The sequence below is a fragment of the Cognatiluteimonas sedimenti genome (assembly GCF_022808325.1).
GTDB classification, from domain to species: Bacteria; Pseudomonadota; Gammaproteobacteria; order Xanthomonadales; family Xanthomonadaceae; genus Cognatiluteimonas; species Cognatiluteimonas sedimenti.
In genome coordinates, this window is sequence record NZ_JALGCL010000002.1 from 422,075 (window position 1) to 523,907 (window position 101,833).

Below are 101,833 nucleotides of genomic sequence, written 5' to 3' on the forward strand. Positions count from 1 at the left end.
GAACGCCGGCCACGCCAGTTCGATCAGCAGCACGTCGTCGAGCTTGCCGATGAGCGGCTCGTGGTCCGGGATCAGGTCGTCGTCGTGGTCGATGTAGCCGAACAGCATGCGCAGGCGCGCGCGGGTCGCGTCGTCGGCGTCCCAGTCGGCGTCGTCGAGCATCGCGCGCAGTTCCTCCATGCGGCACAGGCGCCGGTCGAGGGCGTCCTTCGCGGCGTCCGGCGGCAGCGATGCCAGCCACACGCAGAGGTTGCGCACGCGCGGCGGATCCACGCGCAAGGCATCGGGATTGAGTTCGTGCAGCAACGCGTCGAAGCGCGCGACCGCATCCTCGCGCAGCGACAATCCGGGTGGCGACGGCGAATCGGATTCGAAGGTGCCCGGGAACGGCAACGGTTCTTCGGTCGGAGTGGGGATGGCAGCACGCATGGCACACCTCGCTCATGCCGGCCCCGGGTCGATGCGGTGCGCGTGGCCGGCGTGCACGACCGCGATCCGGGACCTCGGCGAGGCCCGCGGGCCAGCAGGCCCGCGCGCGGAGCGGGAAGCGGTCCCGGTCCGGCGGTGCGGACCCGCGCGGCGGGCCCGCGGCCGACCACGCCAGGAGGGGGCGGTCGACCTGCATTGGATGCAGCCCGAGCATGCGCCGTTGCAGCGCGTTTGTCCTGCGCCGGAAGTCGGGGTGACCTTGGGTGCGGTTCAGGCCGGGACGGGATCCTGCGCGTATTCAGCGAACAGGTCGGGACCCTGCGACAGCGCGCGCACCGGCGCGAAGCTGCGGCGGTGCGCCTCGCATGGCCCGAACCGCCGCAATGCCGCCCGGTGCGCCGGCGTGGCATAGCCCTTGTGCTCGTCGAAGCCGTACTCCGGCCAGCGCTGGTGCAACCCCTGCATGTGGCGGTCGCGCGCGACCTTGGCCAGGATCGAGGCTGCCATGATCGCGCGGTCGCTGGCGTCGCCACCGACGATGGCTTCGGCCGGGCACGGCAGCCCGGGCGGCACCACGTTGCCGTCGATCCGCGCCAGCAGCGCATCGGCCGCCGTGGCCGCGGTCAGCACGCCCTGCAGTGCGCGGCGCATGCCCAGCAGGGTGGCCTGGTAGATGTTGATGCGGTCGATTTCATCGACCTCGATGAATACGACATGCCAGGCCAGCGCGCGCTCGACGATGCGCGGATACAGCGCCTCGCGGCGCTGCGCGCTGAGTTGCTTGGAGTCGTCGAGCCCGTTCACCGGGGTGCGACCGGGTGCGAAGACCACCGCGGCAACCACCACCGGGCCGGCGAGCGGGCCGCGGCCGGCTTCGTCGATCCCGGCGACCAGGCGCGGGGGGCCGGGGCGGCCTGCGCAAGCCTCGCTCATGCTGTTTCCCCGCTTGGCGCATCCGCGCGGGTTGCGTCCGCCAGCACCTCGGCCACGGCGTCGGCGGCGCGTTCCGACGCGGCGCAGCGCAGGGATTCATGGATCGCGCGGAAACGCGGGCGCAGCGCGGCCACAGCCTCGGGCTCGCCGAACCACTGCAGCACCGCCGCCGCGAGGTTGGCCGGCGTGCAGGCATCCTGCAGCAGTTCCGGCACGAGTTCCTCGCCGGCCAGCACGTTCGGCAGGCTGACGTGATGCGACTTCAGCAAGCCCAGTGCCCGGACGATGCGGTAGGTGGTCGCGGAGATGCGATGGCCCACGACCATCGGCCGCTTGCACAGCATCGCTTCCAGCGCGGCGGTGCCGGAGGCCAGCAACACCACGTCGGCGGCGATCATCGCCGCCTGCGCCTGGCCATCCAGCAGCACGGCTTCCGGACCGTCGGATGCCGCAAGCAGGCGCTCGATGGCGACGCGACAGCCGCGATTGGCGGCGGGGATCACCAGCTGCAGGTCGGGGATCTTGCCGGCGACGAGCGCCGCGGCCTCCAGGAACACCGGCAGCATGCGTTCGATCTCGCCCAGGCGGCTGCCGGGCAGCATCGCCAGCAGCGGCGCGTGGTAGGGCACGCCGATCGCGGCACGTGCGGCGGCGCGGTCCGGATCGAGCGCGATCGCATCGGCCAGCGGATGGCCGACGAAGCGCGCGTCGACGCCGTGGCGGGCGTAGATCGCCGGTTCCATCGGGAACAGGCACAGCACGCGCTCGGCGCTGCGGCCGATCCTGCCGGCGCGGGATTCGCGCCACGCCCATACCGACGGGCTGACGTAGTGCACGGTGCGCACGCCACGTTGCTTGAGCCAGCGCTCGACGCCGAGGTTGAAATCGGGGGCATCGATGCCGATGAACACGTCAGGCTTCCACGCCAACGCGCGTTGGCGCAGGTTGCGTCGCAATCGCAGCAGGCGCGGCAGGTGCGCCAGCACCTCGGACAGGCCCATCACCGCCAGTTCGGAAGCGTCGAACCATGCCTCGACCCCGGCCGCGCGCATCGCCGGGCCGCCGATGCCGGCGAATTCGGCTTGCGGGAAGCGCCGTCGCAAGGCCTCGACCAGGCCGGCACCGAGCAGGTCGCCGGAGGCTTCGCCCGCAACCAGTGCGATCCGGGTCATCGCGGCGGCCTCAACGCAACAACGGGCGTTCGCCGCGCTCGATGAACTCGAGCAGCGCGCGCACGTCGTCGCTGTCGCGGGCCAGGTCGGCCAGCTGGGCGCGGGCCTGGTCGAGCTTGGCGCCCGACAGGTACAGCGCCCGATAGGCGCGCTTGATGGCGGCGATGCGCTCGCCGTCGAAGCCGCGCCGTTTCAGGCCCTCGGCATTGATCCCGCGCGGGCGGCCATAGCCTTCCTGCGCGACCAGCACGTAGGGCGGCACGTCGCCATTGACGAACGCGCCCATGCCGATGAAGGCGTGCGCGCCGATCCGGCAGAACTGGTGCACGCCGACGAAGCCGCTGAGGATCACGTGGTCGCCGATCTCGACGTGCCCGGCCAGCGTCGCGTTGTTGGAAAACACGCAATGGTTGCCGACCTGGCAGTCATGGGCGACGTGGACATAGGCCAGCAGCCAGTTGTCGTCGCCGATGCGGGTAGTGCCGCCCCCGTTGCCGGTGCCGCGGCTGATGGTGGCGAATTCCCGGATCACGTTGCGGTCGCCGAGCACCAGCTCGGTGCGCTCGCCTTCGAACTTCTTGTCCTGGGGGTCGCCGCCGATGGCGGCATGGCCGTGGATGCGGTTGTCGCGACCCATGCGCGTGGGACCCTGGATGCTGCAGTGCGCGCCGACCGTGGTGCCGTCGCCGATCTCCACGTCCGCGCCAACGACCGTGAACGCGCCGATTGCGACGCCGGCGCCGATCCGGGCCGACGGATCGACCACGGCGGTGGCGTGGATCGCGGCCGTGCTCATGTCACTGCGCCACTTCCGCGCAAAGCACGTCCGCGCAAGCGACCTGCTCGCCGTCGACGCGCGCGACGCAGGCGTACATCGCCATGTTGCGGATGGTGCGCTTGAGTTCGACCACCAGTTCCAGCTGGTCGCCCGGCACCACCATGCGGCTGAACTTGGCGTTGTCGATCTTGACCAGGTAGAACAACTTGCCGTCGGCATCGGCGCCGTGCGAAAGCTGGGTGAGCAGGCCGCCGGCCTGCGCCAGCGCCTCGATCACCAGCACCCCGGGCATCACCGGATGGCCCGGGAAATGGCCCTGGAAGTAGGGCTCGTTGATCGAGACGTTCTTGATCCCGACGATGCGCTTGTGCGGTTCAAGTTCCAGCACCCGGTCCACCAGAAGGAACGGGTAGCGGTGCGGAAGCAGCTTCTGGATGGTGATGACGTCGATGGGCAATTGCGGTTGCACGTTGGATTCATCCGTGGATGTGGTGCGAGTGCTGTCGCGAACGCCAGCGCCGGGAAAGCTGGCGCGGGCCCTGGATCCCGCGCGGAATCAATTATCGCGCAAAGCGCCGAGGCGGCGGGCGAGCGCATCCAGCTGCTTGAAGCGCGCGGCGCTCTTGCGCCAGCTGCGGTTGTCCATCAGCGGCGTGCCCGAGGAGTATTCCCCGGGTTCGCGGATCGAATGCGTGACCAGGCTCATCGCGGTCACGATCACGCGATCGCACAGCTCCAGGTGGCCCAGCACGCCGGCGCCGCCGCCGATCAGGCAGTAGCGGCCGATGCGGGCGCTGCCCGCGACCGCGGAACAGCCAGCCATGGCGGTATGGGCACCGATGTGGACGTTGTGGCCGATCTGGATCTGGTTGTCCAGCCGCACGTCGTCCTCGAGCACGGTATCGTCGAGCGCGCCGCGGTCGATTGTGGTGTTGGCGCCGACCTCGCAGTCGTCGCCGACCACCACGCCGCCCAGTTGCGGCACCTTGAGCCAGCGTCCGGCGTCCATGGCCAGCCCGAAGCCATCCGCACCGAGCACCGCGCCGGGATGGATCAGCACCCGCCTGCCCAGGCGCACGCGCCGGACCAGGGTGACGCGCGCGCCGAGTTCGCAGTCCGCGCCGACCACGCAGTCCTCGCCGACCACGCAGCCCGGGCCGAGCACCGCCCCGGACTCGACGACGCTGCGCGCACCGATGCTGGCGAAGGCGCCGACCTGCGCGCCCGGATGCACCACCGCGGCCGGGTCGATCGCCGCGCTGGCATGGATGCCGGGTGCAGGGGCGACCCGCGCCTCGAACAGCGCCGCCGCCCTGGCGAAGGCGACGTAAGGGTCGGTGGCGACCAGCGCGGTGCCGGTGTAGCCCTCCGCGTCGGCAGCGCCCATCACCACGATGCCGGCCTGGGTTTCGGCCAGCTGCGGGCGATACCGCGGGTTGGCGAGGAAGCCGAGCGAGGCGCGCGTCGCCCGCGCCAGGGTGGCGACCCCGGACACCCGGATGTCCGGATCGCCATGCACGGCCAGGTCCAGGCGGCGTGCGAGTTCGGCGGCGCTGAACTGCATGGCGCCGCCGCGGCTAGAACTGGCCGCCGAAGGAGAACTGCAGGCGCTCGGTCTCGTCGAATGGTTCGGTGCGCAGGGGGATCGCGTAGCTGATCGAGATCGGGCCCATCGGCGAGCGCCACAGCAGCGCCACGCCTGCCGACGCGCGCAGCAGGCTTGCGTCGAAGCTGGCCCAGTCCTTGTACACGTTGCCGAAATCCAGGAACGCCGAGATGCGCGCGGCCTTGGTGTCGAACAGTTGCGGGAAGAACAGTTCCAGCGAACCGACGGTCTTGACCGAACCGCCGATCGGGCGGCTGAAACCGAAGGTGCTAGCGGCACGCGGACCGAGGGTGTTGTCGACGAAGCCGCGCACGCGGCCACCGGAACTGATGCCGCCGGCGTAGAAATTCTCGAAGAACGGCAAGCCGTCCGCGGTCACCGTCTTGATGTAGTCGGGCGAAGTGCCGGCGATGCAGGGATCGCTGGGCGGGGGCGGGGGCGGCGGAGTCGGGTTGGCGGTCGTCGGCGGGGTCGGCGGGGTGTAGCACAGGTCGCGGACCACGGGGTTGCCGTAGCTGTCGCCGTAGCCCAGGTTGACGCCGGTGCGCAGGATCAGCGATGGGCTCAAGGGCCAGTACTTGGAGAACTCGTATTCGAGCTTGTAGTACTCGGCGGTGGAACCCGGCAGGGCGATTTCCCCCGAGATGCGCTGGTAGGTGCCGGCGCTGGGCATGAAGTAGTCGTTGCGGGTGTCGCGGGCCCAGGCCAGTTGCCCGCGCCAGGTATGGAAGGTGCGGTTGCCGATGGCATTGATGTAGTCGACGATCTCGTCGGGGGTGCTGCCCGGGAAGGCGAGGATTTCGTTGGTGTCGACGCCGAACAACGCCGATACCGTGTCCCACTCGCTGATCGGCAGGCCCATCACCACCTGCGCCGCGCCGCTGTTGGTCGAGTACTGGGCGACGTTGAAGTTCGAGTAGTCGAACTCGCGCCACCACAGGTTGTAGCCCAGCGACATGCCTTCGTCGGTGAAATACGGGTTGGTGAACGAGAAGTCGTAGCGCTTCTGGTAGGTGCTGCGTTGCGCGGCGACCGACACGCGGTTGCCCGTGCCCAGGAAGTTGTTTTCCGACAGCTGCACCGACGTGTTGAGGCCGCTCAGCTGCGAGTAGCCGATTCCGAACATGAAGCTGCCGGAAGTGGTTTCCTTGACGGTATAGACGACGTCGACCTCGTCATTGCTGCCGGGCACGGGGACGTTCTCGACGTCCACGGTCTCGAAATAGCCCAGTTGCTGCAGGCGGATCTTGGAGCGGTCGAGCGCGGCCTGCGAGTACCAGGCGCCCTCGAACTGGCGCATCTCGCGGCGCAGCACCTCGTCGGAGGTACGGGAGTTGCCCTTGAACTCCACGCGGCGGACGGTGACGCGTGGCCCGGGGACGACGTTGAAGGTGATGCCGACGGTGCGGTCGGTGCGATTGACGTCGGGTTGCACGTCCACCTTGGCGAACGCATAGCCGATGTTCGACAGCGAGAGGCTGATCGCATCGGACGTCAGGTCGAGCAGGCGGCGGGAGAAGACTTGCCCCGGGACCACGCGGAGGCGCTTCTCCACCTGTTCCTTCGGCAATACCGTGTCGCCGGTGAGGTTGACCTCGGAGATCGTGTACTGCTCGCCCTCGGTCAGCCCCGCGGTGATGAACATGTCGCGCTTGTCCGGGCTGATCTCGACCTGGGTGCTGTCGAGGCTGAAATCGACGTAGCCGCGGTCCAGGTAGAAGGAGTTCAGCTTCTCCAGGTCGCCGGACAGCTTCTCGCGCGAATACTGGTCGTCGTTGCGGTACCAGCTCAGCCAGTTGCCTTCCCGTGATTCCCACCTGTCGGTGATCGCTTCCTGCTCGAACTTCTCGTTGCCGACCAGGTTGATGTGGCGGATCTTTGCCGCCTTGCCTTCCTTGACGTCGATGTTGATGTCGACGCGGTTGCGGTCCAGGCGCGTCACCGTCGGGGTGATCACGACGTTGTACTTGCCGCGGTTGTTGTACTGGCGGACCAGTTCCTGGGTCACGCGGTCCAGGTTCATGCGGTCGAAGGTGCCGCCCTCGGACAGGCCGATGTCGGCCAGGCCCTTCATCAGGTCCGCGGTCTTGATGTCCTTGTTGCCGACCAGGGTCAGCTTGTTGATCGCCGGGCGCTCGGCCACGGTGACCACCAGGATGTCGCCCTGGCGGTCCAGGCGCACGTCCTCGAAGAAGCCGGTCTTGTACAGCGCGCGGATCGCCTCGGCGGCGCGGCCCGGGTCCACGCTGTCGCCGCGCTCGATCGGCAGGTAGGTGAACACGGTGCCGGCGGAAATGCGCTGCAGGCCTTCGATGCGGATGTCGCTGACGGTGAACGCCCCCGGCAGCGCGGTGGCCGGGCTGGCGGCGGGCGCCGGCAAGGCGAATGGATTGGCCGTTTGTGCCAACGCGGGAAGCGCCGTCGCGGTCAACGCCGAGGCCAGGGCGAGGGCGAGCAGGCGGCGAGGGGGGAGTCGCGTCATCATCACTTCCGGTTGGGGGTCGAAACCATCGCGGGCGCAATGGTACCTGTCGTCGTCGGGTGGCCGGGCATCAGCGCAGCAGTTGCAGGATGTCGTTGTAGAACGCCAGGCCCATCAACCCGGCCAACAACGCCAGTCCGACGTATTGCCCGGCAACCATCGCGCGTTCGCTCAAAGGGCTGCCCTTGGCCAGCTCGATAAGGTAATACAGCAGGTGGCCGCCGTCCAAGACGGGGATCGGCAGCAGGTTGATGATGGCCAGGCTCAGCGAAAGCAGGGCCAGGAAGTTCAGGAACCAGGCCGGCCCGAGCTGGGCCGAGGCATTGGCGTAGCGGGCGATGGTGATCGGCCCGGAGACGTTGTCGACCGACGCACGGCCGCTGGCGAGGCGCCCGATCATCGCCACCGAGTCCCGCGCCAGCTTCCAGGTTTCCCGCAGTGCCGCCGGTACCGCCGCCAGCGGGCCGTAATGCAGCGCCGCGTCGTACGGCGGCAGCGGCGCCATCGCCGGTGCGATGCCCAACGCCCAGTAGGCGCCGCGCTGCGGATCCACGCGACGACGCGGCGCCAGCTCCAACGCCAGCCGGTCGCCGTCGCGCTCGACCTCGACCATGGCCTTGCGTTCGCCGATCCGCTGTACCAGCGGACCGATCTCGTCGAAAGTGGAGATGGGCGTGCCGTCGATCGCGGTCAGCCTGTCGTCCTCGGCCAGCACCCCCCAGGCGGCGGTGCCCGGCTCGATCCGCCCGATCACCGGCGGCAACAGCTGGTGGCGCGGCGTCAGGCCGATCCGGGCGATCGCATGCGACTGCCCGGTGTCGGCCGGCAGCCGCGAGAGAGGCAAGGTGCGCGTGGCCTCGTTGCCGGAGCGCGTGCGCACGCGCAGCACGGTGTCCTGGTGGTCCATCGCCGCCGTGGCCAGTGCCAGCGCCGCTTCGCTCCAGGTCGGGGTCTGGCGGTCGCCGACGGCCAGCAGGGTATCGCCGCGCTGCAACCCGGCGGCCGCGGCGATGCCTTCGGCCTGGCCCACGACCGGGGCGAAATCCGGGCGCCCGATCACGAACATGCCCCACAGCAGCGCCACGCACAACACCAGGTTGGCGACCGGGCCGGCGGCCACGATCGCGATCCGGCGCCCGACTGGTTGGCGATTGAAGGCCTGCGGCGCATCGGCTGGGGCGACCTCGCCCTCGCGCTCGTCGAGCATCTTGACGTAACCGCCCAGGGGCAGCGCCGCGACCACGTATTCGGTGCCGTCGCGGCCCGTGCGCGACCACAGCGCCTTGCCGAACCCGACCGAGAACCGCAGCACCTTGACCCCGCAGCGGCGCGCGACCCAGTAGTGGCCGTATTCGTGGAAGGTCACCAGCACGCCGAGGCTGACGATCATCCACCACACCGAACCCAGGAAAGTGCTCATTGCTGCCTGGCCATGGGGGCGCCGCCTTGCGAGATCGCGTGTTCGGCGTGGCGGCGCGCCTGCGCGTCGGCGGCCAGCAGCGCCTGCAGCGAATCGGCCGCGGCGACGGGGAGCGCTGCCAGGGTGTCCTCGACCAGCGCGGGAATCGACAGGAAACCGATGCGGCCCTGAAGGAAGGATGAAACCGCGACTTCGTTGGCGGCGTTGAGCATCGCCGGCGCGGTGCCACCTGCGGCAAGCGCATCGTATGCCAGCCGCAGGCAGGGGAAGGCTTCAAGGTCCGGCGGCTCGAACTCCAGCGTGCCGTGCTCGAGCAGGTCGAGCCCTCCGACCCCTGACTCGATCCGTTGCGGCCAGCCCAGGCCGACCGCCAGCGCGGTGCGCATGTCCGGCAGGCCGAGCTGCGCCAGGGTGGAACCGTCGACGAATTCCACCAGCGAATGCACCAGGCTCTGCGGATGCACGAGCACGCCGATGCTGTCGCCCGGCAGGCCGAACAGATGGTGTGCCTCGATCACTTCCAGCCCCTTGTTCATCAGCGTGGCCGAGTCGACCGATATCTTCGGGCCCATCGACCACTTCGGGTGCGCGACCGCCTGCGCCGGCGTGACCGCGGCCAGTTGCCCGCGGCCGCGGCCGCGGAACGGGCCGCCCGAGGCGGTGAGGAAGATGCGTCGCAGCCCGGCACGCGCGTGCGCGTCGGGCAGGCACTGGAAGATCGCGTTGTGCTCGCTGTCGATCGGCACCACCTGCGCGCCGCCCTCGCGCGCGGCCGTGGTCAGCAATTCGCCGGCCAGCACCAGCGACTCCTTGTTGGCCAGCAGCAGGCGCTTGCCGGCGCGCGCGGCAGCGAGCGTCGACGGCAGCCCGGCGGCGCCGACGATGGCCGCAACCACGGTGTCGCAGGCATCGCCGGCGACCAGCGCCTGCAGCGCGTCGTCGCCGCAGTGCGCCTGCGTCGACACGCCCGCGTCGCGCAAACCATCGCGCAATGCGGGGAAGGCCGACGGTTCGGCGACCACCGCGTGCCGCGGTTGGTGCCGGCGGCACAGGTCGAGCAAAGCCTCGACATTGCGGCCGGCAGCCAGCACGCCGGCTCGCAGGCGCCCGGGGTGGCGTGCGATCACGTCCAGCGCCGAGGTGCCGATCGAGCCTGTCGCGCCCAGCACGGCAACTTCCCGGGCGCCCTCGGCCTGGATATCCACGGACCGCGTCATCTTCAGAACCCGAGCCAGGCCTTCCCGAGGGCGAACACCGGCAGCGCGGCGACGACCCCGTCGATCCGGTCGAGGATGCCGCCATGGCCGGGAATCAGGTCCCCGGAATCCTTGGCGCCGACGTGGCGCTTGAGCAGGCTTTCGAACAGGTCGCCGACCACCGAGAACGCGACCGCCACCAGCGCCACCAGGGCCACCGCCGGCAGTTGCGCCAGCGTCGCGCCGGCCAGCGGCGCGAACGCCAGCGCCACCGCGAGCCCGCACGCCAGTCCGCCGGCCAGGCCTTCCACGGTCTTGTTGGGGCTGATCCGCGGGCTGAGCTTGCGCCGGCCGTAGTGGCGGCCGACGAAGTAGGCGCCGGAATCGGCGGCCCAGACGATCGCCAGGGCCACGAACAGCCAGCGGTGGCCGTAGGGTTGCGCGCCGTGGATCACGCCCATCGCGCACCATGCCGGCAGGATCGCCAGCGTCCCGGCGGCGAGCTTGAACACCCGCGCGTGGGTGTCATGGTCCGAGGCGAAGTCGTAGTGCTTCAGCCACAGTCCCGCCAGCAGCCACCAGATGACGCCGACCACCACCATGATCTGCAGCAGCACGTAGCTGAAACCCTGGTGGGTGCGCGAGGCCCAGACGATCGCCACCATCAGCGCCAGGTTGACCACCAGCAGAACGCTGCGGGCCAGCGTGTCGTCGATGTCGGCGAGCCGGAACCACTCCCACAGGCCGGCCAGGAAGATGACGGCCGCCAGCGCCACCAGCCATGGAGTCGGCAGCAGCAGGATCGCCGCGATCGCCAACGGGGTCAGCACCAGCGCTGCGATCACGCGTGTCCGGGTCATGCGGGAGTCTCTTCTTGGGAGCCTGCGACCTGCGCGCCGGTGAGGCCGAAGCGGCGTTCACGGCTGGCGTAGTCGTCGAGGGCGCGCCGCAGTGTGGCGGCATCGAGCTCCGGCCACAACGTCTCGGTGAACCACAGTTCGGTGTAGGCAAGCTGCCAGAGCAGGAAATTGCTGATCCGGAAGTCGCCGCCGGTGCGGATGAACAGGTCCGGCGGCGGCAGGTCGGCCAGCGCCACGCGGCTGGCGAACAGGGCCTCGTCGATGGCCTGCGGCTGCAACCGCCCCGCGGCGACGTCGGCGGCCAGGCTGCGCGCGGCGGCGGCGATGTCCTGGCGGCCGCCATAGCTGGCGGCGATGTTCAATGCCAGCCGCGTGTTGCCCCCGGTCAGCGCCTCGGCCTGGGCCATGCGGGCGCTGATCGCGCCGGGGAAGCGCGTGCGTTCGCCGATGAAACGGATGCGCACGCCGCGGCGATGCAGTTCGGCGACTTCGCGTTCCAGCGCGTTCATGAACAGCTTCATGAGCGCGCCGACCTCGTCCTCGGGGCGGCCCCAGTTTTCGCTGGAGAACGCGAACAGGGTCAGCGCGGCGATGCCCTGGTCCAGGCAGAAGTCGATGCACAGGTTGACGGCGCGCGCGCCGGCGCGATGGCCGACGGCCCGCGGGCGGCGGCGTTGCTGCGCCCAGCGGCCGTTGCCGTCCATGATCACGGCAAGGTGGCGCGGGATGCGGTTCGGCGCAGGCGGCGGGGTACTCATGCGGGCGGCGCCGGTCAGACCGCCATCAGCTCCTGTTCCTTGGCCTTGACCACTTCGTCGACGCCTCTGATCGCGGTGTCGGTGAGCTTCTGGATCTCGGTTTCGCTTCGGCTGGCCTCGTCCTCGGTGATCTGCTTGTCCTTCAGCAGTTCCTTGACCTGGTGGTTGGCGTCGCGGCGGATGTTGCGGATCGCGACCTTGGTGTCCTCGCCCTCGCCATGCACCACCTTGGACAGTTCCTTGCGGCGCTCCTCGGTCAGCGCCGGCAGGTTGAGGCGGATCACGGTGCCGGAAGTGTTCGGGGTCAGGCCCAGGTCGGAGCCCAGGATCGCCTTTTCCACCGCGCCCACGATCTGCTTTTCCCACGGGGAGATCGTCAGCGACCGCGCATCGGTGACGGCGACGCTGGCCACCTGCGACAGGGGCACGTCGGAACCGTAGTAGTTGACCTTGATGTGCTCCACCAGCGCGGTCGATGCGCGGCCGGTGCGGACCTTGACCAGGGTGTGGCGCAGGGCGTCGATGCTCTTGGCCATGCGCGCCTGCGCGTCGTTCTGGATCTCGTTGATCATCGCTGGCTCCGGCGCCAATCCGTCAGCCCGGAAGTATAGCGAAAGGCCGCCGCGGGGCCGGTTTCCGGCCGTGCGTGCTCAGCGCGCGCCGTGCGGGGCGCGGTCGTGGCGATCGTGTTCGCAGGCCTCGCCACGCTCGATCTGCAGGGTCGGGTGGTTGATGCCGAAGCGCTGGTCGAGCTGGTCGGCGACGCGATCAAGGAACGCATCGTGGTCGTCGTCCAGCGGCCGTACCAGGTGCGCGGTCATCGCCACCTCGTCGGCCCCCAGCGACCAGATATGCACGTGGTGCACTTCGCTGACGCCCTCCTGCGCAGCCAGCCAGGTCCGGACCTGCGCCTGGTCGATCGCGGTCGGCACCGCATCCATCGCCGCGTTGAAGGCGTCGCGCAGCAGCCCGAAGGCACCCAGCGCGACCACCGCGCCGACGAGCAGCCCGGTCGCCGGATCCAGCCACCGCCAGCCGAACTGCAGCATGCCGATGCCGGCGAGCACCGCCGCCAGCGAGACCCCGGCATCGGCGAGCAGGTGCAGGTAGGCACCGCGGCGATTGAGGTCGTGGCTGTGGCCCTCGCGCATCAGCCAGGCCGCGCCGAGGTTGACGGCGATGCCGACCGCCGCGACCACGATCACCGGCATGGCCGGGATCTGCGGTGGCGCGCCGAGCCGGCGCAGCGCCTCCCATGACAAGGCGCCGGCGAACCCCACCAGCAGCACCGCGTTGGCCAGAGGCGAAAGCAGGGTGGCGCGGCGCCAGCCATAGGTGTGTTTGTCCGTCGGGGCGCGCCGCGCCATCACCGCCGCGCCCCAGGCCAGGCCCAGGCCGAGGACGTCGCCGAGGTTGTGCAGCGCATCGGACAGCAGCGCCAGCGAATCGGTGGCGAAGCCGTAGCCGGCTTCGACGACGGTATAGGCGAGGTTGATCAGGGTGACCACCGCGAACGCGCGGGTGGTCGAGCCGTGGTGATGGTCGTGGCCGTGCATGCGGTTATCGTGGCATGCGCCGGGAACGGACACTATTCCGCCGGCGTGCCTGGCCTGGCCTGGCCGGCCCGCGACGCCGCCGGGAAAGCGCCGTCAGTCGCGCCCCTGCACCAGGGTGCCGATGTCCTCGCCGCGCAGGATCCGCAGCAAGGTGCCAGGCTGGGACATGTCGAAGACGCGCAGCGGCAGGTCGCTGTCGCGCGCCAGCGCGAACGCGGCGGTGTCCATCACCTGCAGGTTGCGGGCGATGACCTCGTTGTAGCTGAGCTTCTGGTAGCGGGTGGCGTCCGGGTGCTTCTTCGGATCCTTGTCGTACACGCCATCGACCTTGGTCGCCTTCAGCAGCAGGTCGGCGCCGATCTCGATCGCGCGCAGCGCGGCGCCCGAGTCGGTGGTGAAGAACGGGCTGCCGACGCCGGCGGCGAAGATCACCAGCCGGCCCTTTTCCAGGTGCCGGATCGCGCGACGCCGGATGTAGTCCTCGCAGACGTCGTTGATCTTGATCGCGCTCATCACCCGCGCCTTGGCGCCGAGCTTCTCCAGCGCGTCCTGCATCGCCAGCGCGTTGATCACGGTGGCCAGCATGCCCATCTGGTCGCCGGTGACCCGGTCCATGCCGCCGGCCGCCAGGCCGGCGCCGCGGAAGATGTTGCCGCCGCCGATCACCAGCGCGACCTCCGCCCCGGCCTGCTGCGCCTCGATCACCTCGCGCGCCAGGCGCCCGATCACCTTGGGATCGATGCCGTAGTCCTCGTCGCCCATCAACGCTTCGCCGGACAGCTTCAACAGGATGCGGCGATAGGCGAGTTGGGGCATGCGGGGGCTCCGGGCAGTGGTGTGCGGCAGACGGAATTCTAGTCGATGGCCCGGGTCGCGATCAGGCGGCTTCGGCCTCCGCTTCTTCCCCGGCCCCGACGGGCAGGCCCGCCTGGCTGGCGACCGCGCGCGCCACTTCCGCCTGCGAGGTCGCCGCGGCCACCCGCATCGCGTCGCAGCATTCGCCGCTGTCCGGGCAGGCGGTGCGCATGAAGTCGACCTCGAACCTGAGCCGTTCCACCAGGAAGTCGACGAAGGCGCGGATCTTGGGCGATTGCGCCTGGCCACGCGGGAACACGGCATTGAAGTCCATCATCGGCCCGCTCCATCCGGCCAGGACGCGGCGCAGCAGCCCCTTCTCGACGTAGGGCTTGGCGCTGACCTCGCTCAGGAGCATCAGCCCTTCGCCCGACAGCAGCGGTTCGGTCAGTGCGCTGGGATCGTTGGCCACGATGACCGGCTCGACCCGGTATTCCTGTTCGCGCGCGCCGTCGCCGAGCGGCCAGTAATAGTTGCCGTTGCGGGCGAACTTGGGGAACGCGAAGGTCCGGTGCGCCGCCAGTTCGTCCGGATGCCTGGGTTCGCCGTGCAGGTCCAGGTAACGCCCACTGGCGAACACCTGGGTGCGGAACCGGCCCAGCCGGCGCGCCACCAGGCTCGAATCGGCCAATGGGCCGATCCGCAGCGCGATGTCGATTTCCTTGTCGATCAGGTCGAGCTTCTCGTTGGTCAGGACCATCTCGACCCTCACCTCCGGATGGCGCGCGCGGAATTCGGCCAGCAGCGGCGCGATCCAGATCACCCCGGCGCTGTAAGGCGAGGTGAAGCGCAACCAGCCCCGCGGGCCGTCCTGCAACTGGCTGATCGCGCTTTCGGCCTCGTCGAGGTCGCGGGCGATACCGCGGCAATGCTCGAAATAGATGTTGCCGGCCTCGGTGAGGCCGAGCTTGCGCGTGGTGCGATGCAGGAGCTGCGCGCCGAGGCGTGTTTCCAGTTCCTGCACCTTGCGGCTGACGGTGGTCTTGGGCAGGCGCAGCGCGCGCGCGGCGGCGACGAAACTTCCCAGCTCGGCCACCTTGACGAAGACCAGGGTGTCGTTGAGATCGCGGGCCATCTTGGGCCTCCTGAAGGCGGGGGTACGCGCGGAAGAGCCGATTGGCCCGGGGGTGGAACAATTATTCCCCGATTTGCCGGCTAATCAAGTGCAGGCGCGGGGCCTAGCCTTCGCACCTCGCTTCGACTGGAGTCCCCGTGTCCTTCCGGCGCGCCACCACCCTCGTCCTTGTCCCCGTCATCGGGGCGGGAGCCATTGCCCTCGGCGGGTTGGCCATCGTGGCCCTGCAGGCCGCCATGGCCCTGGGCCGGGCCGAAGCGTGGCTGATGGCCTGGACGCTCGCATTCGTGGTGGGGTTGCCGCTGGCGCTGCCCCTGCTGGCGCTGGCGCAGCACGCACCATTCCGTATTTGGGAGAGAAAGTCCCGCCATCGGGACAATCCTTTCCACTCCCCCGCACATCGAGGTTCCCCATGACACTCCGCAAGCTTCCCGCCGCCCGCAAGGCGGACATGCGTTCCGGCACCGCGCTGCCCTGGCTGGCGCTATCGCTTGCCCTGCCGATCGCCCTGGCCATTGCCGGCTGCGACAGCCGCGCCCAGGAAGCGGCGAACCTGCCGCCACCGCCGGCGGTGAGCGTCGCCACCGTGCTCAGCAAGCCCGTGCACCAGTGGGACACCTTCAACGGCCGCGTCACCGCGGTCGAAAGCGTCGAACTGCGCCCGCGCGTGAGCGGCTACGTACGACGCGTCGCCTTCGACGAAGGCCAGGAAGTGAAGCAGGGCGACCTGCTGTTCGTGATCGATCCGCGTCCCTACCAGGCCGTGCTGGACCAGGCGTGGGCGCAGCTGCAGCGCGCCCGCGCCGAAGCACGGCTGGCGCAGGCGCAGGACGCGCGGGCGCAGACCCTGATCGAGGCCAAGGCGATCTCGCGCGAGGAATTCGAGGCCCGCAAGGCCGCCAGCGCCCAGGGCGACGCCGGCGTGCGCGCGGCCGAGGCCGCGGTCGCCGCGGCGCAGCTCGACCTGCAGTTCACGCAAGTGCGCGCGCCCATCGAAGGCCGCATCGGCCGGGCCATGGTCACCGAGGGCAACCTCGCCCAGGCCGACCAGACCCTGCTGACCACGCTGGTGTCGCAGGATCCGATGTACGTGTACTTCGAGAGCGACGAGCAGACCTACCTGCGCTACGCCGAGCTGGCGCGCAAGGGCGAACGCACGCGCTCGAGCAACCCGGTCCGTGTCGGCCTGGCCAACGAGACCGGTTTCCCGCACGAGGGCACGGTCGACTTCGTCGACAACCAGGTCGATCCGGCCACGGGCACGATCCGCGCCCGCGCAGTGCTGCCCAACCCGGACCGCGTCTTCACCCCGGGCCTGTTCGCGCGGGTGCAGGTGCAGGGCAGCGGCAAGTTCGACGCCATGCTGATCGACGACAAGGCCGTGCTCACCGACCAGGACCGCAAGTACGTCTACGTGCTCGGCCCGGAGAACAAGGCGGTGCGCAAGGACATCGTGCTCGGACGGATGATCGACGGGCTGCGCGTCGTCGAATCCGGCCTGGCCGCCCAAGACAAGGTGATCGTGCACGGCGTGCAGAAGGTGTTCATGCCGGGCATGCCGGTTACCCCGCAGGCCATCGCCATGGGCGCACCCGCGCCGTCGCCCGCGCAAGCGGTCGCGATGAAGTAAGCGAAGCAGGAAAGGAACGACCCCATGGATTTCTCCAGGTTCTTCATCGACCGGCCGATCTTCGCCGCGGTGCTGTCGATCGTGATCTTCGCCGCGGGGTTGATCTCGATCCCGCTGCTGCCGATCGGCGAATACCCCGAGGTGGTGCCGCCGTCGGTGGTGGTCACCGCCGTCTACCCTGGCGCCAATCCCAAGGTGATCGCCGAGACGGTGGCCACGCCGCTGGAGGAGGCGATCAACGGCGTCGAGGACATGATGTACACCAAGTCCGTCGCCGGCTCGGACGGCGTGCTGCAGATGACGGTGACCTTCCGTCCCGGCACCGACGCGGACGACGCCACGGTGCGGGTGCAGAACCGCGTCAGCCAGGCGCTGGCGCGGCTGCCGGAGGACGTGCGCCGCCAGGGCGTGACCACGCAGAAGAAGTCGCCCACCTTCCTGATGGTGGTGCACCTGACTTCGCCCGAAGGCAAGTACGACACGCTGTACCTGCGCAACTACGCGCGCCTGCACGTCAAGGACGCGTTGTCCCGCATCACCGGCGTGGGCGACGCGCAGGTGTTCGGTGGCGGCGATTACGCGATGCGCGCCTGGCTGGACCCGGACAAGATCGCCTCGCGCGGCCTCACGGCGGGCGACGTGGTGCGCGCGATGCGCGAGCAGAACGTACAGGTTTCGGCCGGCCAGATCGGCGCCGAGCCGATGCCCGACAGCGACTTCCTGACCCTGATCAACGCGCAGGGCCGCCTGCACACCGAGCAGGAGTTCGGAAACATCGTGCTCAAGGCCGGCGCCGACGGCGAAGTCGTGCGCCTGTCCGACGTCGCGCGGCTGGAGCTGGGCGCCGGCGACTACACCCTGCGTTCCAGGCTCGACGGCAACAACGCCGTGGGCATCGGCATCTTCCAGGCCCCTGGGGCCAACGCGCTGGACATCCGCGATTCGGTGATCGCGACCATGGACGACATGTCGGAACGGTTCCCGGACGGCATCGAGTACGAGGCCGTCTACGACACCACGATCTTCGTGCGCGACTCGATCAAGGCCGTGGTCAGCACCCTGCTCGAAGCGGTGCTGCTGGTGGTGCTGGTGGTGATCCTGTTCCTGCAGACCTGGCGCGCCTCGATCATCCCGCTGATCGCGGTGCCGGTATCGATCGTGGGCACCTTCGCAGCGTTGTACCTGCTGGGGTTCTCGATCAACACGCTGAGCCTGTTCGGCCTGGTGCTGGCGATCGGCATCGTGGTCGACGACGCGATCGTGGTGGTGGAGAACGTCGAACGCAACATCGAGGAAGGATTGAGCCCGCTGGCCGCCGCCCACCAGGCGATGCGCGAGGTGTCCGGGCCGATCATCGCGATCGCGCTGGTGCTGTGCGCCGTGTTCGTGCCGATGGCGTTCCTGTCGGGCGTGACCGGGCAGTTCTACAAGCAGTTCGCCGTCACCATCGCGATCTCCACCGTGATCTCGGCGATCAACTCGCTGACGTTGTCGCCGGCGCTGGCCGCGCGCCTGCTCAAGGCGCACGAGGCGCCCGGCTCCGATAAAGCGAGGGACAGGCCTTCACGGCTGATCGAGCGCCTGTTCGGCTGGCGGCTCCAGAATTACGTGTTCCATCCGTTCAACCGCTTTTTCAAGCGCAGTTCCGGCCGCTACCAGGGCGTGGTCTCGCGCGCGCTGGGCCGCCGTGGCGCGGTCTTCGTGGTCTATGCGGTGCTGCTCGCGTGCACCGGACTGATGTTCAAGGCGGTGCCGGCCGGGTTTATCCCGACCCAGGACAAGCTGTACCTGATCGCCGGCGTGAAGATGCCGGAGGGCGCTTCGATCGCGCGCACCGACGCCATGCTGTCGCAGGTGGCCGACATCGCGATGGACACCGAGGGCGTCGCGCACTCGATCGCGTTCCCGGGCCTGAACGCGTTGCAGTTCACCAACACCCCCAACACCGGCGTGGTATTCCTGCCGCTGGATCCGGCCGGCGAGCGCGACCGGAGCGCCGCGGAGATCAACGCCGAGATCAACCAGAAGATCGCAGGGTTGCAGGAAGGCTTCGCGTTCTCGCTGATGCCGCCACCGATCCTCGGCCTGGGCAACGGCAACGGCTACCAGATGTTCATCGAGGACCGCGGCAACCTCGGGTACGGCGCGCTGCAGGACGCGGTGGCGGCGATGCAGGGCGCGATCATGCAGACGCCAGGCATGGGCTTCCCGATCACCAGCTACCAGGCGAACGTGCCGCAGCTGGATGCCGAGGTCGACCGGGTCAAGGCCAAGGCCCAGGGGGTGCCGCTGACCGAGCTGTTCGACACCTTGCAGACCTACCTGGGTTCGGCCTACGTCAACGACTTCAACGAGTTCGGCCGCACCTGGCAGGTCATCGCCCAGGCCGACGCGCGCTTCCGCGACGACGTCCAGGACATCGGCAACCTGCGCACCCGCAACGATCGCGGCGAGATGGTGCCGATCGGGTCGATGGTGAAGATCCACCAGACCTACGGTCCGGACCCGGTGCTGCGCTACAACGGCCATCCGGCCGCCGACCTGGCCGGCGAGGCGGATCCGCGCGTGCTGTCGTCGGCGCAGGCGATGGACACGCTGGCCGGGCTGGCTGCGAAGGTGCTCCCCAACGGCATGGCAATCGAGTGGACCGATCTGAGCTACCAGCAGTCCACCCAGGGCAACGCGGCGCTGGTGGTCTTCCCCCTCGCCATCCTGCTCGCGTTCCTGGTGCTGGCGGCGCTTTACGAGAGCTGGACGCTGCCCCTGGCGGTGATCCTGATCGTGCCGATGACGATGCTGTCGGCGCTGTTCGGGGTCTGGGCGACCGGTGGCGACAACAACGTGTTCGTCCAGGTCGGCCTGGTGGTGCTGATGGGACTGGCCTGCAAGAACGCGATCCTGATCGTGGAGTTCGCGCGCGAGCTCGAGCTGCAGGGCAGGGGCGTGGTGGAGGCGGCGCTGGAAGCCTGCCGGCTGCGCCTGCGCCCGATCGTGATGACTTCGATCGCTTTCATCGCCGGGACCGTGCCGCTGGTGCTCAGCCACGGCGCCGGTGCGGAAGTGCGCTCGGCCACCGGCGTCACCGTGTTCGCCGGCATGATCGGCGTGACCCTGTTCGGGCTATTCCTGACCCCGGTGTTCTACGTCGCGCTGCGCAAGCTTGTGAACAGGCCGCTGGTGCGCCATGACGACGCCACAAGCCATGCCCGTCCGTTGGAGGTGCTGCCATGACCGGTTACAGGTTGATGATCACGTCGCTGCTCGCCACCACCCTGGCGGCGTGCAGCGTGGGCCCCGACTTCGTACGGCCCGACGTGCCCGTGCCGGAGGCATTCGCGCGATCGCCGGCAAAGGCGGCGGCGGATGCGACGCCGGCCGTCGATCCGGCGTTCTGGACCACGTTCGGCGACCCGCAGCTCACCGCCCTGGTCGAGCAGGCGCTGGACGCCAACCACGACCTGCGCATCGCACTGGCAAGCTACGACCGCGCCAATGCGCTGTTGCGTGGCGCGAAGTTCGACCATTTCCCCACCATCACCGCCCGCGCCCAAGGCAGCGACGGGCGTTCCAGCAGCGACCAGGTGCCGGGCGTCGACCGCGACGCTCGTGACGCCGAGTCGTACAGCGCCGGGATCCAGGCGAGCTGGGAGCTGGACCTGTTCGGCCGCATCCGCCGCGGCGTCGAAGCCGGCCGTGCCGACGCCGCGGCCAGCGCGGCGGACCTGGCGGCGGCGCAGGTGGCCATCGTCGGCCAGGTGGCACGCACTTATTTCGACCTGCGCGGGTTGCAGGAGCGCCTGCGCGTGGCGCGCGGGAATGCCGACAACCAGCGCGAGACGCTGCGCCTGGTCGACGCGCGCCTGCGCGCCGGCCGCGGCACCGAGTTCGACACGGCGCGTGCGCGCGCCCAGCTCGAAGCCACGTCCGCGCGCATTCCCGCGCTGGAGGCGCAGGTTGCGTTCGACATGCACCGGCTCGCCGTGCTCGTCGGCAGGACCCCCGACGCGCTGGTCGCCGACCTCGAGGCTCCGCGCGCGCTGCCGGAGCTTCCCGCGCGCCTGGACGCCGGCACCCCCGGTGAGCTGTTGGCGCGCCGGCCCGATGTCGCCGCCGCCGAGCAGCGCCTGCACGCGGCCACCGCGCGCATCGGCGTGGCGACGGCGGACCTGTTCCCGCGCTTCACCCTCGGCGGCCTCGTCGGCAGCCAGGCCGTCGACGCCGGCGCGCTGTTCGAACGCGACAGCGAAACCCGCCTGGTCGCGCTCGGCGTGGACTGGTCGTTCCTCGACGTCGGCCGCGTGCGTGCGCGCATCGCCGCCGCCGATGCCGGCGCCGCCGGCGCATTGGCCCGCTACGAACAGGCGGTGCTGCTCGCGCTGGAGGACACCGAGAACGCACTGGTGCGCCACGCCCGTGCCCGGGTCGAGGACGCGCACCTGCAGAACGCCGCCAGCGACAGCGCCCGCGCCGCGGAACTGGCGCACGTGCGCTTCGAGGCCGGCGCCGCCGACCTGTTCGAGGTGCTCGACGCCGAGCGCACCCGCCTGCAGGCGCAGGACGCCTTCGCCGCCGCGCGTACCCGCACGGTGGTCAGCGCGGTCGCGCTGTACCAGGCGATGGCCGGCGGCTGGCCGGCACGGATGCCGGTGGATCGGCGGGTGGGGCGGCGGGACTGAGGGGCTCGCGTTGCGACAAAAAAAGGCCCGCGAGCGATCGCGGGCCTCTTGCGCAGCCGGGCATGGCCCGGACCTGCAGCAGGAGAATCAGGCCAGGCCGGCCTGCTTCATCACTTCGGCGTGGAAGTCGTCGGCCTGCTTCTCGATGCCTTCGCCCACGGCCAGGCGCACGAACGACAGCACCTCGGCGCCGCCCGCGGCCTTGAGCGCGGCTTCGACGGTGATGTTGGTGTCGAGCACGTACGGCTGGCCGGTGAGGCTGATCTCGGCGAGGGTCTTGGCGATCTTGCCGGAGATCATCTTTTCCAGGATCTCGGCGGGCTTGCCCGAATCCTTGACCTGCGCCAGCGCGATTTCCTTCTCGCGGGCGACGAAATCCGCGGGCACGTGCGCGGGCGAGACGTACGGCGGGTTCATCGCCGCGATGTGCATCGCCAGGCCGCGGGCCAGCTCGTCGTTGCCGCCCTTGACCTCGACCAGCACGCCGATGCGGCCGCCGTGGACGTAGGCGCCAATGGTGTTGCCGCTGTCCATGCGCGCCATCCGGCGCACCTGCACGTTCTCGCCGACCTTGGCGATCAGCGCCGAACGCGTTTCCTCGACGCTCTCGCCGCCGCCCAGCTTGGTCGCCTTGAGCGCGTCGACATCGCCGGCATCGAGCGCGGCCTGCGCGACCGCCTCGGTGAAGGCCAGGAAGTTGGCGTCCTTGGCGACGAAATCGGTCTCGGAGTTGATCTCGACCAGTACCGCCTTGCCCGGCGCCTGCGCCATCGCGATGCGGCCTTCGGCGGCGACGCGGCTGGCCTTCTTGTCGGCCTTGGCCAGGCCGGTCTTGCGCAACCAGTCGGCGGCGGCCTGGATGTCGCCGTCGTTTTCAGTGAGCGCCTTCTTGCACTCCATCATGCCGGCGCCGGTGCGCTCGCGCAGTTCCTTGACCAGGGATGCGGTGATTTCTGCCATGGGGGTGAACCTCGAATTCAAATGGTTTTGTAGGAGCGGCTTCAGCCGCGAGCCCTTCGCGGGAACCGGGAAAGGGAAAGCCCGCGGCTGAAGCCGCTCCGGCGAAAAGCGAACGGCGGCCGCGCACCCTGGCGCGGCCGCGTGACGGCCGGATTACTCGGCGGCCGGGGTTTCCTCTGCAGCCGCGATGGACGCGTCGGCCTTCGGCGCGACGGACTCGTCGGTCTTCGCCGCGTCCGCAACCTTCTTCGCCGGCGCCTTCTTTGCCGGAGCGCGGCCGCGCGGAGCCTTGGTCGGGTTGCCGTCGGCGTCGAGCTCGACGAATTCGTCCTCGCGCACGGTCGCGGCCTGCGGCGCGGCGGCCTTGCCCTCGAGCACGGCGTCGGCGGCGGCGCGCGCGTACAGCTGCACCGCGCGGATCGCGTCGTCGTTGCCCGGGATCGGGTAGTCGACCAGGGCCGGGTCGTAGTTGGTGTCGACCACGGCGATCACCGGGATGCCGAGCTTCTTGGCTTCCTTGATCGCGATGTCCTCGTGGCCGATGTCGATCACGAACAGCGCGTCGGGCAGGCGGTTCATGTCCTTGATGCCGCCCAGCGAGGCCAGCAACTTCTCGCGCTCGCGGCGCAGGCCCAGCACCTCGTGCTTGACCAGCTTGTCGAAGCTGCCGTCGGTCTCGCCGGCTTCCAGCTCCTTCAGGCGCGCCACCGACTTCTTCACCGTGGCGAAGTTGGTCAGGGTGCCGCCCAGCCAGCGCTGGGTCATCGACGGCATGCCGCAACGCTCGGCTTCTTCCTTGACGGCATCGCGCGCGGAGCGCTTGGTGCCGACGAACAGGATCATGCCGCGCTTCTGGGCGATGCCCGAGATGAAGTTCATCGCGTCGCCGAACAGCGGCACGGTCTTCTCGAGGTTGATGATGTGGATCTTGCCGCGGGCACCGAAGATGTACGGGCCCATCTTCGGGTTCCAGTAGCGGGTCTGGTGGCCGAAGTGGACGCCGGCTTCCAGCATCTGGCGCATGGTGATCTGGGGCATTGCTTGAACTCCGATATGGAATCCGCGCCCGGAAAAGTGGTGGGCGATGACCCGCCTGCCGGCGGACCGTGGATTCCGGGGTTGGGCCTCCCTGCGGCTTCCGCGTCCGAACCCCAGGTCCTTGGACCTCGGGCACCCCGGCGCGGGTTGTGGCAGCAGGTGTGTATTCGACGGTGGCGCCCGTCGTGGGCGGCCTGCGCGGGCTGGGAGGCCCGGGAAAGCCCCGGAATTGTAGCGGCAACAGCCGGTTACGGGCAAGCCGCCGGCGGGGCGATGGCGGGAGCGGCCGGAAAATGGACGATAATGCCCGGATGCCGATCCCGCTCAAGACCCCCGAAGAACTCGAGAAGATGCGCGTCGCCGGCCGCCTGGCCGCGGAGGTGCTGCAGGTCGTGGCCCCGCACGTGAAGCCGGGCGTGACCACCGAGGAGCTCGACCGCATCTGCCACGACCACATCGTCAACGTGCAGCAGGCGGTGCCGGCCAACGTCGGCTACCGCGGCTTCCCGGCCACCGTCTGCACCTCCGTCAACAACGTCATCTGCCACGGCATCCCGAGCCCGGCCAAGATGCTCAAGGACGGCGACATCCTCAACATCGACGTCACCGTGATCAAGGATGGCTGGCACGGCGATACCAGCCGCATGTACCTCGTCGGCGACCCCTCGGTGATGGCAAGACGGCTGGTGGACGTCACCCGCGAGGCGATGTTCCGCGGCATCCGCGCGGTCCGTCCGGGCGCGACCCTGGGCGACGTCGGCCACGCGATCCAGCAGTACGCGGAAAGCCATCGCTTCTCGGTGGTGCGCGAGTACTGCGGCCACGGCATCGGCAAGGTCTACCACGACGAGCCGCAGGTGCTGCACTACGGCAGGCCGGGGGAGGGTCTGGTTCTGGAGCCGGGCATGACCTTCACCATCGAACCGATGATCAACGAAGGCAATCGCCAGACCCGGCTGCTGCCGGACGGCTGGACCGTGGTCACGCGCGACCGCAAGCTCTCGGCGCAGTGGGAACACACCGTCGTGGTGACCGGGGACGGCGTCGAGATCCTCACCCGCGTCCCGGGCGACGACAACGACCTGTGAGCAGCCGGCGCCGATGAACAGCCCGGCTGCCACGGACGAACCTGCCGGACCGATCCCCGGGGCGCAGCCCCAAGGCCCCGGCGGCGGCGACCGCGGCGACAGCGATGCCGACTGGGCGGCGGCCGCGCGCGCCACCCTGGCCGCCGACGATGCCGCGCTGGCGGCGCGCTTCGACCGCAACGACGACATCGACGCGCTGGTCGCCGCCCGCACCCGCGCGGTCGACGCGCTGGTGCGGGCGGCCTGGTCGCGCTGCATTCCGCCGGGGGCGCCGCTGGCGTTGTTCGCGGTCGGCGGTTACGGCCGCGGCGAACTGTTCCCGCAATCGGACCTCGACCTGCTGGTGCTGGCCGCAACCGACGCCCAGGCGGCGCACCACGACGCCATCGCGCGGCTGTTCGCCCTGCTGTGGGACGCCGGGTTGCCGGCGGGCCACGCGGTGCGCTCGCCGGCGCAGTGCACGCAGGCTTCGGCCGGGGACATCACCGTGCTGACCGCGCTGTCGGAAGCGAGGCCGCTGCAGGCCGATGCCGCGGCCGTGGCGAGCCTGGACGAGGCGATCGCGCCGCGGCAGGTGTGGCCGCCGCGCGACTACTTCATCGCCAAGCGCGAGGAGCAGCGCGCGCGGCATGCGCGCTTCGACGACACCAGCGACAACCTCGAACCCAACCTCAAGGAAGGCCCCGGTGGGCTGCGCGACGTGCAGACGCTGCGCTGGATGGCGCTGCGCGTGCTCGGCGCCCGCGGGCTGGAGCCGCTGGTCGCGCTCGGCCAGCTCGGCGCCGACGAGCACGCCACGATCGAGCGCGAACGGCGCGCACTGTCGAGGTTGCGCTACGGCCTGCACCTGGTCGCCGGCAAGCGCGAGGAGCGCCTGCGCTTCGACCACCAGAAGACGCTCGCCGCGCGCCTGGGGCACGTCGACAATGCCGACAACCTCGCGGTCGAGCAGATGATGCAGGGCTTCTACCGCAGCGCCGCGCTGGTTCTGCGAATCAACGAGCGGCTGCTGCAGCGCTTCGAGGAGCAGCTCGAAGGCGAGGCCACGCCAGAGCCGCTGCAGCCAGGCTATGAATCACGCCGTGGCTACCTGCACGCAACCGGTCCGGCATGGCCGGGCGGCATCGACGACGTGTTCGCGCTGTTCGCGGCATGGGCGGCGCATCCGCGGTTGCGCGGCCTGCACTCGCAGACCGCGCGCGCCCTGGCCGAGTCGCTGCCGCGCTTGCCCGACCATTGCTCCTGCGACACCGCGACCCGCGGCCGTTTCATGGCGCTGCTGCGCGGGACCCAGCCGGTCGACACCCTGGCGCGGATGGCGCGGCTGGGCGTGCTCGGGCGCTGGATCCCGGCGTTCGCGCGCGTTTCCGGACGAATGCAGTTCGACCTGTTCCACGTCTATACCGTGGACCAGCACACGCTGGCGGTGCTCCGCAACATCGCCGGCTTCGCCAGCGGCCAGCCCGACCCGCGCTTCGCGATCGCGCACGAAGTGTGGCCGCGCCTGCGCAAGCCGGAACTGCTGCTGCTCGCGGGCCTGTTCCACGACATCGCAAAGGGCCGCGGCGGCGACCATTCCGAACTCGGCGCGGTCGATGCGCGCGCATTCTGCCTCGCGCACGGGTTGTCGGAAGGCGACGTCGCGCTGGTCGAGTGGCTGGTGCGCCAGCACCTGCTGATGTCGGTCACCGCGCAGAAGCAGGACATAGGCGATCCCGGCGTGATCCACCGCTTCGCCACCAGGGTGGCCGACCGCGAACGCCTGGACCTGTTGTACCTGCTGACCTGCGCCGACATCGCCGGCACGTCGCCCAAGCTGTGGAACGCATGGAAGGACCGCCTGCTGGCCGACCTCTATACCGCCACCCGGCTGGCGTTGCGACGCGGCCTCGAGCATCCGCCCGCGGCCGCAGAGCGCATCGCCGAAACCCGCGCCGCGGCGCAGGCGTTGCTGCTCGGTGAGGGCATCGCGGCGGCGGAGATCGACGCGCTGTTCGCGCGCATGCCCGCGACCGGGTTCCTGCGCGGGCGCGCCGACGCCATCGCCTGGCAGGCGCTGGCATTGCGCGGCGTCGACTCCCGCGGTACCGCGGTGCATGCGCGGCCGCTGCCGCAACATGCCGGCGCGCTGGAAGTGTTCGTGCTGTCGCCCGACCGCGATGGCCTGTTTGCCGCGATCGTCGCCACCCTGGACCGGCTCGGGCTGGCGATCCAGCAGGCGCGGCTGCTCGACGGCCCCGAGGACAACGTGTTCGACAGCTTCGAAGTGCTGCCCGCCGACGGCCAGCGCGTGGTCGCAGCGGGCGAAGTCGAGCGCCGGCTGCAGGCCGCGCTTGCCAACGCCGACCTCGACGGCATCCGGCCGGCGCGGCGCACGCAGCCGCGGCACCTGCGGCACTTCCGGCTGGTGCCGCAGGTCGGTTTCGACCTCAGCGGCGACGGCCGCCGCACCGTGCTGAGCCTGGTTTCGACCGACCGCCCGGGGCTGCTCGCCGACGTCACCGCGGTGCTGCGCCGGCAGCGCCTGCGCGTGCATGATGCGCGCATCGCCACCTTCGGCGAGCGCGCCGAGGACGTGTTCCAGATCAGCGACGAGCGCGACCTGCCGCTCGCCGACCCGCAACAGCAGGCCCTGCGCGACGCGCTGCTGGCCTGCCTCGAAGGAGATTCCTCGCGATGAACCCGCGCAAGCCGAGCAAGGCCGCGAAGAAGAAGGCCGCGCCCAAGGGCCCCGGCATCGAAGAACTCAGGTTCATGCTCGACAGCGCCTGGGAGCGGCGCACGATGCTGACCATCGACGAGATCGAGGGCTCGACCCGGCCCACGGTCGAACGCGTGATCGACGGCCTGGAGAAGGGCGAGTTCCGCGTCGCCGAGCCCGACGGCAAGGGCGGCTGGCTGGTCAACGAGTGGTTGAAGAAGGCGGTGCTGCTGTATTTCCGCGTGCAGGAGATGGAACTGGTCGAAGCCGACCCGGCGCCGTTCTGGGACAAGATCCCGGCGCGCTTCGCCGGTTTCGACGAATCGAAGTTCCGCAGGCTGGGTGCGCGCGTGGTGCCGGGCGCGATCGCGCGCCGCGGCGCGCACATCGGCAAGGACGTGGTGCTGATGCCGAGCTTCGTCAACATCGGGGCTTACGTGGGCGCCGGCACCATGGTCGATACCTGGGCCACGGTCGGCAGCTGCGCCCAGGTCGGCAAGCATTGCCACCTGTCCGGCGGCGCCGGCATCGGCGGGGTGCTGGAGCCGCTGCAGGCGACGCCGACCATCATCGAGGACCACTGCTTCATCGGCGCGCGCTCGGAAGTGGTCGAGGGCGTGGTCGTCGGCCACCACAGCGTGATCGGCATGGGCGTGTTCCTCGGCCAGTCGACCCGCATCTACCACCGCGCGACCGGCGAGGTCAGCTACGGCTACGTGCCCCCGGGCAGCGTGGTGGTGTCGGGGCAGTTGCCCGCGAAGGACGGCTCGCATTCGCTGTACTGCGCGGTGATCGTCAAGCAGGTCGACGCGAAGACGCGTGCCAAGACCAGCGTCAACGAACTGCTGCGGGGGCTGGCGGAATGACAGCGATGCTTTACGGGTTGTCCAGCTGCGACACCTGCAAGAAGGCGCGCAAGTGGCTCGACCGCTTCGGCATCGCCCATGTTTTCGTCGACTACCGCGAGCTGCCGCAGTCGCCGGCGACCCTGGTCGCGTGGAAGGAACATGTCGGCGGCTGGGACCTGATGGTCAACAAGTCCTCGACCACATGGCGCAACCTGTCGCCGCACCGCAAGGCGCCTGGCTCGGATGCGGAATGGAAATTGCTGCTGCGCGAATACCCGCAGCTGATCCGCCGGCCGGTCGTGGTCACCGACGATGGCAACGTAACGCAGGGCTTCAGCGACAACGGCTTCAAGGCGCGCTTCGGCGTCGGCAAGTAACCGGTTTACGGACCAGGGCAGGGCGGCGATGACTTCCGAAGTACTGGCGCTGGCGAAGGAGCTGATCCTGCGGCCGTCGATGACGCCCGACGACGCCGGCTGCCAGGCGCTGCTCGCCGAACGCCTGCGTCGCGCCGGGTTCACCTGCGAATCCATGCGCCTTGGCGCCGTCGACAACCTCTGGGCCACGCACGGCGGCGGCGGTCCCGTGCTCGTGTTGCTGGGCCACACCGACGTCGTGCCGCCGGGCCCGCGCGAGGCCTGGGCCAGCGATCCGTTCGTGCCGGAGGTGCGCGACGGCAGGCTTTACGGCCGCGGCGCCGCGGACATGAAGGGCAGCGTCGCCGCGTTCGTGGTGGCGCTGGAACGCTTCGTCGCCGCGCATCCGGCGCACCCTGGCACCCTTGCACTGCTGCTGACGTCGGACGAGGAGGGCGACGCGATCGATGGCGTGCGCCGCGTCGCCGCGGCGTTCCGCGAACGCGGCCAGCGCATCGACTGGTGCATCACCGGCGAACCCTCGTCGAAGCAGGCGCTGGGCGACCTGTTGCGCGTCGGCCGCCGCGGCACCCTCTCGGCTACGCTCACCGTGCACGGCGTGCAGGGCCACGTCGCCTACCCGGACAAGGCGCGCAACCCGATCCACCTCGCGCTGCCGGCGCTGGGGCAGCTGGCCGCGCGCACCTGGGACGACGGCTACGAGAGCTTCCCGCCGACCAGCCTGCAGCTCAGCAACGTGCATGCGGGCACCGGCGCCAACAACGTGATCCCGGGCGAGCTGCAGGTCATGTTCAACCTGCGCTACAACCCGCACTGGACCGCGGCGCGGCTGGAGTCGGAGTGCGAAGCCATCCTGCGCGCGCACGGCCTCGACTACGGCATCGCCTGGCATCGCGGCGGCGAGCCGTTCCACACCCCGGAAGGCCCGCTGCGGGCTGCAGCGCGCGAGGTGCTGGCCCGTTTCGCCGGGGCGGCGCCGGAGGAAAGCACCGGTGGTGGCACTTCCGACGCGCGCTTCATCGCACCGTTGGGCGCGCAATGCATCGAAGTCGGCCCGGTCAATGCGAGCATCCACAAGGTCGACGAACACGTCGCCTTGGCCGAGCTGGAAGCGCTGCCCGATCTGTACTGCGCGCTGCTCGAACGCCTGCTGGCGTAAGCCAATCCGCTTCCGGCCTCATGGAGGCGGCCTTCGACTCCGGGCTTGGCCCGGGCTCGGGACGGGCTGCAGCCGTGAACGGCCGGAGCCCCCGCCAGCACAGCCGGATGCAGCTCAGGCATTGCTCTGGTCCGCCGGCACCTCGATCGACAGCGGCGCCGACCCTGCCAGGTGCCCGCCCGGTTCCGGGCAGGTGCAGCCGAGCCCGTAACTGGCCATCGACAGCGAGCCGAAGGCGTAGCCGTCCACCAGCGCCTGCGCCGGGCTGGCGGCGGCCGCGGCGGCGCCGGCGATATACAGCAACGGCAGGAAGTGCTCCGGCGTCGGCGCGGCCATCGCGTAGTCGCGGTGGGCGACCAGCGACGCCGCATCGCCGGGGCGCTCGGTCATCACCTGGCGCGCGTGCTCGTCGAAGCGGCGCGCCCAGTCGAAGCCGGCGTCTGGCTGCTTCCAGTCGATCGCGCGCAGGTTGTGGACGACGTTGCCGCTGCCCATCAGCAGCACGCCGCGGTCCCGCAGCCTGCCCAGCCGCGCGCCCAGTTCCAGGTGCCACTGCGGCGGCTTCAGCGCGTTGATCGACAGTTGCACCACCGGGACGTCGGCGCCGGGAAAGGCATGCACCAGCACCGACCAGGTGCCGTGGTCCAGGCCCCAGCCGTCGTGGTCGGGGCCGACGTGGTCGGGCCTGGCGACCTCGGCGACCTCGTCCGCCAGTTCCGGCAGGCCGGGCGCGGGGTACTGGATGTCGAACAGCGGCTGCGGGAAACCGAAGAAGTCGTGGATGGTCCTGGGCCGCGCCATCGCCGTGACCGCGGTCGCGTTGACGTACCAGTGCGCGGACACCATGAGGATCGCGCGGGGCCGTGGCACCGACGCGCCGAACCCGCGCCATGCCTCGGTGAAGCGGTTGCGCTCCAGCGCATTCATCGGGCTGCCATGGCCCAGGAACGCGGCGGGCATCGCGGTGATGGACTGCATGCGCGGCTCCGGCGGGGCGATCGGTGGAAGATACGCCAAGCGCCGCCAGCGCGACGACACCAGCGTTTCCGGTACCGATGACTGCCGCGCGGGTGCGGCGCAGGTGCTAGCCCGCCCGCCGCTCCATCCGGTACACCACCGTCTCCAGCGCGCTCACGCCCTCGGCGACGAACCCGGGCTGCTGGGCGAGGATGTCGCGGCGCTCCAGCGTGGCCACGGTCCAGTCGCGACCGTACAGCTCGCGCACTTCGCTTTCGGGCACGGTGAACGGCGGGCCCTGCTTTTCATGCGGCGGATATTCCAGCGTGATCAGCAGGCCGCGGCAGCCGCCGGGGAGGCGTGCGTGCAGTTCGCGGACGTAGCGCTGGCGCAGGTCCGGGGGCAACGCGATCAGGGCGGCGCGATCGTAGAGCGCACTGCAGTCGGCGAGGATGGTGGCGTCGAGGGCGAAGGCGTTGCCGCAAACCAGCTCGATGTCGCCGGCGACGTGATGACGACCGTACGCCGACTCGTGGATGCGCGGCGCCAGGTCGTGTTCGGCGAAGAACTGGTCGATCGCCAGTTGCGAAAGTTCGACCCCGAGGACGCGATGACCCTGCGAGGCCAGCCAGGCGAGGTCGTTGGACTTGCCGGCCAAAGGCACGAACACGCGGCTGCCGCGGGCGAGCTGCAGCGATGGCCAGTGCTCGAGCAGCAAGGGCATCGGCTTGTCCTGGTGGAAGCCGATGCGGTTTTCGCGCCAGCGCTGGTGCCAGAAGTCGGGGTCCATGTGGCGGTTCCTTCTCGGGGAGGAATGCGGCGCGGAGCAACAGCAGCCCCGGTTCCGCCTTCGGCACCCGCTCCCCGCCGAAGCGGGGAGGAGATACCGGGGCGACGCGGGGAGTTATTCGACCGAGAGCCCGTCGACCTTCTGCCAGCCCCTCGGCAACAATCCGCCACGCGTCGCTCGGCTGCCGACGTAGGCGTCCAGGTCCTTGAACGACAGGGTCATCGTGCGCGCGCCGGACCGGACCGCCAGCGCGCCACCCGGCGGCACCACCGCGATCGCCACCACGCGCTCGGTGCCGAGCTTGGCCTTGGGGATGTCGATGATCTTGTTGCCCTTGCCCTTGTCGAGCTCCGGCAACTCCGATACCGGGAACGCGAGCAGGTGGCCGGCGCTGGTCACGGCCACGACGCGGTCGCGCTCGACTTCCGCGATTGGCGCCGGTTGCAGCACCTTCGCGTTCGGGGTCAGCGATTGCATCGCCTTGCCGGCCTTCTGCCGCCCGGTCAGGTTCTCGAAACGGGTGACGAAGCCGTAGCCGTGCGAGGACGCGAGCACGAAGCGGCTGTCGTTGTCGCCGGTCGCCAATGCGCGGAAGGAGGCCCCCGCCGCCGGGGAGAAGCGCCCGGTCAGCGGTTCGCCGTTGCCGCGTGCGCCGGGCAGCGTGTGCGCGACGGTCGAGTAGCTGCGGCCGCTGGAATCGATGAAGGCGACCTGCTGCGTGCTGCGCCCCCGGACCGCCGCCAGCAGGCCGTCGCCTTCGCGGTAGGACAGCGCGGCGGCATCGACGTCGTGGCCCTTGGCCGCGCGCACCCAGCCCTTGTCGCTCAGCACCACGGTGACCGGCTCGCTCGGGACCAGGTCGTTCTCGTCGATCGCCTGCGCGGCGTCGCGCGCGACCAGCGGCGAGCGCCGCGCGTCGCCGAACCTCGAAGCGTCCGCCAGCAGCTCGTCCTTGACCAGCTTGCGCAGCCTGGCGCCGGACTTCTGCTCGAGGACCGCGATCAGCTGGTCGCGCTCGTCGTCGAGTTCGTCCTGCTCGCCGCGGATCTTCATTTCCTCCAGCCGCGCCAGCTGCCGCAGCCGGGTGTCGAGGATGTAGTCGGCCTGGACCTCGCTCAGTTCGAAGCGCGCGATCAGCGCCGGCTTCGGCTCGTCCTCGCTGCGGATGATGCGGATGACTTCGTCGAGGTTGAGGAAGGCGACCAGCAGGCCTTCGAGCAGGTGCAGGCGGCGCTCCACCTTCTCGAGGCGGTGGCGCAGGCGCCGGGTGACGGTTTCGCTGCGGAACTGCAGCCATTCGCGCAGGATCTGCTTGAGGTTCTTCACCTGCGGGCGGCCGTCGAGGCCGATCACGTTCATGTTGACCCGGAAGCTCTTTTCCAGGTCGGTGGTGGCGAACAGATGGCCCATCAGCTGTTCGGCATCGACCCGGCTGGAGCGCGGGATCAGCACGATGCGGGTCGGGTTGGCGTGGTCGGACTCGTCGCGAATGTCCTCCAGCCACGGCAGCTTCTTCGCCCGCATCTGCATGGCGATCTGCTCGATGACCTTCGACGGCGAGACCTGGTGCGGCAGCGCGGTGACCACGATGTTGGCGTGCTCGCGGCTGTAGGTGGCGCGGGCTCGCACGCTGCCAAGGCCGGTTTCGTACAGCGCCAGCAGGTCGGCGGCCGGGGTGATGATCTCGGCTTCGGTCGGGTAGTCCGGCCCGCGCACGTGCTCGCACAGGTCGCGGACGCTGGCCTCGGGATCCTCGAGCAGGCGCACGCAGGCGCTGACGATCTCGTTGAGGTTGTGCGGCGGCACGTCGGTGGCCATGCCGACCGCAATGCCGGTAGTGCCGTTGAGCAGCAGGTGCGGCAGCCGCGCCGGCATCCACGCCGGTTCCTCGAGGGTGCCGTCGAAGTTCGGGGTCCAGTCGACCGTGCCCTGGCCGAGCTCGCCCAGCAGCACCTCGGCGATCGGGGTCAGCTTGGACTCGGTATAGCGCATGGCCGCGAACGACTTGGGGTCGTCGCTGGAACCGAAGTTGCCCTGGCCGTCGATCAGCGGATAGCGGTAGGAGAACGGCTGTGCCATCAGCACCAGCGCCTCGTAGCAGGCGCTGTCGCCATGCGGGTGGTACTTGCCGATGACGTCGCCGACGGTGCGCGCGGACTTCTTCGGCTTGGCGGTCGCGGCCAGGCCGAGTTCGCTCATCGCGTAGATGATCCTGCGCTGCACCGGCTTGAGGCCGTCGCCGAGGAAGGGCAGGGCGCGGTCCAGCACCACGTACATCGAGTAGTCGAGGTAGGCGCGCTCGGCGTACTCGCGCAGCGGGATCTGCTCGAAGCCGTGGAAGACGGGGCGGACGGTGTCGGTCATGCGGGTACTGCAACGGGAAATGCAGCCACGATTCTAGGGCATCGCCGCCGCGCGCAGTGGTCGGCGCGGCGTGCTCAGCCCGCCGGCGACGCCGTCGGCGTGCGCGTGCCGAAACGGTGCTTGAGGCGCAGGGCCGGGCGTTCCACCAGGAACCACGACAGCGCCGCCAGCAACAAGGCCAGCGCCGTGGCCCAGGCCATGTTGGCCAGCGGCCGGGGGTCGTGGGTGGCCAGCAGCACCAGTTGCTGCGCCGGCCAGCCGTACAGGTAGAGGCCGTAGGACAGGTCGGTGTGGCGGATCATCGGCAGCTTCGGCACGAAGGCGATCAACAGCGTGCCGTAGCACAGCAGCAGGTAGTAGGGAATGTGGAACCACGGCCCGCCGCGGGTCAGCACGGCGGCCGCCAGCAGCGCCAGCAGCGCCCACCACGACAGCCGCACGCGCTCCCGGTTGAGCCACAGCGCGGTACCGCTGATGAAGAAGGCGGTGCACCAGGCGTAATTCGCGACGTGGTCTGGCAGCGGCGCCTTCCAGCGCGCCAGCGCGTAGCCGGCGGCCATCGCCAGCAGCCACAGCGGCGTATAGCGGCGACGCGTGAGCAGGCCGGCGCCGCCGGCCAGCAGCAGTGCGACATACAGCCGCGCCTCGATCGGCAGCGTCCACAGCGAGCCGTTGATCGCGGTGCGCGGCAGCGACTCGAACACGCCCGGCAGCAGGAACTCGCTCGACTTCAGCGTGGCGTTGACCCAGAAGTAGCGCCATACCTGTGGCTGCTGCCAGTAGTCGGCCGCGGTGGTCAGCAGCGGCCCCAGCACGAACGCGGTCAGCGCAGCGCACACCGCCAATCCCGGCACGATCCGCAGCGCGCGGGATGCAAGGTAGCTGCCGATGCTGTTGCGCTCCAGGCTGGCGGCGATCAGGAAGCCGCTGATGACGAAGAACACGTCCACCGCCACGCCGCCGGCGAACTTGAACTGCGTCAGCCGGGTGACGAGGTCGGCGCCGGGCGCGGCGGTGATCGCCCAGGCGTGGCCGTAGATCACCATCCACGCCGCGACCAGGCGCATCAGGTTGAAGTTGTTGCGGTTCGCGGCCCAGCCGGAGGCGATGCTCGGCGCGTCGCGCCAGCCGGTCGACCAGCGCGGCTGCAAGGGCGCGGAGCGGGTTCCGGCGCGCGCGGGCGCGCGCTCAGCCGGGCGCATGCGCCCAGTGCCAGGGCTCGTAGACGATGCCGTACGGGTTGTCGCGCGGATAGCTCATGCCGAAGCCGTATTCCGCGGCGTGGTCGCACAGCCAGGCGAACGCCGGCGTGCGCTCGAAGGATTCCTCGGCTGGTGGTTCGCCCGGCGTGCCGATGTCCAGCGCGCGACCGCCGTGGTGCTCGGAATAACCGGGCGCGGCGTTGACGGTGAGGATCTCGTCCACGCTCAAGCCCCGCGCCAGCTTGCGTTCGAAGATGCCGAGCTGGTAATCGTGGCTGCGGTAACCGGAGATCGCCTCCAGCAGCACGCCGTCGCGCAGCGCCGCTTCGCGCAGGTGCGCCCAGGCGCGCGCGGCGTCCACGTGGAGCCACAGCGGACGCCGGTAGCGGTCGAAACCGGCGAGTGCGAGCCAGTCCGGTTCGGGGACCAGGGGCAGGCCGCTGCGTTCACCGTATCCGTCGTCCAGCCCCAGCGCCTGCAGGCGTTCGCGCAATCGCTGCAGTGGCAGCGTCGCGACCACGTCGATGCCGGTGCGGCGCCGTTCATGCACGCGGCGCAAGGCCGCCAGGGCGTCGTCGATGCCCGGCTCGTGGCGCAACGACGGCAACAGCGGCTGCAGCCCTTCGCGCAGGTCGGCGGCAAGGTAGCGGCCGTCGCGCTTGCGCCGCAGGACGTGGCGGGCGCGGGCCAGCAGGCGCGCATCGCGGTTGCTGCGCGCATGCAGCAGGCCGCCGGGCCAGATCTCGATCCGCGGGGTGTTGAGCAGGATGCCGGGGCTGGCGCGCATGCGCGCAGGTTACCGGGCGCGGGCGCCGCTCGTCATCCGTGCAGGCACGACCCGCGGCGGCCGCAGGCGGCTGCGGTCGTCGCTGGCTGGTTCCCGCAGGCGTGGATCGTCGCTCGAAGGCCTGCGCGCCGGCACGTCAGTGCGCGCCGAGCCATGCGGCTGCGTCGGACACGAGTTGCGCATCGACGTGGCCGGGCGCCGCGTACGCGGCGACGTCGTCGTCGCCCTGGACCGCGATGCCGAGGTGGTTCAGGCCCTCGTAGAGCTTGAATTCGACATTCGGATCGTCGTGGAACGCGCCCTTCCATCCCTGCCAGTCGGCGTCCACCACCTGGATGTCGCGGGTGCCCTGCAGCACCAGCATCGGCAACCCCACGGCCCGGGCTTCGGCGACCGGATCGACCGCGTCGGTGCTGCGCCAGTACGCCGCCGGCTGCCCCATCGGTGATTGCGCGACCGGCACGTCGGCGCTCGCGCGCACCGCGGCGACTTGCTGCTTCAGCGCTTCCAGTGCCGCGGATTCCTCCGCGCTGGTCCTGCCGTCGTCCAGCACGGCCATGCGCTTGCGCTGTTCGACCAGGATGTCGAGCAGCGGCCGTGCGGGCGCCGCCAGCAGGATCAATCCCGCGACGTGTCCGGAATGCTGCGCGATCCGCGGCGCCATCATCGCGCCCTGGCTGTGGCCGAGCACGAACACCCGCGACGGGTCGATCCCCGGCGCCTTGCGCAAGGCCTCGACCGCGGCGACGGCGTCGTCCGTGGTCTCGCTGTCGATGGTGACGCCACCGGCGGCGAAATCCTGCGGCCGTGCCTTCGTCCGCTTCTCGTAGCGCAGCACCGCGATGCCCTGCGCGGCGAGCCCGCGGGCGATGTCCAGGAATGGCTTGTTCGGGCCAATGCTCTCGTCGCGGTCCTGCGGGCCGGAGCCATGCACCAGCACCACCGCGGGGAAACCTGCGGCGGGCGGCGCGGCCTTGGGCGTGGCCAGCGTGCCGGGCAGGGCGCGTTCGCCTTCGCCGACGCTGAAGTCGGTTTCGCCGAAGTTGGCGTCGGCGGGCGGTGGCGGCGCTGCGGGAGCGGCCGGCGGCTGCACCATGAAGCCGGCGACGCTTCCGTCGGCGGCGACCACGACCCTGGCCACCAGCTCGGCCCTGGCGTAGTGCAGCGGGATGGTCACCACCTGCACGCCGTCCTGCGCGGCCACGAGCGGCTCGCCGCGACCGGTAGCATCGCCGGCGACCTGCGGCAGCGATTCCCAGACTTGCTGCAGTTTGTCCGCGGGCACCGCCGCGGCCATCTGCGCGCCGAACGCGGTTTCGGCGGCGGCGTAATCATGGGCGTCGAGGCGGTCGAGCAGTTGCAGCGCGATCGCGGTGGCGTCGGCGGGCGGGGCAGGGGCGGCGTCCTGCGCGGCGACGATCGACGGCAGCATCATCGCCACGGCGAGCAGCATCGTTTCAAGGATCTTCATGGCATGGCCTTCTTCAGGTAGAGCTGTACGGGGGCGAAGCGTTGCGGTTGTACCGCCGATACCAGTTCCCAGCCCTGCAGGCCGAGCTGGGTCAGGCGTTCCTGCGCGGCTTCGCGGGTCTTGCCCAGGAACGTCGCCTTCACTTCCACGACCTGGTAACTCCAGCGCTCACTTGCCATCGTCTCCCTCCTCCTGGTTTGCCGACGGTTTCAACCGGCCGGCCTTGCGCAGCGCATCGCGCAACACGTATTCGATCTGCGCGTTGAGGCTGCGCAACTCGTCGTCGGCCCAGCGTTGCGCGGCCGCGAGTACGTCGGCGTTGATGCGCAGCGGATAGGCCTTCTTTTCTGCCATGGGTATGCGCTTCCTGTGGAAAGTCCGCACATGGACGTGCGGGTTCTTGCGCAGGATGCGCGGCTAGTAAAGCGTGCCGGCGTTGACGATCGGCTGCGTCGAGCGCTCGCCGCACAGCACCACCAGCAGGTTGCTGACCATCTGCGCCTTGCGTTCCTCGTCGAGGTTCACCACGCCGTTCTTCTCCAGCTCGGCCAGCGCCATCTCGACCATGCCGACGGCGCCGGCGACGATCCGCGTGCGCGCGGCGATGATCGCGTTGGCCTGCTGTCGCTGCAGCATCGCCTGGGCGATCTCGGGCGCGTAGGCGAGGTGGCTGATGCGCGCGTCGAGCACCTGCACGCCCGCGTCGGCCAGGCGCTCCGAGAGTTCTTCGCGCAGGTGCTTGCTGATCTCCGCGGCATGGCTGCGCAGCGCGACCTGGCCTTCCTCGTGCTGGTCGTAGGGATAGCTGGTGGCCATCGTGCGCAGCGCCGACTCGGACTGGATGTGGACGAAGCTCTCGTAGTCGTCGACGTTATAGACCGCCTCGGCCGAGTCCACGACCTGCCAGACGATCACCGCGGCGATCTCGATCGGCGAGCCTTCGAGCTCGTTGACCTTGAGCTTGCCGCTCTCGAAGTTGCGCACGCGCTGGCTGACCTTGCGCTTGCCATAGAACGGGTTGTTCCAGCGCAGGCCGTTGTCCTTGACGGTGCCGACGTACTTGCCGAACAGGCTGACGACCGCGGCCTGGTTGGGCTCGACCTTGTACAGGCCGACCAGGGTCAGCAGCGCGACCACGAACACCAGCACGCCGATGGCGACGAGCCAGCCCGAGGCGATGCCGTTGTCGGGATCGGGGCCCAGGCCGGTGGCGAACACCCACACGGAGACGACGGCCAGCAGCAGGACGCCCAGCAGGTAGGGGATGCCGGGGAGGGAGCGGATCGGATTCTCTTTCATGACGCGGTCTCGGACGACGCGGCCGGATAGCCGTGAGGTAGTGATATCAAAATGATATCAATCAATCAAGCGATGCCCGACGGACGGCGCCCGGCCGCGGACGCCGACCGGTCATGGCTCAGGGATGCAGGTACAGCAGCGGCGCCGGGCTGAGCTCGCCGGTGGCGTACAGGGCGCGGCTGTCTGCGCTCCAGGCGAGCGCCTCGGCCTGGGGCAGCCAGGGCAGGGGATGCACCTGCGGTGGCCGCGCCAGCGCCTGGGCCCAGGTTTCGCGGCCGCGGCGCGGGTACACCAGCACGTCGCGGTAGGTCAGTACCGCCAGGGCGTGGCGGTCGGCGGCGACGTCGGCGGCGGTGACCTGGCTGCGGATCCGTGCCAGCCGGGCGTTGGCCCGGACTTCCTCGGCGTCGGCCTGCGGGACGCCAGCCAGGGTGCCCAACGCGCGTGCGACCTGCAGTCCCGGGGCCCGCGGCCGCAGCGGCAGCGCGAACAGTTCCGGCGGCTGGCGCTTCTTCGACACCAGCAGGACCTGCCCGGCAGCGGCGTCGACCGCGACCGCCTCGCAATCGCGGGCGCCATCGGGCCAGCGGAACGCGATCGACCAGGCTGGCTTGACCACGGCGTCGGCCAGGCTGGCAGGTTCCTCGATCACATGCAGTTGCAGTGTCCTGCGCAGGCCGCCGTTGTCGCCGGTGTCGGCGACCAGCAGGTAGTGGCGGCCGTCGAGATCGAACGCGGCGAGGTCTTCCCAGTCGGTGTTGTCGACGCCGTCGATGCGCAGCGTCGCCAGCCTGCCGCCACGGCGGCTCACCGCGTGCAGCCGCGCCGCATTGCCGCCATCGTTGAGCATCCACAAGGTATCGGGATGGCGACGCGATGCCGCCAGTCCGCTGACCTCGTCCAGTTGCGCGTCCAGCATCAGCCCCGAGAGCTGCGCGAACGGCGGCGGATCGCTGCAGCCGGCGAGCAGCGCGCCGAGCAGGGCGGCGAGCAGCAGCGCGGCACGGGAAGGCGGACGCAGGGCCATCGTGCAAGCATGGCATGGGCCGGCGACGGCGCGAAGGACCGGGCGCGTGCAGGCCGCTGCGGCTAGACTGGAGCGCCTTCCGCCACCACCTTTCTCCCATGCCCGCGATCGGCACGTTCGGCACCCCGCTGACCCCCCGCGCCATCCGCGTGCTGCTGTTGGGCGCAGGCGAACTCGGCAAGGAAGTGGCGATCGAGCTGCAGCGCTTCGGCGTCGAAGTCGTCGCTGTCGACCGTTACTCCGATGCGCCGGCGATGCAGGTCGCGCATCGCAGCCACGTCATCGACATGCTCGACGGCGCCGCGGTGCGAGCGGTGATCGAGCGCGAGCGCCCGCAGCTGGTCGTGCCGGAGATCGAGGCGATCCACACCGAAACCCTGGTGGCGCTGGAGCGCGAATGGGTCGAGGCTGCAGTCGAAGGCCAGCCGGTCGCGCGCGTGATCCCGACCGCGCGTGCCGCGCGCCTGACCATGGATCGGGAAGGGATCCGCCGCCTCGCCGCCGAGGAATTGCGGGTTCCGGTGTCGCCGTACCGCTTCGTCGACAGCGTCGAGGACTACCGTGACGCGATCGCCACGCTAGGCCTGCCGTGCGTGGTCAAGCCGGTGATGTCGTCGTCGGGGCACGGCCAGAGCCTGGTGCGCGGCGACGACGAGATCGACGCTGCGTGGGAGTACGCGCAGACGGGTGGTCGCGCCGGCGCCGGGCGCGTGATCGTCGAGGGCTTCATCGACTTCGATTACGAGATCACGCTGCTGACCGTGCGCCACGCGGCCGGCACCAGCTTCTGCCAGCCGATCGGCCACCTGCAGCGAGACGGCGACTACCGCGAGAGCTGGCAGCCGCAGCCGATGTCCGATCGCGCCCTGGCCGCGGCGCAGGGCATCGCCCGGCAGGTCTCCGATGCGCTGGGCGGATGGGGCGTGATGGGCATGGAGTTCTTCGTCAAGGGCGAGGAGGTCTGGTTCTCGGAGGTGTCGCCACGCCCGCATGACACCGGGCTGGTTACCCTCGTGTCGCAGGACCTGAGCGAGTTCGCGCTGCATGCGCGCGCGATCCTCGGCCTGCCGATCCCGGCGATCCGCCAGCTCGGGCCGTCGGCGTCGTGCGCGGTGCTGGCGCATGGGCATGGGGTGCCGGTTTTCGGCGGGGTCGGCGAGGCGCTGCAGCATCCGGATACCGCGCTGCGGCTGTTCGGCAAGCCGCGCGTGGCCGGGCACCGTCGCGTCGGCGTGACCCTGGCGCGCGGCGCCGACGTCGACGATGCCCGTCGCATCGCGCGCGAGGCCGCCGCGGCGCTGACGATCGAGCTGGTCTGAATGCTTCGCCTGCCCATGTGCTTCAGGACCACCGGCATTGAATCCTCCGCGTCCGCGCCGGCCCGACCGGACGGAACGCATCGAATCCAGTACGGGACCACGCAATGAACGAAAGCAACGGCTACGCGGTGTTCTTCTTCCCGCAGGCGCTGGAAGCGCTGGGCGACGCGATCAAGCCCTACCTGCAGGACAGTCCCGCCGGGCCGCACCTGGTGTGCAAGGAGATCGACACCGGTGGCGCGCTGCTGGAGATGACGCTGGAAGGCGTCACCAGCGGGGGCAAGGCCGTGCAGCTGGAGCTGATGGTGCCCACCTCGATGGTGCGGATGATCGTTTCCAGCCAGAGCGACGGCAGTTTCGGTTTCGGCCCGCGCACCGCCGCGGCACCGGTGCCGGAGTTGCCACCGGTCGGGCCGACCGGGGAATCCGGTCAGTCGCGGCCGGATGCGTTGCCCAGCGGCGGTGCGCTGGTCGTGCCCGAGGAGGCGCCGGCAGGTCCGGTGGCAACGCCGGCGGACGAAACCGCAAAACCGGCACCCTGAGCGCCGCGCTCCGCGCGCGAGCCGCTGGTGCGGAACACCCGTTCTTGATCCGGGGTTGCTCGGCGCGCTCTGGCGACTCGCGCTGCGTGGCGAGGCGGGTCCGGCTATTCCGCAATGAACTGCAACGGCCGCCAGCCGCGGCCGTCGAAAGCTTCCAGCGGCCGGAACCGGCGCTTGTAATCCATCTTGCGATGGCCCGCGATCCAGTACCCCAGGTACAAGTGGCTGCGACCTTCGCGGCGCGCCCATTCGACCTGTTCGAGGATCGCCATGGTGCCCAGGCCACGCGCGGTTTCGTCGGGATCGTAGAAGCTGTACACCGCCGACAGCGCATCCTCGCCGACCAGGTCGGTGACCGCGACCGCCAGCAGGCGATGGGTGTCGCGTTGGCGCAGCTCCAGGAAGCGTCCCTGCGCCCATGCGCCGACCAGGAACTGGTCGAATTCGAGCGCACCATGGTCGTCCATGCCACCACCGGGGTGGCGCGCGACGAGGTAGCGGCGATACAGGGCGAGCTGTTCCACGGTGCGTTGCGCCGGGAGCACGCGCATCTCGACATCGGCATTGCGCCCCAGGCAGCGGCGCTGGCTGCGGCTGGGCGTGAACTCCGCCACCGGGATGCGCACCGCGACGCAGGCATGGCAGCCGCGGCAGTGCGGGCGATAGACGATGTCGCCGGAACGGCGGAAGCCCCAGCCTAGGGCCTGTGGATACAACCGCGGCAGGCGCGCGTCGCGCGGATCCAGCACCAGGTCGCGGGCGGTGCGCTCGGGCCAGTAGCCGCAGGCGTGCTCGCCGGTGTGGAACAGGCGCAGGTCGTCGCTGCGCAGGTCGTCTTCGTGCGGGGATTCACCGCCCATGCCGGCAGCATAGCGCCGTGCATGCTCGTGCGCGCGTTGCTGCCGCCGAGCGGGACGCGGACACGTCATGCCGCCGACGACCGGGCGCGTCCGCGCCTCGCCTAGGGCTGGTAAGGCTCGATCACGCGCCAGCCCGTGGCATTGCGCGACACCTCGTAGGTTTCGCTGATCGGCGCGGCGCCGGCGTCGCGACGGCGCTGCAGCGCGATGGTGCCGGTGCCGGACGCGGCGGCGTGGTAGCTGTGGATCGCCAGCAGCGCCAGCTCCGGGCGCGAAGCGCATTGCGACGCCGGCAGGACCTGCCCGGGCGTCGGCGGCAGCAGCGCCAGCAGGGAAGGCGCAGGATCCTGCCCGTCGACCGACAGGCACACCGACTGGCGGGGGCGCGTGGGCAGTTCTCCGGCGAGTACCGCGACGGCCAGTGCGTCGGGCGTCGCTGACATCCCGGCCGCCAGGGCGGGTGCCGCGGCGGGGACCGGGGCTGGCGGTTGCGGCTTGCGTTGCGACACGTACGCCAGCGCAACCACCACCACGATGGCCAGCAGCAATCCGGCCTTGAGCCGGAACGCACGCTTGCGCCCCGGGTCGTCGGCCATCGCCGGTTCCTCGCTGCGGAACACCGGCAGGGTGTAGCCGGTCTCCATGCGGGTGCTGTCCAGCAGGCCGGACTTGCGCAGCAGTTCGCGCGCGGCGGGCTGGTCTTCCGAGCGCACCACCCAGACTGCCGGGATCGGCTCGCTGCGGGCGTGGTCGCGATAACTGAAGTCGCCGCGCAGCCCACCCTTGTAGGAACGTCCGTGGGTGACGCAGGTCTGGATGCCGGCGTCGCCGAGCAACTTGGCCACGCTCTCGACGTTTTCCAGGCGTGGACTGGCGAACACCCTGCGCACGGCGTCAGGCCCCCGGCACGTGCGTGGCGGCGGCCGGGTCGGCGACGACGCGGATCAGGCCTTCCTGCGCGCTGCTTGCCACCAGCTGGCCGGCGCGGTCGTAGACCAGTCCACGCGCCAGCCCGCGCCCGCCCTGCGCGCTCGGGCTGTCGATCGAATACAGCAGCCATTCGTCGGCGCGGAACGGGCGGTGGAACCATAGCGCGTGGTCGAGCGAAGCCATCTGCACGTTCGGTTGGTAGTAGCTGATGCCATGCGGGAAGGTCGCGGTGCCGAGCAGGTGGAAATCCGACGCGTAAGCCAGCAGCGCACGATGCAGTTCCGGCGCGTCGCCGACGCGTTCGGAGAGCTTGAACCACACGTGCTGGAACGGCGGCCGCTTCGGAGGATTGAGTTCGTCCCGCGGATAGACGTGGCGGAACTCGAACGGCCCCATCCGCGACAGCCAGCGCTGCACCTTGGTCGGCAGCCTGGCGAACACGTCCGCAGGCAGCGCGGGCGATGGCTCGATGTCCTCGGGCCCGGGGACCTCGGGCATCTTCAGCTGGTGCTCGCCGCCGGGTTCGTGTTCCTGGAACGACGCCGCGCAGAAGAAGATCACCTGCCCGTGCTGGATCGCGGTCACCCGGCGCACCGAGAAGCTGCCGCCGTCGCGGGTTCGGTCGACGTGGTAGACGATCGGGTGCTCGATGTCGCCCGCGCGCAGGAAATAGGCATGCAGCGAATGCGCGTCGCGCGGGGCCTGCAGTGTCGCCTGCGCCGCGGACAGTGCCTGCCCGAGCACCTGGCCACCGAATACGTACTTGGTGCCGATGTCGCGGCTCTCCCCCCGGAACAGGTTGTCCTCGAGGCGCTCGAGCGACAGCAGTTCGATCAGCTCGGAGACGGGGGAGGTCATGCGCGACGGCCAGCGTGGATGGCCGGCGATTATAGCGGGCGGGTGCAGCGTGGCCCCGACGCCGCTCAGGGATCGACGGGCGCCTGCAGGCGTTGCAGGGCGAGCTGCGCCATCACCGCATTCCACGGGAACAGCGGACCCGGGTCGCGCTTGCGGCGCACGCGCTTGCCGGGGTCGTCGCTGGCCGGCACCTCGTCGCGGTCCAGGTCCTCGTGCCCGGCGATGAAACGCAGCGCGGGCAGCTGCTGCTGCAGGTGCCGCAGCAGTGCCAGCAGCGCGGCAACCTGCGCATCCGGATACGGCTCGTCCATGGCCTGGTGCCCAACATCGAGCCAGCGTGGCCAGCGCCCGCGATTGACCAGCTCGATCCCGATCGCGCGCGGATTGTGGCCGCGGACGTGGTGGGCGACGCGCTCGATGTCGATCCAGCGCTGCACGCTGCCGTCGCGGTCGATGTAGAAGTGGCCGCTGTTGCCGGTCCCTGATTCCGGATAGAGGATGCGCTCGCCGTATTCGCGCGCGGTGGCCAGGTCGGGCAGCTCGGTGCAGTGCAGCACCACCAGGTCGACCTGGGTGGGCGCGCGCGGTTGCAGCCGGCCTTCGTAAGGCAGCGCATCGATCGTGATCGCAGGCGACGGCTCGGGCGGCATCGCGCGGATGCTAGCATCGTCGCCGCCGCGATCCGCGTGCGTTCTGCCGGTCACACCATGCGCGGCCACTGCATCCTGTCCCACGGCTTCGAAAGCGGTCCCGATGCCGCCAAGGTCACGGCGCTGGCCGAAGTCGCGCAGCGTCACGGCTGGAGCCACGAGAGGCCGGATTTCACCGACCTCGACGCCCGCCACGATGTCAGCGAGCTGGGCGACGTGCCGGCGCGGCTGCAACGGCTGCTGGCCCTGGCACGGGCGGCAGCGGCGAAGGGGCCGCTGTTGCTGGCCGGCTCCAGCCTTGGCGCCTGGATTTCGGCGCAGGCGTCGCTGCAGGTGGCGGTCACGGGCCTGTTCCTGCTGGCGCCGCCGGTACGGATGGCGCCGGCCCCGCCCATGGATGCCGCGCGCGTGCCGATCTCCATCGTCCATGGCTGGGACGACGAACTGATCCCGGCCGCCGACGTGGTGGCGTGGGCGCAGCCGCGGCGCGCGCGCCTGCTGCTGGTCGACGACAGCCACCGCCTGTCCGCGCACGTGGCGGCAAGCGCCGACGCCTTCGCCGCGCTGCTGGCGTCGTTGCCGGCATGAAATTCTTCGCCAGCTGCGGCAAGGGCGTGGAATACCTTCTGGCCGACGAGCTGCTCGCGCTGGGTTGCACCGCCGCGACCGCGGCGCTGGCCGGCGTCAATGTCGAAGGCACGCTGGCCGATGCGCAGCGCGCGGTGTTGTGGTCGCGACTGGCCAGCCGGGTGCTGTGGCCGCTGGCCGAATTCGACTGCGCCGACGAACACGCGCTGTACGCCGGCGCCGCGGCGTTGCCCTGGCATCGGCACCTGGATGCGGCGATGACGCTGGCGGTCGATGCGCACGTTTCCGGGCAGGCGCTCACGCACGAGCGCTACGCCGCGCAGCGGGTCAAGGACGCCGTCGTCGACGTGATGCGCGCCAGCACCGGCGCGCGCCCGGACGTCGATACCGTGGCGCCGGACCTGCGCCTGAACCTGGTGGTGCGCAAGGGCAGGGCGATCCTGTCGGTCGACCTCGGCGGGGGTCCGCTGCATCGCCGCGGCTGGCGCCAGCAGCAGGGCGAGGCGCCGCTGAAGGAAACCCTCGCCGCCGCGGTGCTGCTGCGCGGCGGCTGGCCGCAGCTGTACGCCGAAGGCGGTGCGCTGCTCGACCCGATGTGCGGCAGCGGCACGCTGCTGATCGAAGGCGCGCTGATGGCCGCCGATGTCGCCCCCGGCCTGCAGCGGCATGTCGACGTGCACGGCGGCGAACGCCAACCGTCGCGCTGGCTCGGCTTCGATGCAACGGCGTGGCAGTCGCTGGTCGCCGCAGCGCGCGAGCGCGAACGCGTCGGCCGCGCCGGGTTGCGCCCGGTGTTCTCCGGCAGCGACGTGGATCCGCATGCGATCCGTGCGGCCAACGGCAATGCGACCCTGGCCGGGCTGGCCGGTGTCATCCACTTCGACACGCACCCCATCGAAGCCGTGCCGGTGCAGGCCGCCGCCCGTGGCCTGGTCGCCTGCAACCCCCCCTACGATGCGCGCCTGGCCGCGGACCCGGCGCTGTACCGCGCGCTGGGAGCGGCGTTGCAGCGCGCGGTCCCCGGCTGGCGCGCCAGCCTGCTGTGCGGCGACGCCGGCCTGGCCCGCGCCACCGGCCTGCGCGCAGGGAAGCGGTACCAGCTGTTCAACGGTGCGCTGGAATGCACGTTGATCGTGGTCGATCCGGTCCTGCCCCCCGCGCGCGACGGCGCCGACGCGCCGGTGGCGCTCTCCGATGGCGCGCGGATGATCGCCAACCGCCTGCGCAAGAACCTGAAGAAGCTCAAGCCCTGGCGCGAGCGCGAAGGCGTGTCCTGCTATCGCGCCTACGACGCGGACCTGCCCGAATACGCCGCCGCGATCGACGTCTACGCCGAGGCCGACGATCCGTCGCGGCAGTGGCTGCACGTGCAGGAATACGCGGCGCCGGCCGAAATCCCGGAAGCGGTGGCGCGGCGGCGCCTCAACGAACTGCTGACCGCCGCGCGCGACGTGTTCGCACTGCCGCGCGAGCGGATCGCGTTGAAGACCCGGGCCATCGGCAAGGGCGGCAGCAAGTACGCCGGCGGCTTCGATCGCCGCGGTGACTACCTGGTCGTGCGCGAGGGCGATGCGCGGCTGCGCGTGAACCTGTTCGACTACCTGGACACCGGCCTGTTCCTCGACCATCGGCCGATGCGGCTGCGCATCGCCGATGAGGCGCACGACACCCGCTTCCTCAACCTGTTCGGTTACACCGGTGCCGCGACCGTGCATGCCGCGCTCCGCGGCGCGCGCAGCACCACGACCGTGGACCTGTCGGCGACCTACCTGCAGTGGTGCGCCGGCAACCTGCAGGAGAACGAGGTCGGCGGCGCAAGGCACCGGCTGGTGCAGGCCGACGCGCTGCAATGGCTGCAGGCCGACATCGGCCAGTACGACCTGGTGTTCTGCGATCCGCCGACGTTCTCCAATTCCAGCCGGGCGCGGGATTTCGACGTGCAGGCCGAACACGTGCGCCTGCTGCGCGCCGCGGTCGCGCGGCTGGCGCCGGGCGGGGTGCTGTATTTCTCCAACAACTTCCGCCGCTTCCGCCTGGATGGCGAGGCGATCGCGGAGTTCGCCAGTTGCGAGGACGTCAGCGCAGCGACGATCCCGCCGGATTTCGCCCGCGATCCACGCATCCACCGCTGCTGGCGGCTGCAGCGGCGCAGTTGACGCCCGGTGCACCAGGCTAGCCGCAGACTCGCCGCATGCACGTCCACCCCCGGCCTCGCCATCGCCCGCTCCGTCGCTGGGACTTCTTCCGCCGCTGGATGCGCAATCCGCGCGCGGTCGCGGCGGTAGCGCCTTCGAGCCGTGAACTGGCGCGGTGCATGGTCGACGAGCTTCCCGCCGACGCACGCCGCGTCATCGAGCTCGGGCCGGGCACCGGGGTCATGACCGAGGCGCTGCTCGCGCACGGGTTGCGACCGGAGGCATTGCTGGCGGTGGAGCTGGATCCGGCATTGCACCGGGCGTTGCAGGCGCGTTTCCCGCAGCTGCGCGTGGTCCACGGCGATGCACGGGACCTGCGGGCGCTGGCGCAGGGTTTCGCCGCGCCCGGCACGCTCGATGCGGTGGTCTCCAGCCTCGGCCTGCTGGGCATGGACGAGGGCGATCGCGGCGCCATCCTGGCTGCGGCGTTCGCGCTGCTGCGCGAAGGCGGACGCTTCATCCAGTTCACCTATGGCGTCAGCTCGCCGCTCGCTGCCGCGCAACTGCGCCGGCTCGGCCTGCGCGGTCGCCGTGGCGCCTTCGTCCTGCGCAACCTGCCGCCGGCGACGGTCTACGTGTATACCCGCGCTGGCGACGTCGAACGCGCCACCGCACGCAACGGCGCGGGCGATGGCCCACGTCCGCAGCCACCGGCGCAATCCAGCGTTCCAGCGATGGCGCTGGCAGGTCGCCGACGCCGCCACGATCCTTGAGTCCAGAATCTTCGAGGAGGCTCCATGGACAGCACTGCTCCCGCTCCCGCTCCCGCGCGCGCCCACGTCGCCCGCGTGCTGCGAGGCACCCCCACGTCCGACGGCGCCGGGGTCAAGCTGACCCGCGTGATCGGCGGCCCGCAGCTGGACATGCTCGATCCGTTCCTCCTGCTCGACGAATTCGGCACCGACCGCGCGGAGGACTACATCGCCGGTTTCCCCGAGCATCCGCATCGCGGCTTCGAGACCGTCACGTACATGCTCGACGGGCGCATGCGCCACAAGGACAACCACGGCAACGAAGGCCTGCTGGTGCCCGGCAGCGTGCAGTGGATGACTGCCGGCCGCGGCCTGGTGCATTCGGAGATGCCCGAGCAGGAGGCAGGCCGCATGCGCGGCTTCCAGCTGTGGGTCAACCTGCCGGCGAGCGCCAAGATGACGCAGCCGCGCTACCAGGAATTCGCGCCCGGGCAAATCCCGGTAGTGGCGCCGGCACCCGGCGTCAGCGTCAAGGTGATCGCCGGCGCGGTCGCGGACGCCGAGGGTCGCGCGGTGCCCGGCCCGATCGTGCAACCCGCCACCGATCCGCTGTACGTGGACATCACCCTGGATGCCGACGCCGCATGGCGACTGGCGTTGCCGCAGGGCCACAGCGCGTTCGCCTACGTGTTCGAAGGCACGGCGAGCCTGGGCGAGGGCGACGAGGCGCGTGCGCTGCCGGCGCAGCAGCTGGGCGTACTCGGCGGCGGCGAACTGCTGGAGATGCGTGCCGGTAACCAGGGTGCGCGACTGATCCTGGTTGCCGGGCGTCCGCTGCGCGAGCCGGTCGCGCGTTATGGCCCGTTCGTGATGAACACGAAGGAGCAGGTGATGCAGGCCTTCGTCGATTTCCAGGAAGGCCGCTTCTAGCCCAGCCCGATGCGTGGCTCATCGGTACGCCGATGGCCGCGCGCCGCGGACGTGCAACCGCGCACCGCGGGTGCCGTCGCCGCGGGCCGCCGGCCTAGTTGCCGGCGACCTGCTCGCCGCCGCCGCCGGCGCGGAAGCGCAGCGCGCCGACCAGCTGGTAATCGGCGGCCAGCGCGTCCGTTGAGTCGGCCTGCAGCCAGATGTGCGCGTAACGCCCGTCGGCCAGCTGCAGCAGTGTCTCGCGCGCCTGCACGCCCGGGGCAGTGGCGATCTCTGCGCGGTACCAGACCACGTCGCGGCCGTCGACGCGCCCGCTTTCCTTGCCGCTGCGCGGATTGGGCTCGAAGTTGGGCGCCGCGCTGACGTAAAGGCCGAAGGCCTCGGATCCATCGCTGCGCAGCGCGCGGCAGAAATCGCTGTCGGCGGTGCTTCGGGCTTCCCAGGTCAGCCCGGCGCCGGCGGGCAGTTGCGGGCAGGCTGCGGCCTGTTGCGCGTCCTGCGCGTTGGCGCCGCTCGCCGACAGCAGGCCCGCAAGCATCAGTGCCGTGGTCTTGTTCATTCGATCGCCCCCTCGCGGTCGTTTGCGACATGACACGCCCCGAACATAGTCCAGGCGCCGCGCGTTGACAAATGCCGCCGGTCGGCGGCGTGGTTGCGGTCGTGCGGCGGCCGTCGCCAGTGCCCGCATTCAGCTTCTCAGCGATCGGGCAGGGGGATGAACTCGTCGTCGCCCGGGACGGTGCCGAAACGGCCGTCGCGCCAGTCCTGCTTGGCCTGCTCGATCCGGTCCTTCGAGCTGGACACGAAGTTCCACCACAAGTGGCGCGGCCCGTCGAGCGGTTCGCCACCGAGCAGCATCGCCTTCAGCGGTGTCTTCGCGCGCAGCGCATGGGTCACGCCGCGATCCAGCACCACGAGGTGCTGCGCCGGGATGTCGGCTCCGTCGAGTTGCGCCTGGCCTTCGAGCACGTACAACGCGCGTTCCGGGTGCGAGGGTTCCAGTGCGAGATGCGCATCCGGCGCGAGGTCGATGGCGACGTTGAGCGTGTCGGCGAACACCCGCACCGGCGATTCAAGCCCGTAGCCGCGCCCGGCGATCACTCGCAGCACCGTGCCATCGCGTTCGCTGCGTGGCAGGGTCGCGGCCGGATGATGGTGGAATTCCGGTGCTGTTTCTTCGTGCGCCCGCGGCAGCGCGACCCAGGTCTGCATGCCATGCAGGGGATGCCCGCCCTCGCGCAGGGTCTGCGGCGTGCGTTCGGAATGGGCGATGCCGCGGCCGGCGGTCATCCAGTTGACGTCGCCGGGACTGATGTCCTGCAGGCTGCCGAGCGTGTCGCGATGGGTGATCGTGCCGGACCACAGGAAGGTCACCGTGGCCAGGCCGATGTGCGGATGCGGGCGCACGTCGATGCCGCGGCCCGGTTCGAAGATCGCCGGGCCCATGTGGTCGACGAACACGAACGGGCCGACGCTGCGCGCCTGCAGCGTCGGCACGGCACGCCGTACCTGGAAGCCACCGAGGTCGTGCACGCGCGGGGCGATCGTCGTGGTCATGCCGGGCTCCGCGATGGACTGCGACGAGCATGCCACGCGCCGGCGCGCTGGAGGGAACGCCGGACGCAACGCTGCGTTGCCGGATGTTCCTCAGTCGGCGCGATCGACCCGGAGGCTGGCCGCCGGCGGCTCGTCGAAGCTCAGCGACAGCAGGCTCAGGCGCCGCTCGCCGATGGCATGCACCTTGTCGCCCTTGGTCGTGTGCAGGCTGAAGGTCTCGGAGGCACCGGACGCGGGTTGCCACTGGAACACGAGTTCGGCATCGCCCGCCCAGATGCACTGCTGGCCGGGCCGGCAGCGCGAGTCGTTGGCGACCTCCACGAAACGCAACCGGCTTTGGTCGGCGAGGGCCACGTCCTGCTGCGGCAACAGGTTGAACGGCGTGCCATCGGCCACCGGGTTCATGGCGACGGGTCCGGGGCCGTCGCCCGCAGGCGCGGTCCCGCAGGCGGCCAATGCGAGGAGCAGCAGGGTGGCGAGGCTGCGTGGGGCGCTGATCGACATGTCCGGTTCCTGCAAGGGGTGTCCCGGAAGTGTAGGCATCGGTCGCGCAGGCGGGGTGAAAGCGGCATGGAGGTCATCGGCGTGGCCCGTCGAGGTGCGATGCGATTCGATTTGCCAGGCGGATCGGCTCGGGCACGCGATCGCTGGTGGTGAAGCGCATCGCCAGTTGCGCCGCGGCCGTCATCGACACGCGGTGGCCGGGCGACACCACCAGAGGTTCGCCGCCGTGCCTGCTGCGCAACAGCCAGCCGACCTGCTGGCCGCCATCGCGCAGGGGCGTGTGCGCGCCGCGGATGTCGTGCAGGGGCGCCGCGGTGCCGACCAGGATCGAACCGGCGATGCCGACGCTCGCGAGACCGGCGACCACGCCGAAGTGCGAGGCGAGGCCGAGCCGCCGCGGATGGGCGATGCCATGGCCTTGGACGAGGACCAGGTCGGGGCGCTGCGGCAGCATCTCCAGCGCCTGCAGCAACAAGGGCAGGTCATGGAAGCTGCGCAGGTCCGGGGGGCAGGGCGCGGCGGAGGCTGCGCGCGCGACCTGCTCGCCGATTACTTCGAGCGTTCCTGCGTCCAGCAGCACCGCGGCGGCACGGGTGACGGTGCCGCCGTCCTCGAGCCCGACGTCCAAGCCGGCGACCGTGCGCAGCGGCTCGTGGAAGTCGTCGCGCACCACGACCCGACGTGCCCATTCCCGCTGCAAAGATTGCGCACCGGCGACGTTCCCGTCCCAGCCCGGCATGGCCAGGCCGGGCTCGTGCCGGGGCTGCGATGCGGGCGGGACGTCCATGGCGGCCATGCTATGCGATGGCGTGTGAGCGCGTGCGGGCATGGTGCGCACTCAGCCAGAAGGCGCCTGCAGGTGGCTTACGACGGCGCCAGCGCCGCCAGCAATGCGCGCGCGGCCTGCAGGCGGCTGCCCGCATCGGGCAGGTCGAGCTTGATGCGCAGCTTGTCGGGCCCGTCCATCGCGTAGTGCCGGGGCTGTTTCTGGATCAGCTGGATCACGGTCATGGGATCGACGCGCGGCTTGCTCTCGAACTGTACCCGGCCGCCCGCCGGGCCGAGGTCGAGCTTGCGGATGCCAAGCGCCGTGGCCTCGTGCTTGAGCGCGGCGACCGCGAACAGGTGCTTTGCCGGATCCGGCAGCAGCCCGAAGCGGTCGATCATCTCCACCTGCAGCTCGCGCAGTCCGTCGGCGTCGCGCGCGCTGCTGATGCGCTTGTACAGGGTGAGCCGCGCATGCACGTCGGGCAGGTAGTCGTCCGGGATCAGCGCCGGGATGTGCAGCTCGACTTCGGCGCCGTGGCGCGCGGTGCCGTCGATGTCCGGCAGCTCGCCGCGCCTGATGCTGCGCACCGCGCGCTCCAGCAACTCGGTGTACAGGCTGAAACCGACCTCGGCCATCTGCCCGCTCTGGTCCTCGCCCAGCAGTTCGCCGGCGCCGCGGATCTCCAGGTCGTGGGTGGCCAGGGTGAAGCCGGCGCCGAGTTCGTCCATCGACGCAATCGCTTCCAGGCGCTTGCGCGCGTCGCTGGTGATCGAGCGCTTGTCCGGCACCACCAGGTAGGCGTAGGCGCGATGGTGCGAGCGGCCGACGCGCCCGCGCAACTGGTGCATCTGCGCCAGGCCGAGTTTGTCGGCGCGGTTCATGATGATGGTGTTGGCATTGGGGATGTCGATGCCCGACTCGATGATGGTGGTGCACAGCAGCACGTTGGTGCGCTGCTTGTTGAAATCGAGCATCACCCGTTCCAGCTCGCGCTCCGGCATCTGGCCGTGGGCGACGCCGATGCGGGCCTCCGGCACCAGGTCCTGCAGTTCGCGCTGCATGCGGCCGATCGACTCGACGTCGTTGTGCAGGAAGTAGACCTGGCCGCCGCGCGCCAGTTCGCGCTGGTGCGCCTCGCGCAGTTGCGCGCCGTCCCACGGGGTGACGAAGGTCTGCACCGCCATCCGGTGTGCCGGAGGGGTGGCGATGATCGACAGGTCGCGCAGCCCGGCCATCGCCATGTTGAGCGTGCGCGGGATCGGCGTTGCGGTGAGCGTCAGCAGGTGCACGTTGGCACGCAACGCCTTCAGTGCCTCCTTCTGGCGCACGCCGAAGCGCTGCTCCTCGTCGACGATCACCAGCCCCAGGTCCTTGAAGCGCACGTCCTTCTGCAGCAGGCGGTGGGTGCCGACGATGACGTCGATCCTGCCTTCGGCGAGCTTGTCGAGTTCGGCCTTGATCTCCTTCGTGGTCTTGAAGCGCGACAGCACCTCGACCTTGAGCGGCCAGTCGGCGAAGCGGTCGCGGAAGTTGCGGTAGTGCTGCTCGGCCAGCAATGTGGTCGGCACCAGCACGGCAACCTGCTTGCCCGCGGTGGCGGCGACGAACGCCGCGCGCACCGCGACCTCGGTCTTGCCGAAGCCGACGTCGCCGCAGACCACGCGGTCCATCGGCTGCGAGGAGCCGAGGTCGCGGATCACCGCTTCGATCGCTGCGTGCTGGTCCGGCGTTTCCTCGAACGGAAAACCGGCCGCAAACGGCTCGTACAGCGCGCGATCGACCTGCAAGGCGAGGCCGGCGCGCGCCTGGCGCTTGGCCTGGATTTCCAGCAGTTCGGCGGCGACGTCGCGGACCTTCTCCGCGGCCTTGCGCTTGGCACGGGCCCACTGCTCGCCGCCGAGCGAATGCAGCGGCGCGGTTTCCGGCGAGGCGCCGGAGTAGCGGTTGATCAGGTGCAGCTGCGCCACCGGCACGTACAGGCGGTCGCCCTTGGCGTATTCGATTTCGAGGTATTCCGCCGGCGTGCCACCTGCGTCGAGCGTCACCAGCCCGCGATAGCGGCCGACGCCGTGGTCCTCGTGCACGATCGGTGCGCCCTCGGACAATTCGCCGAGGTCGCGGATGATCGCTTCCGGCTCGCGCCCGGCGCGCTTGCGCCGGCGGGGTTGCGCGGCGCGCTCGGGGAACAGCTGGCGCTCGGTGAGGATGCACAGCGCGGAGCCGGCATCGCCCTCGGCGTCGATGGCGAAACCGTTGTCCAGCGGCGCGACGGCAATGCAGAACCTGTCCGCGGTCGCTGCCGTGGCCGCGCCCGCCCCGGCGCGCGGAAGCTCGCCCGTGGCGCCCGGCGTGGTGCTGCCGCCGGCCAGGAATTCCGCGAACGATGCCAGCACCCGCGGCCGCAGGTCGGCGGCAAGCAACACCTCGGCCAGGGCTTCGCGCCGGCCCGGGGAATCGGCCGCGACCAGCACCCGGCCGGGATAGCCGGCGAGGAAGGTCGCCAGTGCCGCCGCGGGCGCGCCCTCCTTCGCCGCGATCGGCAGGTCCGGCGCCGGTTGCGTGCCCAGCGCCTGCGCTTCGGCATGGCGAGGATGCCGGGCGCCGCAGACCTCGATCCGCTCGCCGGCGTTGAGGCGCTCGCGCAATGCGTTGGGCGCCAGGTAGAGCTCGGCCGGCGGCAGCAGCGGGCGCTCGATGTCGTGCCGGCGCTGTTCGTGGCGATCCGCCGCCTGGGCATGGAACTGGTCGGCGGCGTCGAGCGCGCCTTCGCCGAGCAGCGGCAGGGTGTCGACGGCCAGGTAGTCGAACAGCGTCGCGGTCGATTCGAAGAACAGCGGCAGGTAGTACTCGATGCCGGCCGGCGCGACACCGGCCTTCAGGTCCTGGAACAGCGCGCTGCGACGGCTGTCGATGTCGAAGCGTTCGCGCAGCGCCGCCATCGCCCGCTGCGTCGCCGCCTCGTCCATCGGCACTTCGCGGCCCGGCAGCAACTGCACCGCGTCGACCTTGTCGAGCGAGCGCTGTGAGTCGGGGTCGAAGGCGCGGATCGAGTCGATCTCGTCGTCCAGCAATTCCACCCGGTAGGGCTCTTCGGCGCCCATCGGGAAAACATCGAGCAGCCCGCCGCGCACGGCGAAATCGCCAGGGTCCATGACCTGCGGCACGTTGCGGTAGCCGGCGGACGCCAGCCGGCGCTTCTCCGCCTCCAGGTCGAGCGCCTGGCCGACGCGCACGTCGAAGGTGTTGCCGACCACGTACCGCAACGGCGGCAACCGTTGCAGGAGCGTCTGCACCGGCACGATCACGATGCCGCGCCTGAGCGCGGGCAGCCGGTGCAACGCGGCCAGGCGCTGGCTGACGATGTCCGGATGCGGGCTGAACTGGTCGTAGGGCAGGGTTTCCCAGTCCGGGAACGGCACCACCGGCAGCGACGGGTCCTCGCCAAGCAGGGTGCGCAGGTCGGATTCGAGCTGGTGCGCGGCCTGGTTGTCGCGCGCGATCGCCAGCAGCGGGCCGCGATGCACGCGCGCGGCCTGCGCGATCGACCACGCCAGCGCCGACGCCGACGCGGGCGCGCGCCAGAACGCGCGCTGTTGGCCGGCGCGGGGCAGCGGCGGGGCGGGGAAGGACGGTGGTTTCGACATCAGGCGGCGATCTCGCGGAAAACCAACCCGGCGCCGGCAGCAGGGCTGCCAGCGCAACGGATCGCGGATTTTACGCGAGCGCCGCCGCGATCATGCGATCAGGAGCGCCTTCGGGCAGCAAGCCGGACGATGATGGCGCGGCGTGGCGTGACGGAAGCCGCCGGCGGACTTTCGGCGTTCGCTTCAGCCGGCATCCGGTGCGAGATCCAGCACGACCCGGACCAGTCCCGGGGCATCGGCGGCTTCGCGATGGAAGCCCAGCGACTGCGCCAGCGCGAGCATCGCCTGGTTGTGTTCGAGCACCTCGCCGTGGATGCGTTCGAGTTTCTTGCCGCGGCTCCAGCGCACCAGCCGCCGCATCAGGTGCCGGCCCAGGCCCATTCCGGCGATGTAGCTGCTGACCAGGATCGCGAACTCGGCTTCGCGGCGGCCGTTGTCCGGCGTCTGTTCGATTGCGACCCGCGCCACCGCACCGACCAGCGCCTCGCCCGGCGGCAGTGGTTCGGCCGCGACGATGGCGAATTCACGGCGCGGATCCGGATGGGTCAGGCGCTCGGCCATTTCCGGGCTGAGTTCCTTGACCGAGTAAAGGAAGCGCTGGCGGATTTCCTCCGGTTGCAGCAGCGGGAAACCGGCGCGCAAGGGCACCGCGTCGTCGGGCCGGATCGGGCGGATCAGCACTTCGCGCCCGTTGGGCAAGCGGATCATCTCGTGCCAGGGCGGGAGGCGGTTGCGGGCAGCCATGGATGGGATGCTCGCACGACCCGGGTGAAGCATGGCTGCACAACGCCTTCACATGCACGCTGTTGTTGCGGGCGTGGCATGAAGCGGGTCGCCGCATTCGCTTTGCTAGACTTCACGGCGCGCACGCGGCCAGTACGGGGCCGCGCGCGCATGCCGCGATCAATGCGGTTTCGCCCTCCCCCCCTTCCACGGAACCAGGCCATGGCCTCCAGCGGCGACTCCACCCGCGCCATCCTGTTCGCGCTCGGAGCCAACCTTGCGATCGCGATCGCCAAGGGCGTGGCGGCGTTCTTTACCCATTCCAGCGCGATGCTGGCCGAGACCGTGCACTCGCTCGCGGATTGCGGCAACCAGTTGCTGTTGCTGCTGGGGATGAAGCAGGCGCGACGACCGGCATCGCCGGAGTACCCGCTGGGGCACGGCAAGGCGGTGTATTTCTGGTCATTCCTGGTGGCGGTGATGCTGTTCACCGTCGGTGGCATGTTCTCGCTGTACGAAGGCATCCACAAGCTGCAGCAGCCCGAGCCGCTGCAGAAGTGGTGGTGGGCGGCCGGAGTGCTGGTGTTCGGCATTGCCGCCGAAGGCGTGTCGATGCGCGCCTGCCTGCAGGAAGTGGACAAGGTGCGCGGCGATCGCAACCTGTGGCAATGGTTCCGCGGCAGCCGCCAGAGCGAACTGGTCGTGATCTTCGGCGAGGACCTGGCGGCCCTGTGCGGGCTGTCGTTCGCGCTGGTGGCGGTGATGCTGACGGTCGTCACCGGCAACCCGATGTGGGATGCGGCCGGCACGATCGCGATCGGGGTGCTGCTGATCGTGGTCGCGGTGCTGGTGGCGATCGAGGTCAAGGCGATGCTGATCGGGCAGAGCATGGCCCCTGCGCGGCTGGCGGAGGTCCGTCGTTATTTCGAGGCGCGCCCCGAGATCGCCAGCGTGATCAGCCTGATCACCCTGCAACTGGGGGAGCAGGCAATGGTCTCGGTGCAGGCGCGGATGCGCGAGGAGCAGGACGCAGAGGCCATGCTGCACCAGATCGCCGAGATCGAACGTGGCCTGAAGAAGGGATTCCCGGAGGTCCGCTGGAGCTTCTTCGAGCCCGAGATCGGCAAGGTGCCGACGGCGGAGCAATAGCCCCGCAGTCGCCTACGCGGGTGGCTTGAGCCACTCGCTGCGGGACGCGGGCGCAGTGGCCTCGCCCAGCATGTCGCGCAGCGCTGCCAGTGCCGGTGCCAGCATGGCCTCGAGTTGCCATGGCGGATTGAGCAGCAGCAGGCCGCTGCCGTTCATGCGCAGCGGCGAATCGTCGGCGCGCACCAGCAGTTCGAGCAACAGCGCCGATTTCGCCGGCAGCGCCGCGGCAGCGCGATGGAACGGTTGCAGCGCGCGCCGCTGCTTGATCGGGTACCACAGCGCGTAACAGGCGTGCGGCCAGCGCGCCAGGCCGTCGCGCAGCGCAGCCAGCGCGGCGTCGAACTCCCGCAGCTGCGCTTCGTACGGGGGATCGACCAGCACCAGCCCGCGCGAGAAGCGGGTGTCGCCAGCGCGCGGTGGCAGCAATGCCTTGAGCGCCGCGTATCCGTCGCGCTGGTGCACGGCAACGCGCGGGTCGCCGCGGAAGTTGGCCTTCAGGATCGCGGCCTCCTCCGGCTGCAGTTCGCAGCAGGCGATGCGGTCGTCCGCGCGCAGCGCGTACGCCAGCAGCCACGGCGAGCCGGGGTAGGCGTGTGCGCCATGCGCGGCGCGGCAGGCACGGATCGCGTCGAGGTAGCGCGCGACGCAGGGATCGCCGATCGGCAGCGCCAGCAGTCTTGCCACCCCGCCTTCGGACTCGCCCGTGCGCCGTGCGGCGTCGGCATCCAGCGCGTACAGGCCGCGGCCGGCATGGGTATCGAGCGCGAAGCAGGGCCCCGGCTTGCGCGCCAGCGCGTCGCACAGCGCCAGCAACACCACGTGCTTGAGCACGTCGGCGTGGTTGCCGGCATGGAAGGCATGGCGGTAGTTCATCGAAGAAGTCTAGCGGCCAGCGTGTTGGATCGACGCCCCGAACCTCCTGCTCGCGGATCGCAGCCCGGCAGGCGCGCGGCCTTCCGCGCAGCCCACCCGCCTGACCGCCGCAACCCGGGCTTCGGTCGGCCCGGCAGGGGATTCGTCGCAGCGGGGCTTGACGTTCGTGGCCGTTCGTACTGTACTAGTAGGCATAGTACAGATAGGACGGACAGCATGGCCCGCACGACGCCCCTGATGATCCAGATCGCGACCGGCGATCCGCGCTCGATCGGCAAGCAGATCGTCGATGCCGTGCGCATGAAGATCGCCACCGCCGAGATCCTGCCTGGCGACCAGCTGCCGAGCGTGCGTGGCCTGGCGCAGCAACTGACGATCAATCCGAACACCGTCGCGAAGGCCTACGCCGAGCTCGTCGCCGAAGGCTGGCTGGAATCGCGCCAGGGCCTGGGCCTGTACGTGGCCCCGCAACGACAACGCCTGAGCGACGCCGAGCGCGAGCGCCGGCTCGACGACGCCATCCAGCGCTTCCTGCACGACGTGATCGCGCTGGACTTCGCGCCTGACGAGGTGCAGGCGCGCCTGCACCACGAATTCCTCGCGCTTGCGCCGCGAAAGACCGCCTGATTCCCGCCCTGACCGCCCCGCACGATTCCCCGGACGACGACCCATGACCGACGACCATGTCATCGAGACCGACGCGCTCACCAAGCGCTACGGTCGCAAGCTCGCGCTCGACGCGCTCGACCTGCGCATTCCGCGCGGCCGCATCCATGCCGTGGTCGGCGCCAACGGCGCCGGCAAGTCCACGCTGTTCCGGATCCTGCTCGGCTTCATGCCGCAGACGTCGGGTGCGGCGCGCATCCTCGGGCGCGACAGCGGCGCGCTGCGGGCGGAAGATCGCGCCCGCATCGGCTTCGTCAACGAGGAACACACGCTGCCCGGCTGGATGACGGTCGGCGCGGTGGTGGCGATGCAGCGCCACCAGTACGCGCGCTGGCGCCAGGACGCATTCGATGAAGTGATCGGCCATTACCACGTGATGGCGGAGCAGAAGGTCGCGCAGCTGTCGCGCGGCGAGCGCGCCGGCTTCAACCTCGCCCTGGCGCTGGCGCAGTCGCCCGAGTTGCTGGTGCTCGACGAGCCGACGCTCGGCCTCGACGTGGTCGCCAAGCGCGCGTTCCTCGAGTCCCTGCTGTACAGCAACGCCGCCGAGCAGTGCACGGTGATCTATTGCTCGCACCAGATGGAGGAAGTCGAGCGCGTCGCCGACAACCTGGTGATCCTGGAACAGGGTCGCCTGGTCAGCATGTCCGCGCCTGACGATTTCCGCGCGCGCGTCAGCCACTGGATCGCCGACATTCCGTTCAAGGGCCCCGATCCGCGCAGCGTGCCCGGCCTGCTCGAGCAGCAGCGGCTCGACGGCCTGCAGCACTACATCGTGCTCGACCAGGACGAGGGCTTCGGCGAATTCCTGCGCGCCGCCGGCGCGCGATCGATGCAGAGCATGCCGGTGAGCCTGGACCGCGCGGTCAACGGCTTCCTGGCCAAGAACCACGCGGCACCGGTCCGGGAGGGCGCGCGATGAACGACCTGTTCAAGGGGGAACTGCTGCGCTTCCGCAACTGGGTGATCGCGGCCGCCGCGATCCATGTCGCCGGCCTCGGCTTCATGGCGCGCCTGGTCGACCTGGCGCAGCAGCCAAAGCTGGTGTACCAGGTGTTCGGCATGGTCTACGCCGTGGCCGGCGCGCTGCTGGGCCTGTACCAGATGGGCACCTACCGGCGGGCCAACCACTGGCTCAACCTCCTGCACCGGCCGCTGCACCGGTTGCGGATCGCCGCCGCGCTGTGCGGCGCCGGCGGCGTGCTGCTGGCGGTGGCTGTGGCATTGCCGATCCTCGCGATCGCCGCTTACCAGGAAGCGCTGACCGCGCGCGTGGTCGACGCGCGCCACTGGCTGCTGCCGGTGGCGGCGCTGCTGATCGCCTGTTGCGGCTACCTCGCCGGTGCGTACGCCGTGCTCGCCAACCGGCGCTGGTCGGCCGCCGCGGCACTGTTGCCGGCCGCCTTCATGTTCACCCAGGCCGCGGGCGTGGCCGCGCTCGTGGTGCAGGCCTTGGTGCTGCTGGTCCTCGCCGTGCTCGTGGGCATCGCGTTCAAGCCGCAGCTCGACGAGCCACCGCGGCGCCCCCTCTCGGTGGCGGCCACGGCGCTGCCGGTGCAGGTCGGCGTCTACTTCCTGCTGTGGATGCTGGGCATCGGCTACGAGATCGGCCTGACCGCGATCGGCCGACATCCGCTCAACGGCGGCCAGCCTGCCGCCGACGGCTACATCCAGTCCGGCCGCATGGAGCCGAAGGAACGCCTGCTGGCGGGGCTGGCATCGAGTCGTGACCCCGACGCGCCGCTATGGCGTGAGCAGGTCGCCCTGTCCGACGTGTTCGTGCTGTATCCGCTACGCGACCTGCCGACCCGCGGGCAGTTGACCGGCACGATGCAGCCGTTGGAGTTCGACGAAACACGGCGGCCGGTGACCTGGGTGTTCAGCCATGACCGCATGCGGTTCGTCGGCCGCGGATCGCTGGACGGCCGCCCCCGCGGCGAGCTCGGCGTGGGCGAGGGCAATGCCCCGTTCGCGGGCCCGGCGATGCCGGTCGGCGGCGATTACCTCGCCACGCCGTCGGTCGCCTACCAGTACGACGAGGACCAGCAGCGCGTGTTCCCGCGCGTCCGGCTGCCGGCGGGTGAGGTCTTCGCGACTCCCCCGGAAGCCGCAGGCGAGAACGTCGTCGTGCTCAGCAATCGCGCGCTCTACGTGTATCCGGGGCGCGAGGCAGCCAATACCCTCGACGTGCTGGAGCCGGTGCTGCGCATGCCGTTGCCCGCGCCTGTCGGCAAGCTCGGCAGCGCCGAACTGATCGAGCTGCTCGATGGTTACCTGGTCGCCTTCGACTACACCAATGGCGCCTGGGCGGGCGAGGCCGTGCCCTACCAGCAGGTGGTGCGAATCGACGGTGCGGGTCGCGTGCACGACGTCGCGCGGCGCAACCTGTCGTTCGACCTGCCGCTGGCCTACACGATGCGCAACTGGTGGCTGTCGCCGGTGCTGCGCGAGCTGTGCCTGTCGCTGCAGGGCGCGTTCGCGGCGCCGAATCCACTGGACGCGGGCACGATCCCGCCGCCGCCGCGCAACATCGCCCTGGTGGCGGGCGTGCTGTCCGTGCTCTCGCTGCTCGGTGCGATCGTGCTCACCCGCCGCCGCGCGTTCCCGCCGTTGGTGCGCTGGACATGGGTGCTGGCGTGCGGTGGCATCGGCCTGCCGGCGCTGGCCAGCCTGTGGCTGCTGTATCCGGCGGCCGGGCGCGCCGCGGCGGGCGCAACGGCGCGGGCGCGCGCTGCGACGGCACCGCTCGCGGGGATACCGCGATGACACCGCGCAAGCAGGTGTTCGCGGCAATCATCGAGGCGGTGCTGCCCTTCATCATGCCCACGCCGGTGCGAGCGGACGGCGCCGGCGACAGCGCGGCGCTGCGCGCGGCGGTCGCTGCCGAGCGCGCCAGGGTGCCAGCGCCGCGGCAGCCGCGCGACGCTTTCCTGGCGCCGCCGGCCCTGCCAGTGGTGCGGCTGTCGCCCGACAGCCTCCACGTCGCCTACCTGCGCAATGACGGCGAATCGCGCAGCCTCTGGCTGCTGCCCACCAAGGGCGGCGCGCCACGACAACTCGTGCCGCGCACCGAGGCAGACCAGCTCGGGTGGTCGCGCGACGGGCGCTGGCTGTTCGTGATCTCGCCGCGCTCGCTGGCGACGCTGGAGCTCGCGACCGGCGCCGGCATCCGCGTGCCGCTCCGTGGCCGGGACGAACGCCGCGTGATGCAGGTCGACCTGTCGCGACCGGCGGCCGTGATCCTGCGCGAACGCGTCCGCCGCGGCACTTCGGAGCGCTGGCGCATTGTGCGCATGGATGCACGCGGGCAGCGCACGCCGTTGTGGGAGGACGCGCACTGGGTGCACGACGTCGCCATCGACGCGCGCGGCCGCCTGGTCGCGCTCGCGCGATTCATGGGCGACCACGACGCCATCGCGGCGGTGGAACCGGGCGGCCGCCTGCGCGAGCTGCGGCGCATGGCGCCGATGGAAAGCGGAACGCTCGTGGGTGTGGACCGCGACGGCGCGCTGCTGCTGTCGGGCAACACCGGCGGCAACCTGCGGCGCGTGCTACGGCTGGATTTCGACGGGACCCTGCGCACCCTGCACGCCGATCCGCGCAACCAGGCCGACCTGGACGAGGTGGTGCTCGATGCAGCCGGCTCCGAGCCGTTGGTAGCGAGCTATCGCAGCGGCGTGGCGGCCAGCTACGGGCTGGGCAGCGCGCAAGCCGGGGTGGATGCGCTCTGGGCGAGGCTCGCCGGCCGCGACATCGGCATCGACATCGGCGCCGGTCCGCACCCGCGCTGGCTGGTGTCCGAGCGTGCCAGCACCCTGCGCGATGCGCGCTGGCACCTTTACGATCCGGCCAGCGGCAGGCTGCGCCCGATCCTCGCCGCCGCGGCGCAGGCCAGGCGCCCGCTGCCGGAAGTGGCGCTGGCGCGCAAGATCGCCTTCGACTATCCCGCGTCCGACGGCACGCGCGTGCGCGGCTTCCTGCTGCTGCCGCCCGGCGTCGATCCCGCGCGCCTGCCGCTGGTCGCCCACGTGCACGGCGGCCCGATCAACCACTTCCCGCCCGGTTACGACGCGATCGCGCAGTTGCTCGCCAACCGTGGTTACGCCGTGTTCCAGGCGAACTTCCGCGGTTCGACCGGCTTCGGGCGCGACTACACCTTCGCCCCGGGCGGCGATTACGGCAACGGCCGCGTGCAGCGGGACATCGTCGAGGGCGTGCGCTACCTGCTGGCACGGGGCATCGGCGATCCGCAACGGGTCGGCATCGTCGGCCATTCCTTCGGCGGCTATTCGGCGTTGCTGGGAGTGACATTCCAGCCGGACCTGTTCAAGGTCGGCGTGGCCGGATCGCCGCCGCCGGACCTCGCCTGGGGCATGCGCTGGCTGGTGGACGCGGGGGAGCAGGGTGCGCTGCCGGATCGCTCGCTGGCGCTGACGCTGCGCGCGCTGAAGATGGATCCCTCGGATCCCGCCACTTACGCGCGCCTGCACGCGCAGTCGCCGGCGGCGAACGTCGCGCGGATGCAGAAGCCGTTGCTGCTGATGGCCGGCGCCGCGGACCGCACGGTCGCGGCGCGGGGCGTCATCGACTACGCGGCGCGGCTGCAGCGGATCGGCAGGGAGGTCAGCCTGTACGTGGAGCCGGGTGGCGGCCATTCGCCGGTGGCGCCGCAACCGCGCGAAGCCTACGCCTACCTGATGGTCGCGATGCTGCACGCACACCTGGGCGGGGCAGCACCGGACGCGCCCGGTGCCGGACTGCGCGCCTACCTGCGCGAGAACCTGCGGCTCGCCGGGCCCGAGTTCGCGGCGCTGAAGCAGCACTGAGCCCTGCGCGAGCCGCGGGCAGCCCCGCGGCTCAGGTGAACAGCGACACGCCAGGCACCAGCCATAGCGACAGCGCCGCCAGGCCGCTGCCGATCGCAGTCGCGGTCAGCACGTCGCTGGGATAGTGCAGGCCCAGCACCACACGCGAGGCGGCAACGCTGGCACTGAACGGGATCAGCAACCACGCCAGTGCGGGGTAGTGCGCCAGCGCGACCAGGGTGAAGGCGACCGCGTGCAGCGTGTGGCCGGACGGAAAACTGAATTCGTCCAGCGGCGCGACCCAGGCGCGGATGCGCACGTCGCTGGCGAATGGCCGCGGTCGCCGCGTCCAGTGCTTGAGCAGCTTGTAGACCAGCAACGCGATCGCGCCGGTCGCTGCCAGGTGCAGCGACGCGGTCAGGCCCGCGCGCCCGTCGGCCAGCAGTAGCGTGGCCATCAGCCCGTACCAGAACGGCCCGTCGCCCATCCGGCTGGTGGCGCCGAAGAACACGCGCAGCCCCTGGCGCGCGCACAGGCCGTTGGCGCGCAGGCACCAGCCGCGCTCGCCGGCGCGAAGCCGCTCATGCAGTGGCGCTGCGTGCATCCGGCCTCCCCGCGCGCTGCAGCGCCTTCAGGATGTCGTCGAAGTCGGCGGCGACGCGCGCCGGGCGCAGGGCCGCAACCGCCGCGGGGGCGGCGTCGCGCATTGCCCCACGCAGCGTGGCGTCGCTGCCGATGCGCACGCAGGCGGCAATGAAGGCGGCCTCGTCGCCGTCTGCGGTCGCGGCGCCGTGGACGCCGTCGTGCAGGTGTTCGCGCGCGGCACCGTAATCGAAGGCCACCGTGGGCACGCCGCTGGCCAGGGCTTCCAGGGTGACGTTGCCGAAAGTCTCGCTACGGCTGGGGAAAAGGAACAGGTCGGCGCTGGCGAAATGACGCGCCAAGGCTTCTCCGCGCTGCACGCCGCAGAACACGAAATCCGGGTTTTCGCGCGCCAGGCGCGCCCGCTCGGGTCCGTCGCCGACCCAGACGAAACGCGCCCCGGTCCGCCGCGACTGCAATGCGCGGAATGCGCGCACCGCCAGGTCCAGGTTCTTCTCCGCGGCGATCCGCCCGACATGGATCACCGCCGGCGCGGCGGTGGCCAGTCCCCACTGCGCGCGCAGCGCCGGATCGCGGCGGCACGGAGAGAACGACACCGTATCCACTGCGCGCGGCAACCGCACCACGTGGTCGAACCCGCGCGCCTGGAGGAATTGCTGCAGTTCGCGCGTCGGCACCAGGGTCGCGTCGCCGCGGTTGTGGAAATGCCGCATCCAGCGCAATGCCGCAGGCTCCAGGAACGCGGCGCCGTAATCGCGCATGTAGGCGTCGAAGCGGGTGTGGAACCCGGTCGCGGCGGGGATCCCGAGCCGGCGCGCGGTGCGCAGCGCGGACCAGCCCAGCGGGCCTTCCGTGGCGACGTAGAGCGCATCGGGCGGGCTCGCGCGCCACGCCGACTGCAGTCGTTGCGTCGCCGGCAGGCCGAAGCGCAAGCCGGGATACCGCGGCAACGGCGCGCCGCGCAGCAGCAATTCGTGCGCCCCGCCCGGGCCTGTCTCGCCGGCGCGGCGCGGACGCAGCAGCACGACGTCGTGGCCGCGGTCGCGCAGGCCCCGTTCCAGCCCCTGCACGGTCAGGGCGACGCCGTTGACTTCGGGCGGATAGGTCTCGCTGACGATCGCGTAGCGCATGCGGCGGCCCCGGTTTCGCCAAGGCTGCGCCGCGGGCATGAAGGGACGATGGCGGGGCAATGACCAGGGCGTGACACGCCCGACAGGGCCGGGTTGGTGGCCCTGCGCGCACCGCGCCGCGCGATCTTGCCGTGGCTGCCGCGCGGCGCCAGGGGCAAGGGCGTGCACCGTCCGGCAGCGCGCCGTCGGCAGCGCAGGTCAGTCGGTGTCGATCCGCAGCGTGATTCCCAGGGCTGCGAAGGCTTCCGGTTCCTCGGCGAGGTCGGCATGCAGCAGGGGGCGTGCCTCGAGCCAGCGCCTGGGCAAGGACAGCACCAGGGTGTCGCGGTCCGCCTGCAGGCGCAGATCGGGCAGGGCACCCGTTTCGTGCGAACGATGCAGCAGTACCGCCAGCCGCAGCAGCGCCGCCTTGCGCCGGGTCGCCGCCAGCAGGCGGTCGGGGATCAGGTCGAACGCCGATTTGGGCACGTTGCGCCGGTGCGTGCGCACCAGCGCCGCCAGCACCCGCTGCTCCTGTACCGAGAAGCCGGCGATGTCGGAATGCTGCAGCACGTATGCCCCATGCACCTGGTACTGGCTGTGGGCGATGGCCAGTCCGAGTTCGTGCAGGCGCGCGGCCCAGGCCAGCATCAGGCGGTCGTCGGGTTCCAGCTGCCAGGCGCCGCAGACGCGATCGTGGAACTGCAGCGCGGTTGCGGCCACCCGCGCGGCCTGCGCGGCGTCGACGCCATAGCGCTGCATCAGCGCCTGCACCGAGGCGTCGCGCGGATCGTCGGCGCCGCCGCGCCCGAGCATGTCGTGCAGCACGCCTTCGCGCAGCGCGGCCTTGCTCACGGCCATGCGTTCCAGCCCGAGCGTGGCGAAGGCCGCTTCCAGCACCAGCACGCCGCCGGCGATGATCGGGCGGCGCTCGGCCGACAGCGAGGGCAGGTCGATGGCGTCGATGCGGCCGGCCGCGAGCAGGCGGTCGCGCACCTGCGGCAGCGCCGGCGCGGTGATCGCGCCCTTGGTGAGCTTCATTGCCGCGCAGATGTCGCCCACGGCCTTGATCGTGCCCGAGGCGCCCAGCGTCTCGTGCCAGCCCACGTGCCGGTAGACGCCGGCAAACTGCTGGAACTGCGCGCCCACCTCGAGCAGGGCCTCCTTCCAGCGCTTCCTGGTCAGCTTGCCGTCGCCGAAGAAGCGGGCCGTGGTCGCCACGCAGCCCAGCTGCAGGCTTTCGCGCTCGACCGCATCCAGGCCGGTGCCGATGATGCACTCGGTGGACCCACCGCCGATATCGATCACCAGCCGCAACTGTCCCGGCCGCGGCGGTTGCGCGTGGGCCACGCCCAGGTAGATCAGGCGCGCCTCCTCGCGGCCGGAAATGATCTCGATCGCATGGCCGAGGGCGGTCTCGGCCGGGACCAGGAACGCCTGCGGCGCGGCCAGCTGGCGCACGGTGTTGGTGGCCACCGCGCGCACGCGTTGCGGCGGGATGTCGCGCAGGCGCTGGCCGAAGCGCGCCAGGCACTCCAGCGCGCGCTTGCGCACGTCCGCGCGCAGGCCGCCGTTGCCGTCCAGGCCCTCGGCCAGCCGCACCATCTCGCGCAGGCGGTCGACCGTGCGCAGTTGCCCGAGCACGTAGCGCGACACCACCATGTGGAAACTGTTGGATCCCAGGTCGATGGCGGCGAGCAGGTCGCCGTCCTGCAGCGGCAGGGCGACCGAGCGTGGATGCAGGTGGGTGTGCGCAGCGTCGTTCATGGTTGGGCTCAGCCGCACAGCTTGGCCAGCAACGCGGCCTGCGCCGAATGCGGCATGGCGTCCGTCTCCGGGACGAGGTGGCGATAGCTGCCGTCGGCCTGCAGTTCCCAGGCGTTGAGGTTGTCGGCGAGGTAGTTGTCGAGCGCTTCGCCCTTGACCCGCGCCGCCAGTTCCGGCTCCAGGATGGGGAAGCAGACTTCGACCCGGCGCAACAGGTTGCGCTCGAGCCAGTCGGCGCTGGCGCAGAACAGCTCCGGCGCATCGGCGTTGGCGAACCAGTACACGCGGCTGTGCTCGAGGAAGCGACCCACGATCGAGCGCACGCGGATGTTGTCGGAAACCCCCGGCAGTCCCGGGCGCAGGGTGCAGGCGCCGCGCACGACCAGGTCGATCGACACCCCGGCCTGCGACGCGGCGTACAGCGCGCGGACCACCTGCGGCTCGTTGAGCGCGTTCATCTTGGCGATGATGCGCGCGGGCCTGCCGGCGCGCGCGTGCCTGGTTTCGCGTTCGATCCGTTGCAGCAGGCCGGCGTGCAGGGTGAACGGCGACTGCAGCAGTCGCTTGAGTTTCGTCGCCGGTGCCAGCCCGGACAGCTGCTGGAAGACCTGGTGGACGTCGTTGCCGATGTCGGTGTCGGCGGTGACCAGGCCGATATCGGTGTAGGCGCGCGCGGTGCCGGCGTGGTAGTTGCCCGTGCCCATGTGCACGTAGCGGCGCAGCTTGCGGCCTTCCCGGCGCACGATCAGCAGCATCTTGGCGTGGGTCTTGAAGCCGACCACGCCGTAGACCACCTGCACCCCGGCTTCCTGCAGGCGGTCGGCGAAGCCGAGGTTGGCTTCCTCGTCGAAGCGCGCGCGCAGTTCCACCACCGCGGTCACGTCCTTGCCGTTGCGCGCGGCCTGCACCAGCGCATCGACGATCGCCGAGTCCTTGCCGGTGCGGTAGAGCGTCTGCTTGATCGCCAGCACGTTCGGATCCTCGGCGGCCTGCTTGACCAGCTCCAGCACCGGGGTGAAGGCATCGAATGGATGGTGCAGCAGCACGTCGCCGTCGCGCACGCGCTCGAAGATCGCATCGCCGCCGGCCAGCTTGCGGGGCTGGAACGGCGGGTATTTCAGTTCCGGGCGCTGCACCAGGTCGTAGACCTGGATCACGCGGTTGAGGTTGACCGGGCCGTCGATGCGGTAGACCGCTTCATCCGGCAGTTCGAAGTTCTCAAGCAGCGTGCGCACGATGGGCTTCGGGCAGTTGCGCGCGATCTCCAGCCGCATTGCCCGCAGGTAGCCGCGGCCGACCAGTTCGTCGCGCAGCGCGAGCGCCAGGTTCTCGACCTCCTCCTCGTCGACGATCAACTCGGAGTTGCGGGTGACGCGGAACTGGTAGGCGCCCTTGACCTCCATCCCCGGGAACATCTCGTCGACGAACGCCGACAGCACGGCCGACAGGAACACGAAGTCGTGCTCGCCGCCGGAGACCTTCTGCGGCAGCTGGATGATGCGTGGCAGCGAGCGCGGCGCGCGCACGATCGCCAGGTGCCCGGCGCGCCCGAACGCATCGCGGCCCTTGAGCACGACCACGATGTTGAGCGACTTGTTGAGGATCTTCGGGAACGGGTGCGCCGGGTCGAGCCCCAATGGCGACAGCACCGGCATGATCTCGTCGCGGAAATAGGCGCGCAGCCAGCGGGTCTGCCTGGCGTTCCAGTGGTCGCGCGCCAGCACGCGCACGCCGGCTTCGCCCAGTGCCGGGCGCAGCACCTCGTTCCAGCAGCGGTATTGCGCCTGCACCAGCTCCGCGGCGCGGTCGTGGATGCGCTTGAGCACGGTCGCCGGCGGCAACCCGTCGGGCGCCGGCGGCAGGTCGAAATCCAGCGCGTGGCGCACCGTGGCAGCGCGGATCTCGAAGAATTCGTCGAGGTTGGTGCAGGAGATGCAGAGGAACCGCAAACGCTCAAGCAGCGGCACCAGCGGATCCTGCGCCTGGGCCAGCACCCGGAAATTGAAGTCCAGCTGCGACAGTTCGCGGTTGGCGTAAAGCGCCGGGTCGCGCAGCGGATCGTCGGATTGCGGGTCCGGCGGCATCGCCGGCGCAAGCGCGGGAATCGCCGCGACGCGGTTGGCGGCATGCTTTTTCGACGGCTTGCCCGACGACTTGTTCACGCGATGCTCCAGGTGTCCTGCGGCTGGCGCGAACGCACGCGCGCGGCGCCAAAATGGCAGGAGAAGGTGCTGCCGCGCCCGACCTCGCTCTCGACCTCCAGCCACGCCTGGTGCAGTCCCAGCACGTGCTTGACGATCGCCAGGCCCAGCCCGGTACCGCCGCTTTCTCGCGAACGGCTGGTCGACACGCGGTAGAAGCGCTCGGTGATCCGCGGCAGGTGAGCGGCGGGAATGCCGAAGCCGCTGTCGCGTACCGACAGCACCGCGCCGCCGTCGGCGTCGCGCCTGAGCCCGATCTCGATCGTGCCGCCGGCCGGCGTATAGCGCACCGCATTGCTCACGAGGTTGGAGAAGGCGCTGTGCAGTTCCTTGGTGGAGCCCCACAGGTCGACGCCGGCGGCATCCTCGATGCTGATCGCGTGGCGTTTCTGGCTGAGCGCTTCGGCCTCGCGCCTGAGCGTCGCCAGCATCGGGGCCATCGACACCTCCTCGTCGGCCAGCGCTTCCTGCGCTTCCAGCCGCGACAGCGTCAGCAGGTCCTCGACCAGCTGGGTCATGCGTTGCGACTGGCGCTGCATTTCCGCCAGCATCGGCGCCCAGTCCGGATGCTCGGCCGGATCCAGCATCTCCAGGTAGCCGTGCACCACCGTCAGCGGCGTGCGCAGTTCATGCGAGACGTTGGCCACGAAGTCCCGGCGCATCTGTTCCAGCCGGGTCAGCCGGCTGACGTCGCGCGCGACCAGCAGCCACAGGTCCTCGGAATAGGCGATCAGGCGCAGGCTCAGGCGCAGGTCCGGATCGACCGGCGACGCCGCATCGGTCAACGGCTCGGCGTTGCGGCCGGCGGCGAGCCAGTGCGCGACCGGCAGCGGTTGCAGCCGCTCGCCCAGCGCGGCGTCGACGTCGCGCGGGTAACGCAGCCCCAGCAGCGCAGTCGCCGCGGCGTTGAACCAGGCGATCCGCTGGCTGTTGCGCTCGACCACCACGACCGCATCCGGCAGTGCGTCCGCCACCGCGCGGTAAGCGCGCAGCATTCCGATCAGGCGCCGCTTGTGCTCGCGCATTTCCTGCTGGCCCCGGTGCAGCAGGCGGTCGAGCTCGTTCCAGACGCCGGTGCCGGGCGATGGCTCGAAGCGCTGGCGCGCGGTCAGGCGCAGCAGTACCCCGCGCAGCTTCCAGTAGTGCCAGGCGACCACGCCGAGCGCGGCGAGCGCCAGCACCAGGCCCGGGTGGCCCAGCACCACGCCAAGCGCAAGCGCGGCTGCCAGCACCAGCGCGAGCTGGCCGAGCGTCTTGAACCATGCGGTGCGGGCGCGGGGTGGCATCGGGCTAGTCTAGGCAATCGCGGCGGCGGCGGCTGGGAGCGGGCCGCGCGACGGTCGGGGATTCAGGCCGCGGCCGAGAAACGGTAGCCGGCGCCGCGCACGGTCTGCACCATCGCGTCGAGCCGCGTCGGTTCCAGGGTCTTGCGCAGGCGGCGGATGTGCACGTCGACGGTGCGCTCCTCGACGTAGACGCTGCCGCCCCAGACATGGTCGAGCAGTTGCGAGCGGCTGTAGACGCGCTCGGGGTGGGTCATGAAGAAATGCAGCAGGCGGTATTCGGTGGGCCCGATGGGCACGGCTTCGTCGTGGCCATCGACGCGGGCGTAGACGCGGTGCGCGGCGCCATCGATGCGCAACGCACCGACGGCGATGCTGCCGTCCTCATCGTCCTCGCGCGCACGACGCATGACCGCGCGGATCCGCGCCAGCAGTTCCCGCGCAGAGAACGGCTTTACCACGTAGTCGTCGACGCCGGCCTCGAGCCCGCCGACGCGATCGTTCTCCTCGCCGCGCGCGGTCAGCATGATGATCGGCACCTCGCGGGTGAGGGCGTCCTTGCGCCAGCGCCGCGCCAGCTCCAGGCCGCTGGTGCCCGGCAGCATCCAGTCGAGCAGGATCAGGTCGGGGACGCGGTCGGCGATCGCGGCCTGCGCCTCGCGGGCGTCGCCGGCGTGCGCCGGTTCGTAGTCGCCCTTGCGCAGCGCGAACGCGACCATGTCGCGGATCGCGGGTTCATCGTCGACGATCAGGATGCGCTTCTGCATGGCGGGGCTGTGGTGGTGGCTCCGGTTGCCGGCATTAGACGACACTTTCATGACTGTCCGGTGACAGGGAGAAAGATGGCCTTGCGCCGCGGAATACCGTGGCGGGGCGCGCGTCCCGGGCAAGGCGGCACCCGTAGCTCCTCGTTATTGGCTGGGTTGTGCCGCGTCGCCCGGGACGCCCCCGATACCGGGGCGACCTGGTGGAACTTGCCGTGAGGCAACGCGCTGCGTTGCGGCGCTGGCGATTGAAACGACAAGCCCCGCGTTGCAGGGGAGGTCGGGCGCCCGCGCCCTGGGCTCCCGTGGACCTCCCGGCCCTAATCCAGAAGATGCGGGAACCCGGCCTGCACTGCTACCGCCGATCCAGGTCCTCGTCGCGGATGCCCTGGCGGCGCAGTTCCAGCACCGTCGGGGTGATGGCCGCGATCCGCGCGTCGATGCGGGCGCGGGCGTAGTAGTCGACGTCGTCGCGCTTCTTCAGGATGTTGAGCTGCACCAACGCCTGTTCCGGGCGGCCGTTGAGGTAGGCGGCCTCGGCATAGGCTTCGCCGGCGCGGACCGGGTCCCCGGCGATCTCGCTGGCGCGGGCGAAGGTCTGCTGGAACACCGGATCTTCCGTGGCGCTGCCCAACAGCGGCCGCAGCAGCGCCTGCGCGCGCTTGCCCGCGGCCGGGGTATTGCGCTCGGCGAGCATCCCCGCATGGGTCAATGCCACCGCCCGGTTGTTCGGCATGCGCGCCGACAATGCGTCGAAGCGCGCATCGGCGGCGGCGGTCTTGCCCGAGCGCGCCTCGGCCTGGGCCAGCGCCAAAGCCAGCCACACGTCGCCGGGATGCGCCGCCAGCAGCGGTTCCAGTTCGGCAGCAGCCTCGCCCGCATGGCCGTCAAGGTAGTGCGCCAGCGCCAGCCCGTAGCGCTGCGCATCGTCCAGCTTGCCGGCGCGGGCAATGCGGTCGTATTCGCGCACCGCGGCCGCGGGGGTGTCGGCGCTGAGCACGCGCATGCGCTCGTGCGCCCACGGGAACTGCCCGCTGGCGCCGCCCGCGCCCGCGCTTGCGGCAATCCGCAGCGAGGCTGGCAGCAACGGATTGTCGCTGGCGACGGCGCTGGGCACGAACGGCCGCTCCTCCCCGGCCATCTGCCGGGCGCGGTCGCGCGCCTCGCTGATGCGGGTGGTCGTCACCGGATGGGTCTGCAGGTAGTCGGGCGTGCCCTCGCGGCTGCCATCGAGGTTGCTGCGCACCACGGACTGCAACTGCGCGAAGAAGCCCGCCATCGCCGCCGGGTCGTAGCCGGCGCGGGCCAGGGTGCGGATGCCGATGCGGTCGGCCTCGGATTCGTTGCCCCGGGTGTAGTCGATCTGCCGCTGCGCCATCAGCCCCTGGGCCGACATCACCGCCGCCATCATCGCGTCGTCGCTCGAGTTCCCGCCGCTGCTCTGCGCCACGGCGATGGCGCCCAGCATCGCCAGCAGGATCGGGATGCTGTCGCGCTGTGCGCGTTCCACCGCGCGCAGCACGTGCGACTGGGTGACGTGGGCAATTTCGTGCGACATCACCGCGGCCACCTCGTCCTCGCTGTCGGCGGCGAGGACCAGCCCGGCGTTGACCGCAATGTATCCGCCCAGGGTGGCGAAGGCGTTGATGTCGCGCTGGCGCAGCAGGAAAAAGGTGAAGCGCTGCTTGGGATTGTCGCTGGAGGCGCCAAGGCGCTCGCCGATGGCCTGCAGCCACCCGCCCAGCAGGGGATCGTCGAGGGTGTAGCCGTAATTGCGCAGCTGGCTCAGCATCATCGCGCCGTACTGCTCCTGCTGCGCCGGCGACAGTACCCCGGCGGCCGAGGAGCCGATGTCCGGCAAACGGGTGTCCTGCGCGGCCCCTGCGGCAGGCAGCAGCACGGCGGCGATGGCGAGCGTCAGGACGGCGGCGGCGTTGGCGGGGCGCATGGGAACTCGGCAGGGAAAGCAGCGAATGCAGGAGGATGCCGGGCAGTGCCCGGGCCGGAGTGAACCCGCGGTTAATCCGCGATGCCCCGATATTGCCGGCAGGCGACTGGAAAAGCACGGCGGCCGTACCCATATTGGACCCTCCCGCTAGCAGCAAGTTTCCGGAGAATTTCCTTGAGCGAGCAGTCCGGCGCGGCCAGCGCCAATACGCCGAAGATCACCCTGTACACGTCGGCGATGTGCGGCTACTGCGTGGCCGCGAAGAATTTCCTCAAGAGCCGGGGCCTGGCCTGGGACGAGATCCGGGTCGACCTGGAGCCAGGCGAGCGCGACCGCATGGTCGCCCGTGCCCGTCGCACCAGCGTGCCGCAGATCTTCGTCGGCGAAACCCACGTCGGTGGCTACGACGACCTGATGGCGCTGCACCGCGCCGGCAAGCTCGAGCCGTTGCTCGCGGGCGAGGCGGCATGAGCACGGGCGGCGACGACGATCGCATCGCCCAGTTCACCGCGTTCCGCCAGCGGATGAACGAGCGCATCCTGGCCGAACCCAACCAGGTGGTTCGGCGGTTCTTCGCGCTCGACACCCAGGCCTACCAGGCCGGCGCGCTGGACGTGAAGACCAAGGAACTGCTCGGCCTGGTCGCCTCGCTGGTGCTGCGCTGCGACGACTGCATCAGCTACCACGTCGCCCAGTGCAAGGAAGCCGGCGTGAACCGGGACGAGATGTTCGAGGCGTTCTCGGTCGGGCTGGTGGTGGGCGGTTCGATCGTGATTCCGCACCTGCGCCGCGCGGTCGATTTCCTGGATCGGCTGGAGTCCGGCGCGGCCGGGCCCACGGCGGCGCACGACCACGGCTGACCCGAACCGGGCGGTCGCAGCGCCCCCTGGACCTGCAGCGAGCGCCTGCTTCCGGCATAATTCCGCGGCTCACACACGGCGCCGTACGGCTGGTACCGCGCCCACCAGTTCGGAAACCCCCAATGACCCAGACGATCACGGTCATCCGCGGCGACGGTATCGGCCCGGAGATCATGGATGCCACCCTGCACGTGCTCGACGCGATGGACGTCGGCCTGCAATACGAATTCGCGGACGCAGGCCTCGTGGCGCTGGAAACGACCGGCGAGCTGCTGCCGGCCGCGACCATGGACTCGATCCGCCGCAACCGGGTCGCGCTGAAGAGCCCGCTGACCACGCCGGTCGGTGGCGGCTTCTCCTCGATCAACGTCGAGCTGCGCAAGCGCTTCGACCTGTACGCCAACGTGCGTCCGGCCAAGTCGTTCCCCAACACCAGGTCGCGCTTCCCATCGGGGGTGGACCTGATCACGGTGCGCGAGAATACCGAGGGTGCCTACAGCGCCGAGGGCCAGGAGCTTTCGCCCGACGGCGACACCGCGACCTCGATCACCAAGACTACCCGCCGCGGCTCCGAGCGCATCGTCCGCTACGCCTTCGACCTGGCGCGCCGCACCGGCCGCAAGCAGGTCACGGTGGTGCACAAGGCCAACATCCTGAAGTCGACCTCGGGGCTGTTCTTGAAGGTCGCGCGCGAGGTCGCCGCGCAGTACCCGGACATCCAGTGCAACGAGCTGATCGTCGACAACTGCTGCATGCAACTGGTGATGCGGCCGGAGCAGTTCGACATCATCGTCACCACCAACCTGTTCGGCGACATCATTTCCGACCTGTGCGCGGGGCTGGTGGGCGGCCTCGGGCTGGCCCCGGGCGCCAACATCGGTACCGACGCGGCGATCTTCGAGGCGGTGCATGGCACCGCGCCGGACATCGCCGGGCAGGGCAAGGCCAATCCCTGTGCCTTGCTGCTGGGCGCGGCGCAGATGCTCGACCATCTCGGGCTGCCGGAGAAGGCCACGCGCCTGCGCGAGGCCATCGTCGCCACACTGGAAGCGAAGGACTCGCTGACCCCCGACCTGGGCGGCAGCGGCAACACCCAGGCCTTCGCCAAGGCGATCGCCAGCCGCGTCTGAATGCCGCGGCTGCCGGCGTGCCTGCGCGTTGACAGCGCCGGCGACGCTCCGGACAATGGCCGGCCTTTCGTGGCGTTGGCGCGTGCGGAAGTCCAGGGTTCGGCCGGCCACAATGGCGGGGTATAGCGCAGTCTGGTAGCGCGCCTGCTTTGGGAGCAGGATGTCGGGGGTTCGAATCCCTCTACCCCGACCACCGCCTGCAGGCCAGGGCATCGATGCGACAATCCGGCCGGGCGCCCGTAGCTCAACCGGATAGAGCACCGGCCTTCTAAGCCGGCGGTTGCAGGTTCGAGTCCTGCCGGGCGCGCCACGCAGTGCTGATTTGGTGGGTGTAGCTCAGCTGGTTAGAGCACCGGATTGTGATTCCGGGGGTCGTGGGTTCAAATCCCATCATCCACCCCAAATTCGGATTTGCTACAATTTTCCCGCGGGCCGTTAGCTCAGTTGGTAGAGCAGTTGACTCTTAATCAATAGGTCCAAGGTTCGAATCCTTGACGGCCCACCATCCGCGAAACGCCCGGCCCCGCGCCGGGCGTTTTTTTTTGCGGACGGTCCCGTGGGAGAAGCAGGTGGCCCGCCATTCGCGGGACACGCCGCGAGTACGTCCATGTAGGCTCATCGGCGACATCCATGTCGCCGAAGGTCCCGCGAATGGCGGGCCACCTGCTTCTCCCAGACGAGCCGGCGCTTGAAGGGAAAAAAGCAGCCAGACCCCCCGAATCTCCAAGCTCGCGTAGTCGCCGCCCGGCGGGCTGGGGTGCGGAGAGTGGACCATGGATGGTCCACGACCGGACTTAGAGACAGGATGTCGTCAGGAAGGCGCAGCACCCCCGGCCCGCCGGGCGGCGACTCCCCCCCGAAGCTCGTTCCCGCAATGATCGCTGGCCAGTCCTCTGACCCGAAGACAGGATGTCGTCGGGAGGGCGCAGCACACCGCCCGTCGGGCGGCGACCGTGTCCGAGGCCGAGTTTCGATCCCGGCGGAAGGAGGGGCAGATTCGTGCGCCATGGCGGGCGGCGGCCTTAGAATCGCGGCCAGCGCGAAAGTGGCGGAATTGGTAGACGCCCTGGTTTTAGGTACCAGTGCCGCAAGGCGTGGGGGTTCGAGTCCCCCCTTTCGCACCACCCCAGGCGGAAATCCGCGGGGCAGGCCCCAGCGAGCGCTTGCGGACGCCGTGGCCCGGATCTGCGTCCACGATTCGCGCCAGCGGCGCTGGCGGCAGGCCGCCAAATCAGCGAAACTACCGCGTTCCGCCGCCTTCCGGTGCGTGCTCATGCCGCGCCGGGACGGCCCGACAAGTCAACGCAACGTGCCGTGGCCCCCGGCCGCGGTTGCAGGAGTGGGTATGCCAGCTTCAGATACGCAGGTCTCGGTCGAATCCGTCGGTAACCTCGAGCGTCGCATGACCCTCCGCCTCCCGGCCGAGCGGCTGGAAACCCAGGTCGGCGGCCGCCTGCGCGAGATCGCCAGGACCGCCCGGATCAAGGGCTTCCGCCCCGGCAAGGTGCCGACCAAGGTGGTCGAGCAGCGCTATGGCGAGCAGGTCCGTGCCGAGGTGCTGGACGGCCTGCTGCGCGAAGGCTTCGACGAAGCCGTGCGCGACAACGCGCTGCGGATCGCCGGCAACCCGCGGATCGAGCCCGCCGCCGCCGATGGCGGCGAAGGCGACCTGTCGTACGTGGCGACGTTCGAGCTGGTGCCGGACTTCGGCGACGTCGATGTCGCCAAGCTGCAGGTGGTGCGCGCCACGGCCGAAGTGACCGATGCCGACATCGACCGCATGATCGAGAACCTGCGCCTGCAGCGCCGCAGCTGGAGCGCGGTCACGCGCCCGGCGAAGGAAGGCGACGCCGTCGACGTCCAGACCTGGTCGCAGGCCGGCGACGAGCGCCTGCCCGCCGAAGGCGTGGAGCACGGCGTGGACGTGATCGGTTCCGGCGCGATGCTGCCGGAGATCGAGACCGCGCTGGCGGGAATGAGCGCCGGCGAAAAGAAGGCCATCGAGGTCACCTTCCCCGAGCAGTGGCGGGTGCCGCAGCTGGCCGGCAAGACCGTGCAGGTGCACCTGAAGGCCGAGCAGGTCTCCGAGCCGGTGATGCCCGAGGTCGACCCGGCGTTCATCCGCAGCTTCGGGGTGAAGAGCGGGGAGATGGCGCAGTTCCGCACCGAGATCCGCAGCAACCTGGAGCGCGAGCTCAAGGGCGCGCTGATGAACCGCCTGCGGCGCGAGGTGGGCGAGCAGCTGGCCGCCGCCTATGCCGGGGTCGAGCTGCCACCGCGCCTTGTCGAGAACGAAGCCCGCTCCATGGCCCAGCAGGCGCTGCAGCAGGCACGCCAGCAGGGCCAGCAGGTTGCGCTGCCGGAAAACGCCCACGAGACGTTCATGGAACCCGCGCGCAAGCGCGTGCTGGTCGCGTTGCTGGTGGGCGAGGTCGCGCGCCGCAACGAGCTGCGCCTGGACCCCAAGCGCCTGAACGAACTGCTGCGCCTGATCGCCTCGACCTACGAGGAGCCGCAGCAGGTCATTGAGTTGTACCGCAACGACCCCCAGTTGATGGCGGGACTGCAGTCGCGGGCCATGGAAGAGCAGGTAATCGACTGGATCGCCGAACGCGCGCAGCACACCGAGCAGTCGCTATCCTTCCAGGAAGCCATCGGCTGAGGCCGGCGGCTCCCGCCGACGAGACAAGGGAATCCATGAGCAACGAGACGAAGGCCCTTAACCTGGTGCCGATGGTGGTCGAGCAGACCAGCCGCGGCGAGCGCGCGTACGACATCTATTCGCGGCTGCTGAAGGAGCGGGTGATCTTCCTGGTCGGCGGCATCGATGACCACGTCGCCAACGTGATCGTCGCGCAGATGCTGTTCCTCGAGGCCGAGAACCCCGAGAAGGACATCAGCCTGTACATCAACTCGCCCGGCGGCATCGTCACCGCGGGCATGGCGATCTACGACACCATGCAGTTCATCAAGCCCGACGTGAGCACGATCTGCGTCGGCCAGGCGGCGAGCATGGGCGCGCTGCTGCTGGCGTCCGGCGCCAAGGGCAAGCGCTACGCGCTGCCCAACTCGCGGGTGATGATCCACCAGCCGCTGGGCGGCTTCCAGGGCCAGGCCACGGACATCGAGATCCACGCCCGCGAGATCCTGTCGATGAAGCAGCGGCTCAACGAGATCCTGTCCAATCACACCGGGCAGGCGCTGGACACCATCGCCCGCGACACCGAACGCGACAACTTCAAGAGCGCCGAGGCCTCGCGCGAATACGGCCTGATCGACCAGGTGCTGGAGCGGCGCCCGGAAGACTCGATCCAGCCGGCGTGACGGCCATCTCCACGCTCCGGAAGTTGCGCGCAAGACACTGATCAAAAACACTTTTCATGGCGCACAACGGGTCCGGCAGCGATGCCGGGCCCCTGTGCTATTCTCGGGCCGCAACCGCGGCTGCAGCAGGTGTGGGGAATGAGCGAAGACCGTCAGGGCCGATCCGGCGACAGCAGCAAGATTCTGTATTGCTCGTTCTGCGGCAAGAGCCAGCACGAGGTCCGCAAGCTGATTGCGGGCCCGAGCGTGTTCATCTGCGACGAATGCGTCGAGCTTTGCAACGACATCATCCGCGAGGAGCTCGAGGAGAAGGCGCAGTCGGCGCGCAGTTCGCTGCCCAAGCCGCGGGAAATCCTGGAAGTCCTCGACCAGTACGTGATCGGCCAGGCGCGCGCGAAAAAGACGCTTGCCGTGGCCGTGTACAACCACTACAAGCGGATCGAGAGCCGGCAGAAGAACGACGACGTCGAGCTCGCCAAATCCAACATCCTGCTGGTCGGCCCGACCGGTTCGGGCAAGACGCTGCTGGCCGAGACCCTGGCGCGGATGCTCAACGTGCCGTTCACCATGGCCGACGCGACCACGCTGACGGAAGCCGGCTACGTCGGCGAGGACGTCGAGAACATCATCCAGAAGCTGCTGCAGAAGTGCGACTACGACGTCGAGAAGGCGCAGCAGGGCATCGTCTACATCGACGAGATCGACAAGATCTCGCGCAAGAGCGAGAACCCGTCGATCACCCGCGACGTGTCGGGCGAGGGCGTGCAGCAGGCGCTGCTGAAGCTGATCGAGGGCACCGTCGCCAGCGTGCCGCCGCAGGGCGGACGCAAGCACCCGCAGCAGGAGTTCCTGCAGGTCGACACCCGCAACATCCTGTTCATCGTCGGCGGCGCTTTCGCCGGCCTCGACAAGATCATCCAGCAGCGCAGCACCGATGCCAGCGGGATCGGTTTCGGCGCCAAGCTCAAGAGTTCCGAGCGCAAGGCGGAGGTCGGCAAGGTGCTGGCCGAGGTCGAGCCCGAGGACCTGATCAAGTTCGGCCTGATCCCCGAGTTCGTCGGCCGCCTGCCGGTGGTCGCCACGCTCGAGGAGCTGGACGAGGATGCGCTGGTCAAGATCCTGACCGAGCCGCGCAACGCGATCAGCAAGCAGTTCCGGAAGCTGTTCGACATGGAGGGCGTGGAGCTGGAGTTCCGCCCCGATGCCCTGGCCGCGATCGCGCGCAAGGCGCTCAAGCGCAAGACCGGCGCCCGCGGCCTGCGCACCATCGTCGAATCGGTGCTGCTGGACACCATGTACGACCTGCCTTCGCTGGAGAACGTCAGCAAGGTGGTGGTGGACGAGTCGGTGATCGAGCACAAGTCCGATCCCTACCTGATCTACCAGACCCCGCCGGCCGCTCCCAAGGCCGCCGCCAGCGGCGAATAGCCCGAGGCCGCCGGACCTGCCGGAGCCCCCGGTTCCGGGGACAAGTGCCTGATTCCAAAGCGCCCGCACGCCGCCATCGGTCCCCGATGGCGGCGTGCGCTTGCATCCGTTTCGCGCCAGCCCCATAACCGTGGACATCGGCGCGTTGCGCCGCCTTGATCGCCTGGCCGGTATCGTCCGTCCAGCCGTCACCGATGCCTGCCAGGCCGCCCCCCATCCGGAGCCCCCATGACCGACCGCCCTGAAACCACAGCCCTGCCGGTGTTGCCGTTGCGCGACGTGGTGGTGTTCCCGCACATGGTGATCCCGCTGTTCGTCGGCCGCGACAAGTCGATCCGGGCGCTCGAGATGGCCATGGAAGCCGACAAGCGGATCGCGCTGCTGGCGCAGAAGTCCGCGGAGACCGACGACCCCGGCGCCGACGACCTGTACGCGATCGGCACCCTGGCAACGGTGTTGCAGCTGCTCAAGCTGCCCGACGGCACGATCAAGGTGCTGGTCGAGGGTGTCGACCGCGTGCGCGTGGATGGCATCGTCGAGCGCGACGGCACCCTGACCGGCCACGCCGCCGTGATCGAGTCGACCGATTCGCGCGAACCGCGCGAGATCGACGCGGTCGCGCGCTCGCTGATGACCCTGTTCGAGCAGTACGTCAAGAGCAACCGCAAGCTGCCGCCGGAACTGCTGCAGACCTTGTCGGGAATCGAGGAACCGAGCCGCCTGGCCGACACGATCGCCGCCCACCTGGGCGTGCGCCTGGCCGACAAGCAGCGGCTGCTGGAGACCATCGACACCTTCGGCCGGCTCGAACTGCTGGTCGGCTTCGTCGACGGCGAGATCGACGTCCAGCAGATGGAGAAGCGCATCCGCGGCCGCGTGAAATCGCAGATGGAGAAGTCGCAGCGCGAGTACTACCTCAACGAACAGATGAAGGCGATCCAGAAGGAGCTCGGCGAAATCGACGAGGCGCCGAACGACCTCGACGAGCTTGCGCGCAAGATCGCCGAGGCCGGCATGCCCAAGGCGGTCGAGGCCAAGGCCAAGGCCGAGTTCAACAAGCTCAAGCAGATGTCGCCGATGTCGGCCGAGGCCGCGGTGGTGCGCAACTACCTGGATTGGCTGCTGGGCGTGCCGTGGAAGAAGCGCAGCAAGATCCGCAAGGACCTCAAGGCGGCGCAGGACGTGCTCGACGCCGACCACTACGGCCTGGAGAAGGTCAAGGAACGCATCCTCGAGTACCTCGCGGTGCAGACGCGGGTGAGCAAGATGAAGGGTGCGATCCTGTGCCTGGTCGGCCCGCCGGGCGTGGGCAAGACCTCGCTCGGCCAGTCGATCGCCAAGGCCACCAACCGCAAGTTCGTGCGCATGTCGCTGGGCGGGGTGCGCGACGAGGCCGAGATCCGCGGCCATCGCCGCACCTACGTCGGTTCGATGCCCGGCCGGATCGTGCAGAACCTCAACAAGGCCGGCACCAGGAACCCGCTGTTCATGCTTGACGAGATCGACAAGATGTCGATGGACTTCCGCGGCGATCCGTCGTCGGCACTGCTGGAAGTGCTGGACCCGGAACAGAACCACGCGTTCAACGACCACTACCTGGAGGTCGACCTGGACCTGTCGGAAGTGATGTTCGTGGCGACTTCCAATTCGCTGAACATCCCCGGCCCGCTGCTGGACCGCATGGAAGTCATCCGCATCCCCGGCTACACCGAGGACGAGAAGATCAACATCGCCATGCGCTACCTGGTGCCCAAGCAGATGAAGGCGAACGGGCTCAAGGCCAGCGAGCTGAAGATCGCCGAGAGCGCGATCCAGGACATCGTGCGCTACTACACGCGCGAGTCCGGCGTGCGCAACCTCGAGCGCGAAGTCGCCAAGATCTGCCGCAAGGTGGTGAAGGAGATCGCGCTGAAGGGCCCGCAGGCGGCCGAGACCAAGGCGAGGGCGGCCAAGGCGCTCGCCGTCACCTCCAAGAACCTCGACAAGTACCTGGGCGTGCAGCGCTTCGACTTCGGCCGCGCCGAAGCGGAGAACGAAGTCGGCCTGGTCACCGGGCTGGCCTGGACCGAGGTCGGCGGCGAACTGCTGCAGGTCGAATCCACGCTGGTGCCCGGCAAGGGCCAGCTGATCCTCACCGGCCAGCTTGGCGACGTGATGAAGGAATCGGCGTCGGCCGCATTGAGCGTGGTGCGCGCGCGCACCGAGCGGCTCGGCATCGACCTGGATTTCCTCGCCAAGCAGGACGTGCACCTGCACGTCCCCGAGGGCGCGACGCCGAAGGATGGCCCCAGTGCCGGCATTGCCATGGCGACCGCGCTGGTGTCGACGCTGACCAAGATCCCGGTGCGCGCGGAGGTGGCGATGACCGGCGAGATCACCCTGCGCGGACGCGTGCTGCCCATCGGTGGACTCAAGGAGAAACTGCTCGCGGCGATGCGCGGCGGCATCCGTACCGTGATCATCCCCGAGGAGAATCGCAAGGACCTGGTCGACATCCCCAAGTCCGTCAGCCAGCAGATGAAGATCGTGCCGGTGCGCTGGATCGACGAGGTGCTCGACCTTGCGCTGGAGCGCCCGCTGACGCCACGGCAGTCGGCCGGTGCATTGCCGGAGGGGGCCGCGCACGAGCCGGACAAGGCCGTCGTGCAGGCGGATGTCAAGCACTGAGTGCGTTGCGCATTGCCCCGGAAACGATGACCGTGGATCGCTGGAACCCGCGCCACGGCTGGTTTTCCGTGTTGCGCGGCAAAAATCCGACTGGTATAACGAACGCAACCGCGACGCGCGGCATGCGCCGCATCGTGGCATCATCGATCGGGAGGGCCTGCGCAATGCCGCAGCGGGGAACCCCGGTTACCACATCCAGCGGTCGAACGATCCGCACAGGGAGTCAATCAATGAACAAAGCCGATTTCATCGAAGCCGTGGCCGACGCCGCCGAACTGTCCAAGGCCGATGCCGGTCGCGCGGTCGATGCGATGATCGCTTCCATCACCAAGGCGTTGAAGAAGGGCGACACCGTCACGCTCGTCGGTTTCGGCACCTTCGACGTGCGCAAGCGCGGCGCCCGTACCGGTCGCAATCCGCGTACCGGCGAAGAGATCAAGATCGCGGCTTCGAAGAATCCTGCGTTCAAGGCCGGCAAGGCGCTGAAGGATGCGGTGAACTGATCCACGCGCGGAACATGATGCGAGAGCCCGGCCGCGAGCCGGGCTTTTTTTTGCCCTCGTGAAGGGCCGCGAGGCATCCCCGGCTTCCTTCCTCCCCGCCAGGCCGGGAGCGGTCGGCCAGGGCGTGGTGCCCTGGGTGCCCGCGTCCTCCTGCTGCTTGCGCCATGCTCCCCAACGGCAGGGAGGGTGAACGTTGCCCGGGGTGCGACGCGCTATCATTTTGCGGCGGGTGCTTAGCTCAGCGGTAGAGCGTCTCCTTTACACGGAGAGGGTCGGGGGTTCGATCCCCTCAGCACCCACCAGCCGGGCGAAACCGGTCCCCGGGTTCGCGGTTGCGAAGACGTGGGGGCCTCTGTATCATCCCCCGGCTCAGCGGAGTGGTAGTTCAGTCGGTTAGAATGCTGGCCTGTCACGCCGGAGGTCGCGGGTTCGAGTCCCGTCCACTCCGCCATTTGTTTTCCAGGAACCCCGCAGCGATGCGGGGTTTTTGTTGTCGGCCGCTTGCGCGGCCGCTGCTGCCGGCGCCGGCGACGCGTGGCGAGCGGGAACCGTCCGATTGGCCGCCCGCCGTGCCCGCCCGGCATTGCGGTTAAACTGCGCGGCTACGCCCAACCGCAAGCCGACCGATGCTGCAGAAACTCCGCGAAAAGACCTCCGGCTGGATCGCAGGCGTGATCCTCGGCCTGCTGACGATTCCGTTCGCCTTCTTCGGCATGGAGCAGTACCTGTTCCAGCACAACGACACCTACGCGGCCAAGATCGAGGCGCCGCCGAAGTGGTGGCCGGCCGCCCCGGGCTGGTGGCCGGCGACGATGCTGTGGCAGCGCGAGGAAATCGATGCCGAGGAGTTCCGCAACACGTTCGAGCGCGAACGCCAGCAACAGCGCGCCAGCCAGGGCGAGCAGTTCGATGCCCGCGAGTTCGAGAAGGCCGACAACAAGCGCAGGATCCTGGATGACATGGTCGACCGCCGGGTATTGCGGATGATGGCCGGGCGCGCCGGCATCGTCGTGGGCGACGCGCAGGTGCGCAACGAGATCCAGTCCATTCCCGCATTCCAGGTGGACGGCAAGTTCAACCCGCAGCAATACCAGCTCACGCTCGCTGCGCAGGTGCCGCAACGCAGCCCGCGCCAGTTCGAGCAGGTAGTGCGCGAAGACCTGCAGCAGACGCTGATCCCGAGCCAGTTGCTGGAATCCGCCTTCGTCACCCCGGCCGAGGTCGAGCGCCTGCTGCGCCTGATCGGCGAGAAGCGCGACGTCTCGTTCGTGGTGCTGCCGCCGCCTGCCGCCGACACCGGCGCGGTTTCGGCGGCGGAAATCCAGCGCTGGTATGACAGCCATGGAAGCGACTACCGCGCGCCGGAGACGGTGACGCTGGAATACGTCGACATCGACGGCAGCCAGTTGCCGGCCCCGGCGGCCGCGGACGACAACGTCCTGCGCCAACGCTACGAGCAGGAGAAGAACCGCTACAGCCAGTCCGAGGAACGCTTGGCCTCGCACATCCTGGTCAAGGTCGATGCCGGCGCCGACGCCGCGACGCAGAAGGCCGCGCAGGCGAAGGCGGAACGGATCGCGGCGCAGGCGAGGCAGCCGGGTGCCGACTTCGCCGCGCTCGCCCGCGCCGACTCCGATGACGCAGGTTCCAAGGCCGCTGGCGGCGACCTGGGTTGGGTCGGCAAGGAAATGATGGCCAAGCCATTCGAGGACGCGTTGTTCGCGATGCAGCCCGGCGAGGTGCGTGGCCCGGTCAAGACCGAGTTCGGCTGGCACGTGATCCAGCTGCGCGAGGTCAAGGCCGGCTCGCAGGTTCCCTTCGAGCAGGTTCGCGAGCAACTGGCCAAGGAACAGGCCGAAGCCGACCGCGAGCGCGTGTTCAACGACCTCACCGGCAAGCTGGTCGACCAGGTCTACAAGAATCCGACCACGCTGGCGCCCGCGGCGCGCGCCGCGAACCTGCCGGTGCTCAAGGCCGGGCCGATCGCCCGCGGCAGCGGTACCGGCGTCCTCGCCAACGCCGCGGTGCAGCGCGCGGCGTTCTCCGAGACCCTGATCCAGGACGGAACCGTCAGCGATCCGATCGAGATCGCGCCCGGGCATAGCGTGCTGATCCGGGTGGTGGCGCACGAGCAGGCGCGCGCGCTGCCGCTGGCCAAGGTCAGCGGCCAGGTGATCGCCGCGATCCGCGCCGATCGCGCCAACCGGGCCGCGGTGGCGGCCGCGGATGCGATGGTCGCCGAAGTGCGCGGCGGCAAGCCGCTGGCCGAAGTCGCGGCCGCCCGGCAACTGGCGACCAGCGATGTCCCGGGCTTGCCGCGCGGCGCGCCGGTGCCCGACGCCAAGGCCAACCAGGCCTTGTTCGAGGTGCCGGCCCCGGCCGCGGGCAAAGTCGCGCCCGGCAGGGTGGTGCTGGACGACGGCCGCATCGTGGTGTTCGCCGTGAGCAAGGTCATCCCCGGCGATCCGAAGGAGGCCACGCCGCAACAGCGCGCGACGCTGCAGCAGCAGCTGGCGCAAATGGCCGGCAACGACGACGCGCGCGCGCTGGTCAAGTCGCTGCGCAAGCGGATGCAGATCACGGTTGCCGAGAGCCGGCTGTAGGCGGCGGGGTCGCTGGTCCCGGCCACGCAAAAAGCCCGGCATCCGCCGGGCTTTTTCGTTTGCATCGTCGGTGCCGTTGGCGCTTAGTCGATCCCGGTCATCCCGACGATGCTGAAGCCGGCATCGACATAGGTGACTTCGCCGGTGATGCCGGCGGCCAGGTCCGAACACAGGAACGCGGCAGCGTTGCCGACATCCTCGATGGTGACGTTGCGGCGCAGGGGCGCCGCGGCTTCGAACTGCGACAGCATCTTGCGGAAGTTGCCCACGCCCGACGCGGCCAGGGTCTTGATCGGCCCGGCCGAGATCGCGTTGACGCGGGTGCCCTCGGGCCCCAGGTTCAGCGCCAGGTAGCGCACGGTGGATTCCAGGCTGGCCTTGGCCACGCCCATCACGTTGTAGTTCTGCAGCGCACGGATCGCGCCGAGGTAGCTCAAGGTCAGGATCGCGCCGTTGCGGCCCTTCATCTGCGGCCGCGCGGCCTTGGCCAGCGCAGCCAGCGAATACGCCGAGATGTCCTGGGCGATGGCGAAGTTCTCGCGGGTGATGCCATCCAGGAAGTCGCCGCCGATCGCCTCGCGCGGCGCGTAGGCGATGCAGTGCACGAGGATGTCGAAGCCTTCGGGCCAATGCTTGCCAAGTTCGGCGAAACAGGCGTCGATCTGCGCGTCGTCGGCGACGTCCAGCGGCAGCACGATCTTCGAACCGTACTCCGCGGCGGCGTCCTCGACCCGCGACTTGAGCTTGTCGTTCTGATAGGTCAGCGCCAGCTCGGCGCCTTGCCGGTGCATCGCCTCTGCGATGCCGTTGGCGATCGAACGCTGGCTGGCGATGCCGGTGACCAGTGCGCGCTTGCCCTGCAGGAATCCCATGGTGTCGTCCGTTCTGCGATACAGGCCGATAGTGTGCCTGCGCGCGGCCTTGCGGGCTACTTACCCCGCCTACTTGCCGGCCGCTGGCGTGGCCTGGCCCAGCGCATCGGTGGCCGCAGGCGCACCTTCGTCCAGTACCAGCACCATGCCCGGGCGCAGCACGCTGCGCGCCGTCAGCCCGTTGCGGGCGAGCAGCTGCGGGGTGCCGAGGCCATGGCGGTGGGCGATGCTCCATGCCGATTCGCCTCGGGCCACGACGTGGGTGCGAGGCTGGGGGGATTGGCCGGCGTCCGCGTCCGCGGCCGCCGCACCGACCGGCGCGATCGTGATCCCGTCGCCATCACCAGTGACCTGGAGCGGCGCCACCGCGGCGCCTACGGCAACGTCGGTGGCTGCGTCGGCTGCGGTCGGCAGCGCCGGCACCAGCATGCGCTGGGCGCGGTCGGCGCGGGCGATGCGACCCCCGGCGAAGGCGGGATTGAGGCGACGCACGGTTGCCGGGTCGCGGCCATGCGCGCGCGCCCAGCCATCGATGCTGCGGGCATCCGGCGGCAGCACCACTGCTTCGAGCAGCGGCACCGGCCGGTCCAGCGAGTGCAGCCACTGCTCGCGGTCGTCGGCGCGATCGAGCAGGCACGACAGCGCGTGCAGCTTGCGCACGTAGGCGCGGGTGATCCCGGACAGGCTGGAGAGTTTCTCCGGATCGGCGCTGCGCGCGACCTGGCCGCTGCGCCTGAGCGCGCCGAACACGCGGTATTCGCCGGCGTTGTAGGCCATCACCGCCAGGCGCCAGTCCCCGGCGAACATGCCATGCAGGGTCTTGAGGTAGCGCACCGCGGCGGCGGTCGAATCCACCGGCGACAGGCGGCCGTCGTAGCCGTTGCGGATCGGCACGTGGTGGTTGCGCGCGGTGACCTTGATCATCTGCCACATCCCGGCCGGGCCGCCGCGGCTGCGCGCGCCGGGCTTGTAGCCGCTTTCCACGAACGGGATCAGCGCGTATTCGGTCGGCAGGCTGGCGGCGCGCAGGGCGTCGACGACGTAGCCGAACAGCGCCAGCACGTCGTCATCGTGCTGGGTCATGCGTTGCGGCGCGGCGGCGAAGTGCTTGCGCCAGCGCGGGCTGCTGCTGTCCTTGCCGCAATCGGGATCGGCCAGGCCCTCGCGGAAACGGTCGTAGATCTCGCGACCACTGCGGGTGGCAGGCGTGGACGGCGCTTCGGCCTGCGGCTGTTCCGCGGCACGGGCAGGCAGGGCCGATGCAGCCAGCAATGCCAGCAGCGCGCAGGCCGTCGCCGGCCACCTCACGCGCGGAACCCGTCTTTCCAGCGCCGCAATGCGGCAAAGGTGTCGACCCTGTCGAGCGGGCCGCGCCCGAGCCTGGTGGCCACGGCCGCGCGCACTGCGGCTTCGTCCACGCGCAGGAAGGGATTGGCCGCGCGTTCGTCGGCGATCGTGCTGGGCAGGGTGGCGCGTCCGTCCTGGCGCATGGCGGTGGCGTCCTCGGTGCGGCGGCGCAGGGCCGGGTTGTCGGGTTCGACCATGCCCGCGAAGGCGGCGTTGGCCAGGGTGTATTCGTGCCCGCAGCACACCAGGGTGTCGCCGGGCAGGGCGGCGAGCCGGTCGAGCGACTCCAGCATCTGCGCCGGCGTGCCCTCGAAGAGCCGGCCGCAGCCGAGACTGAAGAGGGTGTCGCCGCAAAACAAGTGGCCATGGCCGGAAAATGCGATGTGGCTCACGGTATGGCCCGGCACCGCCAGCACTTCGAAGCGCCAGTCGCCGTGCCGGACCGTATCGCCGTCGCCGACGCGCTGGCAGGGCAGGTCAATGCGCGCATCGTCCGGCGCGAACATCGGCAATCGCGGCCAGTGCCGCAGCAGTTCGGCTGCGCCGCCGATGTGGTCGGGGTGGTGGTGCGTGAGCAGCACCACGGTGGGGCGCAGGCCCTGCGCCGCGGCGGCCAGCACCGGTGCGGCCTGGCCCGGATCCACGATGATCGCACCGGAAGTGGCGGGGTCGTCCGCGTTCTCCAGCGCCCAGATGTAATTGTCGGCGAATGCGGGCAGCGGCTGCAGGCGCATCGGCACAGGTCCGGGCCGCGGGACGGGCCGTTTAGAATGCCGACCATGCCCCTGCCTTCCACACCCGGTCAACCCGACAGCCCCGGCGGCTGGTTCTCCACGGCGGCAGGGCAGGCCCTGCTGGAAAGCGAAGCCGCCAGTGTCCACGATGCACTGGCCGAACGCCCCGCGCAGGCCTGGTTGTGGCTGGCGCCGGTTGCCGTGCCCGCGGACGCGCCTGCCGGCCACGGCCTGCGACTGCGGGCGCTGGCGAGCGGTTGGCAGGGCGCCGTCCGCTGCGCCTTGCCGTTGCCACTGGCCAATGAATCGGTGGCGACGGTGGTGGTGCAGCACGTGACCCGTGGTGCCGAGCACGGCACCGCGCTGTTGTCCGAATGCGCCCGCGTGCTGGTGCCCGGCGGCCGCTTGTGGCTGTTCGCGCTGAACCCGATTTCCCCCTATCGCTGGCGCTGGAACGGCTACGGCCTGCGCGCTTCCGAACCGATGCCGTGGCGGCGCCGCCTGCGTGCGGCCGGGATGCATCCGGACGCCGTATCGCAGGGCCTGGGCCCGCGCTGGCGGATCGAGCCCGACCCGCGGCTGCAGCATGGCCCGGGCCTGCGCGCGGCGTGGCTGCTGCGCGCCGAAAAGCGCGCGATTCCGCTGACGGCTGTGCGTACGCGCGCGCCGCTGCGGATCGGCGGCGGGGTCCCGGCCGCATGACGTCCGCAGGCAGCCGGCCCGGCGCCGGCAAGCAGGTCCAGGTCCACACCGATGGCGCCTGCCTCGGCAATCCGGGGCCTGGTGGCTGGGCGGCGCTGTTGCGCTACCGCGACAAGGAACGCGAACTGGCCGGCGGCGAAGCGCTGACCACCAACAACCGGATGGAGCTGATGGCCGCGATCGTCGCGCTGGAAACCCTCAGCGAAGCCTGCGCCATCACCCTGCACACGGACTCCCAGTACGTGCGCCAGGGCATCACCGAATGGATGCCCAACTGGCTGCGCCGCAACTGGAAGACCGCCGGCGGCGACCCGGTCAAGAACCGCGACCTGTGGGAGCGCCTGCACGCCGCCTGCGGCCGCCATCGTATCGACTGGCGCTGGGTCAAGGGCCACAGTGGCGACCCCGACAACGAACGCGTCGACCAGCTCGCGCGCGCCGAAGCCATCAGGTTCAAGGAGAACACCCGCGCATGAGGCACGCCGGATGAGACAGATCGTGCTCGACACCGAAACCACCGGGCTGTCCTGGGACAAGGGCAACCGCATCGTCGAGATCGGCTGCGTGGAACTGGTCGAACGCCGCCCGACCGGCCGCACCTTCCAGCAATACCTGGATCCGGAGCGCGAATTCGAACCCGGCGCGCAGGAAGTCACCGGCCTGACCCGGGAATTCCTCGCCGGCAAGCCCAGGTTCGCCGACGTGGTCGACGAGTTCTTGGAATTCGTCGACGGCGCCGAGCTGGTGATCCACAACGCCGCCTTCGACATCGGCTTCCTCGACGCCGAGCTGGCGCGGCTGGGCCCGCACTACGGCCGCATGCGGCAGCGCTGCGCGGTCGAGGACTCGCTGGAACTGGCGCGCCAGCGCTATCCCGGCCAGCGCAATTCGCTGGACGCGCTGTGCCGGCGCCTGGGCGTGGACAATTCGCACCGGCAACTGCATGGCGCCCTGCTCGACGCGCAACTCCTGGCCGAGGCCTACCTGGCCTTGACCGCGGGGCAGGGCGAGATCGGTTTCGACAGCCAGGTGCAGGCGACGGCGACGATCGCGGCCGCGCAGGTCGTGGTCGTGGCCGACGGCCGCCCGCGGCCGCGCGTGCGGGTGCTCGCGGAGGAGCTGGCCGCGCACGAGGCACGGCTCGGGCAACTGCGCGCGAAGGCAGGGCGCGCGATCTGGGATGTCGAGGTCACGGTCGTGGCAGCCGAAATGGCGTCGGCGTAAACGTCGCCCGACGCCGCCCGCCCGCGCGGTTGCGAAAGCCGTCCGGTCGACTCCGGCTCCGCTCGCACCCGGAACAGGCTCAGGCCTACTCCTGTTCGATCGGCAGCCGGCCGGGCAACGCCCGCGCGCCGCGCTGGCTGCCGCGGGCTGCCCTCAGTGCCGCCGCACCAGGACCACGGTGACGTTGTCCGAACCACCACCGTCCAGCGCCGCGGCCACCAGCCCGTCGACGCACTCCTGCGCACTGCACTCCACGTGCGACAGCACCTGCGAGATGCTGTTGTCGTCGACTTCCTCGGTCAGGCCGTCGCTGCACAGCAGCAGCTGCATGCCCGGGCGCAGTTCGCCGGACATGGTCTCGACGTTGAGGGCCTGCGGATCGGTCACGCCCAGCGCCTGGGTGACCACGTTGCGGTGCGGATGGCTGCGCGCCTGTTCGACGCTGATCGCACCCTGGCTGATCAGTTCCTGCACGTAGCTGTGGTCCTGCGAAAGCTGCGCCAGCTGGCCTTCGCGCCACAGGTAGACGCGGCTGTCGCCGACCCAGGCGACCTCGAAGCGGTTGCCGCTGACCCTGACCGCGACCACGGTCGTCCCCATTGGCAAGGCGTCGTTGCGCTGCTTCGAGGCGCGGATGATCTCCTCGTCGGCGGTACGGATCGCCTGCGCCAACGGCCTGCCGCCGCGCACTTCGCGCACGATCGCCTCGCGCGCCAGGGCGCTGGCGACCTCGCCGTACTCGTGCCCGCCCATGCCGTCGGCCACCAGCCAGAGCCCCAGGTCGCTGTCGCCGTAGTACGTGTCCTCGTTCAGCTCGCGCCGCAGGCCGACATGGGTCAGGTGTCCGAATTCGATCATGCCGGCCGCATCGTTTGGTTGTTCTCCAGGGCTGTAACGGAATGATCAAGTCCGGGCGGCCGCGAGGCAACCTGGAACGCCACCGGCCATTGGCACGGCTTGTGCCATCGGGACCCGCCCCGTATCATTTGCGCCCCTTCCGCCATGCGGAAGGGACCGAGACCACCGGAGAGGTGGCAGAGTGGTCGAATGTACCTGACTCGAAATCAGGCGTACGTGTAAGCGTACCGTGGGTTCGAATCCCACCCTCTCCGCCAGGACATGCAGGCAAACGGCGCCCTCGGGCGCCGTTTGCCTGTCCGGCGGGGCTTCGGCGTTGCCCGCATGCCGCTCCAGCGTCGCCGCCCGGCCCGGCGCCGGTAGACTTGGCCCCTCGCGCCATTGCCGGAGCCGCCCATGTCCGAACTCCTCGTCCCCGTCTCCTACGGCGAACTGCTCGACAAGATCGCGATCCTGCAGATCAAGTCCGAACGCATGACCGACCCGGCCAAGCTGGCCAACGTGCGCAACGAACTGTCGGCGCTCGAAACCACCTGGATGGCGCATCCGGCGGCCGGCGGCGATGTCGCCGCGTTGCGCGCGCAACTCAAGGCAGTCAACGAACGCCTGTGGGTGATCGAGGACGACATCCGGGCCAAGGAGAAGGCGCGCGCCTTCGATGACGAGTTCATCCGCCTGGCGCGCAGCGTCTACGTCGAGAACGACGCCCGCGCGCGGATCAAGAAGGACATCAACCTCGCGCTGGGCTCGACCTATGTCGAGGAGAAGTCGTACCAGGACTACGGTGGCGGCGTGGGGTCCTGACCCCGTCCCCCGCAGCCGGGGGCCGGTCTCGTCGCTGCGGGAAGAGATGCCGCGCGGCGACCACGGCTATTGCGGCGGCGCCTGGACGGCATCATCGCCGCCATCGCGATCGGCCTGGTAGCGCTCGAACGCCGCGATCGCGTCGGCGACCGTGACCAGGTCCATGACGCCCTCGAATTCGATCTTGGCGCCCCAGCGCAGCGCGGCGGCTGGCCGGCCCAGGTACTTGCGCGCAGCGTCGTCATAGCGGTCCACGCAATAGCGCCGGTTCGAATACGGGCCGCTGCGCGCCGGGTTGCTGGCCGCATGCAGGCCCAGCACCTTCGTGCCCATGGCGTTGGCGATGTGCATCGGGCCCGAATCGGGCGTCATCACCAGGTCGGCGCGCGCCAGCAGCGCCGGCAACTGCTCGATCGTGTCCTTGCCGACCAGGTCCAGCGCGGGGGCCTGCATCGCGGCGAGGATCGCATCGGCGGTGTCGCGTTCCAGCGGGCTGCGGCCGCCGCACAGCACCACGCGCCAGCCGCGCGCGGCGGCATGGTCGGCGACCGCGGCGTAACGGTCGGCGCGCCAGTTGCGGCGGACATGGCTGGAGCAGGGCGAAACCAGCAGGGTGCGTACCTCGTCCAGTGGCCATTGCGCGCGTGCCCAGGCATGCGCTTCGTCGGACACCGGCAGGTGCCAGGCGACTTCGGCCTGGCGCAATCCCAGCGGTTCGCAGAAGCTGCCGATGGCGTCCAGCACGTGCACCCCGGGGCGGTCGGGGATGCGCTCGTTGACGAAAAGCCCGTGCAGGTCCCTGGACCGCGAGCGGTCGTAACCGATCCTGCGCCGTGCCGGGATGAACGCCGACAGCAGGTTGGCTCGCGCGGCGACCTGCATCTGCAGCAGCGCGTCGAAACGCCGGCCGGCCAATTGCCGGCGCATGGCCAGCATCCCGGCGACCCCGGTGCGCTTGTCGTACTCGATGAATTCGACCCCTGCCAGTCCCGCGAGCAACCGGTGTTCGCCGCGGCCGATCACCCAGGACAGCGCAAGCTCCGGCCACGCCGCGCGCAGGGTGCGCAGCAGCGGCAAGACATGGGTGACGTCGCCCAGCGCGGACAGCCGCAACAGGCAGATCGAAGCCGGCGGCGCGGTGGCGCGGAGGGCGGAGGCGGGAGGCAATGGCTTGCTAGACTCGCTGGATGGCAGCATTCGACGCCAGTGAAAGCCTGACGCCATTCGAGTATGGACGCCCCGGGCACGCCGGCGGCCATGGCGCGATTCTGTTCGACGTGCAGCGGGTCGGGCAAGTCGATCCTGACTGGTTCGCACCCGCGTACTGGGGCGAGCGTGCACGCCCGGTGGCCAGTGGCGGACGTGGCGGCGCCTGGTTCGTCGATGCGCCGTTCGGCCCGGCGGTGCTGCGCCATTACCTGCGCGGCGGCTGGGCGGCGAACGTGAGCCGTGACGGCTACCTGTGGCACGGGCCCGACCGCGTGCGCAGCTTCGCCGAATTCCGCCTCACCCGCGCCCTGCACGCGCTCGGCCTGCCGGTGCCGCGGCCGATCGCCGCCTGCTACCGGCGCCATCGCGCCAGCTACCGCGCCGCGATCCTGGTGGAGCGCATCGCCGGCGTGCATTCGCTGGCCGATCGCGCGATCATTGCCGCCCAGGACGCGCCCTGGGAGGAAACCGGGCGCCTGGTCGCACGCTTCCACCGCGCCGGCCTGGACCACGCCGACCTCAACGCGCACAACATCCTGTTCGATACCACCGGGAAGGGCTGGTTGATCGACTTCGACAAGGGCCGCATGCGGATCCCGGACACCGCCTGGCGCGAACGCAACCTCATGCGCCTGCAACGCTCGTTGCTCAAGCTGCGTGGCGGGCGCGAAGCGGCGGCGGTCAAGCGCGACTTCGCGCGCCTGCGCGGCGCCTACACGGCGACCTGGGAGCGGGGTTTCTGATGAAGACGGCGCGACCGGCGGGGATGCGGTGATGGCCTGGACGCTGCGCTTCCACGGGGTCGGCAATTCGGGTGCGGTCGAACTCGGCTCGGCAATGGCGACGGTCGAGCGCGACGGCAAGCCATGGTTGACCATCGACTGTGGCGCCGAGGGCCTGACCGCATACCAGGCCCATTACGGCGCGATGCCCGAAGCGTTGTTCGTGACCCACACCCACCTGGACCACGTCGGCGGCTTCGAGCGCCTGTTCGGCGCCGCCTATTTCGCCACCCCGCGCCTCGACCACACCCGCCTGTACGTGCCGGCGCCGCTGGTGCCGCTGTTGCAGCAGCGCGTCGCCGGTTATCCCAACGTGGTCGCCGAAGGCGGCGCCAACTTCTGGGACGCATTCCGGCTGGTGCCGGTCGGCAGCCACTTCTGGCACGAGGGCGTGCGCCTGGAAGCCTTCCCGGTACGCCACCACTGGCCTGAAACCGCGTACGGCCTGCGCTTGCGCGGCAGCCTGGCCTGGACCGGCGATACCCGCCCGATCCCGGAGATGCTGGCGCGCTACGCCGATGCCGGCGAGATCGTCGCCCACGACTGCGCGCTGCACGGCAACCCGTCGCACAGCGGCATCGACGACCTGGAACGCGAGTATCCGCGCGAGCTGCTCGCGCGCTGCCTGCTCTACCACTACGGCAGCGCGGCGGACGGGGCGGCCCTCGCCGCGCGCGGCCATCGCGTGGCCCGGCCGGGCGAGGTGGTGGCGCTGCGCACTCCGTCGTCGTCGACCGCGGACGCCGCGGTATTGGTGCCATGAACACGCCATCGCGAAGCGCCGGCCCGGAGCTCCGGGCGCAACCGGAGTCGCAGCTGCAGCCGCAGCCGGATTCGCAGGCGCCGCGGGATTCGCATGCGCCGCCGCAACCGCGCGACCTGCTGGGACGACCGTTGCGCGACTTGCGGTTGTCGCTGATCGAAGCCTGCAATTTCCGTTGTCCGTACTGCATGCCGGCCGACCGCATCGCCGAAGACCATGGCCTGGACGCCGGTTCGCGCCTCTCCTTCGATGAAATCGAAACCCTGGTGCGCGGGTTCGCGCGCCTGGGCGTGAGCAAGCTGCGCCTGACCGGCGGCGAGCCCTTGTTGCGCAAGCGCTTGCCGGAGCTGGTCGCGCGCCTGGCCGTCATTCCCGGCATCGACGACCTCGCCTTGACCACCAACGGCTCCCTGCTGGCGCCGCAGGCGCGCGCCTTGCGCGGGGCTGGCCTCCGGCGCCTGACGGTGAGCCTGGACGCACTCGACCCGGGCCGTTATCGCGCGCTGTCCGGCGGCCGTGGCGAGGTCGCCGACGTACTCGCCGGTATCGCCGCGGCAGCCGCGGCGGGATTCGCGCCGCTAAAGCTCAACTGCGTCGTGCAGCGCGGCGTCAACGAGGACGAGGTCCTGCCGCTTGTGGCGTTCGCGCGCGAGCATGGGCACGTCATGCGCTTCATCGAATACATGGACGTGGGTACCTGCAATGGATGGGACGCGGCGCGCGTGCTGCCGTCGGCCGAACTGCGCGACCGCATCCATGCGCGCTGGCCGCTGCGGCCGCTGGATCCGAACTACCGGGGCGAGGTCGCCTCGCGCTACGCCTTCGAAGATGGCGGTGGCGAGATCGGTTTCGTCAGTTCCGTCAGCGAACCGTTCTGCGGCGACTGCCATCGCGCCCGCGTGTCCGCCGACGGCCGGCTCTTCACCTGTCTGTTCGCCGGCCAGGGCAGCGACCTGCGCGGGGTGCTGCGCGACGGCGAAGAGGCACTGGCCGGGCGCGTCGCGATGTTGTGGAACGCGCGCAGCGACCGTTACAGCGAACTCCGCGGCCAGGTCGATGGCTCGCGGCGGCACGTCGAGATGTACCTGGTGGGTGGATGATGGCGGGACAGCGCGGGAAGGAATTGACCCACATCGATCGCGCCGGGCGCCCGGCGATGGTCGATGTCTCGGACAAGGTCGTCACGCCGCGCGTGGCCGTGGCCGAGTGCCGGGTGCGCTTCCCGGCGGCAGTTGCCGCGCAGTTGCGCGCCAGCGGGCTGAAGAGCGCCAAGGGCGGCATCGTCGAAACCGCGATCGTCGCTGGCACCATGGCGGCCAAGCGCACGCACGAACTGATCCCGTTCTGCCATCCGTTGCCGATCGACGGCTGCCGCATCGCGATCCGGTGGCACGGCGAGCGCGAGCTGCGGATCGAATGCATGGTGAAGGCCACGCACCGCACCGGCGTGGAGATGGAAGCGTTGACCGGCGCGATGGTCGCGGCGCTGACGGTGTACGACATGTGCAAGGCGCTGTCGCACGCGATCGTGCTGGGCCCGGCGAAGCTGCTCGGCAAGCGTGGCGGCAAGCACGACTTCGGCGCCGATGCGATCGGGAAGGCGGGCTGATGCTGGTCAATGTGCTGTATTTCGCCAGCCTGCGCGATGCCGCTGGCATTTCCGGCGAGACGCTGGAGACGCAGGCGCCGGACCTGCGCGCGCTGTACGCGCAGTTGCAGGCCCGCCACGGCTTCGCCTTGCCCGTCCAACGGCTGCGGGTCGCGGTGGACGGCGCGTTCGCCGACTGGGGCGCGCCGCCGGTGCATGGCAGCGAGATCGCCTTCATTCCGCCGGTATCGGGTGGCTGAGATGGCGCGCTTCCGGCTGTCCGAAACCCCGTTCGACACCGCCACCTTGCGTGCGCAACTGCTCGACGCGCGCGTTGGCGCCTACGCCAGTTTCGAGGGCTGGGTGCGCGACCACAACGACGACCGCAACGTCCACGGCCTGCGCTACGAGGCCTATGCGACGTTGGCGCAAAGCGAAGGCGAGGCGGTCCTGGCCGAAGCCCTGGCGACGTTCGACATCCTCGACGCCCACTGCGTGCATCGCACCGGCGAGCTGGCGGTCGGCGAACTGGCCGTCTGGGTCGGCGTCACCGCCGCGCACCGCGATGCCGCCTTCGCCGCCTGCCGCTACGTCATCGACGAAGTGAAGTCGCGCGTCCCGATCTGGAAGCACGAGCGCTACGCAGACGGCGACGCCGGCTGGCTGCACCCGCAAAGCTGATTCCGGAGAACCACCGCGTTCGCGTAGCTTCGAGCCCCGGGAACTCCGTCAAAGGAGAGCCCCCCTTTTTGCAAAAGGGGGCGCGGCGAAGCCGCGGGGAAATTGGAGGCGATGGCCCTGGGGCCCAAAGTTTGCGCAGCGAACTTTGGGGTCTGTTGCGCGGCGCGGAACAGACGGGCGATGGCCCCGCCAACTGACCTCGGCGCCCGCATCGATCGATACCGTTGCTGCCTTCCGGCCCTGGCGGGGTTTTCGACCTAGCGTCGCGAGGGGCCGACGGGGCCACCATAGAGACGGGAAACTTCCGCTCGATGATCGAGCGGGTTTTCCTTTGGAAGCCCGGCCATGGATGGCCGGGCTCTTGTGCAGGGAGCGCGCATAACTGGCGGAGAGAGGGGGATTCGAACCCCCGAAGCGCGGTTTAGACGCTTACACACTTTCCAGGCGTGCTCCTTCAACCACTCGGACACCTCTCCGCTGGACCGCGCATTCTAGCGAGGCCCCCGGGCCATCACAACAACTGCCGGCCGTCCACGGGGACGCGGCGGCGCGCGCGCCGTGCCCGGGCAAGCAAATTCCGCCGGGGCGCGGCAGAATGTCCGCATGTCCTACCTCGTCCTCGCCCGCAAGTGGCGCCCCCGGCGTTTTTCCGAACTGGTCGGGCAGGAGCACGTGGTGCGGGCGCTGACCAACGCGCTGGATTCGGGACGCGTCCACCATGCCTTCCTGTTCAGCGGTACCCGCGGCGTGGGCAAGACCACGATCGCGCGGATCTTCGCCAAGTCGCTGAACTGCGAGCGCGGCACTTCGGCCGAGCCTTGCGGCGAATGCGAGACCTGCAAGGCGATCGACGCCGGCCGTTTCATCGACCTGCTGGAGATCGACGCCGCTTCCAACACCGGCGTCGACGACGTCCGCGAACTGATCGACAACGCCCAGTACATGCCCAGCCGCGGCCGGGTGAAGGTGTACCTCATCGACGAGGTGCACATGCTCTCCAAGAATGCATTCAACGCGCTGTTGAAGACGCTCGAGGAACCCCCGGGGCACGTCAAGTTCCTGCTCGCGACGACCGATCCGCAGAAGCTGCCGGTGACGGTGCTGTCGCGCTGCCTGCAGTTCAACCTCAAGCGCCTGGACGAGGACCAGATCGCCGGGCAGATCACCATGATCCTCCAGGCCGAGGGGATCGCAGCCGATGCCGGTGCGATCCGGCAACTGGCGAAGGGCGCCGACGGCAGCCTGCGCGACGGGTTGTCGCTGCTCGACCAGGCCATCGCCTATACCGGCGCCAGCAGCGGCGGGGCCGGACTCGACGCCGCCGCGGTCGCGAGCATGCTCGGCAGCGTCGACCGCACCCGGGTCGATGGCCTGCTGCAGGCGTTGGCCGACGGCGACGGTGGCGCCTTGCTGGGCGAGGTCGCGACCCTGGCGGGGTTTTCGCCGGACTGGGACGGGGTGCTGGACGCGCTCGCCGACGCGCTGCATCGCGTGCAGGTGCGGCAACTGGTGCCCGGCGTCGAGATCGAAGGCGATGGCGTCGACATCGATGGCCTGGCCGCGAAGCTGCGGCCGGAGCTGGTGCAGCTGTGGTACCAGATGGCGCTGGGCGCACGCCGCGACCTCGCGCTGGCGCCGGGGCCGCGTGCCGGGTTCGAGATGGCGGTGTTGCGGATGCTGGCATTCCGGCCGGCGGAAGCCGGCGTGCAGGCGACGTCCGCCGGCGGCGGCGCGGCGCCGCGCGTCTCCGGTGCCGCCGCAGCCAAAGCCGCGCTCGCCGAGACGACGCCCGCGCGCAGCGCCCGCGTTACGCCCGTGCCCGCACCGGCGCCGGCGGTCGCGACGTCGCCGGCGCGGCCGCCACGCATCGCCGAACCGCTGCCGCCGCCACCGCCACCTCCACCTCCACCGCAGGCTGCGATGGGTACGCCACCGGCGGTTGTCCTGGATGCCGACCGCTGGCTGCAGCTGGTGGCGGCCAGCGACCTCAAGGGCCCGGCCCGGGAACTGGCCGCGCATGCGGCCTTCCTCGATTACGAAGCCGGCGTGCTGCGGCTGGCATTGTCGCCCGCCGATGAACTGCTCAAGTCCCCGGGTTCGATCAACGCGCTGGTGCAGGCGCTCGCGCCGGCGCTCGGGGCGCCGCCGCAGGTCCGCTTCGAGGCTGCCGCGGCCGGCGGCGAAACCCTGCACCAGCGCAGCGAACGCGAGCGCGACGCGCGCCAGGCCGCAGCCGAAACCGCTTTCCTGGCCGACCCGGGCGTGCAGCAGCTGATCCGGCAGCATGGCGCGCAGGTCGTGCCCGATTCCATCCGGCCGTTCGACGAATAGGAAACAGACGCCATGCGTGGAAACATCGCCCAGCTCATGCAGCAAGCGCAGAAGATGCAGGAAGACATGCAGCGCGCGCAGGAGGAGCTCGCCCGCCTCGAAGTCGTCGGCAATGCCGGCGGCGGCATGGTCGAGGTCACCCTCAGCGGGCGCATGGAATGCCGCAAGGTGCGCATCGACCCGACGGTGCTGTCGGATCCCGAGATGGCCGAAGACCTGGTCGCGGCGGCGTTCAACGATGCCGTCAACAAGGCGAACGCCGCCTCGCAGGAAAAGCTCGGCGCCGCGACCGCCGGGATGCAGTTGCCGCCCGGGCTGAAGCTCCCGTTTTGATCCTGTCCGGGACTTCCGCGCGGGCGGGAACCCCGCGGCTGCATGCCGTGGCGCCCGGCAAGGGGTCGGGTTTCCTTCCGGCAACGGAAGGGATTGAAGTCGCAACGTCGAGAGCAAGAGGCAGGCCGATCCCCGCCTGCGCGGGACATGATGATCGCAGGCAATGAGCGCATCCCTCCTCGAACAACTGATCGAAGCGTTCCGCGTCCTGCCCGGCGTCGGCCAGAAGACCGCGCAACGCATGGCCTACCACGTGCTCGAACGCGAGCGCGACGGCGGCCGCCGGCTGGCCGAGGCGCTGGGCGCCGCGGTCGAGCGCATCGGCCATTGTGCCCGCTGCCGCGACTTCAGCGAAACCGCGCTGTGCGCGACCTGCGCCAGCGCCGCGCGCGACACGCATTCGTTGTGCGTGGTCGAATCGCCCGCCGACCGCCTCGCGATCGAACAGGCCACCGGCTATCGCGGCCTCTATTTCGTGCTGCAGGGACGCTTGAGCCCGCTGGACGGCATCGGGCCGCGTGAACTCGGCCTGGACAGCCTCGCCGCGCGCCTGGCGGAGGGCGAAGTGCGCGAGCTGATCATCGCCACCAACCCGACGGTCGAAGGCGAAGCCACGGCGCACTACCTCGCGCAGCTCGCGCGCCAGCATGGCGTCCGCCCCAGCCGGCTGGCGCACGGCGTGCCGCTGGGCGGGGAACTCGAATACGTGGATCGCGGCACCCTCTCGCATGCGTTCGGCAGCCGCAGCGAGATGCCCTAGGGCGCTGCGGGCCTGGCAAGGGCGCGTGCGCGTTCGGCGTTAACATCCAGCCTTCGATCCCGGAGCACGACGCCATGGACACCATCTTCCACAAGATCATCCGTCGCGAGATCCCGGCCGACATCGTGTTCGAGGACGAGCACGTGATCGCGTTCCGCGACATCGCGCCCCAGGCGCCGGTGCACGTGTTGTTCGTGCCCAAGATCGACATCGCCACCCTCGACGACCTGCAGCCGTCGCAATCCGAAGTCGTCGGACACCTCGCGCTGGCCGCGGCCGCCTACGCCCGGCGCGAGGGCTTCGCCGAAGACGGCTACCGCATCGTCATGAATTGCAACGGCGACGGCGGGCAGACGGTGTTCCAGCTCCACCTGCACTTGCTCGCGGGTGCGCCGCTGGGGCATTTCGGAACCGCGCGCTGACGCCGGATGCGTCGTCGGCGCCGTTGGCCGCGCGCGTCCGGAGATCTGGGTCGCATCGCCGGCTTCTTTCCGGTAGCGCCAGATTCTTCGGCGGAGGTTCCCACCGCTGGCGGCGGTGTTCCAGCCGATTCCCGTGTTGCCTGATCGCACGCCTTCGGCGCGACCTGATGGGCCCCGGCGTGGCCGCCAGCCCTTCGGGGCAAATGTCCCCCGGCCTGCGGCCTCCTCCTTTATTTCGCCCCGAAGGGCCGGCGGCCACGCCGGGACGTCGGATCGCAGGCCTGCCGAAGAGCCTAGCTCTGCCTTCTCTCGTGAGTCACTTCGCAACTCGCAACGCGGGATGCGGACGCCTTTGGGTGCGAAATAAAGGAGGAGGCCGAAGGCCGGGGGACATTCGCACCCAAAGGCGTCCGTATCCGGCGCCCGACGAATGTCCGTATCCGGCGCCCGACGAATGTCCGTATCCGGCGCCCGACGAATGTCCG

At 70.1% G+C, this 101,833-nt stretch carries 92 protein-coding genes, 9 tRNA genes and 1 other RNA gene (1 of these 102 only partly in view); 50 read left to right on the forward strand and 52 right to left on the reverse strand.

Annotated elements, in window-relative coordinates:
* The 15 genes from MQC88_RS08710 to MQC88_RS08780 all read right to left on the reverse strand — a co-directional run.
* Positions 1-429, reverse strand: the 5' portion of a protein-coding gene (locus MQC88_RS08710) for a YkvA family protein (protein ID WP_243321112.1). 201 nt of this gene lie to the left of the window's left edge; only the first 429 of its 630 coding nucleotides appear in the window; the start codon lies at positions 427-429; the stop codon falls past the left edge of the window.
* Positions 430-699: 270 nt separating this feature from the next.
* The gene (locus tag MQC88_RS08715) at positions 700-1,362 is read right to left on the reverse strand and encodes a ribonuclease HII (protein WP_243321114.1); all 663 of its coding nucleotides are present in this window, start codon (positions 1,360-1,362) and stop codon (positions 700-702) included.
* Complete coding sequence (gene lpxB / locus MQC88_RS08720) at positions 1,359-2,534, reverse strand: lipid-A-disaccharide synthase (RefSeq protein WP_243321116.1); 1,176 nt, start codon at positions 2,532-2,534, stop codon at positions 1,359-1,361. Before lpxB ends, MQC88_RS08715 begins: the two co-directional genes overlap by 4 nt.
* A 10-nt stretch (positions 2,535-2,544) precedes the next feature.
* Positions 2,545-3,330 carry an acyl-ACP--UDP-N-acetylglucosamine O-acyltransferase gene (gene lpxA / locus MQC88_RS08725; RefSeq protein WP_243321118.1) on the reverse strand — a complete coding sequence of 262 codons (786 nt, stop codon included), beginning with the start codon at positions 3,328-3,330 and terminating at the stop codon, positions 2,545-2,547.
* Position 3,331: 1 nt separating this feature from the next.
* Positions 3,332-3,781 carry a 3-hydroxyacyl-ACP dehydratase FabZ gene (fabZ, locus tag MQC88_RS08730; RefSeq protein WP_243321120.1) on the reverse strand — a complete coding sequence of 150 codons (450 nt, stop codon included), beginning with the start codon at positions 3,779-3,781 and terminating at the stop codon, positions 3,332-3,334.
* Positions 3,782-3,868: 87 nt separating this feature from the next.
* Positions 3,869-4,876: a UDP-3-O-(3-hydroxymyristoyl)glucosamine N-acyltransferase gene (lpxD, locus tag MQC88_RS08735; RefSeq protein WP_243321122.1), complete on the reverse strand. Its 1,008-nt coding sequence runs from the start codon at positions 4,874-4,876 to the stop codon at positions 3,869-3,871.
* A gap of 13 nt (positions 4,877-4,889) precedes the next feature.
* Entirely contained in the window at positions 4,890-7,400 is a 2,511-nt protein-coding gene (bamA, locus tag MQC88_RS08740) for an outer membrane protein assembly factor BamA (protein WP_243321124.1), read from the reverse strand.
* Positions 7,401-7,470: 70 nt separating this feature from the next.
* Positions 7,471-8,820, reverse strand: a complete 1,350-nt coding sequence (gene rseP / locus MQC88_RS08745; protein WP_243321126.1) for an RIP metalloprotease RseP — start codon at positions 8,818-8,820, stop codon at positions 7,471-7,473.
* A complete protein-coding gene (locus MQC88_RS08750; protein ID WP_243321128.1) occupies positions 8,817-10,037 on the reverse strand; it encodes a 1-deoxy-D-xylulose-5-phosphate reductoisomerase in 1,221 nt (406 codons plus the stop codon). The genes rseP and MQC88_RS08750 overlap by 4 nt, the downstream gene beginning before the upstream one ends.
* Before the next feature lie 2 nt (positions 10,038-10,039).
* Positions 10,040-10,876: a phosphatidate cytidylyltransferase gene (locus tag MQC88_RS08755; RefSeq protein ID WP_243321130.1), complete on the reverse strand. Its 837-nt coding sequence runs from the start codon at positions 10,874-10,876 to the stop codon at positions 10,040-10,042.
* Positions 10,873-11,634: a polyprenyl diphosphate synthase gene (uppS, locus tag MQC88_RS08760; protein WP_243321132.1), complete on the reverse strand. Its 762-nt coding sequence runs from the start codon at positions 11,632-11,634 to the stop codon at positions 10,873-10,875. Before uppS ends, MQC88_RS08755 begins: the two co-directional genes overlap by 4 nt.
* 14 nt (positions 11,635-11,648) lie before the next feature.
* Positions 11,649-12,206: a ribosome recycling factor gene (gene frr / locus MQC88_RS08765; RefSeq protein ID WP_243321134.1), complete on the reverse strand. Its 558-nt coding sequence runs from the start codon at positions 12,204-12,206 to the stop codon at positions 11,649-11,651.
* Positions 12,207-12,284: 78 nt separating this feature from the next.
* Entirely contained in the window at positions 12,285-13,190 is a 906-nt protein-coding gene (locus MQC88_RS08770; protein WP_243321137.1) for a cation diffusion facilitator family transporter, read from the reverse strand.
* Between the two features lie 93 nt (positions 13,191-13,283).
* Positions 13,284-14,006 (reverse strand): UMP kinase, encoded by a 723-nt coding sequence (gene pyrH, locus MQC88_RS08775; RefSeq protein WP_243321139.1) that lies wholly within the window; start codon positions 14,004-14,006, stop codon positions 13,284-13,286.
* Between the two features lie 61 nt (positions 14,007-14,067).
* On the reverse strand, positions 14,068-15,120 hold the full coding sequence (locus MQC88_RS08780; protein ID WP_315857089.1) for a LysR family transcriptional regulator: 1,053 nt from the start codon (positions 15,118-15,120) through the stop codon (positions 14,068-14,070).
* A 451-nt stretch (positions 15,121-15,571) separates the two neighbouring features.
* Between MQC88_RS08780 and MQC88_RS08785 the strand changes: the two genes are divergently transcribed.
* Genes MQC88_RS08785 through MQC88_RS08795 form a run of 3 tightly spaced genes read left to right on the forward strand, consistent with a single transcriptional unit; the run spans position 15,572 to position 21,426 of the window.
* Positions 15,572-16,750, forward strand: coding sequence for an efflux RND transporter periplasmic adaptor subunit (locus MQC88_RS08785; RefSeq protein ID WP_243321321.1), 1,179 nt, complete (start codon positions 15,572-15,574; stop codon positions 16,748-16,750).
* A 24-nt stretch (positions 16,751-16,774) separates the two neighbouring features.
* Positions 16,775-19,981, forward strand: a complete 3,207-nt coding sequence (locus MQC88_RS08790; RefSeq protein ID WP_243321141.1) for an efflux RND transporter permease subunit — start codon at positions 16,775-16,777, stop codon at positions 19,979-19,981.
* Positions 19,978-21,426, forward strand: a complete 1,449-nt coding sequence (locus tag MQC88_RS08795; protein WP_243321143.1) for an efflux transporter outer membrane subunit — start codon at positions 19,978-19,980, stop codon at positions 21,424-21,426. The genes MQC88_RS08790 and MQC88_RS08795 overlap by 4 nt, the downstream gene beginning before the upstream one ends.
* An 87-nt stretch (positions 21,427-21,513) precedes the next feature.
* Here the strand turns inward: MQC88_RS08795 and tsf are convergent, their stop codons facing one another.
* Positions 21,514-22,386 (reverse strand): translation elongation factor Ts, encoded by an 873-nt coding sequence (gene tsf / locus MQC88_RS08800; RefSeq protein ID WP_243321146.1) that lies wholly within the window; start codon positions 22,384-22,386, stop codon positions 21,514-21,516.
* A gap of 153 nt (positions 22,387-22,539) precedes the next feature.
* Positions 22,540-23,424, reverse strand: coding sequence for a 30S ribosomal protein S2 (rpsB, locus tag MQC88_RS08805; protein WP_243321148.1), 885 nt, complete (start codon positions 23,422-23,424; stop codon positions 22,540-22,542).
* Positions 23,425-23,735: 311 nt separating this feature from the next.
* On the opposite strand from rpsB, the gene map reads away from it, so the two are divergent.
* Genes map through dapE form a run of 5 tightly spaced genes read left to right on the forward strand, consistent with a single transcriptional unit; the run spans position 23,736 to position 29,597 of the window.
* On the forward strand, positions 23,736-24,512 hold the full coding sequence (gene map, locus MQC88_RS08810) for a type I methionyl aminopeptidase (protein ID WP_243321150.1): 777 nt from the start codon (positions 23,736-23,738) through the stop codon (positions 24,510-24,512).
* A gap of 13 nt (positions 24,513-24,525) precedes the next feature.
* Complete coding sequence (gene glnD, locus MQC88_RS08815) at positions 24,526-27,192, forward strand: [protein-PII] uridylyltransferase (RefSeq protein WP_243321152.1); 2,667 nt, start codon at positions 24,526-24,528, stop codon at positions 27,190-27,192.
* Positions 27,165-28,079 carry a 2,3,4,5-tetrahydropyridine-2,6-dicarboxylate N-succinyltransferase gene (dapD, locus tag MQC88_RS08820; protein ID WP_425491610.1) on the forward strand — a complete coding sequence of 305 codons (915 nt, stop codon included), beginning with the start codon at positions 27,165-27,167 and terminating at the stop codon, positions 28,077-28,079. Before glnD ends, dapD begins: the two co-directional genes overlap by 28 nt.
* Entirely contained in the window at positions 28,076-28,438 is a 363-nt protein-coding gene (locus MQC88_RS08825; RefSeq protein WP_243321156.1) for a Spx/MgsR family RNA polymerase-binding regulatory protein, read from the forward strand. Before dapD ends, MQC88_RS08825 begins: the two co-directional genes overlap by 4 nt.
* Positions 28,439-28,466: 28 nt before the next feature.
* A complete protein-coding gene (gene dapE, locus MQC88_RS08830; RefSeq protein ID WP_243321158.1) occupies positions 28,467-29,597 on the forward strand; it encodes a succinyl-diaminopimelate desuccinylase in 1,131 nt (376 codons plus the stop codon).
* A gap of 114 nt (positions 29,598-29,711) precedes the next feature.
* Here dapE and ygiD read toward each other — a convergent pair whose 3' ends face one another.
* The 10 genes from ygiD to MQC88_RS08880 form a co-directional block, all read right to left on the reverse strand.
* Complete coding sequence (gene ygiD, locus MQC88_RS08835; RefSeq protein WP_243321160.1) at positions 29,712-30,575, reverse strand: 4,5-DOPA-extradiol-dioxygenase; 864 nt, start codon at positions 30,573-30,575, stop codon at positions 29,712-29,714.
* A 106-nt stretch (positions 30,576-30,681) separates the two neighbouring features.
* The gene (locus MQC88_RS08840; protein WP_243321162.1) at positions 30,682-31,344 is read right to left on the reverse strand and encodes a thiopurine S-methyltransferase; all 663 of its coding nucleotides are present in this window, start codon (positions 31,342-31,344) and stop codon (positions 30,682-30,684) included.
* 114 nt (positions 31,345-31,458) lie between these two features.
* On the reverse strand, positions 31,459-33,708 hold the full coding sequence (gene parC, locus MQC88_RS08845; RefSeq protein WP_243321164.1) for a DNA topoisomerase IV subunit A: 2,250 nt from the start codon (positions 33,706-33,708) through the stop codon (positions 31,459-31,461).
* A 74-nt stretch (positions 33,709-33,782) separates the two neighbouring features.
* Positions 33,783-34,910, reverse strand: coding sequence for an acyltransferase family protein (locus tag MQC88_RS08850; protein WP_243321166.1), 1,128 nt, complete (start codon positions 34,908-34,910; stop codon positions 33,783-33,785).
* Positions 34,897-35,697: a M15 family metallopeptidase gene (locus tag MQC88_RS08855; protein ID WP_243321168.1), complete on the reverse strand. Its 801-nt coding sequence runs from the start codon at positions 35,695-35,697 to the stop codon at positions 34,897-34,899. Before MQC88_RS08855 ends, MQC88_RS08850 begins: the two co-directional genes overlap by 14 nt.
* Before the next feature lie 136 nt (positions 35,698-35,833).
* On the reverse strand, positions 35,834-37,168 hold the full coding sequence (locus MQC88_RS08860) for an alpha/beta hydrolase (protein ID WP_243321170.1): 1,335 nt from the start codon (positions 37,166-37,168) through the stop codon (positions 35,834-35,836).
* Positions 37,165-37,347: a DUF4177 domain-containing protein gene (locus tag MQC88_RS08865; protein WP_243321172.1), complete on the reverse strand. Its 183-nt coding sequence runs from the start codon at positions 37,345-37,347 to the stop codon at positions 37,165-37,167. The genes MQC88_RS08860 and MQC88_RS08865 overlap by 4 nt, the downstream gene beginning before the upstream one ends.
* Positions 37,337-37,522, reverse strand: a complete 186-nt coding sequence (locus MQC88_RS08870) for a type II toxin-antitoxin system antitoxin (RefSeq protein ID WP_243321174.1) — start codon at positions 37,520-37,522, stop codon at positions 37,337-37,339. The genes MQC88_RS08865 and MQC88_RS08870 overlap by 11 nt, the downstream gene beginning before the upstream one ends.
* 63 nt (positions 37,523-37,585) lie before the next feature.
* Positions 37,586-38,467, reverse strand: coding sequence for an SPFH domain-containing protein (locus MQC88_RS08875; protein ID WP_243321176.1), 882 nt, complete (start codon positions 38,465-38,467; stop codon positions 37,586-37,588).
* Positions 38,468-38,585: 118 nt separating this feature from the next.
* Positions 38,586-39,494, reverse strand: a complete 909-nt coding sequence (locus MQC88_RS08880) for a hypothetical protein (protein ID WP_243321178.1) — start codon at positions 39,492-39,494, stop codon at positions 38,586-38,588.
* A 107-nt stretch (positions 39,495-39,601) separates the two neighbouring features.
* Here MQC88_RS08880 and purT point away from each other — a divergent pair, with 107 nt between their 5' ends.
* Both purT and MQC88_RS08890 read left to right on the forward strand, forming a co-directional pair.
* Complete coding sequence (gene purT / locus MQC88_RS08885; RefSeq protein ID WP_243321324.1) at positions 39,602-40,813, forward strand: formate-dependent phosphoribosylglycinamide formyltransferase; 1,212 nt, start codon at positions 39,602-39,604, stop codon at positions 40,811-40,813.
* Between the two features lie 104 nt (positions 40,814-40,917).
* Positions 40,918-41,355 carry a hypothetical protein gene (locus tag MQC88_RS08890; protein ID WP_243321179.1) on the forward strand — a complete coding sequence of 146 codons (438 nt, stop codon included), beginning with the start codon at positions 40,918-40,920 and terminating at the stop codon, positions 41,353-41,355.
* Positions 41,356-41,459: 104 nt separating this feature from the next.
* Here MQC88_RS08890 and MQC88_RS08895 read toward each other — a convergent pair whose 3' ends face one another.
* From MQC88_RS08895 to MQC88_RS08910, 4 genes are all read right to left on the reverse strand, one after another.
* Positions 41,460-42,215, reverse strand: a complete 756-nt coding sequence (locus tag MQC88_RS08895) for an arginyltransferase (protein ID WP_243321181.1) — start codon at positions 42,213-42,215, stop codon at positions 41,460-41,462.
* Between the two features lie 101 nt (positions 42,216-42,316).
* Positions 42,317-43,105 carry a hypothetical protein gene (locus tag MQC88_RS08900; RefSeq protein WP_243321183.1) on the reverse strand — a complete coding sequence of 263 codons (789 nt, stop codon included), beginning with the start codon at positions 43,103-43,105 and terminating at the stop codon, positions 42,317-42,319.
* A 4-nt stretch (positions 43,106-43,109) separates the two neighbouring features.
* The gene (locus MQC88_RS08905; RefSeq protein ID WP_243321184.1) at positions 43,110-44,003 is read right to left on the reverse strand and encodes an acyl-CoA thioesterase; all 894 of its coding nucleotides are present in this window, start codon (positions 44,001-44,003) and stop codon (positions 43,110-43,112) included.
* 65 nt (positions 44,004-44,068) lie between these two features.
* The gene (locus tag MQC88_RS08910; RefSeq protein ID WP_243321186.1) at positions 44,069-44,653 is read right to left on the reverse strand and encodes an N-acetylmuramoyl-L-alanine amidase; all 585 of its coding nucleotides are present in this window, start codon (positions 44,651-44,653) and stop codon (positions 44,069-44,071) included.
* Between the two features lie 57 nt (positions 44,654-44,710).
* Here MQC88_RS08910 and MQC88_RS08915 point away from each other — a divergent pair, with 57 nt between their 5' ends.
* From MQC88_RS08915 to MQC88_RS08930, 4 genes are read left to right on the forward strand one after another with little or no spacing between them, the layout of a single operon-like run.
* Positions 44,711-45,241, forward strand: coding sequence for an alpha/beta family hydrolase (locus tag MQC88_RS08915; RefSeq protein WP_243321326.1), 531 nt, complete (start codon positions 44,711-44,713; stop codon positions 45,239-45,241).
* Entirely contained in the window at positions 45,238-47,397 is a 2,160-nt protein-coding gene (gene rlmKL / locus MQC88_RS08920; protein WP_243321188.1) for a bifunctional 23S rRNA (guanine(2069)-N(7))-methyltransferase RlmK/23S rRNA (guanine(2445)-N(2))-methyltransferase RlmL, read from the forward strand. Before MQC88_RS08915 ends, rlmKL begins: the two co-directional genes overlap by 4 nt.
* 35 nt (positions 47,398-47,432) lie before the next feature.
* Positions 47,433-48,149 (forward strand): class I SAM-dependent methyltransferase, encoded by a 717-nt coding sequence (locus MQC88_RS08925; protein ID WP_243321190.1) that lies wholly within the window; start codon positions 47,433-47,435, stop codon positions 48,147-48,149.
* A gap of 24 nt (positions 48,150-48,173) precedes the next feature.
* The gene (locus MQC88_RS08930; RefSeq protein WP_243321192.1) at positions 48,174-49,058 is read left to right on the forward strand and encodes a pirin family protein; all 885 of its coding nucleotides are present in this window, start codon (positions 48,174-48,176) and stop codon (positions 49,056-49,058) included.
* Positions 49,059-49,152: 94 nt separating this feature from the next.
* Here MQC88_RS08930 and MQC88_RS08935 read toward each other — a convergent pair whose 3' ends face one another.
* From MQC88_RS08935 to MQC88_RS08960, 6 genes are all read right to left on the reverse strand, one after another.
* A complete protein-coding gene (locus MQC88_RS08935) occupies positions 49,153-49,617 on the reverse strand; it encodes a hypothetical protein (protein ID WP_243321194.1) in 465 nt (154 codons plus the stop codon).
* Between the two features lie 137 nt (positions 49,618-49,754).
* Positions 49,755-50,615 (reverse strand): pirin family protein, encoded by an 861-nt coding sequence (locus tag MQC88_RS08940; protein WP_243321196.1) that lies wholly within the window; start codon positions 50,613-50,615, stop codon positions 49,755-49,757.
* A 90-nt stretch (positions 50,616-50,705) separates the two neighbouring features.
* Positions 50,706-51,119: a hypothetical protein gene (locus MQC88_RS08945; RefSeq protein ID WP_243321198.1), complete on the reverse strand. Its 414-nt coding sequence runs from the start codon at positions 51,117-51,119 to the stop codon at positions 50,706-50,708.
* 73 nt (positions 51,120-51,192) lie between these two features.
* On the reverse strand, positions 51,193-51,906 hold the full coding sequence (locus MQC88_RS08950) for an endonuclease V (protein ID WP_243321200.1): 714 nt from the start codon (positions 51,904-51,906) through the stop codon (positions 51,193-51,195).
* A 77-nt stretch (positions 51,907-51,983) separates the two neighbouring features.
* The gene (gene mfd / locus MQC88_RS08955) at positions 51,984-55,532 is read right to left on the reverse strand and encodes a transcription-repair coupling factor (RefSeq protein ID WP_243321202.1); all 3,549 of its coding nucleotides are present in this window, start codon (positions 55,530-55,532) and stop codon (positions 51,984-51,986) included.
* A 183-nt stretch (positions 55,533-55,715) separates the two neighbouring features.
* Positions 55,716-56,276: a GNAT family N-acetyltransferase gene (locus MQC88_RS08960; RefSeq protein WP_243321203.1), complete on the reverse strand. Its 561-nt coding sequence runs from the start codon at positions 56,274-56,276 to the stop codon at positions 55,716-55,718.
* A gap of 201 nt (positions 56,277-56,477) precedes the next feature.
* Between MQC88_RS08960 and MQC88_RS08965 the strand changes: the two genes are divergently transcribed.
* Positions 56,478-57,404 carry a cation diffusion facilitator family transporter gene (locus MQC88_RS08965; RefSeq protein WP_243321205.1) on the forward strand — a complete coding sequence of 309 codons (927 nt, stop codon included), beginning with the start codon at positions 56,478-56,480 and terminating at the stop codon, positions 57,402-57,404.
* Positions 57,405-57,416: 12 nt separating this feature from the next.
* On the opposite strand, the gene MQC88_RS08970 is transcribed toward MQC88_RS08965, so the two are convergent.
* Positions 57,417-58,277 carry a 23S rRNA (adenine(2030)-N(6))-methyltransferase RlmJ gene (locus MQC88_RS08970; protein ID WP_243321206.1) on the reverse strand — a complete coding sequence of 287 codons (861 nt, stop codon included), beginning with the start codon at positions 58,275-58,277 and terminating at the stop codon, positions 57,417-57,419.
* A gap of 216 nt (positions 58,278-58,493) precedes the next feature.
* On the opposite strand from MQC88_RS08970, the gene MQC88_RS08975 reads away from it, so the two are divergent.
* Genes MQC88_RS08975 through MQC88_RS08990 form a run of 4 tightly spaced genes read left to right on the forward strand, consistent with a single transcriptional unit; the run spans position 58,494 to position 63,769 of the window.
* Positions 58,494-58,904 (forward strand): GntR family transcriptional regulator, encoded by a 411-nt coding sequence (locus MQC88_RS08975; protein ID WP_243321208.1) that lies wholly within the window; start codon positions 58,494-58,496, stop codon positions 58,902-58,904.
* Positions 58,905-58,947: 43 nt separating this feature from the next.
* On the forward strand, positions 58,948-59,865 hold the full coding sequence (locus MQC88_RS08980) for an ABC transporter ATP-binding protein (RefSeq protein ID WP_243321210.1): 918 nt from the start codon (positions 58,948-58,950) through the stop codon (positions 59,863-59,865).
* A complete protein-coding gene (locus MQC88_RS08985; protein WP_243321212.1) occupies positions 59,862-61,709 on the forward strand; it encodes a hypothetical protein in 1,848 nt (615 codons plus the stop codon). Before MQC88_RS08980 ends, MQC88_RS08985 begins: the two co-directional genes overlap by 4 nt.
* A complete protein-coding gene (locus MQC88_RS08990; RefSeq protein ID WP_243321214.1) occupies positions 61,706-63,769 on the forward strand; it encodes a S9 family peptidase in 2,064 nt (687 codons plus the stop codon). Before MQC88_RS08985 ends, MQC88_RS08990 begins: the two co-directional genes overlap by 4 nt.
* A 31-nt stretch (positions 63,770-63,800) precedes the next feature.
* Here MQC88_RS08990 and MQC88_RS08995 read toward each other — a convergent pair whose 3' ends face one another.
* The 7 genes from MQC88_RS08995 to MQC88_RS09025 form a co-directional block, all read right to left on the reverse strand.
* Positions 63,801-64,352, reverse strand: a complete 552-nt coding sequence (locus tag MQC88_RS08995; RefSeq protein ID WP_243321216.1) for a phosphatase PAP2 family protein — start codon at positions 64,350-64,352, stop codon at positions 63,801-63,803.
* Positions 64,330-65,481: a glycosyltransferase family 4 protein gene (locus MQC88_RS09000; protein ID WP_243321218.1), complete on the reverse strand. Its 1,152-nt coding sequence runs from the start codon at positions 65,479-65,481 to the stop codon at positions 64,330-64,332. Before MQC88_RS09000 ends, MQC88_RS08995 begins: the two co-directional genes overlap by 23 nt.
* Positions 65,482-65,679: 198 nt before the next feature.
* Positions 65,680-67,227 carry a Ppx/GppA phosphatase family protein gene (locus MQC88_RS09005; protein ID WP_243321219.1) on the reverse strand — a complete coding sequence of 516 codons (1,548 nt, stop codon included), beginning with the start codon at positions 67,225-67,227 and terminating at the stop codon, positions 65,680-65,682.
* Positions 67,228-67,235: 8 nt separating this feature from the next.
* Complete coding sequence (gene ppk1 / locus MQC88_RS09010; protein WP_243321328.1) at positions 67,236-69,311, reverse strand: polyphosphate kinase 1; 2,076 nt, start codon at positions 69,309-69,311, stop codon at positions 67,236-67,238.
* A 74-nt stretch (positions 69,312-69,385) separates the two neighbouring features.
* On the reverse strand, positions 69,386-70,714 hold the full coding sequence (gene phoR / locus MQC88_RS09015) for a phosphate regulon sensor histidine kinase PhoR (protein WP_243321221.1): 1,329 nt from the start codon (positions 70,712-70,714) through the stop codon (positions 69,386-69,388).
* A 62-nt stretch (positions 70,715-70,776) separates the two neighbouring features.
* The gene (phoB, locus tag MQC88_RS09020) at positions 70,777-71,478 is read right to left on the reverse strand and encodes a phosphate regulon transcriptional regulator PhoB (protein WP_243321224.1); all 702 of its coding nucleotides are present in this window, start codon (positions 71,476-71,478) and stop codon (positions 70,777-70,779) included.
* Between the two features lie 352 nt (positions 71,479-71,830).
* The gene (locus MQC88_RS09025) at positions 71,831-73,423 is read right to left on the reverse strand and encodes a M48 family metalloprotease (protein WP_243321225.1); all 1,593 of its coding nucleotides are present in this window, start codon (positions 73,421-73,423) and stop codon (positions 71,831-71,833) included.
* Positions 73,424-73,597: 174 nt separating this feature from the next.
* Between MQC88_RS09025 and grxC the strand changes: the two genes are divergently transcribed.
* The 16 genes from grxC (at position 73,598) to MQC88_RS09105 (ending at position 85,938) form a co-directional block, all read left to right on the forward strand.
* On the forward strand, positions 73,598-73,894 hold the full coding sequence (grxC, locus tag MQC88_RS09030; RefSeq protein WP_243321227.1) for a glutaredoxin 3: 297 nt from the start codon (positions 73,598-73,600) through the stop codon (positions 73,892-73,894).
* The gene (locus tag MQC88_RS09035) at positions 73,891-74,283 is read left to right on the forward strand and encodes a carboxymuconolactone decarboxylase family protein (RefSeq protein WP_243321229.1); all 393 of its coding nucleotides are present in this window, start codon (positions 73,891-73,893) and stop codon (positions 74,281-74,283) included. Before grxC ends, MQC88_RS09035 begins: the two co-directional genes overlap by 4 nt.
* A gap of 122 nt (positions 74,284-74,405) precedes the next feature.
* Positions 74,406-75,413 carry an isocitrate dehydrogenase gene (locus MQC88_RS09040; RefSeq protein ID WP_243321231.1) on the forward strand — a complete coding sequence of 336 codons (1,008 nt, stop codon included), beginning with the start codon at positions 74,406-74,408 and terminating at the stop codon, positions 75,411-75,413.
* Between the two features lie 116 nt (positions 75,414-75,529).
* Positions 75,530-75,606 (forward strand) — tRNA-Pro (locus MQC88_RS09045).
* Positions 75,607-75,646: 40 nt separating this feature from the next.
* Positions 75,647-75,723 (forward strand) — tRNA-Arg (locus tag MQC88_RS09050).
* Between the two features lie 15 nt (positions 75,724-75,738).
* Positions 75,739-75,815: transfer RNA gene (locus MQC88_RS09055), tRNA-His, on the forward strand.
* A gap of 27 nt (positions 75,816-75,842) precedes the next feature.
* Positions 75,843-75,918, forward strand: a tRNA-Lys gene (locus tag MQC88_RS09060).
* 534 nt (positions 75,919-76,452) lie between these two features.
* A tRNA-Leu gene (locus MQC88_RS09065) sits at positions 76,453-76,537 on the forward strand.
* A gap of 221 nt (positions 76,538-76,758) precedes the next feature.
* Positions 76,759-78,075: a trigger factor gene (gene tig / locus MQC88_RS09070; RefSeq protein ID WP_243321233.1), complete on the forward strand. Its 1,317-nt coding sequence runs from the start codon at positions 76,759-76,761 to the stop codon at positions 78,073-78,075.
* Between the two features lie 35 nt (positions 78,076-78,110).
* Positions 78,111-78,737: an ATP-dependent Clp endopeptidase proteolytic subunit ClpP gene (gene clpP / locus MQC88_RS09075; RefSeq protein ID WP_243321235.1), complete on the forward strand. Its 627-nt coding sequence runs from the start codon at positions 78,111-78,113 to the stop codon at positions 78,735-78,737.
* A 138-nt stretch (positions 78,738-78,875) separates the two neighbouring features.
* A complete protein-coding gene (gene clpX, locus MQC88_RS09080) occupies positions 78,876-80,165 on the forward strand; it encodes an ATP-dependent Clp protease ATP-binding subunit ClpX (RefSeq protein ID WP_243321237.1) in 1,290 nt (429 codons plus the stop codon).
* Between the two features lie 228 nt (positions 80,166-80,393).
* Positions 80,394-82,832, forward strand: a complete 2,439-nt coding sequence (gene lon / locus MQC88_RS09085; RefSeq protein WP_256451763.1) for an endopeptidase La — start codon at positions 80,394-80,396, stop codon at positions 82,830-82,832.
* Positions 82,833-83,062: 230 nt separating this feature from the next.
* Entirely contained in the window at positions 83,063-83,335 is a 273-nt protein-coding gene (locus MQC88_RS09090; protein ID WP_243321329.1) for an HU family DNA-binding protein, read from the forward strand.
* Positions 83,336-83,562: 227 nt separating this feature from the next.
* Positions 83,563-83,637, forward strand: a tRNA-Val gene (locus tag MQC88_RS09095).
* A 72-nt stretch (positions 83,638-83,709) separates the two neighbouring features.
* Positions 83,710-83,786: transfer RNA gene (locus tag MQC88_RS09100), tRNA-Asp, on the forward strand.
* Positions 83,787-83,961: 175 nt separating this feature from the next.
* Positions 83,962-85,938: a SurA N-terminal domain-containing protein gene (locus MQC88_RS09105; RefSeq protein ID WP_243321239.1), complete on the forward strand. Its 1,977-nt coding sequence runs from the start codon at positions 83,962-83,964 to the stop codon at positions 85,936-85,938.
* An 83-nt stretch (positions 85,939-86,021) separates the two neighbouring features.
* On the opposite strand, the gene MQC88_RS09110 is transcribed toward MQC88_RS09105, so the two are convergent.
* The 3 genes from MQC88_RS09110 to gloB all read right to left on the reverse strand — a co-directional run bounded on the left by MQC88_RS09110 (position 86,022) and on the right by gloB (position 88,891).
* Complete coding sequence (locus MQC88_RS09110) at positions 86,022-86,810, reverse strand: enoyl-ACP reductase FabI (RefSeq protein ID WP_243321241.1); 789 nt, start codon at positions 86,808-86,810, stop codon at positions 86,022-86,024.
* A gap of 69 nt (positions 86,811-86,879) precedes the next feature.
* Positions 86,880-88,118, reverse strand: coding sequence for a lytic transglycosylase domain-containing protein (locus MQC88_RS09115; protein WP_243321243.1), 1,239 nt, complete (start codon positions 88,116-88,118; stop codon positions 86,880-86,882).
* Positions 88,115-88,891, reverse strand: coding sequence for a hydroxyacylglutathione hydrolase (gloB, locus tag MQC88_RS09120; protein ID WP_243321244.1), 777 nt, complete (start codon positions 88,889-88,891; stop codon positions 88,115-88,117). Before gloB ends, MQC88_RS09115 begins: the two co-directional genes overlap by 4 nt.
* Before the next feature lie 45 nt (positions 88,892-88,936).
* Here gloB and MQC88_RS09125 point away from each other — a divergent pair, with 45 nt between their 5' ends.
* From MQC88_RS09125 to dnaQ, 3 genes are read left to right on the forward strand one after another with little or no spacing between them, the layout of a single operon-like run.
* Entirely contained in the window at positions 88,937-89,593 is a 657-nt protein-coding gene (locus MQC88_RS09125) for a methyltransferase domain-containing protein (protein WP_243321246.1), read from the forward strand.
* Positions 89,590-90,069 carry a ribonuclease HI gene (gene rnhA / locus MQC88_RS09130; RefSeq protein WP_243321248.1) on the forward strand — a complete coding sequence of 160 codons (480 nt, stop codon included), beginning with the start codon at positions 89,590-89,592 and terminating at the stop codon, positions 90,067-90,069. The genes MQC88_RS09125 and rnhA overlap by 4 nt, the downstream gene beginning before the upstream one ends.
* A 10-nt stretch (positions 90,070-90,079) precedes the next feature.
* Positions 90,080-90,817: a DNA polymerase III subunit epsilon gene (gene dnaQ / locus MQC88_RS09135; RefSeq protein ID WP_243321250.1), complete on the forward strand. Its 738-nt coding sequence runs from the start codon at positions 90,080-90,082 to the stop codon at positions 90,815-90,817.
* Positions 90,818-90,970: 153 nt separating this feature from the next.
* On the opposite strand, the gene MQC88_RS09140 is transcribed toward dnaQ, so the two are convergent.
* The gene (locus tag MQC88_RS09140) at positions 90,971-91,675 is read right to left on the reverse strand and encodes a PP2C family protein-serine/threonine phosphatase (protein WP_243321253.1); all 705 of its coding nucleotides are present in this window, start codon (positions 91,673-91,675) and stop codon (positions 90,971-90,973) included.
* Positions 91,676-91,842: 167 nt separating this feature from the next.
* Between MQC88_RS09140 and MQC88_RS09145 the strand changes: the two genes are divergently transcribed.
* Positions 91,843-91,932, forward strand: a tRNA-Ser gene (locus MQC88_RS09145).
* Positions 91,933-92,071: 139 nt separating this feature from the next.
* On the forward strand, positions 92,072-92,479 hold the full coding sequence (locus tag MQC88_RS09150) for a DUF6165 family protein (protein WP_243321255.1): 408 nt from the start codon (positions 92,072-92,074) through the stop codon (positions 92,477-92,479).
* Between the two features lie 66 nt (positions 92,480-92,545).
* On the opposite strand, the gene MQC88_RS09155 is transcribed toward MQC88_RS09150, so the two are convergent.
* Positions 92,546-93,601, reverse strand: a complete 1,056-nt coding sequence (locus MQC88_RS09155) for a glycosyltransferase family 9 protein (RefSeq protein ID WP_425491611.1) — start codon at positions 93,599-93,601, stop codon at positions 92,546-92,548.
* Between the two features lie 65 nt (positions 93,602-93,666).
* On the opposite strand from MQC88_RS09155, the gene MQC88_RS09160 reads away from it, so the two are divergent.
* The 6 genes from MQC88_RS09160 to MQC88_RS09185 are packed head-to-tail and all read left to right on the forward strand — an operon-like array spanning position 93,667 to position 97,502.
* Positions 93,667-94,431: a 3-deoxy-D-manno-octulosonic acid kinase gene (locus MQC88_RS09160; RefSeq protein ID WP_243321258.1), complete on the forward strand. Its 765-nt coding sequence runs from the start codon at positions 93,667-93,669 to the stop codon at positions 94,429-94,431.
* Between the two features lie 31 nt (positions 94,432-94,462).
* Positions 94,463-95,233 carry an MBL fold metallo-hydrolase gene (locus tag MQC88_RS09165; protein WP_243321261.1) on the forward strand — a complete coding sequence of 257 codons (771 nt, stop codon included), beginning with the start codon at positions 94,463-94,465 and terminating at the stop codon, positions 95,231-95,233.
* Positions 95,230-96,333, forward strand: coding sequence for a GTP 3',8-cyclase MoaA (gene moaA / locus MQC88_RS09170; protein WP_243321264.1), 1,104 nt, complete (start codon positions 95,230-95,232; stop codon positions 96,331-96,333). The genes MQC88_RS09165 and moaA overlap by 4 nt, the downstream gene beginning before the upstream one ends.
* Positions 96,330-96,842 (forward strand): cyclic pyranopterin monophosphate synthase MoaC, encoded by a 513-nt coding sequence (moaC, locus tag MQC88_RS09175; protein WP_243321266.1) that lies wholly within the window; start codon positions 96,330-96,332, stop codon positions 96,840-96,842. The genes moaA and moaC overlap by 4 nt, the downstream gene beginning before the upstream one ends.
* The gene (locus MQC88_RS09180) at positions 96,842-97,081 is read left to right on the forward strand and encodes a MoaD/ThiS family protein (protein WP_243321268.1); all 240 of its coding nucleotides are present in this window, start codon (positions 96,842-96,844) and stop codon (positions 97,079-97,081) included. Before moaC ends, MQC88_RS09180 begins: the two co-directional genes overlap by 1 nt.
* A gap of 1 nt (position 97,082) precedes the next feature.
* On the forward strand, positions 97,083-97,502 hold the full coding sequence (locus MQC88_RS09185) for a molybdenum cofactor biosynthesis protein MoaE (protein WP_243321270.1): 420 nt from the start codon (positions 97,083-97,085) through the stop codon (positions 97,500-97,502).
* A gap of 183 nt (positions 97,503-97,685) precedes the next feature.
* Here the strand turns inward: MQC88_RS09185 and ffs are convergent.
* Positions 97,686-97,782, reverse strand: an RNA gene (ffs, locus tag MQC88_RS09190) — signal recognition particle sRNA small type.
* A 103-nt stretch (positions 97,783-97,885) separates the two neighbouring features.
* Positions 97,886-97,978, reverse strand: a tRNA-Ser gene (locus tag MQC88_RS09195).
* Between the two features lie 127 nt (positions 97,979-98,105).
* On the opposite strand from MQC88_RS09195, the gene dnaX reads away from it, so the two are divergent.
* The 4 genes from dnaX to MQC88_RS09215 all read left to right on the forward strand — a co-directional run bounded on the left by dnaX (position 98,106) and on the right by MQC88_RS09215 (position 101,348).
* Positions 98,106-99,833, forward strand: coding sequence for a DNA polymerase III subunit gamma/tau (gene dnaX / locus MQC88_RS09200; protein ID WP_243321272.1), 1,728 nt, complete (start codon positions 98,106-98,108; stop codon positions 99,831-99,833).
* Between the two features lie 12 nt (positions 99,834-99,845).
* Entirely contained in the window at positions 99,846-100,166 is a 321-nt protein-coding gene (locus MQC88_RS09205) for a YbaB/EbfC family nucleoid-associated protein (protein WP_243321273.1), read from the forward strand.
* Positions 100,167-100,329: 163 nt separating this feature from the next.
* Positions 100,330-100,926: a recombination mediator RecR gene (recR, locus tag MQC88_RS09210; RefSeq protein ID WP_243321276.1), complete on the forward strand. Its 597-nt coding sequence runs from the start codon at positions 100,330-100,332 to the stop codon at positions 100,924-100,926.
* A 74-nt stretch (positions 100,927-101,000) separates the two neighbouring features.
* Entirely contained in the window at positions 101,001-101,348 is a 348-nt protein-coding gene (locus tag MQC88_RS09215) for a histidine triad nucleotide-binding protein (protein WP_243321278.1), read from the forward strand.
* Positions 101,349-101,833: the final 485 nt, after the last annotated feature.

Coding starts and splice junctions, on each gene's coding strand:
- MQC88_RS09215 (WP_243321278.1), top strand. CDS start 101,001: ATGGACACCATCTTCCACAAGATCATCCGTCGCGAGATCCCGGCCGAC.
- frr (WP_243321134.1), bottom strand. CDS start 12,206: ATGATCAACGAGATCCAGAACGACGCGCAGGCGCGCATGGCCAAGAGC.
- MQC88_RS08905 (WP_243321184.1), bottom strand. CDS start 44,003: ATGACCTCCCCCGTCTCCGAGCTGATCGAACTGCTGTCGCTCGAGCGC.
- MQC88_RS08965 (WP_243321205.1), top strand. CDS start 56,478: ATGGCCTCCAGCGGCGACTCCACCCGCGCCATCCTGTTCGCGCTCGGA.
- MQC88_RS09025 (WP_243321225.1), bottom strand. CDS start 73,423: ATGCGCCCCGCCAACGCCGCCGCCGTCCTGACGCTCGCCATCGCCGCC.
- tsf (WP_243321146.1), bottom strand. CDS start 22,386: ATGGCAGAAATCACCGCATCCCTGGTCAAGGAACTGCGCGAGCGCACC.
- MQC88_RS08880 (WP_243321178.1), bottom strand. CDS start 39,494: ATGGCCCTGCGTCCGCCTTCCCGTGCCGCGCTGCTGCTCGCCGCCCTG.
- MQC88_RS08790 (WP_243321141.1), top strand. CDS start 16,775: ATGGATTTCTCCAGGTTCTTCATCGACCGGCCGATCTTCGCCGCGGTG.
- MQC88_RS08925 (WP_243321190.1), top strand. CDS start 47,433: ATGCACGTCCACCCCCGGCCTCGCCATCGCCCGCTCCGTCGCTGGGAC.
- MQC88_RS08865 (WP_243321172.1), bottom strand. CDS start 37,347: ATGGCAAGTGAGCGCTGGAGTTACCAGGTCGTGGAAGTGAAGGCGACG.
- MQC88_RS08995 (WP_243321216.1), bottom strand. CDS start 64,352: ATGCACGCAGCGCCACTGCATGAGCGGCTTCGCGCCGGCGAGCGCGGC.
- MQC88_RS08975 (WP_243321208.1), top strand. CDS start 58,494: ATGGCCCGCACGACGCCCCTGATGATCCAGATCGCGACCGGCGATCCG.
- clpP (WP_243321235.1), top strand. CDS start 78,111: ATGAGCAACGAGACGAAGGCCCTTAACCTGGTGCCGATGGTGGTCGAG.
- MQC88_RS09185 (WP_243321270.1), top strand. CDS start 97,083: ATGGCGCGCTTCCGGCTGTCCGAAACCCCGTTCGACACCGCCACCTTG.
- lpxB (WP_243321116.1), bottom strand. CDS start 2,534: ATGACCCGGATCGCACTGGTTGCGGGCGAAGCCTCCGGCGACCTGCTC.
- MQC88_RS08770 (WP_243321137.1), bottom strand. CDS start 13,190: ATGCACGGCCACGACCATCACCACGGCTCGACCACCCGCGCGTTCGCG.
- MQC88_RS09165 (WP_243321261.1), top strand. CDS start 94,463: ATGGCCTGGACGCTGCGCTTCCACGGGGTCGGCAATTCGGGTGCGGTC.
- dnaQ (WP_243321250.1), top strand. CDS start 90,080: ATGAGACAGATCGTGCTCGACACCGAAACCACCGGGCTGTCCTGGGAC.
- rpsB (WP_243321148.1), bottom strand. CDS start 23,424: ATGCCCCAGATCACCATGCGCCAGATGCTGGAAGCCGGCGTCCACTTC.
- lpxA (WP_243321118.1), bottom strand. CDS start 3,330: ATGAGCACGGCCGCGATCCACGCCACCGCCGTGGTCGATCCGTCGGCC.
- MQC88_RS09105 (WP_243321239.1), top strand. CDS start 83,962: ATGCTGCAGAAACTCCGCGAAAAGACCTCCGGCTGGATCGCAGGCGTG.
- MQC88_RS09140 (WP_243321253.1), bottom strand. CDS start 91,675: ATGATCGAATTCGGACACCTGACCCATGTCGGCCTGCGGCGCGAGCTG.
- MQC88_RS08960 (WP_243321203.1), bottom strand. CDS start 56,276: ATGGCTGCCCGCAACCGCCTCCCGCCCTGGCACGAGATGATCCGCTTG.
- MQC88_RS08795 (WP_243321143.1), top strand. CDS start 19,978: ATGACCGGTTACAGGTTGATGATCACGTCGCTGCTCGCCACCACCCTG.
- MQC88_RS09090 (WP_243321329.1), top strand. CDS start 83,063: ATGAACAAAGCCGATTTCATCGAAGCCGTGGCCGACGCCGCCGAACTG.
- MQC88_RS08840 (WP_243321162.1), bottom strand. CDS start 31,344: ATGGACCCCGACTTCTGGCACCAGCGCTGGCGCGAAAACCGCATCGGC.
- MQC88_RS09040 (WP_243321231.1), top strand. CDS start 74,406: ATGACCCAGACGATCACGGTCATCCGCGGCGACGGTATCGGCCCGGAG.
- parC (WP_243321164.1), bottom strand. CDS start 33,708: ATGACCGACACCGTCCGCCCCGTCTTCCACGGCTTCGAGCAGATCCCG.
- MQC88_RS08855 (WP_243321168.1), bottom strand. CDS start 35,697: ATGCGCGCCAGCCCCGGCATCCTGCTCAACACCCCGCGGATCGAGATC.
- MQC88_RS08990 (WP_243321214.1), top strand. CDS start 61,706: ATGACACCGCGCAAGCAGGTGTTCGCGGCAATCATCGAGGCGGTGCTG.
- recR (WP_243321276.1), top strand. CDS start 100,330: ATGAGCGCATCCCTCCTCGAACAACTGATCGAAGCGTTCCGCGTCCTG.
- mfd (WP_243321202.1), bottom strand. CDS start 55,532: ATGTCGAAACCACCGTCCTTCCCCGCCCCGCCGCTGCCCCGCGCCGGC.
- moaC (WP_243321266.1), top strand. CDS start 96,330: ATGATGGCGGGACAGCGCGGGAAGGAATTGACCCACATCGATCGCGCC.
- MQC88_RS08915 (WP_243321326.1), top strand. CDS start 44,711: ATGCGCGGCCACTGCATCCTGTCCCACGGCTTCGAAAGCGGTCCCGAT.
- moaA (WP_243321264.1), top strand. CDS start 95,230: ATGAACACGCCATCGCGAAGCGCCGGCCCGGAGCTCCGGGCGCAACCG.
- MQC88_RS08980 (WP_243321210.1), top strand. CDS start 58,948: ATGACCGACGACCATGTCATCGAGACCGACGCGCTCACCAAGCGCTAC.
- rseP (WP_243321126.1), bottom strand. CDS start 8,820: ATGAGCACTTTCCTGGGTTCGGTGTGGTGGATGATCGTCAGCCTCGGC.
- MQC88_RS08895 (WP_243321181.1), bottom strand. CDS start 42,215: ATGGGCGGTGAATCCCCGCACGAAGACGACCTGCGCAGCGACGACCTG.
- MQC88_RS08785 (WP_243321321.1), top strand. CDS start 15,572: ATGCGTTCCGGCACCGCGCTGCCCTGGCTGGCGCTATCGCTTGCCCTG.
- MQC88_RS08750 (WP_243321128.1), bottom strand. CDS start 10,037: ATGACGCGGTCCGTGGATATCCAGGCCGAGGGCGCCCGGGAAGTTGCC.
- pyrH (WP_243321139.1), bottom strand. CDS start 14,006: ATGCCCCAACTCGCCTATCGCCGCATCCTGTTGAAGCTGTCCGGCGAA.
- dapE (WP_243321158.1), top strand. CDS start 28,467: ATGACTTCCGAAGTACTGGCGCTGGCGAAGGAGCTGATCCTGCGGCCG.
- MQC88_RS08950 (WP_243321200.1), bottom strand. CDS start 51,906: ATGGACGTCCCGCCCGCATCGCAGCCCCGGCACGAGCCCGGCCTGGCC.
- MQC88_RS09160 (WP_243321258.1), top strand. CDS start 93,667: ATGGCAGCATTCGACGCCAGTGAAAGCCTGACGCCATTCGAGTATGGA.
- MQC88_RS08930 (WP_243321192.1), top strand. CDS start 48,174: ATGGACAGCACTGCTCCCGCTCCCGCTCCCGCGCGCGCCCACGTCGCC.
- MQC88_RS09035 (WP_243321229.1), top strand. CDS start 73,891: ATGAGCACGGGCGGCGACGACGATCGCATCGCCCAGTTCACCGCGTTC.
- bamA (WP_243321124.1), bottom strand. CDS start 7,400: ATGACGCGACTCCCCCCTCGCCGCCTGCTCGCCCTCGCCCTGGCCTCG.
- ppk1 (WP_243321328.1), bottom strand. CDS start 69,311: ATGCCGCCGGACCCGCAATCCGACGATCCGCTGCGCGACCCGGCGCTT.
- MQC88_RS09180 (WP_243321268.1), top strand. CDS start 96,842: ATGCTGGTCAATGTGCTGTATTTCGCCAGCCTGCGCGATGCCGCTGGC.
- MQC88_RS08985 (WP_243321212.1), top strand. CDS start 59,862: ATGAACGACCTGTTCAAGGGGGAACTGCTGCGCTTCCGCAACTGGGTG.
- MQC88_RS09000 (WP_243321218.1), bottom strand. CDS start 65,481: ATGCGCTACGCGATCGTCAGCGAGACCTATCCGCCCGAAGTCAACGGC.
- rlmKL (WP_243321188.1), top strand. CDS start 45,238: ATGAAATTCTTCGCCAGCTGCGGCAAGGGCGTGGAATACCTTCTGGCC.
- MQC88_RS08945 (WP_243321198.1), bottom strand. CDS start 51,119: ATGTCGATCAGCGCCCCACGCAGCCTCGCCACCCTGCTGCTCCTCGCA.
- rnhA (WP_243321248.1), top strand. CDS start 89,590: ATGACGTCCGCAGGCAGCCGGCCCGGCGCCGGCAAGCAGGTCCAGGTC.
- MQC88_RS08780 (WP_315857089.1), bottom strand. CDS start 15,120: ATGGCCCGCGATCTCAACGACACCCTGGTCTTCGTCAAGGTGGCCGAG.
- MQC88_RS08875 (WP_243321176.1), bottom strand. CDS start 38,467: ATGAAAGAGAATCCGATCCGCTCCCTCCCCGGCATCCCCTACCTGCTG.
- glnD (WP_243321152.1), top strand. CDS start 24,526: ATGAACAGCCCGGCTGCCACGGACGAACCTGCCGGACCGATCCCCGGG.
- MQC88_RS08870 (WP_243321174.1), bottom strand. CDS start 37,522: ATGGCAGAAAAGAAGGCCTATCCGCTGCGCATCAACGCCGACGTACTC.
- MQC88_RS09110 (WP_243321241.1), bottom strand. CDS start 86,810: ATGGGATTCCTGCAGGGCAAGCGCGCACTGGTCACCGGCATCGCCAGC.
- MQC88_RS09005 (WP_243321219.1), bottom strand. CDS start 67,227: ATGAACGACGCTGCGCACACCCACCTGCATCCACGCTCGGTCGCCCTG.
- MQC88_RS08890 (WP_243321179.1), top strand. CDS start 40,918: ATGAACGAAAGCAACGGCTACGCGGTGTTCTTCTTCCCGCAGGCGCTG.
- MQC88_RS08860 (WP_243321170.1), bottom strand. CDS start 37,168: ATGAAGATCCTTGAAACGATGCTGCTCGCCGTGGCGATGATGCTGCCG.
- MQC88_RS08910 (WP_243321186.1), bottom strand. CDS start 44,653: ATGCCGCCCGAGCCGTCGCCTGCGATCACGATCGATGCGCTGCCTTAC.
- MQC88_RS09205 (WP_243321273.1), top strand. CDS start 99,846: ATGCGTGGAAACATCGCCCAGCTCATGCAGCAAGCGCAGAAGATGCAG.
- MQC88_RS08940 (WP_243321196.1), bottom strand. CDS start 50,615: ATGACCACGACGATCGCCCCGCGCGTGCACGACCTCGGTGGCTTCCAG.
- clpX (WP_243321237.1), top strand. CDS start 78,876: ATGAGCGAAGACCGTCAGGGCCGATCCGGCGACAGCAGCAAGATTCTG.
- phoR (WP_243321221.1), bottom strand. CDS start 70,714: ATGCCACCCCGCGCCCGCACCGCATGGTTCAAGACGCTCGGCCAGCTC.
- MQC88_RS08850 (WP_243321166.1), bottom strand. CDS start 34,910: ATGCGCCCGGCTGAGCGCGCGCCCGCGCGCGCCGGAACCCGCTCCGCG.
- ygiD (WP_243321160.1), bottom strand. CDS start 30,575: ATGCAGTCCATCACCGCGATGCCCGCCGCGTTCCTGGGCCATGGCAGC.
- MQC88_RS08935 (WP_243321194.1), bottom strand. CDS start 49,617: ATGAACAAGACCACGGCACTGATGCTTGCGGGCCTGCTGTCGGCGAGC.
- MQC88_RS08970 (WP_243321206.1), bottom strand. CDS start 58,277: ATGAACTACCGCCATGCCTTCCATGCCGGCAACCACGCCGACGTGCTC.
- tig (WP_243321233.1), top strand. CDS start 76,759: ATGCCAGCTTCAGATACGCAGGTCTCGGTCGAATCCGTCGGTAACCTC.
- phoB (WP_243321224.1), bottom strand. CDS start 71,478: ATGCAGAAGCGCATCCTGATCGTCGACGATGAACCCGCGATCCGCGAC.
- map (WP_243321150.1), top strand. CDS start 23,736: ATGCCGATCCCGCTCAAGACCCCCGAAGAACTCGAGAAGATGCGCGTC.
- MQC88_RS08715 (WP_243321114.1), bottom strand. CDS start 1,362: ATGAGCGAGGCTTGCGCAGGCCGCCCCGGCCCCCCGCGCCTGGTCGCC.
- MQC88_RS09150 (WP_243321255.1), top strand. CDS start 92,072: ATGTCCGAACTCCTCGTCCCCGTCTCCTACGGCGAACTGCTCGACAAG.
- lon (WP_256451763.1), top strand. CDS start 80,394: ATGACCGACCGCCCTGAAACCACAGCCCTGCCGGTGTTGCCGTTGCGC.
- MQC88_RS09125 (WP_243321246.1), top strand. CDS start 88,937: ATGCCCCTGCCTTCCACACCCGGTCAACCCGACAGCCCCGGCGGCTGG.
- uppS (WP_243321132.1), bottom strand. CDS start 11,634: ATGAGTACCCCGCCGCCTGCGCCGAACCGCATCCCGCGCCACCTTGCC.
- gloB (WP_243321244.1), bottom strand. CDS start 88,891: ATGCGCCTGCAGCCGCTGCCCGCATTCGCCGACAATTACATCTGGGCG.
- lpxD (WP_243321122.1), bottom strand. CDS start 4,876: ATGCAGTTCAGCGCCGCCGAACTCGCACGCCGCCTGGACCTGGCCGTG.
- MQC88_RS08825 (WP_243321156.1), top strand. CDS start 28,076: ATGACAGCGATGCTTTACGGGTTGTCCAGCTGCGACACCTGCAAGAAG.
- dnaX (WP_243321272.1), top strand. CDS start 98,106: ATGTCCTACCTCGTCCTCGCCCGCAAGTGGCGCCCCCGGCGTTTTTCC.
- MQC88_RS08755 (WP_243321130.1), bottom strand. CDS start 10,876: ATGACCCGGACACGCGTGATCGCAGCGCTGGTGCTGACCCCGTTGGCG.